This window comes from Siphonobacter sp. BAB-5405 (assembly GCF_002872335.1).
Lineage (GTDB): Bacteria > Bacteroidota > Bacteroidia > Cytophagales > Spirosomataceae > Siphonobacter.
In genome coordinates this window covers 1-115,343 of the sequence record NZ_NJAG01000003.1, presented here as the reverse complement: position 1 = coordinate 115,343, position 115,343 = coordinate 1, and the positions used below count along the sequence as shown (strand labels likewise).

Below are 115,343 nucleotides of genomic sequence, written 5' to 3'. Positions count from 1 at the left end.
TACGGATTCCAGCGAAAACTCATCGTTGAGTTCGTTGAGATCCACTAAAATCGGCAGTTGTCCCTCCGTTCCGCCGGACGTTTGTACGGAAGCCATCACGGCTCCCGAAGCATCCAGAATGTTGAAATCGTAACTGTTGGTATCCCGCAGACAGAAAAGTTTTAGCCGGTCAAACTGATACCCCAGAGCCGAGTCCGAGCGAATCTGTACGTTCATTCGTTTACCCGGATAGGTATTCCGAATGGTTACGCCTCCGATTCCGATCGGCAAATCTCCGTCCGGAAAAACGCAGCGTCTGGCTTGCCAGATGGCATCACTGTTGGTACGGTAGGTATGGGGTTCGTTGGTACGGGCCACGTGCAGGGGCACAACCAGGCCCCGTCCGGCATTCCCAAACTCGTACTGAAACTGTTTCCGAACGGTATTGGTCAGGAAATCAGCCTGCAGGTGGGAATCGCCAATGTGCAGAATATTGACAACGCCCTGCTGCTTTGCCTTTAACTCCGCCAGAGCATCAAAAAACGGATTCAGGCTTTCGACCTGCTGGATCGCGTTGGTTCCGGAGGTCTCGATGCTGGGAGACAATACGTTGACGAGAGCTGTCTGAGCCTGAGCGTTGGGCAGCAGTACGCATAGCAGCAGGCTCAGTCGTAAGATTCTGATCATATTTTTTCTTTTCAAACAAGAGGGCTTTGGCCAGCAAACGGGCAATCTTGCGGCCACCAGCGTATTTCAGGTGCGTGTAATCTTTATTGGCCAGCCCCGCATTTACGTACTTGACCATTGAGCCTTCCCCACCCATAGCTTCCCAGAGGTTCCAAAAGGTTACGCCCGTTTTGCGGGACATGCCGCGTTGGGCTTCGATCAGGTACGGGATACTGGGAAAAGAAACGTAGGAGTCCGCCTGTCGCATGCTCCGGTCCGATACACCGATGATTAAAATGCTGGCTTCCGGAAAACCTTTTTTGATTCGTTCGATGGCCGCCATCATTTTGGGAACGTACCAGCCCAGTTGCGTCGTATTCGGCTGAATGACATTTAAGCCATATTGCAGAATGACGAGTTTGTAATGCTGCAGGCTGTTAAACTGCTGGTACATCGATTCCGACACCCCCAGCAAACCCCAACCCGAATTTCCCCGAATACTGAAATTGTCCACGTACACGCCGTGATCCGACTCGAAGCTTAGGCCGTACAGGGTCAGGCCGCTACCGAACGAAAACCGAACCTGACTCCCCGCTGCCGCCACGTCATGCTCGGTCAGCCTGGAGTGGGCTGTCAGGGTATCCGCCTGCTCCGGTTGTGACCCGAAAGTGTACCGCAGAGCACTGCTCCGATCCGCCTGATAAAAGACCCGCACGCGATCGAAGTGACTCGCCCCAAAGGGCCGCCCGGTACTGTAATTCACGACGTTGTTTCCTTCCGGAATAAAGCTGTATCCGGATACACCCAGGGCGGGACTTCCCTGCTGCTTTTGTAGTACAGAATACGTTTTGAAATTCCGGAACTGATGGCGGATGGTCGCCCGAAAATTGGCTACGGGCGACGTGAGGGGTACGTAGCCCACGCCCCGCCCGCCGAATAAAGCTTGTAGCGTATCCCGAAAATCGCCGCATAACATATCACCCTCAATAAAGGAATCGCCGAAAAAGGCAATGCGTACGGGTCTGGTCTGAGCCTCTTCACTCAGGGCTTTCATAATCTGCTTGAGTCCCTGTCCCGTACTGTCGTAATCCTCAATACAGGTAATGCCGGCTGGACAGGGTAACTGATGTTTCTGTACGGCCACGGGCTCTTCAGCCTTCGGTGCAGTTTTTGCCGAGGGCGTTTTTTTAGCAAGAGACAAAGGTGGCGAGGGCTTCGTATCTTCCTGAATAGACGAAAACAATCGAACTGGTTTCAGATTTATATCGCTCCAAACCCTCTCGGGTACATACGAAAAGGCCACTAAACCAGCCACCAGCAACAAGGTCAATACAGGAACCTGCCGCAACGAATTGGAGGCCATGAAAAATTAGATACGGAGTTGGGTGAAGAATACCTAATCATTTGCGGACTTCCGTGGTGATTCAAATGAATCGGTTGGAAGCCCGCAAACGAACATTACTTTTTATAAATGCTGCCTTTGGCTGCCAAAAGCGTGTTTTGCATCAGTGAAATAATGGTCATTTGACCAACGCCACCGGGTACGGGCGTGATAAAGCTGGTCTTGGGAGCCACTTCATCAAATTTAACGTCTCCCTTCAGCGAGAAACCCGATTTTTTGCTGGCATCCGGTACGCGTTCGAGGCCTACGTCCAGTACTACGGCTCCTTCTTTTACCATATCCGCCGTAATGAATTCCGGGCGACCCAGAGCCCCTACCAGAATATCCGCCTGACGGCAGATTTCGGCCAGATTTTTGGTTTTGGAGTGCGTGATCGTTACGGTACAGTTACCCGGATACGTATTGCGTTGCATCAGAATGCTCATCGGTAAACCTACAATCTGGCTGCGGCCCACGACGACGCAATGTTTACCCGCCGTTTCGATGCCGTAATGTTCCAGCAGCATCAGGCAACCCTGAGGCGTAGCTGAAATATAGGCGGGCAGGCCTTTGGCCATGCGGCCGATATTGATGGGGTGAAAGCCGTCCACATCTTTTGCCGGATGAATCGTTTCCATCACGGCATCAGGATTGATGTGAACCGGCAGAGGTAGCTGGACGATCAGACCGTCCATGTCCGGATTTTCGTTGATTTCGCGGACTTTATCAAGCAGTTCGGCTTCCGTTACCGATTCGTCAAACCGAACCAGCGTCGACTCAAACCCCAGTTCTGCACAGGCTTTGACTTTGTGAGCGACGTAGGTTTCGGAAGCTCCATTACTGCCCACCAAAATCGCCACCAGATGGGGCGTTTTGCCGGATTGAGCTTTCAATTGTTGTACTTCTTCGGCGATCTGGGCCTTGAAATGGGAGGCAACAGCTTTGCCGTCAATCAATTGCATAATATTCTGCTCTAAATAGTAAAACGAAAATCAAACCCAAAGATACGCAATCCAGTGATTCCCTTCGTTCCCTTTAACTCATTTACCCAAGAAAACTAGCCCACCCCGCTTTGATAAAAACTGCGGGCAAATCCAGCCAAAGAGTTGATTTCAGGGCAGTTACGGCGTATATTTGCAATGATTTATTACGCGTAACCCATGCAATTATCTTTCTTACCCGCTGACGAACGTCGTTTTTTTATTGACCTGTTTGCTCAAGTGGTTTTCGATTCCCGCCGGAATCGGCCCCGGCTGAAAACCATTACCAATCAGCGGGTTCCGGGCGATTTGTCCGTCCGTTGTCCGCTGCGTTTACTGCGTCAGTTTCCGGAAGGAACCATTTACAAACTGGATGCCCGGCTGGTACAAACGCCGGGAAAACAGCCGTACCTCGTCGCCGTTAATCAACGAACGCTGCACCGGGCTCTTGAATTTTATGACCATAATCTGACCGTGCAGAACGGTGAATGTAAGGCTCCCCGCCCATCCCGCCGGGTCGTGAAAGAACGAACTTCCTAACTTTTCAGGGCTTTTCAATTGATATTCCACGCACTAGCGAAATTTTTACGCTTTCTATACGGGCTTCTTTGCCTGCTTCCTTTCGATTCCTGTCTCTCCTTTCCCATTTCCTGCCAAACAATCCGTATTTTTGGGCGTTTTTCTACTAAAAACCATCGGTACTATGCCGGAAAACACGGAAGCAGGGGCGTTCGAAAACCCCATTAACCCAGACAAGGTAGCCGAAAATCCCGGTCTCCTTCCCTACGCCCATAACGCGGGCAGTGCCGTCATTCGTCCCGAAGACGAGGGAAAAATCAAAGCCAAAGCTCTGACCGCCATGCGGCAGCAGACGGGCAAGCAGTACGATCAGCTCGCCGGCCAAATGAAAACCCTGCTGGATCAGGCCAAGGCCATTCAGAAGCGGGTGGAAGTTTCGGAACGGGTCTATACGGCGGCGATTAACTTTGAGCCCTTCATTGGTCAGACCATGTATCTGTACGAAAAAGCGGATGGCTCAGACCTGCTCTCGCTGGTGGCTCCGCACGAATGGGGGCGTTCCTTTAAATATAACCGCTACGTAGCTCAGGTAACGATGCTGTACGATCACACCTGGGATGTACTGTTTTATAACGACGAAGGCGACGAAGAACGCGTTGAAATCTAGTCGCTGCGTAAAGACTTCATCTTGAAAATCACGAAGTAATGAGTAATAATCCGAAAACTGCTCCGATCCTTTCCTGGCAACTGCCCTGGGAACCGATTAAAGAATACCGCGAAATCCGCTATTTGTACTACGAAGGAATCGCGATGATTTCGATCAACCGTCCAGAGGTACATAATGCCTTTACGCCCCTGACGGTCAATGAAATGATTGAAGCGATGGAACTGGCCCGTCAGGATACGCGGGTCGGCGTAATCATTCTGACGGGTGAAGGCGGTCGGGCGTTCTGCTCGGGCGGCGACCAGTCGGTACGTGGTCACGGTGGCTACGTGGGCGAAGATTCCGTTCCCCGTCTGAACGTCCTGGATTTACAGCGTCAGATTCGTTCGATTCCTAAACCCGTCATTGCAATGGTAGCCGGATGGGCCATCGGTGGCGGACACGTCCTGCACGTAATCTGTGACCTGAGTATTGCGGCGGAAAACGCCCGGTTTGGCCAAACGGGACCGAAAGTGGGAAGCTTCGACGGCGGTTTCGGTGCCAGCTACCTGGCCCGTATCGTGGGTCAGAAAAAAGCCCGTGAAATCTGGTACCTCTGCGATCAGTATGACGCTCAGGATGCTCTGTCCATGGGCCTGGTCAATAAGGTGGTACCCATCGAAAAATTGGAAGAAACAACGGTAGAATGGTGCCGTAAGATTCTGGCAAACAGCCCCATCGCTCTGCGGATGCTCAAGTCTTCGTTCAACGCCGACCTGGACGGACAGGCGGGTATTCAGGAGCTGGCCGGTAACGCCACCCTGCTGTACTACCTCAGCGACGAAGCCAAGGAAGGGCAGCGTTCGTTCCTGGAAAGACGCAAACCCGATTTCCGGAAATTCCCGCAGTTCCCTTAATAGTTTACGGTTGACAGTTTTCTGTTTTCAGTACATGCTCTGGTACTACTTTATTACGTATCTATGACTGAATCGATGTTGGCACGGCCATAAATCTGCTCTTATGCTAACTGGTAAGTAATACTGAAAACAGAAAACTAACCACTGAAAACTGAACGTATGAACTATCTGAAATCCATTTTGCTGTTTACGGCTCTTGTGACTCTTTTGGGCAGTTGCCGGGATACGAGTGATCCACAGGACCGGGATGAGCTGAGTTATCTGCGTCAAACCTGGAAACACTCCGACGAAGAAGATACCGAAGGTCGCCTGATTTATCGCAATGCCGATTACAAATTCCCGACTACCAAAGACCGTCAGACGTTTACTTTTAGTGAAAATGACGTACAGGTTTCAGTCATTAAAAACAACAAGCTTACCCCGTACAAAGGCAGCTATACGGTAGTAATGAACGGTAATTCCGTGAAAGAACTGACCCTTAACTACACGGAAGCGGGTCAGCGGATCCCTACGGTATTACGCTACGAAGTACTGATTCTCGCCAAGGATGCCCTCATTCTGAAGGTCCTGTAACGAGCGATCGGGCTTGCCTTTTTGCTGCTAATTCCCCCAATTGTAAAATTCATGAATTTTTGGCTCGTCAAATCCGAACCTTTTAAATATTCCTGGAATGATTTCGTTAAAGAAAAGCGAGGCGTCTGGGATGGTGTACGAAACTTTCAGGCTCGTAATAACCTGAAGGCGATGGCAGTCGGAGATTTGGTGTTATTTTATCATTCAAACGAAGGAAAAGAAATTGTAGGCATTGCTAAAGTGGTACGTGAGGCGTATCCCGACCCCACAACGGAGGATGACCGCTGGGTAGTCGTGGATCTGGAGCCCGTCGAGAAGCTTCCCCGAAGCGTCACGCTGGAAACCATCAAAGCCGATACCCGCCTGCAAAACATTGCCCTGATCCGTCAGTCACGCTTATCGGTTTCCCCCGTCCGGCCCGAAGAATTTGATATCATCGTTGGATTAGGCCATGAACATGCGTAGCCCCCTTATTGTCCTTGCCCTCATATTGGGCTCTTTTACTCTATTCGCTCAACAGAAGCGACTTGAAATCCCCATTCCCACGTCTACCGCCAATATTTTCACGATACCCGTGGGTCAGGAAGGCGTGATGCTGCTCACCCAAACGGGTCGAAACTCGTATCACATCGATCGGTTTGATACCAATCTGGATCGTAGCTGGTCGGTAGATGGCACGATTACGGATGGCCTGGAATACGTCACGTATTCATACGACGGCAAAAGCGTATATCTGCTTTTTAGTCGGAACAAGAGTAATGTGTACGAAATCATCAAGGTATACGTGGGTCCGGGTTTCACCGAAAAATTTGAAATTCATTCGGTGGATAAAATGGAAATTTCCCAGTTCAAAGCCTTCCACGACGGCGTCTATATTGCCGGTGTGGTTCGGGAGCAACCCATCTTATCGTACACGAACCTGCAAACGCGTCAGAATCGACTGCTGAATGCCTCCTTCAAAGGTCAGGCCGAAGTACAGACCATTGACGTAGATTCGGTAACCAACCGTGTGAACGTCACCTACGCCGTTCGGAAAAATCGGGAGTACTCGATTGTAGTAAAATCCTTTGACGATGCTGGAAAACAGCTTTCGGAGATTGTGGTAACCCCCGATGAAGATTACGCCCTGCTCGATGGCCGCCTGAGCCCGCTGGCCGATGGTACGAATCTGATGATTGGTACCTATGGCTTCCGGAATATGCAGTCGCAGACGAAGGGCCGCATGGTACAGGGGATTTACATCTGTAAGGTAACCGACAACGAAATTCTGCCCCTGAAGTATTACAGCTTCACGGATTTCAAAAACTTCTTCTCGTACCTGAGTCCCCGCGACCAGGAGCGTCGCGAGCGTCAGGTTCAACGCAAGAAGGAAAAAGGCAGCGACCTGAAACTGAATACCCAATTACTGTTACACGATCTGATTCAGAAGGATGGACAGTTGATTCTGGTTGCTGAAGCCTTCCAGGCTACCTTCCGTAATAATGGCAACGCCTGGGGTTACGGTGGTGGGCCCTGGGGCGGTCCGATGGGTGGTTTTTATCCCGGCTGGGGTTGGGGGATGTATAGTCTGAATCCCTTCTACTTCGGCAATCGTGGTTTCTATAACAACGGTTCCCAGATGTTTGATGGCTGGCAGTATACCCACGCCGTGGTGGCAGGTATCAACCAGCAGGGAGCATTGGTCTGGGACAACAGCTTTGAAATTGACAAGGTAAAAACCCTGTCCCTGAAGGAAAAGGTAAAAGTAAATCTCCAGAATGATCAGGTAACGCTGGTGTACAGTGACAAAGGCAGCCTCCGCTCGAAAAGTATCAAAGGCGGTATGGTGCTCGAAGACGGTACAGCTCAGGCGATTGCCACGAGCAACAATGGAGATCGGGTTCGTCGCAACTCGACCGATAATCTGGATTACTGGTACGATAACTACTTCCTGGCCTGGGGTTTCCAACGCATCACCAACGATGCCGAAGGCCGTCGGAACGTGTTTTATCTCAATAAAGTAGCGTATTAATTTTGTTCGAATACGATACGAAAGGACTGATGAAGTAAATCATCAGTCCTTTTCCTATCTATGAACGATCAACTTCTCTCAGGAATAGTAGCCCTATGTTAGTCCTTAGAAGTAAGACGTTCATCGATGAACGAACCGCACGCTCGGTAACTTGTACGAACGTGTGATTAAACCTGAAAGACTGAAGGCAAGCAAAAAAACTTGTCTAAACAATACCTTTATGAAATTACTGACGCCCACCCCCTGGTCTGATTACGAACTGATTGACTGCGGAGGTTTCGAGAAATTAGAACGCTTTGGTGCCTACGTACTGGCCCGCCCCGAACCGCAGGCCATCTGGGATAAAACCCTGTCGGATGCCGAATGGGAAAGCAAAGCCCAGGCGTACTTCAAACGCGAAAAAGGCAACTCCGAACGCGGCGAATGGCTGACGAAGCAGGGGATGCCCGACCGCTGGACGGGCACCTACCCCCTGGGTTCGCAGAAGCTTACCTACAAGCTGGCTCTCTCTTCCTTCAAACACGTAGGTCTGTTTCCGGAGCAGGCCGCTAACTGGGAATTCATCTACCAGAAAACCAGGGCACTCGGCGTAGAGAAACCCAAAGTCCTTAACCTGTTTGCCTACACGGGTGTGGCCTCGCTGGCAGCCCGGGCCGCCGGAGCTGACGTGACGCACGTGGATTCGGTAAAACAGGTCATTAGCTGGTCACGGGAAAACATGGAACTCAGCAATCTGGAAAATATCCGCTGGATGGTGGAAGACGCCATGAAGTTCGTGAAGCGGGAAGTTCGTCGGGGCAACACCTATCATGGCATCATTCTGGACCCGCCCGCCTACGGTCGCGGTCCCGACGGCGAGAAGTGGGTGTTGGAAGAACAAATCAACGAGTTACTCAAACTTTGTAAGCAATTACTGAATCCACAACAGCACTTCTTTCTGATCAATCTTTACTCCCTGAGTTTTTCGGCCCTGATTGCCGAAAGTCTGATTCTGCGAATTTTCGAGAAAACCGAAAATCCGGAGTTCGGGGAACTGTACCTACCCGATTCATTCCATAAAAAGTTACCGCTGGGCATCTTTTACCGCTTTGCTACGGTTTAATGGCCGAGGTTTTTTGACTCCTGGCCCGTACCTTTCGCTTTGTTAGCGGAAACGGGCCCGGAGCCTCCCAAGATAGACGACTTATGAAACTATTGATCATCGAAGACGAGCCGAAAACCGTCCAGTCCATCAGACAGGGTCTGGAAGAAAATGGTTTTGAAGTAGATATTGCTTACGATGGTCTGATTGGTAAACATCTGGCCAAGCGAAATCCCTACGATCTGATCGTTTCGGATATTATCATGCCGGGCCTGAATGGCGTGGAACTGACCCGTGAGCTTCGGAGTGAAGGTGTGGAAACGCCCGTTTTGCTACTGACGGCCTTGGGTGGTATTGACGAAAAGTTGATGGGCTTCGATGCCGGTGCCGACGATTACCTGGTTAAGCCCTTTGAATTTGCCGAACTGCTGGCCCGTATCCGCGTACTGACCCGCCGCTGGAACGGCTCCATGCCCATCGCTTCCAATATTCTGCGGTATACGGATCTGGAAATGAATCTGGATTCGAAAACGGTAATCCGCGGCGAGAAGAAAATTGAACTTACCGCCCGTGAATTCGCCCTGCTGGAATTTATGTTACGGAATCAGGGCAAAGTACTTTCGAAAGCCGAAATTGCCGAAAAAGTGTGGGATGTTAATTTCGATACGGGAACGAACGTGATTGAAGTATATATCAACCTGTTACGCAAAAAGGTGGACAAAGATTTCACGACCCGTCTAATCCACACCCAATACGGGATGGGCTACGTACTTAAGGTAGAAGATTAGCCGATGTTCCTGCCCACTTTCTCCTCTTTCCAAATATTGATTCATTAGCTTTCCATGCAAATTCGTACTCGTCTAACCATTCAATTCACCCTGCTGGTTTCGGTGATTGTTTTGCTGGCGTTTGCGGCCATTTACTACTTCCGGGAGTACTCCCTGCAGGAACAGTTCTATAAACGGCTCCGTCAGAAAGCCCTGAGTACAGTCGAGTTGCTGGTTAACCAGAATGAGGTAAACTCCGAGATTCTCAAGCTCATCGACCAGTCGAATTACGACCTGTTGTACAAGGAAAATGTCATTCTGTACACCTATCGAAATGACATCTACCATGCCAACAATGATACCATTCGCTTCGATCTGGACCGAAATATCCTGAACCGCATCCGACTGAATAAAGAACTGCGGATCGATCAGGGCGAGTATAAACTCTACGGACTCTATTACACTAACGATGGCGAACGCATGGTAAGCGTAGCCGGAGCCGCCGACGTAGCCGATCAGGTGAGTATGCGTTCGCTCCTGCGGATTATGCTGTATGCTTACGTTGCCTGTATTCTGCTGGTAGCAGTGGTAGGCTGGTTTTTTGCAGGACGGGCTCTGGTACCCATATCGGACGTCATCAATGAAGTACAACGAATTTATCCGCAGAACCTGAGTAGGCGGGTGAATACGCAAAACGAAAAGGACGAAATCGGGCGGCTTACTTTCACGTTCAATGCCCTGCTTGACCGGGTGGAACAGGCGTTTCGTTTGCAGAATATGTTCATTTCAAATGTCTCGCACGAGCTTAAAAATCCGCTCACCAAGATTATTTCGCAACTGGAAGTAGTGTTGCTGCGGGAACGTAGTACGGAAGAGTACCGCCAGACGGCTTCTTCCGTCTTGGCGGACGCCCGCGACCTGAGTCAGCTCTCCAATACCCTACTCGAACTGGCTAAAGTTTCCGATCAGAATCAGCCCTTCCTAACGGCTCCCGTACGCATGGATGAAGTACTGTGGGATGCTCGTGATCTGCTCCGTTCGACTCATCAGTCGTATACCATCAAGGTAGAGTTTCCGGTTGACATTGAAGAAGATTCCGTTTTAACCTTAAACGGCAATGCGTATCTATTGAAAGTAGCGGCGATCAATCTAATGGAAAATGGCTGTAAGTTTTCCATCGATCATACGGTTTTTGTGAAGGTACTGCCCAGTGCAACGCAACTGGAGCTGGTCTTTAGCAACCGTTCGAATATTGCTCAGGAAGAACTAGGTCTGATTTTCCAGCCTTTCTATCGCAGTCAGAAATCGGTGCGTACTTCTGGGTATGGCATTGGGTTATCGCTCGTAGATCGTATTGTGAAATTGCATAATGGTACGATTGAAGTACATTCGCAGGAGGGAAATGTGACCTTCCACCTGGTCATTCCCCAGCATAAACCCAATTTTCAGTAGATTTTAAGGATTGCTTCACGTGTGCTTAAGTATTGGCCCGTTCATTTGTCCTTGCAAAGCAAACCAGTTTTCTCATCCGGTTAGATGGTTTGTAATGGGGGAAATGCAGACACGCTGGGGCCCATACCGTCGGCTCCAGCGTAGTCTTTTTGATCAGTAACCTCTTTTACCCTCATGAAGTATATGCCTTACCTGGTTTCCGCTATAGCCGGGTTTGCGTTAGGCGGTATGGTTCGTTGGTACTGCTATCCCTGGACCGACCTCGTATCCTCTCGTGAAATGTTCCTCGTTACGGTGCTCATTGGCGTACCTTCCGGATTCGTTTTACAAATCATCGCCGTTCGGTATCCTCCCCAGAGTCGTCTGCTTGATATACGGTTTTTCGTATGTTTGGGGATTGTCTGTTCTCTGATTTGGTAGGGCCATTTTTGTAATGTTTCAAGTAATCTTGTAGAAACATTCTTTCTTTATCGGCTTGTATCTGTCTAGTTACTCTTCTGGATCATTCATACCTTAAAGCTCTTCGAAAAGGCTTTAACCCGTTAAAGAAACCCACCCCTTTGGGCTATACGCAAAAAGTTACGAATCTTAACGTATATTCGAGGCCTAAGAAAAGTGTTGTCCACTATTTGAATTATAGACAGTATAGTTAAGCTTCTAGAAGGTTAACTGATTTAACCATTAACCCCTCGTACTTCAACCCCATCTTTACTGAATTACCAGTATGCATACCCTTTTTGTGAGCATCGTTTATTTGATGTTGCCGTCGCTTAGCCTCCCTGCCCAGATCAGTATCAAATTCTATTCTTTCAAGAAAGCTGCTACCCTAGAGCTTTCCTCTATTTTTTCGACCAACGTACGCTGCTCCTTAATTAATTCATCCTTGGCTTTAGGAAGGATTATAAATCAAATTACTTCTGATCATTCAGCGTTTGAATGAATCAGTAGCTTCTCACTTTTCTTTCAACGTTCCCAGGGATTCAAATTTATATTTTCATTTTTAACTAAATTCAGTAATGTACAAACTGTTTACTCCCATCTTCTTCCTGATTTCTGTTCTTTCCGCTTCCGCCCAAATGGGTATTGGTACGTCAACCCCAGATCCTTCGGCGGCTCTTGACATTACCTCCACCGACAAAGGTTTGCTCATTCCTCGCGTAACTTTAGCCGATCGGCCAGGCAGCCCTGGCAAGGCGGCTCCAACGCTGGGTTTGATGGTTTTTCAGACGGATAATGATCCTGGGTTTTACGTGTATGATGGAACGAGCTGGGATAAGATGGTTAAGAAGTCGGAAGTAGCCCCTTCTGGTTTTGCTTATGCGGTTCGACCGTTAGATGGCCCAACTGTATATTATGCAAATCATGCAGATGCATATCCTGTAATTAAACTATCGACTTATGCTTCCTCACCCGATATAACTCTTTCTGAAGACAACTTTAAATTGCTTATTGCTAGGGGTGGTACCTATTCAATTGAATACAGCGTTGAACCCATCAACGTTGGAGGCAATCAGTACTCCGTGAATATTGTTTGTAATGGTGTTAGTGATTCAGACGGTAGTGGCGTTTCTATTACCGGCAATCCTAAAACACAGGGTCGTACCGTAAAAACTTTACCAGCCAACAGTACTGTAGAGCTACGGTTTGGCTCTTTGACTGCTCCGGGAAGAATTGACCCATCAGTGATGTTTTTCAATCAATATCGGAGTGGTGTGTTTTTGAAAGTAACACGGGTACTGTAAATTACTAGCCATGACCCATCTCGAAGCTCAAGTCGTCCAGTATCTCGGCATCAAAGACTTGATGTTCGAGTTTGCCGTAGACCAATCCAGCTTTACCCTACACCTAGCGGATGCTCTAGCCAAGAAGTAACTGGAGATCAAAAAAAGCGATGGGACTTAAACCCGTTAGGATTGGGAATATGGTCAGGCTTCCCTTACATACTTGTCTGCTTGAAATTCGTACAAACGTAGACCTTAGCGTAAAAGCCTTTTGTCGAAACATCGACGTCTCCATTCTGGCTTTACTGCAATATTTCTTATTCAATCTACTCACAATCACCTTATTGTAAAATACTCAAAGTAGGTCTTTCGTATCCACTTTGAGTATTTTACAATAAAAGTATAATGCATTTTTTCCAGTAATCCATTACTTTTGACCCGCTTATGCTTTCGATTCACCGTGATTCCCAGTACAACGGTGAACGGTCTTTGCCGGTTGGGACCTGAAGAAAGTACGAAGTGAAAGGATGCGGAGTTACCCGGGTACAACACCCTTGCCCTGTTCCGCATTCCTAGCCCCATACGATTTATATCTATAGAAAACACAGATTTTCAAGGCGTTCTATTGGTACGTCTGTAACAATTAGATAAGTATGGCATTTTACTTAAACGGACTCAGATACCGACCCCGGCCGGCCAAACGGACTTCTGCCGGCATTCTCTCTGGACTACTCCTGCTTTCCATTTTAGGCAATCTCGTACAGTGGACCTCCCAAAAGGCCATACGTACGCAGTTAAACAATGCCATCGTTAGCAATGATTCGACGCTGGCGGCCAAACACGAAACCGAAAAACGGCTGCTTCGGATGGAAGAGGAACTGAACCAGCAAAAGACGTTACGACTCATTTCGGACAAACGTTAGAAGTACATCTCTTCCGCCAGTCGGAACGTGTTGCAATGAGCTTCCACAATGTCGGCGAGCCGATGCGAGTAGCCCCCGCCCATGACCACCGCGAGCGGCAAACGGTAGCGTTGAGCCTGTTCGAAAACAAACTGGTCGCGACGACGGCAGCCCTCTTTAGTCATTTTCAGCTTGCCGAGTTTGTCCGTTTCCAGCACGTCGACTCCGGCAATGAAAAAGAGAAAGTCGGGCTTTTCCCGTTCCAGTAAGCCGGGCAGCGTTTCGTAGAGTTGATGCAAATACGGTTCATCAGTCAGGTAAGAAGGCAGTGCGATGTCCAAATCTGACTTCTCTTTGTGAAGCGGATAGTTGTCTTTCCCGTGCATCGAAAACGTAAACACGCGGGGTTCGTTTTCGAAAATGCAGGCGGTTCCATTCCCCTGGTGTACGTCCAGATCGATCACCAGAATTTTCTTCCGCTGTCCTTCATCCAGTAGATAATTCGCGGCAATGGCTACGTCGTTGAGGATACAGAATCCTTCGCCTTTGTCCGCGTAGGCGTGATGGGTACCGCCGGCAATGTTCATAGCTATGCCGTATTGCTGAGCGTACCGGCAGCAGTCGATCGTACCCTGAGCAATGACGATTTCGCGGTGAACCAGAGCCTCCGTTAGGGGGAATCCAATCCGCCGTACCATTTTATCGGATAAACGAAGGTTCCGAAGATCATCCCAGTACGTTGGCGTGTGCGTTCGAAGAATCCAGTGCGGATCGAGGGGCTGCGGTTGAAAAAAGGAATCCTCCCGAACGACGCCCTCCCGCAACAGTTGTTGGGGAATGAGTTCGTATTTTTCCATGGGAAAGCGGTGACCTTCGGGAAGCGAATAGCAGTATTCGGCAGTGTAAGCAATTTTTAACATAGGGATTGAGTTGCCCCTGGTCCGCTACCATTTTCATTCCAGCGGTCCAAGTGGCCTTATTTTTTTAGGCTATCGAGGGTATTCAACCAACACATGGCTTATGAAAACGCTCCTGTTTATATTCGCTCTGGGTATTACGGCCAGCTACGCTCAAACTTCCGTCAATGATTCCCGTAAGGATCTAATCGCGAACCTGAGCAGTACGGCCGATTACGCCACGTTCACCAACGCTCTCAATCAGAGCGGTTTATCACAAACGTTACGTGCCAACGGTCCTTTTACCATATTCGCACCTACGGACAAGGCTTTTGCAAAGGTTCCTTCGCTGGATGAACTCCTGAAAAGCGAAAATAAACCGAAGTTGATCAAGTTACTCTCCAACCACGTACTGACGGGCAAGTATACCGCTCAATCGATTCGTGAAGCCATTGAAAAAGGCCAGGGCAAAGCCACATTCAAAACCCTGGGTGGCGGCACCCTGACGGCAGCTTTATCAGAAAACGCCGTCCTGATTACCGACGAAGCCGGGAGCACCTCCCGCGTGATCATGCCCGACCAGAATTCCGACAATGGCATCATTCACATTGTAGATACGGTTGATCAGACGAAGTAAGCATTTGTTTTCGCACTAGTTTGTCACTACATTTTCGAAGGGTCGATGGAAGAGAATTTCTTTCGTCGATCCTTCGTTGCATATAGGAGTGATCTTGTAAATTGCTCCATCATCCGTTTACACTTTATATTTTTACATGGCTACGTGGTTTTTAGGAAAGATCCGATTTACAAAGGAAATTGATGCAGGGAAGTTTCAAACCGTTACGGAGGCGTATTTACTCGACGCCGTATCGTTTACAGATGCCGAAGCCCGCTTGTATGATTTGTTAGGTGACAACGCTCCCGATTTCCGGGTAACCAGCCTGTCGCCCATGAAAGTTCAGGAAGTTTTCCATGTAGAAGGCTCTGAATTAAAGTGGTTTAAAGTCAAAATTCTGATTACGACTTTTGACGAAAAAGCTAAAAAAGAAAAGAAGTCCTCGGCCTCCTTTCTCATCAACGCCGACTCCATCAAACAGGCCTACGATCGGGTGGAAGATGCGTTGGGTCGCGTAGAAGATTACGAAATTACAGACGTGTCCCTTACGCCCATCCTTGAAGTAGTTCCCTACGACGTGGATAACCAGAAGATGGATCAGTTGCGTCCATTATCGGAGGCAGTGGCAGCGTTCGAAAATGATTCGAACCCCACCCCGAAGGATTCACCCGAACAACCTTTTGAGCGGGTCGAACCAGCAGCAGAGTAACCCCGGAATCCGGCAGGAGCGAATACCTGCCGGATTCTTATTCCTATATCCCCATCATGAAAAAAACCTGCTTTGCTTTACTCACTCTCTGGGCTACCGGCTGTGTAAGTAGCCAGGGCCCCAGCCGTACCTCTACCCCATCTCAACCGACTTCTCCTGCGGCTCCGGCCAGCGGCGGACGCGTAAATATCGCCCAGCATGCCGCCCGTTCGCAGGAACATAGTATTCTTACCAAAGCTCTCAAAGAGACCGGGTTTGTAAACACCCTACAGAACTCTGGACCGTTTACGGTCTTTGCTCCCACGGACTCCGCCTTTCACAAGTCGCCGGAAGCTACTGCCCTGTTGCAACCTGATCAGATGAACCGCCTGCGAAAAGTGCTGGCCTATCACATCGTTACAGGCGTTTGGCAAACCAAAAACTTCCAGGAAGCTTTAGACCGGGGTATTCAACGCGTGGAACTGCGAACCCTCGCGGGCGAATACATTTACGTATCCAAGAACGGCGACCAGTGGTTGGTAACGGATAAAACCGGACATAAGGCCAAGCTTGAAACCACAGACTATGCCGTTAGCAACGGAATCGTACACGTAACTGACGCCGTACTTTGGCCCTAAGTCCGCAAGTTTCGGGTTACGGGACTGCAAGGAAGCCGGTATTTTTGGTTCATGAACGACTATCAACGTATTGAAAAAGCGATTCAGTACCTGAATACGCACTTTCAGCAACAGCCTTCCCTGGACGCGGTGGCTGAGCATGTGCACCTGAGCCCATACCATTTTCAACGCTTGTTTAAAGACTGGGCGGGGGTGAGTCCCAAGAAGTTCTTGCAATACATCAGCCTCGAACACGCCAAGAGCTTACTGGCTCAGGGACATTCCCTGGCTGATACCAGTTTCGAAACCGGCCTTTCCAGTACCAGCCGTCTGCATGATTTATTCGTTACTATCGAAGGCATGACGCCCGGCGAATACAAAAACGGCGGACAGTACCTGCAAATTCAGTACAGCTTTGGTTCTACCCCTTTCGGACAGATTTGCATGGCTTCCACCGAAAAAGGCGTCTGCCATGTGGCGTTTATTACCAGTGAGGACGAAGGAAGAACTTCCCTCCAACTCCGCTTTCCTCACGCTCAACTGAAGCTTCTGCCTACTGAATTTCATCGGGCCGTGTTGCTGCGGTTTGAAAATTCGCCTACGGATTTACCCCAGTTGAAGTTACATCTGAAGGGTACGGATTTTCAACTTAAAGTATGGCAGGCTCTTTTACAGATTCCACCGGGACGATTGAGTACCTATGCGGGTATTTCGCAGGCCATCGAGCAGCCTTCGGCCTGTCGGGCCGTGGGAACGGCGATTGGGCAAAATCCGATTGCGTACCTCATTCCCTGTCACCGCGTCATTCGCTCCACGGGCCTGATTGGGGACTACCACTGGGGAGCGAGTCGAAAAGCGGCTTTGATCGGCTGGGAATCAGCCCATATCTTAGGGGAACCGGAGAACGTTTGTTAGTAATTTTTAACACGACATTTATGGCATCGCATCGATAAATACCTAAACTTGCACTAGAATCAACGAAACCCATAATAACGATCACCCCTTAAAAATATAGGAATATGAAAGCGATTCTTTTGTCAGTCTTAGCCGCTGGTCTGCTCACCGCCACCCAGACCTTCGCTCAGGAAACAGCTCCCGTAGATGCGGCTAAAAAAGGTCAAATTATCATGAGTGCCCAGAAAATGATTGTGGAAAATGCCGTTCAATCACCGGGCTTAAAGACTTTTACCGCCGCATTGAAACAAACCGGCGTTAGCAATACCCTAGCCTCCAGCGGTCCCTTCACGGTTTTTGCTCCTACCGACTCAGCATTTTCTGCCGTTCCTGACGCGGCTCAATTCGTTTCGGCTGGTAATGTGACGACCTTACGTAAAACCTTGCTTCATCACGTCGTAACGGGAAAATGGACAGCTAATGACCTCCAAAACGCCGTGAATAAAGGCAAAGGGAAAACCGTACTTCGTACGCTTACGGGTCAGAACCTGACCGTAACAAAATCAGGCGATCAGTTTGTTGTAGCCGATGAAAAAGGCCATCAGGCAGTCGTCGAATTTCCTGATCAGGCTCAGAAAAATGGTATAGTACATGTCGTAAGTGCCGTACTCATGCCGAAATAGTTATTGCGTTTTACCCTCTACAAAAAGCCTTCTCTGAGTGATCAGAGAAGGCTTTTTGTTACAAACGTCCGTCAGATTTCTTTGATGAACACGACCCGATCCTGTCCCTCCCCCGCGTAATTTTTAACAACGGGTACATCATAATCGCCCAGCTCACCGATCATTTTCATCCCCATTTTATAATGGTGGAAGGCAATTGATTTCGTATTCTCCGGCGTCGTAATGGCTCGTACATGCGTACGGCCTTTCGTTTTGCAATAGTTGATAAAATGCTGGTACAGGAGCGTACCGAGCCCTTTTTTCTGGTGACTTTCCCGGATCCCGACGAGATGTACGTAGCCTGACTGATCCGTCTGGGAGAGAAAACCGAAGAGATACGCTACGGGTTTTTGTTCTTCCCGAATGACAAAAGCTGTATTCCCAAATTCGTGAATGTAAATAGGATGATGGAAGGATAGCGTACGTTCGCTTCCCCAAAAGGAAACGATGTCCCGAATGATGATAAAATAGTCGTCGAGCGTACAGTTTTCGATAAGCATAGTTGGGTGGTTAATAGTGGAAGAAAGATTGGGGCATACTTAGAAACAGATACCGTGGCAAATAAAAAGTCCCTAACCAATTTCACAATTGATTAGGGACTTTTACTGTACGTATTCAGAAAGATTACTTCACTTCTTCGAAGTTCACATCCTGAACATCTTTATCGTTACCAGCGGAACCGCCAGCCTGACCTTCGGTAGCATCACCACCGGGGTAACCATTCGGCTGAGCACCACCAGCATTAGCAGCGTTGTACATTTCAGTAGAAGCGGCCGCCCAGGCATTGTTCAGTTGTTCGGAAGCAGCATCGATAGCCGCAACATCCTGGCTTTGGTGAGCCGTACGCAGAGCAGCAACGGCCGTTTCGATGGCTGATTTGTTGCCTTCTGACAGTTTATCACCGTACTCTTTCAGTTGACGTTCCGTTTGGAAAATCAGTGAATCGGCCTGATTCAGCTTCTCGATTTTTTCACGTTCAGCTTTATCGTTGGCTTCGTTCGCTTTGGCTTCGTCACGCATCCGTTGGATCTCAGCGTCGCTCAAACCACTGGAAGCTTCGATCCGAATCTTCTGCTCTTTGTTCGTAGCCTTATCTTTGGCTGATACGTTCAGGATACCGTTCGCATCTACGTCGAAAGTTACCTCGATTTGAGGAATACCACGGGGTGCGGGCGGAATATCGCTCAGGTGGAAACGACCCAGGGTACGGTTTTGACCGGCCATCGGACGCTCGCCCTGCAATACGTGGATTTCAACCGAAGGCTGATTATCCGACGCCGTTGAGAACGTTTCAGATTTTTTCGTAGGAATCGTGGTGTTCGCATCGATCAGTTTCGTGAATACACCACCCATGGTTTCGATACCCAGTGACAAAGGAATGACGTCCAAAAGCAGTACGTCTTTCACTTCACCCGTCAATACGCCCCCCTGTACAGCCGCACCAATGGCTACAGCTTCATCAGGGTTGATATTTTTCGAAGGTTTCTTACCAAAGAACTTCTCAACTTCTTCCTGTACTTTCGGAATACGCGTCGAACCACCGACCAGAATCACTTCGTCGATCTCGGAAGTGCTGATGTTGGCGTTCTTCATTGCTTTACGAACGGGTTCCATCATCCGTACGAACAGGCTATCAGCCAATTGTTCGAATTTCGCCCGCGTCAGCGTACGCACCAAGTGCTTGGGCATACCATTTACAGGGAAGATATACGGCAGGTTGATTTCCGTCTGGCTGGAAGAAGAAAGTTCTACTTTCGCTTTTTCAGCGGCTTCTTTCAAACGTTGCAGAGCCATCGGATCCTGACGCAGGTCTAATCCTTCGTCCGCCTTGAACTCACCAGCCAGCCAGTCGATGATTACCTGATCGAAGTCATCACCACCTAAGTGCGTATCACCGTCGGTTGATTTTACTTCGAATACGCCATCACCCAGTTCCAGAATCGAAATATCGAACGTACCACCACCTAAGTCAAACACGGCAATTTTCATGTCATGTTTTTTGTCCAGACCAAAGGCCAGAGCGGCAGCCGTAGGCTCGTTAATGATCCGTTTTACGTCCAGACCAGCGATTTGTCCGGCTTCTTTCGTAGCCTGACGCTCGGCATCGTTAAAGTACGCAGGTACTGTAATAACGGCTTCCGTTACGGTTTGCCCCAGGTAATCTTCAGCCGTCTGCTTCATTTTCGTCAGAATCTGAGCTGAAATTTCCTGAGGCGTATACAGACGGTCACCAATCCGTACACGGGGAGTATTGTTAGGGCCTTGTTCTACGACGTACGAAATGGTTTTCATTTCGTTCTGTACTTCCGTAAAACGTTTACCCATGAAACGCTTGATTGACTGAATAGTATTCGTAGGGTTCGTAATAGCCTGACGTTTGGCAGGATCTCCTACTTTACGCTCGCCATTACCATTATCCATAAAGGCTACGACTGAAGGAGTCGTACGACGTCCTTCGCTGTTTGGGATAACAACGGGCTCGTTACCTTCCATTACAGCAACGCAGGAGTTTGTCGTGCCTAAGTCAATGCCAATGATTTTTCCCATGATAAAGTATTTGGTTTAATTTCTCGGTTATCGGTAGATGCTCTATTTATCTAAATCCCCGTGCCTATTGCTATTTTCTGTCTTAATTCTGACAGATTGACAGCATAAAAAAGGGCCCGCAACGAAAAAATCTGCGGGCCTTCGACACAAACTTTACTCATCGCTGAGGTACTGACAGTTTATTTACCAAAAAGTCCGCCAAGTATACCTCCTAATCCGCCTTCGTTGTTTTTGTCATTTTTATCGTTGGACGAGCCAAACAAACTACCTCCAATATTCTTCAAATCATTCATATCAAGTTTACCATCGGCCAGAGCCGCTCCTACCTGATTAAAGTTAAAACCGCCCGTGTTGGCGTCCGTACCCGCCAGAAGCGATCCCATCATGGAATTGGCATCCACAGATTTGTCGCTCGGATTGTTCAACTTCCCGATGATTGTACTCAAAACCATTGGCACGATGGCTCCAACAATACTTTGAGCCACGGAGCCACTGATTCCAAATTTGTCCATCAGACTCCCTATGGCATTTTGGGAAATTCCCGAAACAATGGGACTCTGTTGTACTGCCTGGCGACCGGAGAATAATTCCATCAGGCCACTGATGTTTCCCTTGGCCGCTTCGCCCTGTAAACCCTGTACGATAGACGTAAAGATGGTCGTCTGAGCGGCTTCGTTCTGTTGTTCAGGAATAGCCGGATTGTTGACAATGGCTTCCTGTGAATTATTTTTGACGAGATTGAGGAGCTGATCTAACATAGTTGTTTATTAGTAAGCGTATGGTCGTTTTTACTCAGCAATAGTACTCTACTTTTTTGAAAAACAAAAATTACCTTTGCTACATTACTTTGTAAAAAAGTTGAGCCTACCTCCCTTCGTACGCTTATTTTTGATTCAATTTCGGACTTTTTCAACCTTACGATTATGGCTGCCCGACTGGCTTCCAATCTCTTGATCGAAAACCTGAAGCAGGAAGTAAATGGCCTGCTCTATACCAGCGAATCTGATGCTCCTTTTGAGGTAAACGCGTTGCCTGAATGGCAGGAAGAGACGCCTCCCGAGGCAGAAGCATTCCGTACCTTGCTGGGACTAGAAGCGGATGTACCCGTGAAAATCCAAAAAATAGAATCGTTTTTCAGACCTCTGCTGAAGACCTATGACTGGTTCGGGGAAGAAGAAAATCAGACGGTAGAACGCTATCAGCAATTGAAAAGCTTCGTCGCTACGCAATTGACGAAACCTCAGGTATACCGCGTGGGAGAAGTAGAAATCGATATTTACATCGTGGGGCAGTCCGTGGATGGCCCCTGGGTAAGTTTAAAAACCAAAGCGACGGAAACGGAATAAGTACCATTTTCAAGCCTGACGTGTAGTCATGAATTATGGCTTCCTTTCTTAAAAAAGTGACATTTCGTCGTATTTTCCATAGGCTACTAAAACAAAAATCCTCCGGCAAGCCGGAGGATTTTCTATAGATCGAAACTTGATTTCTAATCTATGGCTCATTTCACGTGGTCAACCACAGCTTTGAACGCATCAGGATGGTTCATTGCCAGGTCAGCCAATACTTTACGGTTCAGTTCAACGCCTGAATTATGCAGTTTGCCAATGAATTGTGAGTAGCTCAAGCCATGCTGACGAGCACCGGCATTGATACGTGCAATCCAAAGAGCACGGAAATTCCGTTTTTTCTGCTTACGATCGCGGTAAGCATAATTTAAACCACGTTCAACGGCATTTTTAGCTACCGTCCAAACGTTTTTACGACGGCCATAATAACCTTTGGCCAGTTTGAGCACCTTTTTGCGACGGGCCCGAGACGCTACGTGATTGACACTACGTGGCATGTTGTGTTAGTTTTTTGACGTTGGCGGAGGAGAGTTTTGAGTTCTGAGTTCAGGGTTTTGAGTTAAACTCGTAACACTAAACGCTAAACCCTAAACGCTGTTCTCGCTTAAAAAGCCATGAGTCGGGTTAAACAAGGAAACCTGTAATTGGTCCGAAGACAAACTACTTGGCAAGCAGAGCGATTACGCGAGCGTGATCTGACTCATGTACCAGCGTGCTCTTAACGAGGTTAGCCTTACGTTTGTTAGACTTCTTCGTCAGGATGTGGCTGTGGAAGGCGTGCTTCCGCTTGATTTGTCCGGTTCCAGTCAGCTTAAAACGCTTTTTGGAGCCCGAGTTTGATTTTTGCTTAGGCATAAACTGAACCTGTTAATAGATGAAAAAAGTACTCAAAGTGAAATGAACCGCAAAAGTAACAAAAAAACCAATAATAGTTACGATTTAATTACGTTTTTTAAGCTATCTTCCTCGTTTTCAGGTCGTAAAATAACCCATGGGGTAGCATTCGTGTGAATACTACCCCATGGGTTGGTACAGATTCGACTTTGCTAAAAAGCAGGTCGATTTATTTTTTCACTTTTGGAGCGATGATGATGTTCATCCGGCGACCTTCCAGACGAGCTTCTGATTCCAGTTTTCCGTGTTCTTCCAGATCCGACATGAATCGTTTCAGCAGATTGAAACCCTGGTCTTTAAATACGATTTCACGTCCGGAGAATTGTACGTAAGCTTTCACTTTCGAACCTTCTTTCAGGAAGTTGGTCGCGTGCTTTAATTTAAAGTCGTAATCGTGATCATCCGTCGTAGGACTAAAGCGGATTTCTTTAATTACCACTTTAATTTGCTTGGATTTCAGCTCCTTCTGTTTTTTCTTCTGTTCGTATTTGAACTTCGAATAATCAACGATACGGCATACTGGGGGATCTGCATTAGGAGAAATCTCCACTAAATCCAGAGCCTGTTGCTGAGCCATCTCCAGAGCCTGACGAATATCAACAATCCCCTGGTCCACGTTTTCGCCAACCAAGCGTACTTGCTGTACTCCGCGAATCAATTGATTAATGCGGTAGGGTTCTTCTTTCCTTACAGGAGGTCTGCGGTTCATACCGCCGGGGCGTAATGCCATACTTGTTAATTTGGTGATTTTTAAGTTTTCAGTGATTACTGTTTTCAGCAGAATGGAAGTAGACTGAAAACTCCTGATCCTGAACTGAAAACTGAGAAGAAGCCGTCACGAGAGCTTCCTTACGTAACGGCTTCGAAAAATACGTGCCTAAGATGAAGTATTTTTAAAATTTAAGCAAATTTTTATTAATTTCCTCCTTAGCCAGGGCAATAAACTGACCGATTGGCATACTACCTAAGTCACCTTCGCCTTTTTTACGGACAGAAACGGTCCCTTCGGCCTGTTCTTTCTCACCTACGATGAGCATAAAGGGTGTTTTCGAAACCTCCGCATCACGGATTTTTTTGCCAATTTTTTCATCCCGGTGATCTACGTAGCCCCGCAAGTCATCTTCCTGAAGCAACAGAAAGATTTCGTTGGCGTAGTCCGTGTATTTCTCTGAAATCGGTAATACTGCCAATTGTTCCGGTGACAGCCACAGCGGGAAATTTCCAGCTGTACTTTCAATCAGAATAGCTACAAAACGCTCGAGCGACCCAAAAGGTGCCCGATGGATCATTACGGGACGGTACTTTTTATTATCTGCTCCGGTGTATTCGAGATCAAAACGTTCGGGCAGGTTGTAATCTACCTGAATGGTACCCAACTGCCACTTACGACCCAGGGCATCTTTCACCATGAAGTCCAGCTTTGGACCGTAGAAGGCTGCCTCACCGTATTCAATGACCGTATTCAGTCCTTTCGCTGCGGCGGAGCTGATGATGGCCTGTTCGGCCCGATCCCAGTTTTCTTCCGAACCGATGTATTTGGAACGATCTTCCTGATCCCGTAATGAAATCTGAGCACTGTATTCGTTAAAGCCCAGAGCTTTGAATACGTACTGAACCAGATCAATTACTTTCATGAACTCTTCTTCCACCTGATCGGGACGGCAGAAGATGTGAGCATCATCCTGCGTAAAGCCACGTACGCGGGTCAGTCCGTGCAACTCACCCGATTGCTCGTAGCGATAGACCGTACCGAATTCCGCAAACCGTACCGGAAGATCGCGGTAACTGCGGGGCTTCGACCGATAGATTTCGCAGTGGTGCGGGCAGTTCATCGGTTTCAGCAGGAACTCCTCGTCTTCATCCGGGGTATGAATGGGCTGGAAGGAATCCTTACCGTATTTTTCGTAGTGACCGGAAGTCACGTACAGTTGCTTGGAACCAATGTGCGGCGTTACGACCGGTAAATACCCCGCCCGAACCTGAGCCCGGCGAAGGAAATTTTCCAGCCGCTCGCGAAGGGCTGCACCTTTGGGCAACCACAGCGGCAAGCCCTGCCCTACCCGCTCGGAGAAAGTAAACAGCTCCAATTCTTTACCCAGCTTCCGGTGATCCCGCTTTTTGGCTTCTTCGAGCAGGTGGAGGTATTCCTCCAGCTCTTTCTGCTTCGGGAAGGTCACCCCGTAAATCCGGGTGAGCATTTTATTGTTTTCGTTGCCCCGCCAGTAGGCTCCGGCTACGTTGAGAATTTTGGCAGCTTTAATGAAACCAGTATCCGGAATGTGCGGACCCCGGCAGAGATCGGTGAAATTTCCCTGCGAATAGAAGGTAATCTTTCCATCTTCAAGGTCCTTCAGCAGATCCAGTTTGTACTCGTCGCCTTTTTCTTCAAAATACGCAATGGCCTCCGCTTTTGAGATCGGTGTACGGGCGTACACTTCTTTCTGCCGGGCCAGTTCGAGCATTTTGTCTTCTACTTTCTTGAAATCTTCCTGCGAGAATTTCTGATCGCCCAAGTCAACGTCGTAGTAGAAACCGGTTTCGATGGCCGGACCAATCCCGAATTTCACGCCGGGATACAAGGCTTCCAAAGCTTCGGCCAGCAAGTGAGCCGACGAGTGCCAGAAGGTTGCTTTTCCGTCCGTGTCGTTCCAGGTCAGCAGTTTGACGGTTGAATCGTTTTCGATGGCACGACTAGCGTCCCATACTTCGCCGTTTACTTCGGCGGCTAATACATTACGGGCAAGGCCTTCGCTGATGCTACGGGCAATGTCCAGGCCGGAGACGCCCTTCGGAAACGTACGGATGCTTCCGTCCGGCAGGGTAATCTGGATTTGATTTTCCATGAATATGTGAAATAAACGATTAAAAATCACGGAGATACAAAGTCCGTGAGAGCCTTACCGTTTTCAGTGTACCGTTTGCTGTTTTCAGTGAACTGTGTCCAGAAAACGATTCTGTCAACGCCATGTATAGTTACTTCTACTATGAATTTCTTTCAATGCCCTAAACTAACAAGCGTTTCCGATAAACGCACTACTAAATGGAATCGGCGGCGGCGGTTCCCGTTTTGTCAGGAACAGTCAGGGCTGGCCGGTAGCGTTCATCCTGCCGCAGCTCCGGGTAATTGGTGAGCTGTTTTCGTCGCGTTCGCCAGTACCCGCCTATGGCCTTTCGGTTGCCTGGATTCTGCTGAGCTTCCGTCAGGTAGTAATCCATGGCTTTGTCGTCGTTGCCTACTAACTCAAGACATTGGGCCATCAGAAAGTTCAATCCGGGATAGTTAGGGTTCACCTTCTCAACCACCTGTAAATGCTTTAGTGCAGCCGCCGCTTTTTCAACGTTGAACAAGAGCGAAGCTACGTACAGGTTCGCTCCCGGATTATTAGGCTCCGTTTTAATGGCTTTCATGAACTCGGTGTACGAACTGTCCACTTGCGAAGTTTGCAGGAAGGTGAGCCCCCGACGGTAATGCAAATCGGCATCATTCGGGTAAAAATTAAGTCCTTCCTGAGCAAACCATAACGCCTTGGGATATTCCTTTTTCTGATAGTAAATCCGGGATAGTTGCTGATACGCATCCAGAAAACCGGGCATCAGCGTACGGCTTCGCAGAAACAACACAAGGGCCGAGGTCGTATCTCCTAATTTTGCGGCAATCATGCCGCGATAGAAATAGGCTTCGCCGTGGTACGGGTTGATTTGCAGGGTACGGGCCAGGTACTGTCGGGCTTTTCCCAACTGGTACTTCTGCTGGTACAAATCCGCGAGCAGGACGAAGAGTTCGGGGGTACGTTCATTAAGAATTTCGGCCCGTTGAGCCGCATACAGAGCTTCGTCAATCTGCCGGCGTTGCCGCAGAATCTTCGCTTTGGTTACGTAATAACGCCCCGTATTTCGTTTGAGTTCGATGGCCCGGTTGATGTCTTCCAGGGCGGCATCCAGCTCCGAACGCTGGAGATAAATTTCGGCCCGTTTCTGGTAGTTATCCGGAGCATCCGGATACTGATGAATGACCCGGGTCAGCAAATCCAGGGCCTTGGGCGTAGAAAAACCTTCGTTCATGTTCGGCAACGGCGGAATACGTATACCCGCCTGCTCTTCCGAAGAACAGGCCATCATTCCCCCGAGTAAACCTAGAAACACAAAAACCAGAACCGAACGAATCATCCCCAAAGTCTAAAATCGCCGCAAAACTACGGAATTTACAGGACTGACTCTACCTGATTGCCAGAAAAGACACAAACCAGCCTTAACGATCCAAAGACACTGACGGACTTTTCTTTCGGAAGAAGTAGCGGTAATCGTAGTAGTCATTAACCGTTTTCGGTTGCTGAAACACCGCCTGCTGGTATTCCCAGCCATTGTCAATCATAAAATTGACTACCTCCATCGAAGAGTTGAATTTTTTAGCTTTTCCGGTTTCGGGGTCTTCAATGGCCATCTTTCGATTCGAAACCTGATCTTTCTGACCGTAATCGACCCGTGAAGAGAGCGAACTTAGAATGGAAGGTTCACGGATTTCAATACTAATCATGGTTCCTTCTTTCAGCGTATTCAGATCCACTCCATTGACCAGCACCTGGGCTTGCACCAGAGAACCCAGGCCACAGAGCATAAGCACATAGACGACACGTTTCATAGGCATAGTTTAGGAATAAAGGTTTCATTCCTTAAACTCCACAAGCCGGCCCCTGGTATCTGTTTTAGAATTTTTAACAATCCCAGCCCGCTCTGCCCCTACTTCCTCTTCATTCGTGCCGGTTCGTATTTCCGTATTAAACCATTGTTTTTCCGGTTTACGATGCTTGTGGTACGCATTGATTTGAGCCGCAAAATCTTCCTGAGCATTGCGAAGAAAACTGGCAGAAATGTACGTATCGGTAGTACGAACGGTGGTTAAGTACACCAGGCGTGTCGTGCCCGGCGTTCGAATTTCATCATTCGTAGCTGTCAAAAAATAATAATAGGTTTCTGGTGGACGAACCAGCATACCCATTACGAAAAACAGGCGGATTAGTAAATACTGCATATGGAAGAAAAAATCAGTTAGCCCTTTCAGACTTGGCTGAACGCTTCAGGCCTGTACTTGATCGACGATAATCCCAGACAGGTGCATTTGAATTCTATCTTTTGTCGATCCACGATCCGAGTAGGAGAAAATTCGCCTAATTTTGAAGTTTCCGGATAATACACAACATCGGCATGAAAAAAGTTTCCCTTTTCTTTCTCCTAACCCTCTTTGCGTACCCAGTTCTGGCTCAGAAGACTCCCAAAGAATTTTTAGGATACGAACCCGGTACCATTCGTTGTACCCCCCATTACCGGGTTCTGGATTATTTTGAGTACCTGGCTCAGCAGTTTCCCAAGCAGGTCAAACTTCAGCAGTACGGCACCACCTATGAAAACCGTCCTTTGATGGTGGCCATCATCGCGTCTGAAGAAAATTTCCCCCAACTTGAAACCATCCGTACCAATCATCTCAAGTCGATTGGCTTACTGGAAGGTTCCGCTTCCGGAAAGTCGGTACCCGTCTCCTGGATGAGTTATAACATCCACGGCAACGAAAACGTATCGTCGGAAGCCGCCATGATCGTGGCGTATAACTTATTGAAAGGCGATAACACGGCCGTTCTCAAGAATACGGTTGTGATCATCGATCCCTGCGTCAACCCCGACGGCTACGATCGCTACGTAAATGGTTACAACCAGCGTCTGGGCAACGTAGCTAACGCCTACGCCGGTGCCTGGGAGCACTCGGAACCCTGGCCGGGCGGACGGATGAACCACTACATGTTTGATCTGAACCGCGACTGGGCCTGGATGGTGCAGAAAGAAAGTCAGGCTCGCAATACGATTTATCAGCAGTGGATGCCGCACGTATTCGCTGATTTCCACGAGCAGGGCATCAACTCTCCCTATTTCTTTACGCCACCCGCTAAACCCGTACACCAGGACGTTACAGCCTGGCAACGGGAGTTTCAGACCATCATCGGTGATTACAACCGGAAAACCTTTGATAAAAACGGCTGGCTGTACTTTACCCGCGAGAACTTTGACCTGTTCTACCCTAGCTACGGCGATACGTACCCGACTTTCAACGGAGCCATTGGTATGACCTTCGAACAGGCTGGAAACGGCCGGGCGGGTCTGGCTATTCAGAAAGAAGACGGCGATACCCTGACGCTTCACGAACGCATCAGCCACCACGTGGCAGCCAGCAAGGCGACAATGGAAGCTCTTTCAGCGAATGCGGATAAAGCGGCGTCGGAGTTCATCAAGTTCTTTACCAATGCCAAAAATAACCCGACCGGAACGTACAAGTCTTACGTCATCAAAACCAAAGGCAGCGAAGGAAACGCCCGGGCGTTCACAGCGTACCTTAAACGCATGGGCTTCCAGTACGGTTACGCAGACAAGTCTGCTAACTTCTCGGGTGCCTACAGTTTTGCGGATGACAAATCAGCCTCTGCGTCCGTGGAAGCCGGTGATATTGTGATTAGTACGGCCCAGCCCCGTTCGACCTTCCTGAAAATTCTGATGGAGCCGAAAACGACGCTGGAAGACTCGGTTACCTACGATATCACGTCCTGGGCACTTCCCTACGCCTACGGTCTGAAAGCGTTTGCTCTGAAAGAAAAAGTGCCGTTTACGACCACCGCTCCGGCAGCTACTACGCCAGCTGCCATTACGACGAAACCCTACGCGTATCTGCTTCGCTGGAAATCGCAGGAAGATGCTCATTTGCTGGCTCATTTGTTCCGGAAAAACGTTCGGGCCCGGGTAGCTACGAAGGCGTTTGAGGTAGAAGGTCAGAAATACGACATCGGTACGGTCATTCTGACGCGGGGCGAAAACGCCAGACTGGGTGACGCGTTTGATACGATTTTACAACAGGAAGCCAAAGAAATGCCGGGCAGCCTGATTCCCGTGGCTACGGGTTACGTAACGAACGGTCCGGATTTGGGCTCGAATTACGTAGCACAGATGAAGGCACCAAAAGTAGCGATTCTGACGGGTGAAGGCACCTCTCCCTACGCCGTAGGCGAAGTTTGGCATTACTTTGATCAGCAACTGCACTACCCGGCCACGATGATTCACACGAACGATTTTGCGAGTGCCAAGCTGGCCGATTTCGACGTACTGATTCTGGCGAATGGTAATTACGGACGGGTGCTCAACGAATCCGGTCTAACCAAGTTGAAAAGCTGGGTACAGGCGGGTGGTAAACTGATTGCTCTGGAAGGTGCCGTTGGATCGCTGGCGGGCAAGGAGGGTTTCGAAATCACGAAAAAAGAGGAAAAGGACGAGAAAGGAAAAGCGGCCAGCGACCTGAAAGTATTCGGTAACCGCGAACGCGAATCCGTATCGACCGACACGCCGGGAGCAATTTACAAATTCAACCTTGACACCACACACCCGCTGGCGTACGGGTTAACGAATCCTTACCACGGACTGGTACTTTCGACGAGTGAGTATGGATTCCTGAAGAACGGCTGGAATGTAGGTTATCTGCAAAAAAACCCGGCCGTTGCTGGTTTCGTGGGCTTTGAAGCGAAAAAGAAACTGGAAAATACGCTGATGTTCGGTACGCAGGATTTAGGTCGTGGTCAGGTGGTTTATCTGGTCAACAACCCCCTCTTCCGTGGGTTCTGGCATCAGGGCAAGCTGGTATTTGCAAATGCCGTATTTATGGTGAACTAAGCCCTACCTGCTTTCGATGCAAACAAAAATCCCGGAGCCTGATCGTTCCGGGATTTTTGTTTGTCTGCTGGATAAAAAAACAATTAGACGATTGTCTAATTACCAAGAAATAGTTAGATATTTGTCTAATTATCTATTTACCGGATGAATACTTTATTTAAGGCTCTGAATGATCCCACGCGGCGACAAATACTGGAACTACTCCAGGAGAAAGATTTGACAGCGGGTGAGATTGCAGAGCATTTTGACATGACCAAGCCCAGCATTTCTCACCACCTGGATTTACTCAAACAGGCCGATCTGGTGGTCTCCCTGAAAAAAGGACAGCACATCATTTATTCGCTCAACATGACCGTGCTGGACGAAGTACTCGCCTGGATCATGCACTTACGTACACCCAAACCCTAACCTTATGAAAGCCTCCCGTACTTTACTTGCCATCGTTATTTCGCTGTTGCCGCTGCTGTATCTAAATTTTATCTTTCCTGAACTGCCAGACCGCGTACCGATCCATTTCGACGCCCAGGGCCGGGCGGATAACTATGCGTCCAAATCCGGCTTTTATGGCTTACAGTTTGGCATGGCCGCTTTTTCCATAGGTATCTTTCTTTTGATTAAAAAAGGCCATACAACCAAGGCAACATCCACGAAATACACGCAGGAAACCCTGGAGCAATTAGGCCTGGGGTCCACGGTGTTTCTGGCCGCTCTGAACTTCATTATTATTGAGGCTGCTATCGCTCAGGACGGCGGTAAAATGATTGATTATGTATTGCTTTTATTTCCCTTTCTCTTCCTTTTCTTAGGCAACTATTTTATCCGCTTGAAGCCCAATTATTTCATCGGCATTCGTACACCGTACACGCTAATGAATGAAGAAATCTGGCGAAAAACGCACCGGCTGGCGGGACGCTTGTTGGTCGTTTCCAGTCTGGTTAGTATTCTGCCCATGTTGTACGTTGATTTTACAGGTAAAATGCTGATTGTCGGCGGTATGCTCGCGATTGGTTTCATTTATCCTATGTTTTATTCCTATCAGTTATCCCGTAAATAATTACTTTCCTAAAACCTTTCATGGCTCTCATATGAAGTTATTTACTTCCCTGCTAGTTTGCCTGAGTACGCTTGCCTTTGCTCAGGAAACGAAACCTTTTCACGAAGAGGAAGTCAGCTACTGGAACACCAAAGATTCCGTGCAGTTGAAAGGAACGCTGACGCTGCCGAATCAGGGTAAAAATTTCCCGGCTCTGATTCTCATTACGGGCTCGGGGCCGCAGGATCGGGATGAAACCATTCTGGGTCATAAACCTTTCAAAGCCATTGCTGAATACCTGGGTAGTCGCGGGTACGCCGTCCTGCGATACGACGATCGCGGCGGAGGAAAAATGAATAAAACCTTCATCAATGCTACGATTGATAACTTCATTAAGGATGCGGAAGCGAGTCTGGATTACCTGAAAACCCGGAAAGAAATCAATCCCAAGAAGATTGGCATGCTTGGCCACAGCGAAGGCGGTAGTGTAGCTCCGGGCGTGGCGGCTCAGCGAAAAGACGTTGCGTTTGTCATCCTGATGGCCGCACCGGGTCGATCCATGGTGGAGGTCATGCGGCAGCAAAACCGTGATTTGTTCTATACGGCAAAGATCGACTCAACAGTCGTTGAAACCTACGTTACGGAGTACTTCGACAAGGTCTTCCCTGCCTTTGCTACGCAACAGGATACGGCCCAACTGAGTGGGTTGATCCGGGAACGCATTGGTTTTTTACGCACGAAAATGTCGCCCAACCAGCTATTCGTTTTTGGTATTCCCCCCAAAGAAGAGATGTACGTCAAACAGGTGGTTACTAACTATAACGGGGAATGGTTTCGTCGCTTTATTAGCTTCGACCCCGTTCCTTCCCTCCAAAAATTGACGGTACCGACGCTCGCATTGAATGGTACCAAAGACGTCCAGGTGAACGCCGATATGAACCTTCAGGGGATTGAAAATGCGTTGCAAAAAGCCGGAAATAAACGGTACAAAATCGTACGTCTGGAAGGATTAAATCACCTGATGTTACCCGCAAAAACGGGCTTACCTCAGGAATACGCTGCCATCAAGGGTGACATTGATCCGACGTTCCTGGAAGCTGTCTACGAATGGTTACAGAAAGAGGTGAGGTAATGATGGTGGCGGGATGCGGCCCGCCCGGTAGGCACAGCCTACCAACTTCTACGTCCGTAGCAAATGCTACGGACAACCCGCCCCGCTAACGGCATCGAACTTTAAAATAAACTTGGAATGGAAAGTGGCAGTTGGAAACTGCTAAATGGTGGGTACAGGCTTAGAAACCTGCACCAGTTGCCTCCCTCTTTTTCAACTACTTCCCAACCCCGGAGGGGTTTAACAATATATAGCCCCGTATGCAATATGGGGAAGAAGCCACCAAAATCCGTCCGTTTTCCCCTAACAAACCATTGAGGTTTCAGTTTTGACGGTCGCATTTGCAATCCATCAAACCTGAAACCTCAAACTCATTCAAACCTTCTAATTTCCTCGATACAATACCGCCGTTCCTTCCATAATGTAACCGTTGGAAGTCGTCGAGGTATAGTACTGATACTTCACGTCAATGACGGCATTGGCACCCATATCTTCGGCTTTTTTCACGAGCATCTGAGTCAGCCGGTCTTTTTGCCGGGCGTCATTACCGCGTTGCGTCATAGGGCCTTTAGTCGTCCGCTGAGCATCCGTTAAAGGCATTTCTTCGTGGATACTTACCTGATCAATTACCTGAAAAGGGCGATCCGGTTTTTCCTGGTTTTCCCAGTATACATCCAGGTCATACTTCCGGTCACGTGAAATGGGTACCGAAGGCATAAAACACGACGTTACCGTCCAGGCCAGTATACCAAAGCCCAGCACGCGTAGGCCGAGGGTTCGATTAAATCGTTTCTGAATCATAGATCACTACCCGATCCCAGTATTGCTTGCAGTCTTCCACGAATTTCAGGTGAATCGGGTCTACCTGATACACATCGTGGCCTGCCATATCTTTGAAAACGGTCAGCAGGCAATAATCGTATGAACGATCAATGACGGGACGATCCGTAGAAGCCGGTTTGCCGACATTAAATAGCTCCAGCCTTCGACCTGACCCAGGGAAGACACTCCCTGTTCAAATTTTAAACGATCTTCTGCAGAAATATCCGCTTTCAGGAAAAAATTAACGACGTGTACGAACATTAGAGTTTTCAGTTGTCGGTTTTAAGTTTACAGTTTCTGGCTTGCAGTTCCTACCGGGAATTCCCCACTGAAAACTGCAAACCGAAAACTGCCAACTAAACTAGTTTATCCTTTTGAATCACCGAACGCTGGCGTTCTTTTAATTCTTCGGAGGTTTTCATTAAGGGTAAGCGTACATCGGAAGAAATCAGTCCCAGGGATTCGAGAATACCCTTCACACCGACCGGATTTCCTTCTTCGTACAGCAATGGATCAATGTCCAGGAACGAACCGAGTGTTTTACGGGCCGTAGCAAAATCGCCGTTGAGAGCCGCGTGAACCATCCCAGTGAATTTTCCCGGGAAAGCGTTGGCAATCACGGACATTACACCTACGCCACCGATGCTAATGATGGGTACCGCCTGTACGTCATCGCCCGAGATGAGCAGGAAGTCTTCGGGCATATCGCGGAAGATTTCCATGCATTGCTCGATGATGCAGGACGCTTCTTTCACCCCGATGATATTCGGGTGCTGAGCCAGCTCGATCACCGTTGCACTCGTCATGTTGATGCCCGTACGACCGGGGATGTTGTACATGATTACGGGAACGGGAGAAGCATCGGCCACCGCCGTGTAGTGAGCAATGACGCCCCGTTTACCGGGCTTATTGTAGTACGGACAAACCGACAGAATGGCATCGACGCCCGTCAGGTCCGTTTTAGTAATCTCTTCAACAACCTTGGAAGTGACGTTACCACCGATTCCGTAGACGATGGGAAGTTTGCCCGCATTTTTTTCCTTGACAAACTGAAGTACCTCCACTTTTTCGGCTTGGGTCATCGTGGCTGACTCGCCGGTAGTTCCCTGGATCACCAGGTAATCAACACCCCCATCGGTGACGTGTTGCAGCATACGTTCCAGACCCGTCCAGTCGATGGAGCCGTCTTCGTGAAAGGGAGTAACTAGGGCGACTCCAACGCCGTGAAATTTTTTCATACTGGATGGTAATGGGGTCAGGTCTGCCTATGTATCCGTCCCCGATCAACTAAACTATTAATTTCAAAAATTCTTCTTCGCTAATCATCGTTACGTTGAGCTTCTTGGCTTTTTCGACCTTGGAAGCTCCGGGTTTTTCCCCCACGATGAGGTAATTTAATTTACCCGATACGCCACTGAGCAATTTACCGCTGTGGGCTTCAATGAGGTGTTCGAGGGCTTCCCGCTCGAAATTCTCGAACGTTCCGGTGTACAGAAACGTCTTTCCGGCCAGTTTATCGCTCAATTGTTCAACAATGGCTTCCTGACCTACGCTCATCTGTAACCCCGCTGCTTTCAGCCGTTCTACAAAAATACGGTTATCTTCTTCCTGGAAAAATTCTACAACACTTTGAGCGATACGTCCGCCAATTTCGGGGACGTTTACCAGTTCTTCGGCACTGGCTTTCTCGATTGCCTCAATGGTTTTGAAATACCGGGCCAGCTTCTGAGCCACCGTTTCGCCCACGTACCGGATGCCCAGGGCAAACAATACGCGTTCGAAAGGCACGGTTTTGGAAACGTCGATGGCATTCAGAATAGCCTGCGTCGTTTTTTCCCGGAAACCAATTTTCTTGCTTTTGCCCGTATCAGGATCGGTGATCGTTTTTTCCAGCCCGAAGAGTTGCTCGTAGGTCAACGCATAAAAATCGGCGGCGGTTCGTACCAGTCCTTTTTCGTATAACAATTCTATTTTTCCTTCGCCCAAGCTATCCATATTCATGGCTTTTCGCTGGATAAAATGCTCCAGACGGGCCCGAATCTGCGGGGGGCAGCCTTTTTCATTCGGACATAAACGGGCTACTTCGCCCTCCCGCTGAATCAGCGTCGAGCCACAGGCCGGACAAGTTGTCGGGTAGTGAATGACCTCCGAAATCAGGGGCCGTTTCTCCAGGTTGACACCCGTAATCTTGGGAATAATTTCTCCCCCTTTTTCTACGTACACGTGATCGCCTAAACGCAGTCCCAATCGTTCAATTTCGTTGGCATTGTGCAAACTGGCCCGCTTTACGATGGTACCAGCCAGCAGTACGGGCGAGAGATTGGCCACGGGCGTAACGGCTCCGGTACGCCCCACCTGATAGCTGATCGACCGCAGAGTGGTTTCAACCGACTGAGCTTTAAACTTGTAAGCAATGGCCCAACGCGGCGACTTGGACGTGTACCCTAATTCCCGCTGTTGAGCGAAGGAATTCACTTTGATGACAATCCCATCGGTATTGAGCGGCAGATCAAAACGCTTGGTTTCCCATTCGTTGATGTAGTCCAGTACTTCCTGAATCGAGGAGCATTTTCGCCAGGTTTGCGACACGTTGAATCCCCAGCGTTGCAGGGCCAGTAAGCTCTCTTCGTGCGTACTGAAAATTTCCGTATCGGCCAGAAAGGTATACAGGTAACAATCCAGTCGACGACGGGCCACTTCCGCAGAATCCTGTAATTTGAAGGTTCCGGCAGCGGCGTTACGGGGATTCATCAGCGGTTCTTCACCAATGTCCACGCGTTCCTGATTGAGCTTGTTGAACGAAAGCAGCGGCATGAAGCCTTCGCCACGTACTTCAAAAATCGGCGGCAAATCTTCGGCTTCGATGTGGTGCGGCAGGGTTCGCAGGGTTCGTACGTTGTTGGTAATGTCATCCCCCCGCGTCCCATCACCCCGAGTTACGCCCGTGGTCAGCAGCCCGTTTTCGTAGCGGATGGACAGCGAAATCCCATCGAATTTCTGTTCGCAGATGAATTCAACGTCTTCCTGAGGAATGATTTTACGAATGCGTTCTTCCCAGTCCAGAATTTCCTGTTCGTTGTACGTATTCGACAGCGACAGCATCGGGTACCGGTGAAACACGGTTGCAAATTCTTTGGAAACAGTACCCCCGACGTTCTGCGTGGGCGAGCCTTTGTGCTTGAACTGCGGGTACTCTAATTCGAGCTGGGTCAACTCCCGCAGAAGGGCGTCGAACTCAAAATCAGATACTTCAGAAACGGCGTCCTGATAATATCGGTTATTTAAATACTGAAGACGTTCGGTTAGTTCGTCAATTCGTTGCTGAGGAGTCATGCGTACGGTTACTAAGGGACCGTTTTCAGTGCGACGCGTGACGGTTTTATCTACCCTAAACGCAGTCTTTGCCCACTGGAAACTGATTTTATACAAAGGTCTAAAACTTTCGCATACAAATTTACCTTTGCAGAATGAAAACGCCTTTAATCGCACCTTCGATACTTGCCTCTGATTTTGCGAACCTGCAACGTGAAATCGAAATGCTCAACCGCTCCGAAGCCGACTGGATTCACGTGGACGTCATGGATGGGGTCTTTGTCCCCAATATTTCCTTTGGTTTTCCCGTGGTCGAAGCCGTCAAACGCTACGCCCAGAAACCCCTCGACGTTCACCTGATGATTACGCAGCCCGAGCGATACATCGAGACCTTTCAAAAAGCCGGAGCCGATCGCATTACGGTTCATTACGAAGCCTGCACGCACCTGCACCGTACCATTCAGCAAATTAAAGATGCGGGTTGTCAGGCGGGCGTGGCTCTTAATCCGCATACGCCGGTTTTTCTGCTGGAGGATATTCTGGAAGAGCTGGACCTGGTGCTGATTATGTCCGTGAATCCGGGTTTTGGTGGACAGAAATTTATCCAACGGACGTACGAAAAAATCAACCGTCTGTCGGAATTACGCTATACGCTTAACCCGCAGTTACTCATTGAAGTGGACGGTGGGGTGAATGCGGGGAATGCCCGGAAGCTGGTAGAACACGGAGCCAATGTGCTCGTCGCCGGAAACTTTGTTTTTTCCGCGGAAAGCCCGGAAACAGTGATTGCTGATTTGAAGAAGGACGCGGCTTTGTAATTAATTCAGAGGACAACGGCTTTGGTAGGAACGGGCTCAAGCAGAACGGGTTAAAACCCGTTCCTACCAGACAAACCGAGCCTACGGCTCTCACTCGCCACTCAACCGAAGCCCAAGAGCCGTAGGCTCGGCTCCTTTCCTAAGGTTGGGTTTTAACCCAACCCCAACGCCACAACGAGCTTGATCGGAATGCGGGCAACGGGCAAGCAGATGGGTGCAAGCAGGACGGGTACAATTAGAACGGGTTGAAACCCGTTCCTACCAGACAAACCGAGCCTACGGCTCTCACTCGCCACTCAACCGAACTCCCAAGAGCCATAGGCTCGGTCCCTTTCCTAAGGTTGGGTTTTAACCCAACCCTATCAAACGCAAAGAAGGACGAGCGAATCGCCCGTCCTTCTTTGCGTTTGATATTCTTCTAAATCTTCACTTCAAACGGAATAATCAACTTAAAGCTCAAATTCCGCCCCATGTTGAATACCCCGGCCCGACCCGTTCGTGGGTTTACATCCAGATACTTCAGGCGGCTCTGGTGCGACTGGTACGCTACATCGAAAACGTTGTTAGCTGAGAAGTAAAAGGACGCCAACGTTCGTTTGTTCTTCGTTACGATGTCCGTACCCAGTCCGATATTCACGAGCTGATACCCCGGCGTTGCGGTTTCCGTACCGTAAGCCGCCAGAAAGCGATTCTGCTTCTGCGTTACTTCCAGATCGACGGTCAGGTACAGATTCCGCAGGAAATCCCGATACCGATCCTTCGTCAATTTTACTTGCGAAATCCAGCGGGGAGCGGGCATGAACGGCAGGTATTGGGCCTCCGCTTCGCGGGCCGAGAGATTGTCCCCGAATACCGCTGAATAACTCTGCGTAATACTAAACCAGCGAGCCGCCTGCGGATTGAACGTTACCGTACCTTCCATACCCCGAAGCCGGGCATTGCCCTGAGCGTAGCGGTAAATGGGAACATTGCCGTTGTACAGCGTGTCCTGCCCATTGGGTTTCTGTACCCGTTCGGAGTACGTGTAGTTTTGAATCGAGTTCTGGAAGACGCTCAGATCCACGTACCAGTTTTTGTCTTCGTACGTCAGTCCTAAATCGCCCTGATAAGCCACTTCCGGCACGGCGTCGAGCTTACCGATTTCATAGCGGAAGGTCCCGGCGTGAATGCCGTTCGACGAAAGCTCGGGTACCGTAGGGGCCCGGAAACCCCGCGAACCATTCACCCGTACGGCTAATTTTTCGGTCAGATTATACACGCCGCCTAAACTGGCCGATACGTTCTGGTAGTTTTTGTCAAAACCCGCAAAACGCTCACTACCTGCCCCTTGCGGCGTTACCTGGAAATTACCGTCTGGGTCGATGTACAGTTTGCCAATGTCGAGTAAGCGAATATCATATCGCACCCCACCGGAAAGTTTCAGCCGATCGTAGCTCTTCTTGGCGAACAGAAATACGCCGTTGTCGAAGAGGTTGTAGTTCGGATACAGTACCTGAAAACCTTGATTGTCTAGTCGCTGGAACATCCCGTTGGTACCGACGTTCACCTCCCAGTTATTCTTGGCCGCGAAGTTGTACCGCACGTCGTAGTAATTGGTGTACAGGTACAAGTCCAGTTGCGACTCCCAGGGACGAGTCACATCACCGTACTCGCTCCGACGATTGCGGGCCATACTCACGACCGCCGTAGCTGATGAGCCATTGGCGAAATTGACCAGGTTATTCCAGGAAACTTTTTCGTTAATGAGTTTTTGTGAATTATATGGAATGAAGTCGCGACTGTTGAGTTCGCCATCCGTAACCGGGCGGTCTACTTCCTCGCCGCTGGCATTGACACTCGCCGTTGTGAAGCGGCCCGTAACATCACGGGTCCCGTTGATGATGTTGTACTTCTGGAAGGTCCGCAGGAAGTGAATACGGGAATAGCCCCACTTCTTATTCAAACCAAAATATCCGTTGAAATTGATCGGCTCGGTAAAATTGGAAGCGAACACCCGACCGTCGTACGCATTCCGGTAATTCTTGGTGGACTTGGTCGAAGCCTGAGCCAGCCAGACAAATCCGTTTTTGTTCCCCGCGATCTGAGCCGAGATTCCGTAGAGATTATTATTCGTCTGATAGTTACTCAGGATGCGACCCACCATTTTACCTTCCTCGATCGGACGCGGCGACAATACGGACATTACGCCTCCTAGCCCATCCGAACCGTACATCAGCGAACCGGCTCCCCGAATGATTTCGTAGCGATCAATCGAATACTCATCAATCTGGATGCTGTGCTCTTCCCCCCACTGGTTATCCTCCTGCCGTACGCCGTCGTGCATGGTGATCACCCGGTTGAAGCCCAGTCCTCGAATGATGGGCTTACTCAGCCCCGCTCCGGTCGATACCTGCGACATGCCGGGTAGTTTGGCTACGGCATCGATCAGGTTGGTCGAAGATTGCTGCAATAACCGCAACTGCGTAATGGCCGCAATCGGAATGGGACTTTCCTTGATCACCGTTTTCGTGGATGATCCCGAAACAATTACTTCTTCGAGCGACTGAGCGGCGTTTTCCATCACAAAATCCTTGGTCGTTGCTCCATCCACAGCCACTTTTTCGATCACCGTCCGGTGCGAAACGTAACTGACCTGCACCGTAAAGGTACCCTTGGGCAGATTGGAAATTTTGTAGGTACCGTTTACGTCGGAGGTGGCTCCCACGCGTAATTCCGGAATGTATACCGTTGCACCCACGACGGTTTCGTTGTCTTCCCGGTGAATCACTTTACCGGAAAGGGTATTCTGAGCGAACAGGCTTCCTGAAAACAGAAAGCAGAAGAAGAAGAAAATATTTTTCATCGAGTGTTTTTGCGGGAAAAATGGACCATACAGGCATACGCATACCCCCAAGACACGGGAACTACACGCGATGCTACCTGCTAGGATACAAAAAGAAAGAAAGGAGAAATCTTCGGACTACATTGACGTGCAAAGACATACGATCTCCTGCGGAGCCGGTACACCTCTACGTTAGGCCTGAATAGCCAATCATTTCGAAAATGAGTTACACTAGGCCGCGGGTGGACCTCGGAGAGAGTAATAGAGGAATTCACCAATCGGCGTAATTCCCTGGTAGAAAAGCGTAAAAACCGGACTTAATTCAATTTCCCAGGTCTGAAAATCAATCGATTCAACACTTGGCAGATCCAGTACGGGATTGGACACCGCATCCAGTAACAGCAACTCCAGTGACGTGTGGGAGTTGGGCTGAATGGGCCCTTTCGTCTTCGATCGGAAGGGGTGAGCGTGAGAAATAATCCGTCCATCGGCCAGTCGGTGCCCGTGCCGGAACACTACGCCATTGACGAGCATTACCGTAAACAGGCCGAGAAAAAATCTCGCGACTGTCAGCCGGTACAGGCTTCGCCAGGAAGATTGCGTAGCTAGGATCACAGGGAAGGTTTCAAATCAGGGACGATGTGTCACAAAAATAGAAAAGCTTTTGATATTTGGTTTGGGGTTGAAGCTTTATAGTTGATCGTGGAAGGATTTTTTCGGATTTAGCTTCTACTACCGGATGAATGTATAGCGATTTATGAAGAATACTATTTCCCTGATTATCCCTTTAATGCTGGGAACACTGATGGCAGGCATTGACAGCAGTATTGTGAATGTCTCCTTACCCACCATGAGTCGGGAGTTTGGGGTAAACGTCGATGAGATTGAATGGGTCATTACCATTTACATGCTGGGTTTTTGCATGTTCATGCCTCTGACCAACTGGCTACGGCTACGCATTGGTTTTTACAAATTGTATCTGGGAAGTTTACTGTTATTCATTTTAGGTTCGCTGGGTTGTGCCCTTTCCACTACCCTGCCCGAGCTGATTACGGCCCGAGCCTTTCAGGCCTTCGGCGGGGGTTCGCTCTCCCCTACCGCCATGGCGATTTTGACAACCGTCTTTCCGGCTAACGAACGCGGTAAAGTCATGGGCTGGTGGTCGCTGGGAGGCATTACGGGTCCAGCGATCGGGCCTACGCTGGGTGGTTTGCTGACGGAATATTTCGGCTGGACTTCCATTTTCTACATTAACCTGCCCATTGGCATCCTGGCTATTGCACTCGCCATGCGGTCACTGAAGTTTCTGGACCGTAGTCGGGATACCAGTATTCATTTCGACCTGGGTGGCTTTGCCCTCTTTACACTATTTATTCTGCTGTTTCAGTTTGCCATTGCCCAGTTTTCCAGCCAGGGCTTCAGGTCTTTGCAGGTATGGTTGCCTCTGGTTCTTTCCTTAGTAGCCTTGGGCGTATTTATCAAACGCAGCTACCATCGGCCCGGAGCCTTGTTCGATCTTAGCATTTTCGAGCGACCGACGTACGTGTACTGCGTGCTGATTACGGTACTTCGCTCCATCGCTTTATTCGGCGGCTTATTTCTGTTACCGTTCTTACTTCAGGGTTATTTGAAATTTTCTGAACTGGAATCCGGACTGATGATTCTGCCCAACTCCATCATGATGGCGATTTTCACGCCACTCGCAGGAAATCTGTCGGATAAGTACGGCCCCAAACGTTTTGTCATGGCGGGGCTGGGACTGGTAGCTCTTTCCATGTTCCTGTTCTCGCAAATCAATGAGCCCATGGTGTGGTATGTACTACTTTCCATGATGATTCGGGGGATTGGACTAGGTCTCTTGATTACGCCGCTGACCGCTACCGCCATGAACGCCGTACTCCCCAATCAGGTGACGCCCGCCTCTTCGGTCTATACGCTCATTCAGCAATTAAGCGGTTCGATCGGCATCGCTTTTAGTGGGATGATCCAGCAATTTATCTATCAGTATTACATCAGCCGGAATACGTCGGAAATGTTATCTGAACACTATTCCATTCAGTATGTCTTCATGATTTCTGGGTCGCTGGTGGCTCTCGGTATTTTTATCGCTACCAAATTGCCCCGGTATAAAGCCAAACTGCCGCAAAATAATGAGCAACTGTCGGTGAATCCTTAAGCTTTCTAAATCAGTATGGATCACTCCACACTTAGCCCTTATCCTACAGTAAAGGTGAAATCATGCGGGCTACTTTTTCCAGCATTTTCTTCCAGGCTGGTCGCTGTAGCCACTGACTAGGATCGAGCCGTTCAGCGTCCTGTATGTCTTCGTAAAAGATATTACGCAGGTATTCGGACACCTGAGCGTCGTAGAGAAAGGCGTTCACTTCGAAATTGAGTTCGAAACTTCGAAAATCCATATTGGCCGTTCCGATCGAAGACAGTAAGCCATCGGCCACGAGGGTCTTGGCGTGAACGAAGCCCTTCTGGTACCGGTAAATTTCCACGCCTACCCGCAGTAAATCCTCGTAATACGACTGAGCGGCCGTATTGACCAGCCAGGAATCCGAAATGCCCGGTACGAGTAATTTGATTTTTACACCACTCAAAGCCGCCACAATCAGGGCATCCAGCAGACTGTCTCCCGGGATGAAATAAGGCGTCGTAATCAGGATTTCGTTTCGGGCCAGATTAATCGCCTGTAACAGGGAAAAGAGAATACTGGGTTGAACGGAATCGGGACCGCTGGAAGCAATCTGTACCAGAGCGTTCGTCTGTGACGCTTCGGGTTCACAGAAAAACTCGGGTTCGGGCATGAGCGATTGTCCGGCACAAAAATTCCAGTCGCAGAGAAAAATATACTGTAAATAGTACGTCCCCGGTCCGTCGATTCGCAGATGCGTATCTCGCCAGTACAGCTTATTTGAATTGGGATTTTGATACCGATCCGAGATATTAATTCCCCCGGTAAAAGCCGTACTCCCGTCAATCACAATAATTTTCCGGTGATTGCGGTAATTCAGTCGGTTGGCTAGTGCGATGAATATAATACGGTAAAAGGGATACGCCTCCACGCCCGCCGCCCGCAGTTCCGGTACCAATGTGCGGCGAATGGACCGACTGCCAAAATCATCGTAGATAAAGCGGACCTGTACACCCTGGCGGGCTTTTTCGATCAGCACGTCCTTGATCGCATTCCCAATGGTATCATCCTCAAAAATGTAGTATTCGATGTGAATGTGATGCCTGGCCGCTTGCAAGGCCTTCAGAATTTCAGGAAATGTTTCTTCACCGTTGCGAAGGACTTTGATGTCATTATTAGCCGTTAACGGACTAATATTATCATTGAGTAGCAAATACGCCAGTTCACGGTATTGCTGCACGGCTTGATGATCCGTTTCGAGGTTGTTACGGGTGACCCGGGTTATCTGAGCGTAGAGCTTCTTGAGGAGTTGATCATCGTCGAAAAGTTTTTTACTGTACAGACTACGGGTTCGATAGTTCAGTCCTACCGAGAAGTACAGAATCATGCCGACAACGGGCAGAAAAACCGTTAAGAGCAGATAGGCCAGCGTTTTCGTGCTGGTTCGGGTGTCGTAAATGATGCGTACGCACGTGGCGGCTACGATCAGACCATAGATTAATTCGCCAATGAGCAGCCAGTCAATTTCTTCCAGTAAGGTCATACTCAATACTTCTCAAGGCTACCCGTTTCGCCCTTGATCCGGCGAAACATTTGCTGCACGCTTTGCCAGGTCCAGCCCGTAAAGCGTCCCCGCTGCATGACCAGCCGATTGTCGTAACCGGGTGTCAGATAAAAATGAAAGGCGAATTCAGCGTCTGGATTTTCCCAGCCCCGAATCTGCCCAAACCGTAACACGTTGAATTGCAGGACCGATTCGTTACGGCTCACGGTATAAAATCCCCGTGAAAAATATTTCAAATTCCGGACTTGTGCATTCTCATTACTCAGTAATTCTTCTCCCTGCGGTACGTAATGAAAATCCGTTTGCCCCCGATCCCATACGGAACGGTACCCCAGCTGATAGCCCGCCCCACTTTTTGCCACGGCATACCAGAGTAGCCCGTTGAAGGGTGTAGGCGTAGTAAAATAATCATTGTACGGCAAATGCTGGGACGCCAGAGAGGCTTCGATTTCCTCGTTGATGCGTCGCTTGTGCTCAATCGTCCACAGGGTGTATAAACCGCAAGGAATCAGTCCTGCCAGCAACCATACCCGCCGACTGGCGGCTTCCGGCCGTAATTGCCAGAGGGCTATACTCGCCACTACCAGTGAAAGCGTAAACAGGGGATCAATTACGTATAAAAGATTGAAGGTCAGTCGTTGCGAACTGAAGGGTTCGAGAATACCCGTCCCGTAGGAATTGCATAAATCCAGCAGATCATGCAATAGCAGTTGAAGTACTCCAAATCCGTACAGGCGAAGGAAAGAGACTTGCGGATAAAATCTTCGAATCAGCCCCGCCAGCAAAGCCGGTACCAGAAACGCAACAACCAGCGAGTGGGTGATTCCCCGGTGTACCAGCAGGTTTTCAGCGGGTGATAACCAGAGACTCGTGACCGAATCGATGTCGGGCAGGTTTTGAGCAATCGCCCCCCAGAGCAGAGCCTTCTTGCCTATTTTTTTGGTTAGTATCGCTTCGCCCACACAAGCTCCGATGGTAATATGGGTCAGTGTATCCATGGGAAAGGGATCGTTCAATTCGCTCGTATAAAGAGGCGTGGGAAGGAAATTGTTTCGGGAGTTGGGTTTAAGGGAGTTTAAGGTTTAATACGTTTGAAGTTTGAAAGTTTAAACCTCACACATCTTCCCTCTTCAAACCAATCAGACCTTAAACTGATTTCCAGACCAGCGTTCCATGGGTATAACCCATGGCTAATGATATTGGACCCGTATGCAATGCGGGGTAAATTTTAAACCATCCAACCCGATCATACATCAACCTACATCCCGAGAAACCAACAGAAAAAAGACGCTATCCCCGGAGGAACAGCGTCTTTTTAAAGGATCAGGTTTGAGTAAGGTTTGATGCGTTTAAAGTTTGAGCACAGAAAGTTCACCCTGCATGAATCGGGAATTTAAACATCAAACCCTCTTAATTACTGAAACTTCAAACCCTTTCAAACGTCAAACCCATCCCGACTACTTCTTCGCAAAACTACCCGTAGCCGTCGTCAGACCACCTTTCTGGCTGTTGACTTCGATATTCCAGTTGGCCGGGTTTCCTTTCACAATCCAGCGAAGGCGAACGTAGCCCATTCCCGGAATATTGGCAACTTCCAGCGTTTGCGGGTTAAGTTTCTGCTCTTTGTAGCTTTCAAAAGCCGGGGTAGAGCCGTATCCGTACCCACTTCCATCGGGATTCGTCATTTGCAGACCACTTACTACCTGAGCCTCTTTAAGAGTAATGTAATCGGGCAGGTTGATTTTGTTTTTCACATCAAACGACGAGTGCGTAGGAATAATGCGGCTGTTGATAATCGTGGCCGTAATTTCCGTGAGTCCGTTGCCCAGTTCTTTCTTTGCTACTTCCTTCACCTCGATTTTAGGCATCTGGTTCGCGTGGAAAATCGTGAAGGCCGCGTTACGGTGACCGTCCGTTTCGAGGATAAAGCCGGGGTGATTCCGAATGTAATTTTTCTTGAATCCACCGATTTCAATATCGCCGTACTGCGGGTGTTTGAAGGGTTTCCAGTCCACAAAGGCATCACCGTGTAGCAGCAGCCGATCAAAATCGTACGGCTCCGTATTGGGAGCGTTCCGAAGTTCGTTGGCTTCGCCTTTTTTGTTGAAATACAGATAGGACGTCCACAATTCATTCGAGAACATGAAAATCCCGCGACCCAGAGCAAACCAGTCGATTTCTCCCCCGTACACCGTATACAGAATTTTGTGAATGGCTCCGTACTGGTAGGTTGGGATCATTTTCTCGCCCGTTTTGCCCAAATAATCGTAGACCTGTACGTCAGCCGGATCGTAATGTACATCGTCTTCAGCCGCTCCGGGACCGCGTAAAAACATCCCGCTATAATTGTGGTAACTCTGAGCCCCGGCAATGTTGGGGTGCTTCATCACCCATTCCATAATCACTCGCGGCTCGGGCAGACTAAACGGGTATTTATAAGCTCCGCCCTGAATGTAATCGGGCTGCCAGTTCCAGGCCCAGTCGCGGTTCGGATCGTAGCTACCGGGACGGTCTTCATTGACGAGTCCATCACCGTCGTTATCGAGGCCTTCGATCCCGAGCATTTCGTACTCGCCCGCTTCGTCGGGTTTTGCCGGAATGAGCATCCGGGGATCTTCCGGATTTACTTTCAAACGACCATAGGGAGACTTCCGACGCATCATCGTAATCTCACCGTCGCCGTCGAGATCATCGAAATTATCCTCGTCGACCAGTCCATCGCCGTCATCGTCAATCGGCGTCATACCCGAGCGGGGCGTGTTGGCCGTATTGGGCTTGTAGATAAAATCCTCGCGGGCGTCGGGGTTGATCGTCGGAGCGAAATAAAAGGTTTTATCCCGCAGCAATTCCTTAATAAACTGATTATTGGCGTGATTTTCGGTCAGGTACCAGGCCGCGTACAGAGCCATTTCAGAGCCCTGTAATTCATTCGAGTGAATGTTGGCATCCGTCCAGAAAGCAGGTTTCTGCGTATCACTTTTGCCGGACTTCAGATCCGTTATCGTCAATACATACAGGTCGCGACCCTGCTGCGATTTACCGATGGTTTCGAGTTTCGCCAGATTCGGGTACGCCTTCACCATGCGTTGCATGATGTCAACGAGACCTTTGTAGTCGTAGTACCGGTTCCAGGCAACCTGTACTTTCGGATTGGGCGGCGTACCAATGGCCCGAATGCCGATGGGATCTTTCTGCTGAGCCAGCACCGATACGCCCGACAGCAGCAGCGAAAGGGTTAAAATTTTCTTCATGGAAATAGCGTATAATGGAGAAGTGCTTGTCTGGATTTGACTGCGTTTCTAGTTTGCGTACGTTTTTGGTTTAAATGGGTTTCTAGTTTGATACGGTTTGAAGGCTTATTCAAGCGTAGATCATACCACACTTCCTTTTACTTCATCCTACCTTTTCAAACATTAACAAACCCTTTTTCAAACTACCTGAAACCAACTTAAACCTTCTCAAACGCTAGTCAAACCACCGCAAACACCCCTCCTTATTTCAGATTAACAGTAACTTTGGATGAACCTGCCGGTGCCGACGAAGCTTCGATGGTGAACGTTCCCGTACCCGATACCAGCCAGGTCAGTTGCTCGACTCCATTACCGGCAATCGCGGTGCGGACCAGCTGATGCGTACGACCCGACACCAGCTTCTGATTTTTGGCGGGTGTCGCCACAATTTTCAGACGGTCTTCGTATTTCACCCGGTTACCCAGTTCGGAGTGCGTCGGCAGTAAACCCTTGTTGTGCACATCCACCGTAATACGGTTCAGACCTGGCGACAGCGTTTCCGTTTGTACATTCACGATCTCTACTTCGGGCATGGCTTTGGCTACGCTCAAGAGAAAACTGGCGTGTTTTTCGGCCGCCGGCGTCAGCATAGCTACGGGTGGGTTCCATTTGACGAAAGGTACCAATCCACCGACTTCCACTTTCTTACCAGGAAAATCAGGGTGTTTAATTTCCTTCCATTCCACAAACGCTTCGATATTATTAGCTTTCGCCCATTTCAGCAGTTCTACGTCTTCTTCTGAACCTAGGGCCGGACTCGCAGCGGCTCCGCGACCAGCTCCCATACCGGGCCGTCCACCGGGTACTGGCGTAGCTCCGGCCGGACGAGGACTGCCCGCCCGAGCAGTATCCTTGGGCATCCACCAGCCGGGCGTTGAAAAACTCAGCTTCCCGAAGTGATAGTACGCCCAGGAAGGAAAATCGCCTTTCGTGGACGGTAAACTTGGAGCATCTTTCAGTCCTGTCGCCGTGTACAGCTTGCTTACGTATTCATTGACAGCCACATCTTTCGCCTGCCAGCCTTTTACGACCCGCTGATTGGCCTTCATGGGATCAAACTTGTAGGCTTCGGTCAGGTTGTTGGAAGGACCAAACGTTAGAATAGCATACACGTTTTTATTCTCGTACAACCAGTCGATCAAAGCCCGGTTTTCCAATTCCGATACGGGGTAATCACCCGAGCCGGGTTTGAAGGGCTCGTATTCGAACGTAAAGTTTTTGTTGAGGTGAATTCCGCCGAGGCCGTCCTCGTTGAACGCCCCATCTTTGTCATTATCGATGCCTTCGGTATACATCAGGTACTGACCCTGTTCGCCCTTGGCAGCGTCTGCTTTCACCAATACGCGAGGGTCGCCTTTGGCTACGCGGTAGGTTCCCGTCGGATCTTCAATTCGGATTTGGGTAATAAGCCCATCGCCGTTCAAATCTTCCGGACCGTCTTCATCTACGCGACCGTCCCGATCTTCGTCCACGGGTCGGGCCGTAGACGAACGCTCATATTTCAGTTTAGCGAAGTACTGAGCCGCCGCATCGGGGTTTAGGTTAGGTAGAAAGTAGAAGGTTTTGCTCGTAAGCAATCGGGCTACGCTGTCGGAAGATGCTCCGCTTAATAATTTTTCTGCGGTTTGCAGAGTTAATTCTGTACCGGCCAGGTGCCAGCCTTCCAGGTTGGCGACAATCACGACCGCCGGTTTTTTGCCGCGATCGCCCTGACCCACACTCAGTACCCAGAGGTCTTTTCCAGTAGATGTTTTGCCGATGGATTGCAGGGAAGTTAGGTTCTTGTACTGGGCGTTAAGTTGCTGAAGGCGTTTGGTTAAAGCCGCCTGGTCGGTATAGCCAGACTGGGCCCACAAACGGCCTCCCAGCAGCAGGCCAAGCCCAAGCGTGCTGATAAAGCGTTTTCTCATAAGGGGTTATTTGATTTTATTTGAAACTTGAAAGGGGGCATTCGGCCCATCTTTTCACTGCAACAGCCAGAGCTGTACCGAAAAAAAACAACGTTTATTTCCCGCTTCCAGACAAAAATAGATGTTGGTCCGGGCGTTCACTTTGGTTTTCTTTTAATTTTCGACTAAAATCGAAAGAATAGAGATAAGAGGTCTGAGCTTTTGCGTTAAGAAGTACCGGAGCAACCCATTTTCTGCGTACCACCACCTAATTTCTGCAGAAGGGTTACTCCTTTTATCACCGTCTTTGATTCATGAAACGAGCGATTGGGCTAGTAGTAGTTTTATTTTTTTGGGGATTTAGCCTTCAGGCTCAACGTATCTACTGGGCTTCGAAAGTCGTACAGGTTTCCTCAGAAACAGCCTCTGATGATCCGGCGTACCGTGCCGTACAGGTGTTGGGCAAACCCAATACGGGTCCCTACGCAGGTCCCAACAAAGCGGCCTGGCAACCGGCTCAGCCCGATTCGGGCGAGGAATTTGTCAAAGTAGCTTTTGATACGCTCACCCGTATCCGGCAGGTGATTGTGGTTGAAAACTTCGGAGCGGGCTGTGTACATCAGGTTTGGGCCAGCGACGAAAAGGGTGCTGAAAAATTAATTTTTTCTAATACGGAAGCTGTGCCAGCGAGCGAAGGAAAGATCTGGTCGATCAAGCTTCCGGCCCTTACCCCCTACCGGGTCTCCGCCATTCGCGTAGTACTAAACACCGCCCGCCGACCGGGCATGAACCAGATTGATGCCATCGGCATATCGCTGGGTGCGGAAACATACCAACCCGTCATCAAACTAGCCAACAGCCGATTTCCGCAGAAACTGGTCAAGGAAAACCTAGGCCCGGCCATTAACTCGGCGGCCAAAGAACTGAATCCCATCATTGCCCCAGACGGTAAAACGCTCTTTTTTACGCGTTGGAATCACCCGGATAATATGGGCGAACCCAAGGCTGATTATCCGGACGCCCCGGAAATGAAACCTCAGGACATTTGGTTTGCCCAGAATCTGAATGGCGTCTGGCAACCGGCTCAGAATATCGGAGCCCCCCTCAACAATAAAGATCATAATGCCCTCTGCTCCATATCTGCTGATTCCCGCACGGCTCTGCTGCTCAACCAGTATATGCCAAACGGTGAGATGCAGTTCGGCATATCTTCTTCCCATAAAGGCCAGACGGGTTGGTCTTTCCCCAAACCGGTCATTATTGAAAACCTGAATCTTATCCCCAACAAAAAAGGGTTTTTCACCACTGAATATTCTTTATCGCCCGACAAGCGGACCCTGCTCATGGCCATTCAACGCAGTGATTCACGGGGTAGCCGGGATTTATACATTTCGTTCCTGCAAAAAAACGGACAATGGTCTACACCCCGTAACCTGGGTCCGGACATCAATACCGCCGAAGAAGAAGGCTCACCTTTTCTGGCGGCGGATGGGAAGACCATCTATTTCAGTAGCCGAGGCTGGCCAGGATACGGTGAGCAGGACATTTTCGTAAGCCGACGTCTCGACGATAGCTGGCAACGCTGGTCAGAACCGGAAAACCTGGGACCGGACATCAATACACCGGGTTGGGATGGTTACTTTACGGTACCCGCTTCGGGTGATTATGCGTACCTGTGCTCGGACCAGAATTCGCTCGGATTCGAAGATATTTTTCGGATCCGCATCAATGAAGCCATTAAACCCGAACCGGTGGTCATTGTTTCGGGTACCGTGCTCCATGCCTATACGCTCAAACCAATCACGGCCGATGTAATCGCTCAGGTGCTGGAAGGTAAAAAAGATAGTATCCAAACGGAGTTTAATCCCGAAACCGGGGAGTATAAATTGATTCTGCCACTCAAGAAACTCTATGGTCTGAACTCGTCGAAAGAGGGCTTTTACGCCCAAAGTGAGGAACTGGATCTGCGGAATGAAAAACGGTATCGGGAAGTACGTAAGAACCTGCTTCTGGTTCCCATGGAAAAAGGCACCCGAATCGTCATGAATACGGTTTATTTCGAGCAAAGTCAGCCCGAAGTTGATTCGGCTTCCTTTGCAGAACTACGCCGACTCGTTCAGGTCATGAAGGAAAATCCCAACATGCAGATTCTGATGGAAGGGCATACCGACAATCAGGGTGATTTCAATGCCAACCTGGTTTTATCCCAGCAACGCGTCGAGCATATCAAGAGCTTTTTAGTATTCAAAGGCATTGCCGCCGACCGGGTTCTCTGCAAAGGGTACGGGTCGAGTCGCCCGATCACCAACAATTACAGCGAGGAAAACCGACGACGAAATCGCCGGGTAGAATTCACGATTTTGCGGAAATAACCCCGGATTGCACCCTTTTAAAGCCCGCTTCCTGACAAAGGACCGGGAGATGAGCTTGCTTTCAAATCCATTCTTGATTTGCAGGACTGTGGGTTTTTAATCATTTTCGCGGCTGATTCGGTCTAACCGGACTGAATACATGGTGCCATGTCAAGACCCACTATCTACCTTCTTCTCTCTGGAATTCTTATCCTTGCGGTCGGTTTACGTCTGCATACGCTCAGCGATTACAGTCTGTTTTTCGACGAAAAATCAACCCTGCTGGTTTCGCAGGGCGTACCGCTGGAGGGGGCCAATCAACCGGAATTACACCAGAAATATTTTACACCCAAGGATTTCTGGCGACCCAAGCACATGGCTGATTACTACGAAGCCATCAACCGGAGTGACATCGGAAATTCTCCCGCGTACTACGTGCTGTTTCACGCCTGGGTGGCTTTGTTTGGCATGAGTGACTTTGCGGTGCGACTGCTTTCGGTCATCTTCAGCGTTCTGACGGTGGCTCTGGTCTTCCGGTTCACGCAGAAACACCTGAAAAGCGATCGAATGGCCCTGTTTGTGGCTTTATTGATGGCCATCGAGCCGTTTTTTGTCGCTTACAGTCATCAGGCCCGTAACTATTCGATGACGTTCTTCTTTACGCTGCTGGCTACGGACGTTTTTCTGGATATTGTTCGCTCCACCAGACCTGTTCACTGGACCAGATTTCTCTGGTACGGATTGCTGGCCTGGCTGGTATGGTTCTGTCACTTCCTGGGCATTGTCGTGATTGGTATTCACGGCTTGTACGTATTGCTCTACGTACGGAACGTGCGAATCTGGATGGGCTTAGCTCTATCTCTGATTTTTCCGGTACTGGGCATGGTCTGGTGGATGTCGCCCGGCAAAGGCGGCGAATACACGTTACACACGCTGAAGTATCAGGGAGAACTTTACAAAAAAATTGCGGATACACAGACGGATGGCATGATCACCCAGGCTACCCTTCCGAATATCTGGAAGAAACTGGCTCCGGTATTAGCTGATCAGTTTTGGGTGAGCAACGGACTGGCTAGCCGTCTGAGTGGCAAACGAAATCTGATTATCCTGTCGATTACCACGGTACTTTCCCTGTTTGCCATTTGGCAGTACCAACGCAAGCAACAGTTTCGCTGGTCACTGATTGCGATTGTATTAACCATCGTATCCCTGTTTTTATACACGACTCAGCCCTTTGCCTTCCTGGCTTTCCAGAGTTCGATGATTTTGGCGGGTGTTCTGCTGGTGTACGCGTTTAAAAACCGGGCGGTAGCCGAACGGCCCTTGCTGGTCTTTTTCGTACTGCTTACCTTTTTACCGACCGCTTTTCTGGTCGTAATGTCCCTGAAAAACGGACACACCTTTGGCATTACACAACGCTACGGGGGCTTCTCCTTTCCGTATGCGTTGATTCTGATTGCCATTGCCTTACGTGAAAGTAGACGCCTGCCGCTCTGGAGTAAAATGGTCGTCGGTGTAGCCTGCGTCGCTCAGATGGGCTGGCTGGTTCAGGTTTTACAGGAAATTTACGAAGACCGATCACCCAAGTACACGTACCGTTCGGAAGCACGGATTGCGAATCCGTACTGGGCGGCGGCTCAGGAGATCAAAAAGCTGTACGCTCCCGGCGATACCATCCTGTACCCCAGCGGTGTGAAGGATGTGTATGGATCAGCGGATGAGTACACAGCGAACATTAAAATCTCGATTCTGGACGCTCAGTTGACCAATGTCTACTTACCGAAAGATGCCTCGTATTGGCAACGAATTGACTCCCTTGAGCAGGATAAGTTGTATCTTTGGCAAAAATCAACGGGCCAGAAACGTCTGATTTTCGATTTTGAACGTTCTAAATATCGGTACTAAGGTTGCTTCGCACGAAAAGCCTTCCGGTACCGACCTTAGCATAAGCCCTCTACGGGTCTGACTACCATTAACCATTTTCAACTGCCAGCCTTACTTTCCATGTTGGAAACTGAATTGAAACAATTAGCCGGGGAACTGCGACTAAAGACGCTCGAACTCTACAAAATGGCCAATGCCGGTCATATTGGCTGTTCGATGAGTTGCCTTGATTTGATGATCGGATCGCTCGTCAAACAAAAGCGGGATTCGGAAGTCTTTATCCTGTCCAAAGGGCACGCCGCAGCGGCTTTGTATACGTGCCTGAATCATCTCGGTGAAATTTCGGACGACACCCTCCAGACGTTCTACAAAAACGATACAACGCTTCCGGCTCACCCCGCCCCCAACAAGCATACGGGTATTCCCTTTGCCACCGGCTCCCTGGGCCACGGTTTGCCCATTGCCACGGGCATTGCGAAAGCCAACCAGCTGAGCGGCGTGGATGCATTGACGTTCGTTTTGATGTCGGACGGGGAAACCAATGAAGGGACAACCTGGGAAGCTTTACACTTTGCCGTAAACAATCAGCTCGATCAGTTAGTAGTATTAATCGACCGGAATCGTTTGCAGGGATTTGGCCACACCCAGGATATTCTAGGTGATTCGGCGGACCCCCGCAAATACGAAGTGTTGGGAGCTGACGTCGTTGAGATCGATGGCCATGACATTGCTACGATCATTCAAACCATTGAACAGTTACGTACCCAACGCAACGGCAAGCCGAAAGTAGTCGTCGCCAATACCATCAAAGGCAAGGGTATCTCGTACATGGAAAACCGCATGGAATGGCATTACCTACCCATGTCCGCAGACCTGTACGCCCAGGCCCAAAAAGACGTCATCGAAGCGTATCAACTATCTGTAGAACACGTTCTTTAGTTTACAGTTGTCGGTTTGCAGTGTTCAGTTGGGTTTCTTCCTGAAAACTGAAAACTGAAAATTGTAAACTACCCTATCTAATGACCGAATTATTACGTGACGATATTTTGCAGTTGCGAGGGCCCATCTTCGTGTATGGAGCCAGTGGGTTTATCGGAGCTGCCCTGTTTGAAAAGATTTTCGCCGTTCGCAAGGACGTGTATACCCTTACCCACGACGCCCGCAAAGCCTGGCGACTGAAATTACTCGACGTACCGGCGGAGAATGTCATTCACTGTGACATTGTTTCTCCTACGTCCGTAAAGGGGGTTTTCGATGAACTGCAACCCAAAACCGTCTTCAATCTGGCGGCGTACGGGGCGTACTCCAAACAGCAGAATATCATTCTTACCTACGAAACCAACGTCATCGGTACGGTAAACATTCTGGAAAACTGTACGCCGGAGACCGTGTATATTCACGCAGGCAGCAGTTCTGAATACGGTTTTAACTGTACAGCTCCCGCCGAAACGGATCCGGTTGAACCGAACAGTCACTATGCGGTCTCGAAGGTTTCTTCGGCGTATCTGATTCAGTTTTACCACCAGGTACAACGCAAAAAAGCGGTCAACTTACGGCTGTATTCCATTTACGGCGATTGGGAAGAACCCGACCGGCTGATTCCACGTCTGGTGGAGAACGTTCGAAAAGGACAACTTCCTCCGCTGGTATCCCCCGAAATTTCCCGCGATTTTGTGTACGTGGATGACTGTATTGCCGCCTTTGTGAAAGCGGCTCTGGCCGACTTCAACGTCATTGGCGGTAATTCCTATAATATTGCATCCGGGGTGAAAACCACCATCGCCGATCTCGTCAAAACCGTACAGGAACATTTCGGGATCAACCAGGAAGCGGTCTACGGCACCATGCAAAACCGCAAATGGGACCTAGCCGAGTGGTACGGCGATCCTTCAGCCGCCCGCCGGGATCTGAACTGGGAAGCCCAGTATACGCTGGCTCAGGGTCTGCGACGCACCTACGATTGGCAGGAGCGACATCAGTACGAAGAACGCATCATTCCGGCCTTCCAGAATCCGTACCTGAATCCGGTGATTTCGGCCATTATTGCCTGTTACAAGGATGCCCAGGCCATGCCTTACATGTACGAACGTCTCGTGAAGACGTTCAATGCCATGAAGGTGCGGTACGAAATCATTTTCGTCAACGACCGCTCGCCCGATAATACCGAACAGGTGCTGGAAGAGTTGTGTGCCAAAGATCCTAACGTAATTGGCATTACGCACTCGCGGAATTTTGGCAGTCAGTCGGCGTTCCTGAGTGGGATGGAAATCTCAACGGGCGATGCCGTTGTCCTGATGGATGGTGACTTACAGGATCCACCGGAGATTATTCCCGACTTCTACGAAAAGTGGCAGGAAGGCTACGAGGTCGTCTACGGAACGCGGGTACAGCGGGAAATGAAACCGCACATGCACGTGTTTTACAAACTCTTTTACCGGATTTTCCAAAGTCTGAGTTACATCCCCATCCCCCGCGATGCCGGTGATTTCTCCATGATTGACCGGAAAGTAGTCAAAGAACTGGTCGCTCTCCCCGAAACCGAGCAATTCCTGCGGGGATTACGGGCCTGGGTGGGCTTCAAGCAAACGGGCGTTCCCTACGTGCGGCCCGAGCGGATGTTTGGCGTATCGACCAATAACTGGCGGAAAAACATTGGCTGGGCGAAAAAGGCCATTTTCTCCTTCAGTTTCGTACCGCTGGAACTGATGAGCTACGCGGGTTTTACGCTCACGGGACTTTCCGTACTGGGCATTTTCTATCAGATTCTAGCCAAGTACTTTTTTGCACCGGATACCCCGCAGGGCTTTACGACGGTGATTATCCTGATTACGCTATTCGGCGGTTTAACCCTGATGGGTCTGTCGTTCCTGGGCGAGTACATCAGTAAGATTTTTGAAGAAACGAAAAAACGGCCCAAGTTCATCCGAACGATCGTCCGTAAAGGCGGAAAGAAATACCAGACGTCCGAAGAAATCAAAACGCTGGTCACGCAGCAGAAAAAGTAATGTAGTTTACTGTTTTCGATTTACCGTTTTCAATTGAACAGTGCTTTCAACTGAAAACGGTAAACCGAAAACTGACAACTAATTCCTCATGAGAAAAGAATTTAGTGAAGCCATTGAAAAACTGGGAGCGGCGGATGAGAAACTCGTATTCATTACGGGTGATTTAGGTTACAACGCTCTCGAAAATGTACAGAAAACCCTGGGGCCCCGCTTCATCAATGCCGGTGTCGCCGAGCAGAATATGGTCGGTATGGCCGCCGGATTGGCCTACCGGGGTTACAAAGTTTTTTGTTATTCCATTGCTCCGTTCATCGTGTATCGCTGCCTGGAACAGTTCCGTAACGATGTTTGTCTGCATAACCTGCCCGTTTTTCTGGTAGGTAATGGGGGTGGATACGGCTACGGAATCATGGGTAGCTCCCATCACGCCATTGAAGATATGGCGGCTCTGAGTCCGCTGCAAAATGTCAAGTGCTGGGTACCCGCCTTTGCCGACGAAGTGGAACTCAGCATCGAAAGCATGGTACGGGAAGCCCGTCCGGCTTATCTGCGACTGGGCTACGGAAAAAACACGCCTTCATTCGAACGTGAATCGGGTTCCTTCCGCATTTTGCGTACCTACCCCGATGCTCAGGGTACGGTGGTGGCCCTGGGACCGGTGGCTCAGAATGTACTGACGGCTCTGGAACAATCGGGTCAGCCCTGGAACCTGCTTACGGCTCTCACCCTGCCCTTACAGCTCACGGATGAAGTAGCCACCTTACTCGAATCTGCGGGTCACGTGCTGGTGGCTGAAGAACACGTCAGCATTGGTGGACTGGCTCAGCAATTATCAGTACAGGTACTCGAACGCGGACTTTCGCTGAAATCCTTCAAAAGTCTGCGGGCCGAGGGCTATCCGGGTGGGTTGTACGGCGATCAGGCGTATCATCAGCAACGTTCTCACCTCGACCCCGACTCTATTCTTCAAGCCTTAACCCTGTAATTGAAGCGGCCCCTCACGGGCTTTGATTTTCGGAATGTCCCTTAAAAAAAGTATCGCTTTTGTGGCTCTGCTGGTCGGTCTGGTACCCATTTTCTGGTACTTCAGCCTGCTTCATACCTACGCACTTAATATTCCCAAATGGGATGATCACGGCTTACGGGCGTTCATCGAACGGGTGGAGTCGGCGGAAACCCTGGGGCAGGTATTTCAGGCGTTCTGGCGACAGCACAATGAGCACCGGATCGTGTATGATCGAATCATTTCCTTTCTGAATTACACGCTCACGGGCAAGCTCAACTTCGTGCACCTGATGTGGGTGGGCAATGCCTCGCTGCTGCTTTTGCTGGTGGTTTGGGGGAAAGCCCTGCAACCGTATCGCTCGCTGGCCTATCTGTTGCCGCTGCCTTTTCTGCTGTTCAATCTTTCGCAGTGGGAAAACATGTACTGGGGCATGGCCGCTTTGCAGAATTTCAGCGTCGTTGCCTGGGTCGCGTGCGGACTATACGCTTTGTCTTATCACCGTACGCTGGGCTGGGCCATAGGCTGGGGAATACTGGCGGGAATTACCAGTACTAACGGCCTGTTACTCTGGCCCATCGGGGCAGTGCTGTTATTTCTTCGCTCTTCCCGAAGAAAAGCCTGGCTGTGGACGGGTCTGGGCATTCTTTTCTGGATTTTATATTTCCTGTATTACAACAAAACCGAGCAGCCTACACAGCCGGTTACTAATAAAGTGCTGACCTTCATTCGGTCGGTCTTACTATTTTCCGGTTCCGTTGCCGAACCCTTATGGCCCCGCAAGTCGACACTGGTGGTACTGGCGACCGGAGCCCTGCTGGTACTGGCTGCCCTGGGTATGACTACGCAACTAAGCTGGAAGGCCTGGCGTTCAAAGCTGACTTCGCTGGATACTTTCTTACTGGGTATGCTGGCCTTCGTTGGCGGCACGACAGTAATGGTAGCGATTGGACGGATGGGTTTTGACGAAGCAACGTTCATGACCAGCCGATACAAAATCTACACGATTCTGCTGGCGATGCTGGTGTATACCTGGCTACTGATGCAGGTCTCGACTACCGTACGAAAAGCAATTGGGATTACGGCGAGTGTACTGGGCGTAGCCATTCTGCTCGGTTGCTATTCGTATTTTTATGATGATACGCTTCGCCTGCGTAATCAGTTGCTGAGTATGCAGTTCAACTGGACGTACCCGCGGGTACCCGTAAAAGAGCCCCTGATCAATGACCCGGCTCCGGCCTGGTATGATGCGTACGCAGATGACATGATTAAAGGTGAGTTTGCCCGCTGGAAACCCTACCCGATCTCTCTACAACCGTCGGCAGCGTATACCCTGCTGACGAGTGAAGGCGTGCCGACTGGAAAGGATTTCCTTGATTCGTATTACCTACTGCGTAGTCTGAAAAAATCGTATCTCGTACCCTTTGGTTTTACGACGACAACTCAGCCCTTTGCCTCTCCGACTCATGAGCAATACATTCAGCCGGTTTCACAGACTGCCGTTTCACACGCGGAGTACGAGCCGGGATTATATCTGGTTTTCGTGATTCGGCAGACTGCTACGGGTTCTCCCCGCTTTTACCAGACGGGGCGGTCCATTCATATTCAGCCACGACCTCAAACGCCAGCCTTACCCCAGAACTGGTAAGTTAGATGGATTAAGGAATTGTTATGATCCTTGAGGAAGGTACTTTTAATCCATAGCATTGAAAACAAAGCTTCCATCTTAAAGTTATACTATAAACCAGGGACATGGCTTGAAAGCGTTTGACCTTATTTCGACTGAAACCAACGAAGCTCAGGAGTATAAACCTGATTCATCGAAATATTGCACTACCTTTGCGGCATCAACCTATATCATGTTGCCTTTAGTCCCCAACCAATAGTTATTTCATGTCTGTTCTGCTATCCATTGTAATGCCTGCCTACAACGAGGAGGAAATCATTGAAACCGTTGTTCAAAATTGGTCGGCATTCCTTGAAAAATATTTTCAACCCCTTGGCGAAACCCGCCTGATTGTTGTAAACGACGGTTCTAAGGATTCAACTGGAGCCAAACTAGATCAAATCGCTCCGAAATATCCCCTTTTGATGGTTGTCCATCAAAAGAACGGAGGACACGGGAATGCGGTCGTTCATGCCTACCGGAAAGCCGTTGAAATTAATTCGGAATGGGTGTTTCAAACGGATTCCGACGATCAGTTTGTGGCGGAAGATGTCCTGAAACTCTGGGAGAAACGCAACGAATCCGAGTTCATCATGGGCTTCCGTCAGGTGCGGCACGATGCGACATTCCGGCTTTTTGTAACCCGGGTTTTGAAGTACTCGCTGTACGCCGTTTACGGTACGTTTATCTCCGATAGTAACATCCCCTTCCGTCTTATTAAAGGAAGTTTGCTGAAGAAGCTGCTCGCTCAGCTTCCAACGCCACTGCCGTTTGCTCCTAATATCTTCCTGGCCATCATGGCTCGTAAGGCGGGTAACAAAACCTTCGATATCCCCATTACGCACAAGGAACGGGCAACCGGTGAGGTCTCCATCCAAAAAATGAAATTATTGAAAGTGTGTTGGCAAAGCTTTCAGGAGCTCTTTAAATTCCGCCAGGAGCTTAACTCGAAAGTGAAAGCCATCAAATCCTAGTGCTAATAACTGTCTAACTCTACCATTCTGACTCATTTAGAAAATTATTCAGGCATGAATTATCAGTATGTAATTATTGGGTCAGGCCCAACGGGCCTGGGGGCGGCGTATCGTTTGAAAGAACTGGGCATTACCGATTTTCTGGTTCTGGAAAAAGAAGACCACATTGGAGGGCTCGCCACCAGTTTCGTTGATGAACAAGGCTTTACCTGGGACGTAGGCGGACACGTCCAGTTTTCTCACTATAAGTACTTTGACGACCTGATGCTGAAGGCTCTCGGAGCCGATGGCTGGTTGACGCACCAACGCGAAAGCTGGGTCTGGATTGAGAACCGTTTCGTACCCTATCCCTTCCAGAACAACATCAAATACCTCTCGCAGGATACGATGTGGAAGTGTCTGGATGGCCTGATCGACCTGTACAAGAATCCTTTCCAGGGTAAGCCTAAAAACTTCCGCGAGTGGATTTTGGCTACGCAGGGTAGAGGTCTGGGCGAGGTTTTCATGTTCCCGTATAACTTCAAGGTTTGGGCCTATCCGACCGAAGACATGAACGCTGTATGGGTAGGCGAACGCGTATCCGTTGTGGATTTGCACCGCATTACCAAAAATATCCTATTCAATAACGACGATTATTCCTGGGGCCCCAATGCCACCTTCCAGTTCCCCAAACATGGCGGTACGGGAGGAATTTGGGAAGCCGTAGGTGATCTGGTGGGTCGCGAAAACATTCTGCTCAACGCCGAAGTAACCAGCGTTGATGCGGAACAAAAGCAGATTACGCTGGCTGACGGTCGTACGGTAGGCTATCAGACGTTACTGAATACCATGCCCGTCGATTTGTTCACGAAAAAGGTACAGGGCCTCGACCCAGCCGTTGTGGAGAAAGCTCAGGGTTTGAAACACTCGTCAACCAACGTCATTGGTATTGGTCTGAAAGGACAGCCCAAAGCAGAACTGGCGACGAAATGCTGGATGTACTTCCCCGAATCCAATAGTCCCTACTACCGGATTACGGTATTCTCAAACTACTCCCCCAACAACGTACCCGACATTAACACACAGTGGTCGTTAATGGTGGAAGTGAGTGAGTCACCCAAGAAACCCGTGAACCAGGAAACGCTGATGGCTGAAACCATCCAGGCATTGCTGGAAGATGGACTCATCGAATCAGCCGACGACATCATTTCTAAATTCCATATTCGTTTCGAGTACGGTTATCCCACGCCAAGTGTTGAACGCGACGGCATTCTGAAAACCGTATTACCCGCTCTGGAACCCTTTGACATCTACTCCCGTGGCCGCTTCGGTGCCTGGAAGTACGAAGTTTCCAACCAGGATCACTCCCTGATGCAGGGCGTGGAATGGGCCAACCGAGTAGCGATGAACGTACCCGAACTTTCCCTCTTCTTCCCCGACACCGCTAACGCCATGTGGGGTAAGTAAGCTCAATTTTTATTTGAAGTTTCGACGAGGAACCTTTTATTCGCTGCCAGTCGGGAAACCGACTGGCAATTTTATTAAGTTGTTCCGTACATTCGGTATTACATACGGTGGCTCATGCCCCGCTCACCGATTTTCTAAAAATTGACCCTTAGTGAAGCGTATTTACTGGATTCTGGGCCTTGCTATCGTTATCGGATTAGGTTGCTGGGCGTACTACCGCTGGTCAACGAACGAACGCTCGGCCTGGGCATACATCCCGGAAGATTATCTGTTAGCCGTCGAAAGTACGGCACTACAGAATCCGTCCGAGCCTCTGCGTTCATACCAGATGAAGCTTTCCGATTTACCGATTCTGGAAGAAGCTCAGGACGCCCTAAGTGTGCTGCGGCAGGCGGTGACGGACACGGCTCAGTTGTCGAATTTTCTGCACGGTAAAACTATCACATACGCTCTGCACGTAGAAACCAGTAGTACCGTTAATTACGTACTTTACATTCCCTACCAGGCTCAGGATCAGATCTTTTTAAGCCAGCTCAATTCCCTCAATTCCAAAGCTGTACGGGGTCTTACCCATCAAACGGCCAAACAGGCCATTACCGACGTTACCATTGCGGCCAGCCGTAAACGGTTTTCGTTCATGCAATACGATAACTATTTGATCTTGAGTCCGTCTTCGCTACTGGTGGAAAACGTGGCCATGAAAATCAGTAAGCTACTCGATGTTCCGGCCACTTCGCCACCCGTACCTGCGGAGTATGTTACTGCGAAAACCAAACTCTGGATGAATGGCCCGGCGTTGAAGTTACTGGCCGGACGGCTCATGAATCAGCAATCGCCCGGAGGAGCCTTATTGTCGCTACTGCCCACGAATACGGCGTTTCAATGCCAGGTCGATGGCCTACGGAAAGAACTATCGGTTCAGACCACCACCACCCTTCCGGAAGCCAATCCCTACTGGCATACCTTCGACGGCCAGCAGTCGGGCAGCATGCTCAGTCAACGCTTCATTCCCAACGGAACGGCCACGATGGTGAAGCTCAACCTGTCGGACCCTATTGGCTGGGCCAATCGTTTTATCCGCTACCAGCGAAAGCACGAATCCGAGCTGGCGGACCAGAAATCACTCTGGCAGGACAATTATCCCGTTACCCCTGATTCCATTTACTACCACGTCAATCGGGAGCTGGTGCTGTGCCGCATGGAAAGTGATGAACTCAACGAAGGTGGCAACCTGCTCCTGGTAAAGCTGAATCAACCCAAAGCCTTTATTCGCTGGATTCAGAAAGACGCTGCCGCGATACGGGAACACGAAAAAGCTCCCCGTTTTGAAGAACTGGTTGCCGGAAACGTTGTGCGGCAATTACTACTGACAGAAGTCCCGGCGGTGTGGTTTGGGAGTGCTTTTCAGGGCTTTCCCCGTACCTATTACACGATCGTAGATGGATACGCCGTCTTTGGCAGCAATGTGCAGGTGATCCGAAACTACATCATGGATTACCGACGGGGGAATGTGTGGATGAATTCGGCTCAGGCTCAGGAAGTGCTGCGGCTTATGAAACCCCAACCGTTCACAATGGTTTTTAATGCCGGAAAATCCTGGTTTTCAGTTCTGAAAGGCCTCAAAAATGAGTGGAAAGGTCCGATTACCAATCTGGAAGAACCGCTCAAACGCCTGAATTTTCTTACCTGGCAAACCGGCGTTCGGGCGGGTAAAGTTGATCATCGACTCATCTGGACCAAAGGACGCATTACGACGGAACCGGGTCTGCTGCGAAAAGTATTCCTGCAAAAGCTCATCCCGAATCCGCTGGGTCGCCCCTTGCAGCGAGAGCCATACGTGTACCGGAATGCCATCACGGGTACGACCGACCTGATCGTTCAGACGCAGGATCATGATCTGATTCCGATAGCCATTGGGGCGGCTCCTTCGGTGAAATTCCGGCTGTCGGGTCCGCTGGTTGCTCCCATTCAGTTGATGGACTACTTTGGGAAAGGACGCGATCAGCTCGTACTCTTCACCGCCGATCGCCTGTACATCCTGAACCCCACAGCGAAAGGCTATCAACTGTACGCGTCCAAACCCTTCAGCCGTTTGCTGGACTATCGGCTGACCATTTTCGATCAGACGCCCGAACGGCGTACCCAGTTTTCGGCCCTCGACGCCGAAGGACGACTATACACAGTCAGCAAAGCTGCATTCAACCTCGTTCCTTCCGGTACCATTCCCGATGTGCGGCACGCCTTGACTCCCATTACTCAGGTAACTACGCAGGGCGATTCGTACGCGGTGCTACTCGAACCGAATGGCCATTTGACGCTTACCAACGCGAAAGGCAAGGCTCTGCCGCATTTCCCGATTCAACTCAAGCAAAACTTTGACGGGCCTGCCTTTGTCGAAACGACCGATCGCGACGCGGATTTCTCCCTGCAACTGGTCAGCGTTTCTGGTGAAATTCTAAAAATGAATCAGGAAGGCAAGATTATTCAGCACCGACAGCTGATTAAGCCCTCCCGCGAAACGCGTTTCCGGACGTTATTAGAAGAAACTGGGAAGGATTGGCTCATTGTGCAGCAAACGAATCAGAACGTAACGATCTTGGATAAACAGGCCAATTCGCTTTTTAATATTTTCCCGATTACGCCGGAAAGTCAGTTGCGATACTTTGCTTTTGGAGCCGAAACGAAAATTTTATCCGTGACGGATTCGCGGGGTACTATGCTGTACAATTTACAGGGTGAACCGATGATTCAGGCCCCCATTCCAAGCCTTTACCCGGTTACAATCGAGTTTGCGGAGTCCTATCAGAAGCTGTTCATCTATGCTACCAGCGGAAAAGGAGTACAGATTCTGACGTCCAAAATCCGTTAATTCCAGGAGTCGATGCTCCTATTCCCATGAATTTCCAATCCAAACCGTTAGTTTTGGGCGTTTTTTATACGACTTCCAATGGTTTTTAATTCCCTTCAATTTCTTCTCTTTTTCGGAATCGTAACGCTTAGTTATTTCAGTCTCCGGTGGAGTGGACGCTGGCTATTACTATTACTGGCCAGTTGTTATTTCTATCTCATCTTCGTTCCCAAGTATATTCTGATTCTTTTTGGAACGATTGTCATTGATTACATCGCAGGTATCTGGATTGAAAATACCAAAAATCCCCGCAACCGAAAAGCGTTGCTTTTGCTGAGTCTGGTGGCGAATGTGGGGATTCTGGCTTTTTTCAAATACTTCAATTTTATTGCCGAAAATGTGGAAGCCGTTTTGCATCTGCTGGGCAATACGCGGCATATTCCACGGCTCGGGATGGATTTGCTACCGGGCATTATCTTACCGATTGGTCTGTCGTTTCACACCTTCCAGGCCATGAGTTACACCATTGAAGTGTACCGGGGCAATCAGAAAGCCGAACGCCATTTTGGGATCTATGCTCTGTACGTGATGTTCTATCCGCAGCTGGTGGCCGGGCCGATCGAACGCCCGCAGAACGTACTCTGGCAGTTCCACGAATACTTCCCTTATAATTGGGAGAATGTCAAGGAAGGGCTCATGCGAATGGCCTGGGGCCTGTTTAAGAAGGTAGTCATTGCCGAACGGCTGGCGATGGTCGTAGACCCGGCCTACGCCAACATTAGCGATCATAACGGTACGAGCCTCTGTGTGGCAACCATTTTCTACAGTTTCCAAATCTACTGCGATTTTTCGGGCTATTCAGACATCGCCATTGGAGCGGCCAAAGTGATGGGTTTTACCCTGATGGAAAACTTCAAGTCCCCGTACGAAGCTGCTTCGATTTCCGAGTTCTGGCGTCGCTGGCACATTTCCCTGTCTACCTGGTTCCGCGATTACATTTACATTCCGCTGGGCGGTAGCCGGGTGTCGCCCGCTCGCCAGTATTTCAATCGGTTTGCGGTGTTTTTTGTCAGCGGTATCTGGCATGGAGCCAGCTGGAACTTCGTCATTTGGGGTACCCTTCACGGGTTGTACCAGACGCTCGCCCAGATTCGGGATAAGTTCATGGAAAAACGGCGTATTCAGGTTCCTACGGCCCTGTGGTACCGTCTGTTTCAGGTCATTCTGACCTTTGGGCTGGTAACCCTGACCTGGGTATTTTTCCGGGCGGTAACGCTGGGAGATGCGTACCGCGTATTCAAAGGGCTGGCGTCCATTTCCATCCACGACACTTTACAAACGCCGCTCAACGCTACGGAAATGTGGTTTAGTATCGCTCTGGTCGCGTTTATGATGTGGAAAGAGTACCGTTATTTTCTCATTCCAACGAAGAAAAATGGACCGTTCTGGACGGTGTTTACCCTCCTGATTCTCAGCTGTTATTTCTTCGGAGTATTCAGTTCTAACCAGTTTATCTACTTTCAGTTTTAGGAGATTTCGGCCTGCCGGTATCATCCATACGCGAATACGCCATGGCCTCATTCGTACGCATTATTGCTCTGCTTGCTCTACTCGTCGTTTTTGCGGCGAGTACGTCTAAAACCCTCTATTTCACTGTTGGGAAAGAGGGTTATTTGCCCGATGATTACAAATACGGAGACTTGTACCGATTTACCAATCTGGCGGCGTTTAAAGCCGTACGTGAATCGTGTCGGAAATTATTTAGTGATCCTACGCCCCAGGCACCCGTGGCTTTGTACGCCATTGGCGATAGCTTTATGGAACCCGGCTCGGTGGATGCTCAGGATTTTCAGACCCGTACCTATACGTATACGCACTGGAACGATCATACGACCATTCATCTGGATACGTCTGTCCGTAATATTTTGCTGATTGAATCGGTCGAGCGGCATTTTCGGGAACACCTGGCGACGCCGGTTAGTAACTTTGTACTGAGCCCGCAGCCGGTCAAACCCGTCGAAAAAACGCATTCGTACGAGGCCGATTTCGATGAGTTTATGACGGGGCCGAAGGATGTGCGACTCACCTACCCCGAAGAACGGCTGGATAATGTGCTGTTTAACTGGCCGGTCTTTCTACACCTGCGTGAATTCAAGGCCTGGATGAACCTGACTTTCTTCAATCGGGTCCATTCGATGACGACGATTACGCCCGATCATCAGCATTTACTTTTAAATCTGGATACGGATTCGACGGTGATTAATTCCAACTTTAATCCCGTCGGCGATAAAGAATTCAGTACGCTCATTACGAATCTGAACCAGACTTACGAGAAGTACCACTCACTGGGTTTTGATGAGGTGTACCTGAGCATCATCCCCAATAAAACAACTATAGCGGCCAATTACCTGGGCCGCTATAATCACCTGATCGAACGCATTCAGTCGGATCCGCGACTGAAACTAAAAGTAGTGGATGCCTACCGACTCGTGCGGCCGCTGGGCCTGCTGCGTACCAGCCGGGCGATAGTCACTGGACCTGCCAGAGCCGGGATTTATGGCTCCGGCAACTGAATCGTCAGCTCTTACAATAACGTCAGGAAGCTTTTGAAGATCGCGGCCAGACGAATAGCGTCAAATACACGAGCCTGGGTAGCTCCGTGCTGACGAACGCTGGCTTCGTGAGAAGTTACGCACATTTCACAACCGTTGATGGCCGAAATAGCCAGACTCAGCAGCTCGAAATATTCTTTACCCAGCACCGGATTCATCATGATGCTCATCTTGATACCAGCGGGCATCGTATTGTACGTTTCGGAATCCATGAAGTGACGGAAACGGTAGAATACGTTGTTGGCGTTCATCAAAGAAACGCAGGCTGCTACTTCCTGAATTTCCTTATCTTCTGCCCCTTCTGCTTTCGCAGCGGATTCGATGGCTTCAATCACGGCAGCCTGACTTTTCTCATTGATCGCCACGCCGAGGGCCATCAACAACGCTTCTTTCTTAGTCAGGTTCTGCGATTTCAGGACGTTCTGTACGTTGATACGCAGGTCCTTCAGGTATCGGTGATCCGTCGCATTCAGACGGTCGAGCCAGAGGCTTTCGAAAGTCTCGGGCAATTTAATCTCAGCGAGTAAGTTCTTTTTGGTTTCAGATGCAATGCCAAACATACGCTTGTTGTTTTTTGGGAAAAGAGGCGTGGCCTCTTAGAAAATAACCCTGACGATTGACTCACCAGGGTTATTAAATACTTTTGAAATATGTCCTGGACCTAGGCGTTGATCGTTTCTTCACCTTTTACCCAGTTGCAGGGGCAAAGTTCGTCGGTTTGCAGAGCGTCGAGTACACGCAGTACTTCGTCCACGTTACGACCTACGTTCAGGTCGTTAGCGGCTACGAAACGAACGATACCTTGGGGATCGACGATATACGTTACGCGGTAAGCGATTCTTTCGTCAGCAGTCAGGATGCCCAGCTCTTCCGCCAGTGACTTTGACGTATCGGCCAGCATGGGGAATTTCAGATCACGCAGATCGTCATGGTTTTTACGCCAGGCCAGGTGAACGAATTCGCTGTCCGTAGAAGCACCGATCAACAGAGCATCGCGATCGGCGAAGTCAGAAGCTTTCTGGTTGAAAGCAGCGATTTCCGTAGGACATACAAACGTGAAATCTTTAGGCCACCAGAACAGCACCAGCCATTTTCCAGCGTTCTTATGATCTTCACTCGTGATATCATAAAATTCGTTGCCTTTTTCGAGAGATACAACGGCAGTTTTCTTGAATTCCGGGAATTGGGCACCTAAGCCCAGCATACCATTTGCCATGAGAAGAAGATGGTTTAGTAATGAATTACAGTAACAATAAAAACAATTTTTCCCTTGAATAATCCTAATCAATGTACTAATTTGCAATACTGGAAAAGGACGATCCCGGAAATGTTTTATTTGGTTTCGGCTGCAAAACAAGCCAACTTTACTCCATCATACAAATCAATTATTCTGAAGAAAGAATAAGTTTTTCTAATGACGATCACACAACTCGAATACTTGGTGGCCATTGCTGACTACGGTCATTTTGGGAAAGCCGCCGATGCCTGCTCGGTTACGCAACCTTCGCTGAGTATGCAAATTCAGAAGCTGGAAGACGAACTGGAAGTACAACTGCTTGACCGCAAGAAGCAGCCCACCCAACCCACCGAGATCGGTGCGTTGATTGTACAGCAGGCCCGGCACGTGTTACAATCCTGCGAAAAACTCAAGGGCATCGTTGACGAACGCAAGAATGAACTCGCCGGCGAAGTACGGCTGGGCGTCATTCCCACGGTTGCTCCGTACCTGGTTCCTCTGTTTCTGAAGCAGTTTCTGACTACCTACAGCGATATTCGGCTGAAGATTACGGAACAAAATACGGAAAGCATCATTGAACAGCTGAAAAACGGGCAACTCGACATTGGCCTGATGGCTACGCCTTTTCAGGATGATATGTTGAAGGAATATCCGCTGTTTTACGAAGAGCTGCTCGTATACGTTTCACCCGAACATTCGCTCTACTACAAGAAATACGCGGTTCCCGAGGAGCTGGACCCCAACGAACTCTGGCTGCTGGAAGAAGGCCACTGTCTGCGTTCCCAGATTGAGCATCTCTGCCAGCTGACCCGACAGGCGGCCGATCTTCACCAGATCGAATACAAGGCAGGCAGCCTGGAAACGCTCAAGAAAATGGTGAATACGTCAGGTGGCATGACCATTCTACCCGAACTGGCAACCCAGGATTTCACGGAAGACCAACTCGAACTGATTCGGTACTTCCAGACACCTGCCCCCGTCCGGGAGGTCGGTCTGGTTACCAGCCGTAATTACCTCAAAGAAAAAATAGTAGCGGCTTTGTCTGAGGAAATTCAGAAAGTGGTACCCGCAAAAATGCTACGACAGCAAGAACGGGCCGTGGTTAGTTTATAAAAAAAACCTCGTACATGGATGTACGAGGTTTTTTTTATAACGAAGGTTGGGACGATGATCACCGCTTAAGGCGGCAGTCTCAATCTTACTGGTTATTCTCTTTTTCCTGACGGATGATATCGCCTTCCTCGTCACTAGCCGTATACGATACGTTTGGCTTGTTCGGGATTACTTCCAAACCACCCAGCGGTTCTTTTTTCGGACGTTCGCCCTCCTCTTCTACTTCTACCCGTTGGTTTTCATGGTAGACATCGCCCTCACCTTTTCCCGAAGACAAGCTGGGATTTTGTTGGTGCTTGGTTTGATTAGGATCGATTTTCTTTTCAGCATTTTCCATAGTCTCGTGGTATTGATTTATAACCGATACGCTAAAAAACCGGTGCCACCGTGCTCTTCATTCGTGATTTTACCAGTTAAAAGGAAACCGACGCCGACCGGAATGCTTCCGAAGGATCGGGAAGGATTACGTGAAAAGTAGACCCCTGCCCCTCCTCCGATTCGGCGTACAGCAGGCCGCCGTGATTCTGAACAATCTTCCGACACAACGCCAGGCCGATTCCCGAACCAGGATAGACTTCCCGCGTGTGCAGTCGCTTGAAAACTTCGAAAATCTGTTCTTTGTAGTTCTCCGAAAAACCAATGCCGTTGTCGTCTATCCGAATGTCATAATACGCTCCTTCGGGCAGGGCGTATGCCTGTACTTTCTGGGGTATCAGACGCTCGCAGGTAATGCTGATCCGGGGCGGTACACCTTCCTTGGTAAACTTGAGTGCATTACTCAGCAAGTTGTAAAACAGCTGATTCATTTGCAGCGATTCGGCATTCACCGTGGGCAACGTACTCACCTCCACCGTAGCCGACTTTTCCTGAATGGCAAGTTCGAAATCCGTAATCACATTCTGGACGATGGTGTTCAAATTTGTAGGCGTCAGCACACGATCGACCTTCAGGAGCCGGGAAAATTCGAGCAAATCCCGAATCAGTAACGTCATGCGTTCCGATGAGTGAATGACTTTGGCCAGCGGGCTTCGGGCTTGTTCGGGTAAATCGTTCATCTCCCGGATAATTCCCGAAAACATCCGGATTTTTCGCAGGGGTTCCTGCAAATCGTGCGAGGCCACGTAGGCATACTGTTCCAGTTCGCGGTTGGAAAGCTGTAATAATTCATTGGCCTGCTGCAATTCCCGCGTACGCTGCGAAACGAGACGTTCAAGCCCAAGAGCTGCCTGCTTCTGCGAAGTCACATCCCGTGACGTTCCACTGAGCAGGTAGGGTTTTCCCTGCGGGTCGCAGGTTACTTTTCCCTGGGACTGAACCATCCGTTCCTCGCCCGTTTGCAGATGTACAACCCGGTATTCTGCTGAATAGTGATCGGATTTCCGGAAAGCTACGGCCTGAGAAATCATATCCAGGACCTGATGTCGGTCTTCCGGATGCACCGCTGCCATAAACGTTTCAATATCCGTTTCGGATTCAGCAAAACCGTACCATTGCCGGATTCGGCTGGAGCACCTGATCTTTCCGGTATTCAGGTTACGACTCCAGGTCCCCAGCTCGGCCAGTTCAATGGCATCGCGTAAGTTCTGCTCGGTTTCCTCCAGCTGTTGCCGGGCATTAACCTGGGCGGTAACATCCGTTGCGGTATTAATGATCCCATATACCTCTCCACGGGCATCCCGTAATGCTTTATAGGTAAAGTTGAAATAAAAGGTACGGAATTCACCGTCGATGAGCAGATCGGCCCGGTCTTCCTGAGCGTTGTACGTTCGACCCGTTTCATATACCTGCTCCAGCAGCTGGTAAAAATGCTGGGGATCCAGCTCCGGGAACGCCTCTCGAAACGTTTTTCCTACCAGGCTACCATCCCGGTGCCAGGTGTCGAGCATCGCCTGATTCACGGTTTCGATTCGCAGTTCTTTGCCCGTATAAATGGCAATCGGCGTGGGCGAACCCAGCACAAAACTCCGGAATCGTTCTTCGCTAAACTGAACTTCTTTCTTAGCCCTCACCTGATCGCTTACATCGTTAGCGACAATCATCACGCCCGTAATCGTACCGTCAGACTGGCGTACCGGAGCGTATACAAAGTTATAGTAGCGGGCTTCGAGACGATTATTTCGGATGATCTGAGCCAGAATTTCGTTTCCGTAAAAGGGGTTGCCCGTATCGTACACATCCTGCAAGAGTTCGATGAAACCTTGTCCGGCCAGTTCTGGCAGTGCCGAAAGCAGGGGTTTCCCAACAATCGACTCCGTCTTTCCCCACACCTCCAGCATAAATTCGTTGGCGGTTTCAATTACCATTTTCCGCCCCTTCAGGAGGCCAATGGCGACCGGGGCCTGCATAACGAGATTACGGAAATGCCGCTCACTTTCGAGGATGGTTTGTCGGGCCAGCTCCTCCGGTCGCATATCCCGTAACGTAAAACCTCGGGCAATGGGCTTGCCCGTATCCGGATCATCAATTCGGATACCACTCGCAAAAACGGGAATCGCAGCTCCAGTTTGAAAGTGCCGGATGCTGAATTCCCCCTTCCAGTGCCCCTTTTCGATCAAGGCCGGTAAAATCGTTTCCCGAACGAAAGCATACTGATCCTGCCAGTAAAAGTCGGATACTTTGCGGTGCGAAAGGGAAACCTCGGCCGGTAAGCCAACCAGTTCGCGACCCGCCTGGTTAATGTACAGCAACTGATCATCCATACCGGCAATCACCATCAGCTCTGAACTGTTTTCCACCAGCGTCAGTAAGCGTTCCCGCTGTTGCCGGTGCAGGTGTTCATGCGTAATGTCTTCAACGGTAGTAAAGTAATAGCCCAACTCCGGAATCCGGGTAATCGTCTGCTTTACCCATAAAACCTGTCCGTTATTTCGGCGAAGTCGGCTTTCCAGTTGCGTTGAACTGTTCGTTTGCAGGGATTCCAGACGGGCATTATACACCGGCAAATCCGCAGGGTAGATGAGTTGCCGATAGGAAAGCTGCTGTAGTTCGGCAGCCGTATAGCCACTGAGTTGCTGAAAACTGGCATTGGCCCGCACAATCTGACCGTTTGCATCCGTAACGATCATACCCAAAGGTACCTGATCAAAAGCGGCTAAATAGAACTGCGTAGATCTGTAGAGAGCTTCGTTCTGTACGGTAGAAGTGCCCAGCAACCGGACTGCCTCGCCTTTCCATATCAAATGAGCCTGATCCTTCACGATTATATAGGAACCATCCGCCTTCTGAAAGCGGTATGTCGTATCCCAGGCATTCTGCCTTTTTTGCAAAGCCTGTTGCAGGCTTTCACTTACCCACACCTGATCATCGGGGTGAATACGCGAATGCCAGTATGCTCCTGAGGCCAAGGTCGGTTCTTCCGGAAACCCTACCCGAGCTGCGTAGCCTTCACTCCACCAGACGTCACCGTCTTCCCGATTCCATTCCCACATGAAATCATCTACTGCCCGTGTCCGTTTCTCTTCAGGGTTTGATTCCTGGGTATGCTGCATGCCTATTTTCAAACAATACTATTCTGGAAAAACTTTCCCTTTTACGTAACCCGTACGAAGTCATTCTGTTTTCTCTACTCACGTGTTTCGTTGGCTAAATCCACTGTCTACGGGATGACGCTATCCGAAAACCAGACAGGACCTCTACACTATTAGCACTGCGAAAATAATCGACAGAACGGGTGTATACTTATCATTTCTCAAGTAAATTCTCTTTTCAGATAACTCTAATCTACATTTAATACGACCTTATTCCTGGTGCCGAAAAAATTGTATTTCTTTGTGATAGAACGTACATTTTTTGAAAAATTATTGTTCTTTTTTGGGAACTACCCTTCCCACTTTTCGTTTGTATACCTACGCCGAAACCATTTTCGGAACGTATTATTTTATAGCCAACTCATGTCCATAAAACCACTCTTTATTGTCGTTGAAGACGACGAAGATGATCGTGATTTATTGCAACTGGCCTGTCAGGAAGGGGAATACAACTGCGAATTAGTTTTTGCCGAGGATGGTCAGCACGCCCTTGAAGTATTACAAGGCCTGAAAACGCGTCCCAGCGTAATGTTGCTGGACATTAACATGCCTAAAATGGGTGGTTTGGCTTTGCTTGAAAAGTTGAAAAATTCTTCCGCCTGGAAAGAAATGCCGGTTGTGATGCTGACGACGTCGGACAATGAAGATACCATTCATACGGCTTACGACCTGGGAGCGAATTCATACATCGTGAAACCAAACAACTTTCGTGGATTGTCCAATTTATGGGATACCGTTTATCACTTCTGGACAAACACCGTACAACTGCCCGTTCAGGCAAGTTAGTACTGTTCTAGCCCTTATAAAAAAGCCGTAATCGCTCCTGATTACGGCTTTTTTTATGAAGGCTCCTCGGCATCAGGAATAAGCTGTTTGGTGCGGATACGCTGGTGTAATTCCCGTACGAAAGGTCCGTATTCGATGAATGTTTCGGGTTTTACGATGTAATCAGCGGCTCCCAGCGTCAGGCAACGTTCGATGGTACTTTGAATCGGCGACGTTGAGGTAATAATAACGGGAATGGAAGCGTACAGGGGCTGGATTTTGAGCTCGTTGATGACGTCGTAACCATTTTTCCCCGGCATATTAAGATCCGATAAAATCACGTCAGGTCGGCGGGGGGCATTCAGCGTCAGCCATTCAAGCAGGGCATCGCCGTTTTTCACCAGAGCTTCCACGGCAAACAAACCCGATGCTTCGTCGAATCCCTGTTGCATAAAGAATCGTTCGTCCTCGTCGTTTTCCGCAATTAAAATCGTATAAGTTCTCATACGAAGTGTTCACTTGGTTTTTCGTACAACGTAAAATGAAAGGTCGTTCCCTGGCCGGCTTCCGACTCAAGCCAGATCGTGCCCCGGTGCCGATCGACAATCTTTTTACAGATCGTCAGTCCAATACCCGTACCGGGATATTCTTTCTGGGTATGCAGGCGTCTGAACATATCAAACACTTTCGCGTAATCCCCGGGAGCAATCCCGATGCCATTGTCCGATACGGAAAATTTCACGTGTCCTTCCACCTCCGTACACCGAATCGTAAGGAGTGGTTTTTCCGCGTTGGTAAATTTCAATGCATTACTCAGCAAATTCTGGAGTAACTGCACCAGCTGTACCCGATCTCCCTTCACGGCATCCACTTCGCATTCGATACGGATTTCCGGCTGCGTGCGTTCGATCGAAGTCTTCAGGTTTTGCAACGCCTGCTCGATGAGTTCCGACGTCGGCATGGTTACTTCCAGAATTTCGCCGCGACTCAACTGCGAATAATGCAGCAGGTTCTGAATCAGCTCCCGCATGCGATTGGCCGCGTGAATGGTTCGGCTAATATACGCTTTCAGGTCCGTGTATTGTTCGGCATCGAGTTTCAAATCCAGCAATTGCAGATAGCTTTTAATGGTCCGGATGGGCTCCTGCAGGTCGTGGGAAACGATGGAGGTAAACTGTTCCAGTTCCTGATTGGCATAGGCCAGTTCAGTATTGGTTTTTTTAAGCGTATGGGCCAGGGAGCGGAAGCGTTCGTAACTTTCGCGTAAGGCCAGCTCGGCCTGTTTGCGTTCGGTCAGATCGCGGGTTACTTTTGAGAAGCCCATGAACACTTTTTCACTGCTGTACAGGGCCGTAATGACCACGTTCGCCCAGAATTTACTCCCATCTTTCCGTAGTCGCCAGCCTTCTTCCTTGTACGTGCCTACAGTCCGGGCCGTTCGTAATTCAAAATCCGGCTTCCCGTTCAGGATGTCTTCTTCGGTATAGAAAATGGAAAAATACTTACCCAGAATCTCCTCAGTCGTATATCCGTTGATTCGCTGAGCCCCGGTATTCCAGCTAACGATGCGACCTTTTTCGTCCATCATGAAAATACCGTAATCGCCTACCTGCTCCACGAGCGAACGGTAGCGTTCCTCACTCTCTCGCAGGGCTTCCTGCTGATACTTGGTTTCGGTAAGATCGCGGGTTACTTTCGAGAAGCCAATGTGTTCGTTTCGTTCGTTGAACAAAGCCGTAATAACCACATTCGCCCAAAAGACGGAACCGTCTTTTTTGACTCGCCAGCCCTGTTCTTCGTATTTGCCCGTTGCAATGGCAATTTTTAGTTCACGAGCGGGCTTGCCATCTTCCAGGTCTTCCGCCGTATAGAAAATGGAAAAATGTTTCCCCACAATTTCATCCGGTGAATAGCCTTTGGTACGCTGAGCTCCTTCATTCCAGGTAACGATATGGCCGCCGGTGTCGAGTAGAAAAATGGCGTACTCTTTCACCCCTTCCACCATCAGCCGGTAGCGTTCTTCATTGTCTCGCAGGCGAATGGTTTCTTCCAGCACCGCGGTACTATCCCGCAACAGGCAGGTATAACCCGTGCAGACCTGTTCTTCGTCAAAAACGGGGGTGACTGTCATTTCACCCCAAAAAAACTGCCATCTTTTCGGAAAATCCAGTTTTTGCTGTGCGTGAAGCCTTCGCGTAGTGCGACCGTTCGCTCGTATTCCGCCTGAATGAGATCGTTGCCGCCGCTTCTCAGCAGGGCCATCGACTGATGATTCAGGTCATTGACTGAATAACCCGTCAGCCGAGTCGCTCCGGGATTACAATACTGAATATATCCATTTGCATCCAGCAGGAAGACGGCCTCACTGATGTGTTCCAGTACTTGACGGTAATTGACCACCATGGAGCTTACAATAATAAATAACGGAATCGGGCTTGGCCCATTCGAGTATAAACAAAAACACCCGCTTAAATTAACTTTAAGCGGGTGTTTTTGTTTACTGAGGCTTTACAGAAGTGAAATGTAAGGGACTCGAACCCCTGACCCCTACCCTGTCAAGGTAGTGCTCTGAACCAACTGAGCTAACATTCCAAGCGTTTAGGATCACAAAAATAAGGCTCGATTAGACGGATGCAAGAATTGGACTTCTTTTTTTTATTCGGGTCAAAATGGTTAGCATGATGAATCCAATCACAAAGACTCCAGCAATGACCAGCACGCTGTACCGCATCGAGCCCGTGAACTGAATGACTACCCCAAAAAGAAAGGTCCCGATCACGGTTGATGTTTTATCGCATACATCGTAAAAACTAAAGAACGAAGCCGTATCGTGCGTACCCGTGGGTAGCAGTTTGGCGTAAGTCGAACGCGACAGCGACTGGATCCCACCCATGACCAGACCCACGACGAAGGCCAGTACGTAAAACTGAGCCCCCGTCTGCACGAAGTACGCAGCCCCGCAAATACCAATCCAGATGAATACCGCGACCATCAGAGCCCGGAAATTTCCCCAACGGGCCGAGGCTTTGGCAAACAGCCAGGCCCCCAAAATCGCCACCAGCTGAATGACCAGCAGGACGGCAATGAGGGAACCGGAGTCCAGATGAAGCTCTTTATCGCCGAAAAGTGTGGCCAGATACATAACCGTCTGTACCCCCATGTTATAGCAGAAGTACGCCAGCAGAAAGCGTTTCAACAGCGGCATTCCTTTGATCTGTTGCAGCACCAGTTTCAGCTGGATGAAGCCATTCCATAACCAGTTCTTCTGCCGCTCCTTTTCCAAGGATACTTCCGGCAGGTATGCAAACGTATATTGAGCGAAACCCGCCCACCATACGCCCACGCTTAGGAAGGCAATGCGGGGCGGCAGACTCGCATCGGTGATACCGTACCATTCGGGTTTCAATACCATCGTCAGGTTAAAAACCAGCAGTAGTACACTACCGATATAGCCTAAAGAAAAACCGCGGGCACTGACGGCATCGTAGCGATCTTCCGTCACGATTTCGGGCAGGAAGGAATTGTAATAGACGATACTCCCCGCCCAGCCGACGAGCGAGAAGATGAAGAACAGCGTTGAGCTGACGTAATTTTCTTTCGTAAAAAAGAAGAGTAAGGCACAGTTGAAAGCTCCGAAATAACAGAAGATTTTCATAAACAGCTTCTTGCGACCGGAGTAATCGGCAATGGCTGAAAACAGGGGACTCAGCACGGCAATGATCAGAAAAGCGATGGATACAGAATAGGAAAACACCACCGAATTCTGAAATTCCATCCCAAAGTAGGTAACAAAATCCGGGGAGCGGGTTACCGCCGTGGCTCCAAAATAGATGGGAAAAATGGCGGTTACAATCACCAAAGCGTGTACGGAGTTAGCCCAGTCATAAAAACACCAGGCATTGATCACTTTGGGGTCATTTTTAATCAGCATACAGAACGGTTGTTTACGGCCCCTTAAAGATAGAGCTATTCGACAGCCGACCGCAAAGTTGACTTATAAAAACACCCGACTACCGTACATGACCATACGAAAGCCGGGTGCTGTAATCGATTCATTTGAGAGTTCAGGAATGCGTATCCGCAGGCCGCTGCTGCTTATTCATCGTATCCGCCAACATCGAATCGGGCATAACGTTGCTCACCGCTGTTTGCAGCTTGTTTTTCAGACCTGATACTACTTTGTCGTCGCCTGCCATCAGGGCCTCGTAACCATCTTTCGCCACCTGTACTGGATCGGCCAGATCGCCCTCCTGCACGATTTTCGACTCCTGCATTTGGGCTTTGTTGAAGAAATCGGTGTCCGTCGGGCCGGGCAACAAAGCCGTAATCGTAACGTCACTTTCCTTGATTTCACTACGCAAGGCTTCGGTAAAGGACAGCACGAAGGCCTTCGTCGCGTGATAGACCGCCTGCCAGGGACCGGGCAATTTACTGGCAATGGAGGCCACATTCAGGATTTTTCCATCGTTACGGGCCACCATTTCCTGCAGGTAAAACTTCGTCAGCGATACGTAAGCACTGACGTTCAACTGAATAATATCCAGCTCCCGTTCCAGATCCGTATCGATAAACAGTCCATACTGGCCCTGACCGGCATTGTTGACCAGTACATCGATCTGAATGCCCTTGGCTTTTATTTCTTCGTATACTTGCTGGGGAGCTTCCCGCTGTACCAGATCTTTCGCCAGGGTGACGACCTCCACTCCGTATTGCTGGCTCAATTCGATAGCCGTTGTATTCAGTTCGTCGGCATTGCGAGCGACGATGACCAGATTATACTGATCGTTGGCGAATAGCCTGGCCAGTTCGTACCCAATGCCACTCGTGGCTCCGGTGATCAGAGCAAATTTTTCCTGCGTTGCCATAGTTGATAAGGGCTGGTTATGTACGGAATTCGAAAACAACCATACCCAGCAAAACCCAACAGCCTGATGGGGTAAAAAGTCCCACCAGGCTGTTCATGAAGCAATTAACTACATTCCTTATTCCGTATAACCAGCTTCCGCCAGTACGATCAGCAGGGCTTGCTGAATACCGAGATATCCTTTATCGTTCATCCACCACTCGCCCAGGGAGTGAGCACCGCCGCCCACGCCACCGATACCAATCGTAGCCGCCGGAACGCCCTTCGCAAACGGAATATTGGCATTGGTGGAACTGCTGTGCAGCGAAGGTTCGGCTTTGAGATACCGGCTGATGGCAATCATCCGCTGAATGAGGGGCTGCTTAGCCTCCGTCAGACCCGAAGGTCGATCGCCTACTTTCTTGACGTCTACTGTCAGGTCGGCACCCAAACGTTTGATGGCATTTTCTTCCTTCAACCCTTTTTGTACGGCGGCCAGAAATAAGTCGTTGATTCCGGAAAGTTTCTGCTGATCTTCCGAACGCATATCGACTTCCATCCACGATTCAAATGGAATGGCATTTACGGAAGTCCCGCCACCAATTACGCTGACGCTATAGGTCGTTTTAGGCCCCGTACGGGTAAATTGGTCCGCCTCCAGCGTAAAGTAATGAATCGCCCGACCCAGGGCCTGATGCGGGTTAACCAGCCCAAACGAACCGTAGGAATGCCCGCCCGGCCCTTTGTACGTTACCCGATACCGTACCGAACCGACACCGCCGTTGGTGATTGGTCCGATCCCCGACCCATCTACCGACAGGTAGGAATCAATTTTAGGGCCTTTTCCAGAAAACAGGTGTTTAACGCCCCGCAGATCCCCCAGACCTTCTTCGCCTACCGTACCGACAAAGAGTACATCACCCTCGGTGCGAAGGTTGTTTTTCTGCATGGTTTTAAGAACGGCCAGCACAACAGCCAGTCCCCGACTATCATCTCCGATACCGGGAGCAAACAGGGTATCGCCCCGCTGTTTCACCGTTACATCCGTTCCTTCCGGGAAAACGGTATCGAGGTGTCCTTCCAGGACTACCGTTCGTTTGCCCGTTTTGCCTTTTCGACGAGCCAGTACGTTGCCTACTTCATCCATCCATACTGAATCGGCTCCGGCAGTTCGCAGTAATTCAGCGTATTTTTTGGCCCGTACCTGCTCTTTGAAGGGCGGGGAAGGAATCTGCGTTAACAGCAAATGATCTTTACGCGTTTCGGGCTCGAGGTCCAGAATGGTTTGAAAGGCCGTTTTTACCCGGGAACGGCTGGTCAGCGTATTGATTTCAGTTTCGTACTTCTTCTCAGCCGTGAGTGGTGTAGCCGTCTTCTGAGCCCAGACGGAGCCCGAGTAAACCACCGTGGCCAAAGCCAGTAGTAGTGTTTTCTTCATAGGTTCGTTCGTTTACAAAATGGGAAAGGAAGCAATTTAAGGTACGCCCCTTTGTTTGACAAGCCTTCCGGAAATCCCCCTAAGAAAAATAGCTACTCAAGCTAGGTCTTGAATGAATGCCCTACGGATACAACAAGTACTTTTTCCGCATGGTCTTAAACTGGGAAAGACCCGGCTCCCAGCTCTTTCGAATCTCGGCTTCGCTTTTGCCGGCAATGATTTGTTTCCGCAGTTGTTCAGTACCCGATAGTTTATCAAACTCGCCAATTTCTTTATGCTGACTTTTATCGAAGAAACGGTCCTTGTCCGGATACGCTTGGTATAGTTCGATAAGCCATTGCAGATTTAGGCGACCGCTTTTACGTAGTTGCCGGGTATCGTATTTCCGTAAATCCAGTCCGTAACAGTCCTGATTCTCGTGCAAAGGTTCTTCTTTCATCCCTTTGATACTGACGGGTTTGAACGAGAAAGCATATTTACCTTTCAGGGCCGGAGCACCGAGTACCGTAAAAGGAAAGTACGTACCCCGTCCCTGGCTGATGATGGTCCCTTCAAACCAGCAAATGTGCGGATACAGCAGAATGGATTGCTGCGTATTCAGGTTGGGCGAAGGCATCACGGGTAAATCATAGGGCAACTCGTGCCGGTAGTTGGCCACTTTTACAATGTGTAGTTGACAGGTCGCTTTGTTCGGCAACCAGCCTTCTCCGTTGATCATCCGGGCAAATTCGGCGATGGTCATGCCGTGGCTGACGGGAATACGGTGCATGCCGATGCCCGAGTGCAGGTGATCTTCCAGGATGGGGCCATCGACGAGGTACCCGTTGGGATTGGGCCGATCCAGAATCACCAGTTCCTTTTTATTTTCCACGCAGGATTCCATCACCCGGTGCAGGGTGTTGATGTACGTGTAAAAGCGGGCTCCTACATCCTGAATATCGTAAACCAGCAGATCGACATCCGTTAAATCCTCGGGTAGCGGTTTCTTGCGTTTGCCGTACAGCGAGAGCACCGGAATTCCCGTTTTGGGATCGCGTTCATCGCCGACTTTGGCTCCATTACTGGCATTGCCCCGAAAGCCGTGTTCAGGACCGAAAATCTTTACAATCTGTACGCCGCGGCTCACCAGACTATCCACACTGGGCCGGGAACCAATAATCGAGGTTTGATTCACAACCAGAGCTACCCGTTTTCCTTTCAGATACGGTAGGTATTCATCGATTCGGTCGGCTCCCGTGAGGATGGGTTTGGAGGATTGAGCCTGGGCGTAGAAGCCAAAAAAGAGCCAGAAAAGCAGAATAGCGAGCCGCATAAGTAAAACGTAGATTCGGAGGTGACTGAAATTCGAACCCAAGGTACGGGAAATTGGGTGCCTACCGATGCGGCTACGTGCATTTTTAGACGGGTATCAGCGGCAGAGCTACGACAAACTGGCCCGCCTCCTGTCGCACGGAGGGCTGAGCCTGTCCAAGCATGTGGTACTTCCGAACGATATTCGTCAGCCCCACCCCACTGGAAGGAAGCCTTTGCTTTTTCGGTTGCAGGTTGTTTCGGACGTACAGATTGGCCAGCTCATCCGTGTGGATTTCTACGCGTAAGGGCTGGCTGTTGAGTACCACATTGTGCTTGACGGCATTTTCGACCAGTAACTGAAGCGTCAGGGGCGGTAACTGGTACCGCCGGAACTGCGGGTCGATCTGGCTCACCAATTGAAAGCCCGCCCCGTGCCGGGTGCGTAACAAATGAGCATAGGAGCGGATAAATTCCAGCTCCGTATGCAAATCCGTTAGATCCTGCTCATTGGCCCGTAACACGTAGCGGTACACGGAACTCAGCTCCTGAGCGAAGGTTTCCGCCTGAACCGGATTTTCGCCGATCAGGGCAATCAGCGAATTGAGACTATTAAACAGAAAATGCGGATTGACCTGTTGTTTGAGCACGTCCATCTGCTGTTGCATGTTCAGCTCTTTCAGTACCACTTCCCGACGGGTACTTTCCCGGAGCTGGTTATACGTAAAAATGGATTCGTGGCAACCCGCCGACGTAACGTTCGTAACAAAACCTATCATCAATACCCAGGGAATCTTGTCGGGATTGTACGGATACCCCAGTTGGTCGTATACCCAGAAGACGCCGAGAATAACCGACATCATCACCGCCACGTAGCCCAGCATGGAGTACAGTAATCGCTGTCCGAACTCATCCGGGGCTCCGTAGCAAAACCGCATGAATTTCATCCAGAGCGTAAGCGTGACAAAAACGATCAATCCCCAGCCATTGGCGATCAGCGTAGTACCCAGGAACAATGAACGGTGCTGAAAGTACGTCGCTCCAAAGATGATGTAATTGGCAATGATCAGTGCCGGGTAATTGAGGAGATAGATCAGAAAGTCGTAGCGGTCAAACCGTGCCCACTGTTTCATGAAATCGAATGTTCAGTGCATTCAAGACCGACGAGAACTTCGCGGATGTAGCCAATGAAAAAGGTACTAAAAAAGCAAACGATTCTACCAGATTTTCAGATACTTACGCTGTAACTCAGCAGCAATTCCTTTCTTGATCGCCTGCTGGCCGAGGTAATTCAATACGGGTTGCAGTACGCTCATCCAGCCCGTCAGGCACGTTCCGCTAATCATGAAGGCGTACGCTAGTTCATAGGGATTTTTGGGCATTCCCTGGGCATTGGCTTTGCCATCACAGGCCAGGCCGTAGGTAATCTGCAACGTTTGCTCGAAGCCCGGAAAACCCGGAGCAATGCGACAGCGAAACCGGCAGGGTTCGCTGGTCCGGTTGAAGAAACGGTGGCGACTCATGGCGGGAGCCATCGCTGATTCGCCCGGTTTGAGGTACAGCATCTGCTTACCCAGTTGAATACCCAGTTCGCCTTCCAGACAGGTAAACTCTTCGGAAAAAGCCCGGTGGAAGTGCAGCGGATTGCCTCCCCCCGCCGACAGCGTCACTTCGACCAGCGTATGTTGGCCCTGACTTTCCAGACTGGTTTCCAGGAAAACTACTTCATCTTTCAGCATGGGATTACGAATGGTACGGGAGGCTGCGATACTTGTTTTTACAGACATGGTAATCATTGTTTGAAGGTTGAATAACTCGACTTGTGTATGAAATCGACGGTTCAAAATTGAAGCGAATCGAATGGGTTTACTACGTCAAAAGAACTGAAGTGGGATTTGTCCGTACTGAATTGAGCAGAAGACGGTATGCGTATTTTCCAGACGAAGTACAAGTCTGACAAAGCTCCAAGGACTTGTAACCGCCGCTAGACGCCGATTCTCTCTACCTGATTTTGAAGGGCGGGGCAGAAGAATTTTACTAACCATATTCAACACTTAAATGCTTTTAACGGACATTCGTGGAAGCAGGACTATTCCTTGAAAATCCGGCAAAAACAAGAAGATCGATGAACAAATCAGCAAAAGAAGAATCATTTTTGCGGGACTTCTGGAAGGCTATTTTTCCGCTCTGATTTTCCTTTTCCGTAACCAAAACGCTAAATCCGGCGTTTTTTCAGTTTAGTAGATATGCTTCTGATGAAAAACTACCTTTTCATGGCCCTGGCCTTTACGATGGCTGTAGCCGCCTGGTTTTGGTTCGACCGCCCCGAAGGATCGCCCCGCCTGCTTTCCGGAACATCGACGACTACGCTGGCTTCGCCCAAGGAAATCAATCGGCTTACGCTCACGGCTCCGGTCGGACGGGCGGCCCTCAACCAGATTCCTGCCTATCAGCTACCCAAGGGAGCGATCAATACGATCTCAACTGATTTTGACTTCAACGTACAGGCCGAACAGGTAAAAAAGGGAGCGATCAACTACGTACACCTGACGATGCTGGCCGATTTGCACGGCGGTTTTCATCATCCCCAGTGGAATCAGCGGGGTATTCAGCCTGGTCGGCTTAAACCTATTCTGGCGGCGTATAACCTTCCGAAAACAACGGGCGTCTACCGCATGATGTACTCCAATGTCTTTCCGGGCAACTGGATGGATTCGCCACAGGTTGCCCAACGGTACCAGGAAGTATATAACGCGGTGAGAGGGTACGCCATCGACTTTCCCATGGAAGTAGGCTGGGGCGATCATCCGATTCTGCTTGATCTGGATCTGGAAGAAGGCCCATATACGTACCTCGGCGTCAAAACCCTCTGCCGGGCCATCCGGGAAGTCAAAGACAAATACCCTAACGTTTCGTTTCAGGTCTACTGTTCTTCGCACAATTCGCTCTGTAATGAAGCCGGCGGCTCGGAGCAGAACCCGAGCGGGAAGCTGGCTAATATGCAGCGGTACCTAATGTTTAAAGAAGCGGGTGTTACGGTTTTTCCCGGTACACTCCCCTATTTCCATTTACCGTACTATTTCTGGAATGATCCTTCACACGAGCCCAGTGTTATTGGGCCGGGGAAACTCTACGCTTCCCATGCGGATTATGCCAGCAAAAGCCTTCACCCGATTCAGAAAAAACTGGAATGGACGGACGCCTATTTCCAGACCCTACCCGCGGGCCATCGTCCGCAGAATATCGAATGGATCATGTCCGTGTACGAAGGTGGCAACGATGGCACCGGAGCCTGGCCCGCCGTTGGTAGCTGGATTCTGGAAAGTATGTCGCTCTGGGGATACGTCACGGGTTCGTATCGCTACGGGGGCGGGTTGTACAACTGGACGGACAGTCGCAAGCGTACCATCGGTCAGGACTACATCGAAGCGGGCAAATGGCGATCGTTCCAGTTCAATCGCTTCTGGAATGACCCCAATACGCAATACAACCTGTTACTGGAATTCTCAATCGACAACGGTAAAACCTGGCAAACCGACAAGCGGCCCGGTACGCAACTCCTGGCCGAGAACCAGGACCCTCGCCCCTACATCCGGGGTGCTATCTCCAAGGGCGAACTGCTGGTGGTAGCCACCGCCGGACAACCCATTCACTTGGGTACGGGCAGCCAGTCCGTGCTGGTTCGTTATCAGGGTACCCAGTTTCCGATGACGCTCAAAAGTCAGACGGTACACGCGGCCACCGTATCGGTTAACGATTAATTTTCAACGATTCAGGAAGTTACGCACAGTCCGCTCCCAACGATCGGTTTCGTGGCGGCAAAACGACTGGTGGCCCGATTCCTGGTAAATCACCAGTTGTTTCTGGTCCGAAGCCAGATTACGGAAAATCCGGTTCGTTTCATCCCGCGATACCCGAGGGTCACTGCGACCCCATTGGAGCAATACGGGCATCGTTAGCTTCCGGGCATATTCGGCGGGCTGGTACTCCCAAGCCTTTAGGTTGCGTTCCAGTCCGCCGTAAAAGAGCAGCAGATTCGCCAAGGGTTGTTCGGGTAAATGCAGGGAACGCAGGCGACCTTTCACGGCATCTTCCAGAGAAGCAAAGGGGCACTCTAGAATGACTTTCGTCGGCTGTAGATTAAACTCCGGTATGGCTTTCAATATCGTGGCGGCTCCCATCGACATCCCCCAAAAGATGATCCGTTGTTCGCCTTTGGCCTGTACCCAATCATAGACCGTTTTGACATCGCTGGTTTCGTGGTAGCCGATCGTACATACGTTCCCATCCGACTGTCCGTGAGCCCGGAAATCAAACAGAGCAACGGCGTATCCCAGTCGTCGAAAGTACGTCGCCTCGGCGAGTACGCGGGATTTCGCAGAGCCGTGCCCGTGCCAGAGAATCACCGTTCCTTTCGAGGCTTCTTCCGCCGGGCTGTACCACCCCACCAGCGTTTGATTACGTTCGTTTTTAAGTCGGATGGTCTGGTACGGCCAATCGGGCGTTTCGTTGACTGAACGTTTGGGAAAACGGAAACCAAAGAGGGCCTGCGATAGCTTTTCGCCCCTGGTCATCCGCTCCGGACGACGAAACTGAGCTTCGTGAGCTTCGTAAAAGTACGTAAACCGATAGGCATGAAAAGCCATCAGTACATTGATAATTAGAAAAATAACTAATATAACTCCACCCAGCCATCGTAGAAGCTGGACTTTAAACCGTTTTGTTGTCATGCACTTAACTGAGTGGCTTTTGCCATTCCATCATCATAAAATAAGGTACGCGGCTGTAATGCTCTACTTTCGCCGGATCGCCACCGTAGGGCCTGGGCTCAGAAAAATGCCGTAACTGCAAGCCCTGTTCGAGTAGCAGGGTCATGTAGGTACTCAGCGGTCGGTGGTAGTTCTGAATGCGAATGCCCCGCCAGCTCACCCAGGCGGCCCGTTCCTCCAGGTAACGGTCAATTCCGTACTTAAGTTGTCCCGTCGGGTCGGGTATCCAGCTCGTTTCGACGCCTGCCGTATTAAAGCTGGTCAGGTTAGCAATCAGCAGGCTTCCGCCGGGCATCAGAACGCGACTCATCTCCGCAATGGCCCGTCGAATATCGGGAATATCAATCAGCGTTAAATAACTTACGACCAGATCAAACGAGGCGTCTGGAAACGGTAGTGCTTCGGCTTTGCCCAAGTGATATTCACCCGCCGGATCGCGATGCCGAGCCTGTTTCAGTAAGGTTTCAGTTGGGTCGATGCCAACCGTTTGAAGTCCGATTTCCTGCATCATCCGGCAAAAACGCCCTTCGCCACAACCCACATCCAAAGCCCGCCGAAAGGGACGAACCCGATCAAGCATCGGCCGATCCAATACGTACTGGCGACCATAATCACCGGTTTCTCCCATGTCGGCAATCCAGGCTGCCGCGGAAGCTTCCCAGCCGTTCGTTTCTTCGATAGTCATACACGCCATTCATTAGTAAGTTGAACCATGGCTTTAAACGCCTACGTCCCTTCACTACCGAAACGTAGCAAAGGGACGCAGGATTTGAACACAAAGGAATTACTGTTGACCCTGTAATTCTTTAATCGTGAATGCTTTTTCGCGTTTCACCAGGCTTTTCCGTACCTGATCTACTTCGCCAGTCGTCACCCCTTCGGCATTGTTTTGCCAGGATTTCCGAATGAAACTCAGTAGCTCAGCCACATCCCCACTCGATAGCGAAGGATCATACCCAATACCGGGCATATCGGCATTGATTTCGGGGGCCGTGTATAGGTGATTGTTCACCGATACGGGGCCAGTCAGACCATACAGTACAATGGAAATCAGGTGATCTTTCCGACCCGTTACCCACTCCGATTTGTTGAGCGGGGGAGCCAGCGAAGCCACGCCGTTCCCGTCTTTTCCGTGACAGGTCTGGCAAATGGTATTGAAAAGGTTTGCTCCCTTCGGATACTGTCGGGCTAGCAGGGCCGGATCGCGGTTGGTACGGGTGCTGGCAGCATTCTTCAGGGCCACTTTCAGGCTTCGATACACGGCCAGATTGGAATCCGGTACACTCGCTCGGAGTCGATCCTGAAATTCCGCTTCGTTATTCGCCAACGTACTCACCACGGCCGCTGCCAGGTAACGATCGCGGGGCCGTTTTTGTAGTATTTTTTCCGCCAATGCATCGGCAGCCGGAGCGTTAAAGCGACGCAGGGAGCCGCTCAAAAAAGCCAGGTACGGGTAAGCCAGCGTATCGTTCGTTCTTTTTTCGAGTTCGGCCGCGTACAATTGCCAGTTGCTGGCTGATAGTTGCGAAGGAATCACGCCTAGCCCCTGCCGACGAATCGGCCAGGAAGAATCCCGCAGGCAAAGCAGTACGTCCTGCGTCGACAAGGCTCCTAAGCCTTCCAGCGTCCACAGGGCGTGCACCCGGGCCAGTTCCTGCGTGCCTTCCGTCAGGAGTTGTCGCAGCCGGGGGACCATTGTCGTGTATTTGCCATCAATCAGGGCTTGCTGAGCGTAATCCCGCAACCAGCCGTTCGGACTTTCCAATAAAGCTACCAGTTGCTCGGGTTGCTGCGGCAAGGGCCGTTGGGCGGCTGTGTACGGCTTTTGTTTGGAAACGATGCGATAAATCCGGCCGCAATTCAAGGGTTGCGTAAGTTGCCGTTTGGCAATTTGTCCTTTCAGATACGTAGTCAGGTAGGTTTTGTGCTGAATGATACCCCGGTACATGTCGATCAGATACAGGGCTCCGTCCGGACCGTTGTTCAAACTTACCGGCCGGAAGCGTTCGTCCGTACTGGCTAAAAATTCGCGTTTTTGATACGCCTGCTTGGCTACCAGCACATTCCCCTGCTCCTGCACCAGATTCCGTTTCACTAAATTGGCCGAAGGTTCAGCGACGAATACGTTGGAAGCATACGCGGCCGGAAACTGTTCGCCCCGGTACACGACGGGTCCGCAGGCCGCCGTGAAACTACGCAGCCGCAAACTATCGTCGAGCGTTTCTTTCATGTACCCCCGGTTTACGCCCGGCGTGGCGTGCAATGGGTACACGCGGTTATCCGTAGTAATATTGACGTTGAAGCCCGCTACGTCGTTGCGTTGATTGGCGTTTCCGGCTCCAAAACCCGGTAAGTAATAATCGGCGATAACATTCTGGGAGTTGTGATTATAGTACAAACGGCCCGCATTATCCTGAGCTATCCCCCACTGCCCCCGGTAATGCGTTTTTTCGATGAGCCATTTATCGCCGACTTTGCGATACCGTTTGTCCGATTTGGCATTGTAAATCCAGTTGTCCAACGCTCGTACCAGCCCATTGGCTTGGTGTTCGACGTTCCCCCCCTTGGCATACGTTGAATCCACCAGGGTTTTCTTCCCCGGTTTATCGTTTTTGATGTCGTAATGCCACAGGTACGGCGGCTCGGCTACGAGGATGCCGTTTTCGATGAAACAGATGGCCCGGGGCAGAATGAGCGAATCTATAAATACCTTTTTACGATCCATCAGGCCATCCTGATTGGTATCTTCGAGAATGACAATTTTACCGGTGGGAGCTTCTTCATTCGAACCTAGCGTATCATTCATATACCCCGGCATTTCCACCACCCAGATGCGTCCTTTGGCGTCGAAACTCAGGGCAACCGGAGCTTCAACGAGTGGTTCAGCCGCTACCAGCTGTACCTCAAAGCCATCCTCGATGGTCATGTATTTCAGGGCTTCCTGAGCGGGTACTACCGCTACCGCATCGGTACGGACGTTTTTTTCTTCAGCGGTCCGGGTTTGTGCCGCTGGGGGCTGACTGGTTTTGCAGTACCATAAGATGCTGGCCAGCAGGAGTAGTATGACGGGGACTTTTAATTTCATAGCAAGGTCTAGAGTATAGGCATATTCTAGATAATGACCCATAAAATTAACGCATTCCCGTATTTCTTTCCTAGGGAGTTTCAAGTATTCTCAGTAACAGCGGTGGATAATCCATTTTTTCACGGATAAAGCTGGTTTTGATTCATCCGTGAGGGTTCATTGCGTGAAGCTTGCTTGTCTGATACTTCCGGTTCTCTCCACCACCCCTCCATTATTAACCTAATGACTATTTGGAATCATTATAAATAAAACTCTATATTTGCCCCATCCTGTTCGGAAGCGAATCGATTGCCCTATGTCTACTCTGTCCCCGGCTTCAAGCCCTACGCGAATTACTGAAGATTCCTTCAAGGAAATCTATCAGTTGTATTGGCGAAAGGTCTATGCGGTCTGTTACCATTCCGTCGGCGATCCGGAACTGGTAAAGGAAATGGTGCAGGATATTTTCAAATCGCTTTGGGAGCGTAAAAACGAACTTGAGATTACACAGTCCGTTGAAAAATACCTGGTTCGCTCAGCCAAGCTGAAGGTGTTCGAACACTTTCGCAACGAAAAAATTCATGAGCAACATCTCCAGCACCTAGGTTCCCGGCAAGTGCAGGCCCAGAACTATACCGAGCACGAAGTATTGGCCCAGAGTTTATCGGAACGGCTCGCCGCCCTTATCGAACGGCTGCCCGCCCAGTGCCAGCGGGTATTCCGGATGAGCCGGGAACAGGGCCTTACCAACAAAGAAATTGCCTCTCATCTCCTGATCTCGGAACGGGCCGTGGAGCACCACATCTCCAAAGCCCTCTTTTCCCTGAAAACGAACTTACCCGAATACGCCCTCTGATTTTTTCATCCGACTGGTACTGCGGTAAGACCTCTGATATGCTACTTTTACCGAAAAGAACCCTGGCTTTCGCTAAAAGCTATCATGAAGGTTACGAAGGAACTCCTTGAAAAATACCACCGTGGACACTGTACGCCCGAGGAAAAGACAGCCGTAGAAAACTGGCTGCTGGATGACTCGGACGTGGATGATTCGTTCCCCGTTTTCGTGGACGAAGCAACCATCCAGCAGGAAATGTGGGCGGAAATTCAGCAGGAGTTGCCTTCGGCGAAACCGCGTCGGCTTTCCCGGTGGTCGCTGCCTGGCTCCGTCGCGGCCGCGTGCGTGGTGGTACTGGGTCTGGGCTGGTTGCTGTATCGCCCGCACACGCCAGCTACCCCTCAGTTACAGGAAATTTCGGGCCGGGACTATACCCTGGCGGCGGGTCCCGAAAGCAAGGTCCAGGTCACGAAGGCGGGCATTATTAACTTCTGCGGTCTCTTAGAGATTCAGCCGAAAAAAGACGTGCAGCTTTCGTTTATCGAGCAATCGCCCGAACATTTTTCTTTCCAGAAAGGGGAAACGTACTTTGCTTTTTACACCTGCCAGAGAGCCGATCACGAAAAGATACTGGTCATTAAAGAAAAATCGCTCCAGAGCCTTCCGCCCGTCGCCAAACGGCAACTGATGGATGAATGGGGTATTTGAAGTAGCTGTATGCACCTGAGGTTTTTACTTGTTTTCTGGAGTCTGCTTGGTCTGATCGGCTGCCACCAATCCCACCCGGAAGGAACGTACGGAATTTATGTCATGAGGTCCGGGGATGCCCGGGAATACATCGTCCGTACGGATCAGTTGGATTCCGGTCATATTGATCCCCTCAGCAAAGGCGTTCCGGTCCCGATTCCCCAGCTTTGGGCGGAGCTGATCGAGCGGGATGGCAATTACTACCACATGAACCGGAAGAGCGGCTATCTGGTCCGCCATCGGCTGATTGATCAGCACTTTACGGCTCAGGATTCTGTGGCACTGCCTGAGATGTCCTTCATTGAAAACTACAACTGGCTCACGCCGGATTCGCTTTTCCTGATTTCATATAATCGTAAAATTTCCAAATTGCAGTACGCCCGCGTCGATGTCCGTACGATGCAGGCCCAAACGGGGAAATTACCCCTATCCCTGCCTTTTGGGCCTTACATTCCATGTCGGTGGGATTCAGTCACTTTCGGGGTTCCGAGCTCTTCGTTGGCTATACGTATCACACGGTATCCGGTCGCCCCGGTCAGTATACCACCAGCGATACGCTTTACGTGAGTACGCTGGCGTATCCTTCGATGCGGCTCATCCGTACGCAGAAAGACACGAAATCGACGTATCCGGGAAGCATCAATACGGAGCAGCCCAGTACGTTCGCTGACGAAAAGGGAGACTTTTATTTTCTGGCCTGTCCGGGCTTTGCGTTAGGCAATCACCCCCAGAAACCAACGGCTATCTACCGAATCAAAGCGGGCGAAGCGAACCTCGACTCTACGTACTTTTTCAATATTTCAGCCTCCGCTATTCACAATCACGCGTATGGGCTCTGGTACATTGGAAAAGGTCAGGCGATTGTGCGGAGTGAACGCCAGGAGCTTTTCAAAACCATGGAAGACCATTATCAGGTACCGCATCTGGAATTTTACGTGGTAGACCTGAATCAAAAAACGACGCGTAAACTGGCTCTACCCCTGGACAAAGGCAGTGCCCGTAGCTGCGTACTCGTGGATCGGGGGTTGGTATACATTTCTGTCAATGCCGGACCTGACGACAATTACATCTGGGTCTATAATCCAAACGATCAGAGCCTGAAGAAAGGGCTGAAAATCGAAGGCCCCGTGGATTACCTCTTACGGCTCGAAAAACTGAAGGAAGCGTCCGGCCAAACGTCTGACTAAGGCTGCCGCGTTTCACGGACCGCATTTTATTTCTCTCCCAGCTTCGGTATAGTCGGGTTTATGCAACTAGGAGATGAGAAGGCGTTGTTTCCCCTTCTCGTTTCCCCATGCAAGCGTCTATCTCTACCTCTTTCTTCCTTCTTTTCTTCCTAACTCTCCGGTCGTTGGCCCAACCGACCGTTTCGGGTACGGTTCTTTCCGAAGACAAGCTGCCCCTCGTGGGGATCAGCATTCGCGTAAAAGGTTCTGCCCTCGGGACCACCACGGATACGACGGGGGCCTTTCAGCTTCGGGTAAACCGGACGGAATTGCTGACGATTACGGCTTCGGGGGTGGGTTTTCTTCCGCAATCCAAGGAAGTTCGGGCCGGACAATCCGTTGCGTTCATTCTCAAAGCCGATTCCCGCACGATGAACGAAGTCGTCGTAACGGGCAAAACCGAGAACCAGCAGGTCAAGGAACAGGCTTTCGCCGTCAACGCCATCGAAACCCGCCTGTTTGCCAATACCAACGTGGATATGAACCAGGTACTCAACCGCACAACGGGCGTTCGGGTACGCGAGCAGGGCGGTCTGGGTTCGGATTTCAACTTCTCCATCAATGGTTTATCGGGGAAGGCTGTCCGGTTTTTCATTGACGGTATTCCGCTGGAAGTCATGGGCAGTTCGCTCACGCTGAATACCATTCCCGTCAATCTGGCCGAGCGTATCGAAGTCTACAAAGGCGTCGTGCCGGTATCACTGGGCTCGGATGCGATGGGCGGAGCCGTGAACCTCATCACCAATCAGCAGATCCGTAACTACCTGGATGCCAGCTACAGTTACAGCTCCTTCAACACGCATCGGGCGGCTCTTACGGCCCAGTACATTCACCCCCAAACGGGCCTCACGCTACGGGCCAATGCCTTCTACAATTACTCCGACAACAATTACATCATGCGGGGCATCGAAATCTGGGATGCCGACCGGGAAGTCTACGTTAGGAAAGACCTGCGTCGTTTTCACGATACGTTTCAGTCGGCCATGGGACAACTGGAAGTCGGAGTGAACAATAAAAAGTGGGCCGACGTCTTCTTTGTGGGAGCTTCGTATAACACGTCGGCTCAGGATATTCAGACGGGAACCCGGCAGGAGGTTGTATACGGAGCAGCGACCCGCCACGGCGATGCCTGGAATACGTCGGTTCGGTACCGAAAAAACAACTTTCTGGTCCAGGGTTTGGACGTAAACGCCTTTCTGTCACGTTCCGTGGATAATTACGTAGTGGTCGATACGGCGGGTTATCAATACGCCTGGGACGGTTCGCGGGTGAAGACCAATCAGGCAGAAATTGGCTATGGCCGTTCCCTGAATCGGGTGATCCGACCCAAAACCTTCGGACGGGTCAATGCGAGTTATGCCCTGACGGATCAGCATTCGATCAACGTCAACTACACCTTCGATCACGTTAAAAACAAAATGTATAACGAGTTGGTGGAGGACGGAGACGCCAGTCCAGGTGTACTCGGAAAACACCTACTGGGACTCGCCTATCAGCAAAATCTGCTCGATCAGCGGTGGATGACGACGTATTTCGGCAAATATTATGGCATGTCCATTGCTCAAGATCGGGCATTGGATACATCCGGCGAAACGTCCAGCGTACAGGATTTCATTCACCGGTTGGGCTACGGTATTGCCTCGCGGTTCCGGATTTCGGAATCAATCGGCGTGAAAGCTTCGTACGAACGCTCGTACCGCCTGCAGGAAGTGGGTGAAATGTTCGGAAACGGTTACACGATCATTGCCAATCTGGATCTGAAGCCGGAGGCCAGTCATAACGTGAACGTGGGAGCTTTTCTGAATAAACGCGTGCAGAAGCATCACTTTTTTGCCGAAGCCTCCTGGTTTTTCCGCGATGCCAGCGATTTCATTTACGCCGTTGTCTATCAATCCAACCGGGCCGTAAGCCGCTACGCCAATACGTCCAAAGTACGCGTGAACGGACTGGAAGCCGAGTTTCGCTACGATTACGACCACCTGCTGAGTATCATGGTGAATGGCAGCTACCAGAACGCCATCAACACGACCAAATACGCACCGGGCTCCACGGGTACGCCCGAGGCTACGTACCTCAACAAAATTCCCAATCAACCCTGGGCCTTCGGTAATGCGGACATCAGCCTCGGGAAAAACAATTTACTGGGCAAAAACACCCGACTTCAACTGAACTGGGGGGCTCAGTACGTCCACTGGTTTTACCTGAGTTGGGAAGCCTTCGGTACCAAGGCCAGCCTCAACCGGATTCCGACCCAGTTCATCCAGAACGCCTCCCTCACCTACTCCCGCGAAAACGGGAAGTACAACATTTCCTTCGAGAGCCGGAATCTGGCAAACGCTCTGGCCTACGACAATTTCCGGCTGCAGAAACCGGGTCGGGCCTTTGGGGTGAAGCTCCGCTATTTCATTCAATAACTCCTTTCGTTCCTAATCCATTTTTACGTATGCGTTTGTTTCACAAAACTCTTTCGTCCCTTTTGCTGCTGACGGCCCTGGCGGGTTTCCAATCCTGTAGCAAAGACAGTCCCGCTGAAGAGCCCGCCAACGATCAGGCTCCCGACTACGCCGTGTGGCTTCAAGTGGGTAGCTGGCCCAATACCTTCCAGTACGTAGTCGGTACCAATTCCCTCCAAACGGGCGTGCTTAGCCTGTCCGGCAATGGCGTGGAAGTAACGGGCAAGGCCGATTACGGCATCATTCCCCACGGTGGCTTTTACTATTACCCCAGTACCAGTTCGAACAACGGAAAATTTTCGAAATTCAAGTTTGAAAACAACCAGCTGACGGCCGTGAAGGAAGTGCCCTTTACCTACCAAAAGAACGTCAGCAGCTACACCTGGGTGGATGACAATACGCTGGTGCTGATTGGCGTAAATGGCGACAGCAACAAGATTTTATACTCGGTGGTCAATGCCACGACGCTGGCGATCACGAACGGCGAACTGAGCGTACCCGCCAGCCCAACCGGGTTTCCCTACCTGAGCATTGGTACGACGGAGTATACGAAGGGCAAACTGTTTGTAGGATTTATGTATACAGGCAACTGGCCCGCGGCCTACCGCCAGGTTAATGTAGGCGTATTCGATTATCCGGCCATGACGCTTTCCAAAGTGGTACAGGATGACAAAACTACCGGAGCGGGCGGGATCAGCATGTGGGAACCGGCTTCGTTCGTAACCAGCAGCGGCGATCTGTATCACCTGGCTACGCCGGGTTCGTCGCGAAGCAGTATGAAACTGCCCTCGGTATTGTACCGTATCAAAAACGGCACGACCGAGTTTGATGCCAGCTTTAAAATCAATCTGAGTGATGCACTGGGCGGCTCGGTGTTTGCGATGTGGAATATCGGCAATGGCGAAGCCGTAGTGAAGTACGAAGATCCCAAGATCGCAGCCAGTGGTTCAAAATCCAGCCACATCTACGGTTTTGCCATCGTCAATCTGAGTACCGGAGCGGTTACGAAAAAGCTCAGCGACATTCCCTACGACAATTCCGAAACCCTCGAAAGCGTAACGATTGATAACGGCAAAGCCTATATCCTGTCCAACGCCGAAACGGGTAAGGATTACGTGTGGGAATACGATCCGGCCACGGGTAAAACCACGCCCGGTTTGGAACTACAGGGCGGGTACAACTACATGCTGCGGGTAGACAAACTCAAAAATTAAGTCTTCGCGACAGTCAGGATTAAATACCGAGAAGGTCCCGTATACGTGAGTTATACGGGACCTTCTCAGTTTCCATACGCTTCTATTTTAACTCCTTAAGCCAAACCTGGGCGAAATCCCGGACGGCCATTGCGGGTTCCTGTCCCATCCGGAATACCGTTTTCCAGGTGCTGGACTTACTACGATAGTCGGGATTTTCGAACTCCAGTCGGGAGCCCTTTTTGATGAGTCTGGCGTTAAAGTCCACACTTTCGATGAGGGTAATGCATTCCCGTAATCGTTCCTTCAGAGCAAGCTTCGGATTGGCATGGGCTTTGTATTCAGCAAGGCGTTTCTGATAATCGGCGGCTTTCTCCTTTGCTTCTTCCTCATCCTCCACCATTCGGGCATTTCCTTCCTTGATCTGCTGGTTCATCCATTGGGTATAGTAGGCCAGGTACTGTTTCTTGAATTCTGCGGGATTGGTAATCGCCTGTAACTTTTTAAGCTGGGTCAGCTCGGCAGCCCCTTTGGTTTTTGTCTCTCCTTCAGCTCCGTTCAATCCTTCTACCAGGCCTTCAATCTGGGTTTTCAGCACCATCCGTAACATCGAAGGTTCCATTTGAGCCATCGCCTGCGTCGATTGACGGACCATCTCATCGTACGATCCGCCCAGTGCCTCCGTCTGTTCGCTCATTTGCTGACGAGCGTTTTGATCCGACTGGAGCCGTTGCGTTTGATCCGTACTCACGTCATACTTTTCCTGCATGTACTGATCGTATCGCTTGCGGAAATCTTCCGTTTCGGTATAGGCCCTTACAATTCGGCCCAGAGCTTTAACCGCCTCCACCTTGGCGGGAGCCGACAGGGCTTTCGCCCACTGCTTGCCTTCGTAGGGCACGTAGGGTACACTCAGCCCATCGGACGTGACGGCATCCATACTGATTTCCTGAATATTTTCAGTTTTTAACCGCAGATCGGCGAGGATGTCGGCCGTACGGGCGGCTATCCAGAAGCCCGCCGTAGCGAGTAAAAGGGTTAAAGCAAAACGTTTTTGTATCATGGTTGATCGGTTGAAAATTCCTGATTGGGATGATACAAAGTTGTTCGCCTTTCAACCGTCTTCCCACCCAATCCGGCTGACTTGTGCTTTTGACTTCTTCGGTTGAGGAAAGTGCGTCGTGAACCGGCTTGGCTTCCTGCCATAAAAGATCCGGGTCTGCCCTTCATGAACGTTTCCATGAAGGGCAGACCCGGATTGCAGAAGCGTAAGAACTATCTAGAACTCACCCTGGCAAGGCTATACCGCCTTAGCCATTTTTGCGACTTAGTTTCTTATCGAGTTCCAGAGCGGCACTGATGAGGCCCAGGTGCGTGAAGGCCTGCGGGAAGTTACCCAGGTGTTCGCCTTTCTTGCTGATCTGTTCCGCGAACAATCCCAGGTGGTTGCCGTACCCCAGCATTTTTTCGAAATTCTCAACGGCTTCATCCAGTCGACCAGCCTTGGCCAGACATTCCACGTACCAGAATGAACACATGGTAAACGTACCTTCTTCGCCCTCTAAGCCATCGATTCCGGAAACCTCATTATCGTAGCGATACACCAGTACATCCAGTCGTAAATGCTGGTTGACGGCTTCCAGCGTGGAAATCCACCGGGGCTCATCGGGCGTGACGAAGTGCACCAGCGGCATCAGCAAGACACTGGCGTCCACGGTTTCGGCCACTTTGTCTCCGTCCTTGAACTGTACCCAGCACTGCAGTTTTTCATTCCAGAAGTTATGGTAAATGTCCTGGTAGATTTCATCACGTACCTGCACCCATTCCTGATGGGGAAAAGGAAATGACCGATGCACACCGATTTTAATGGCCCGGTCCATGGCCACCCAGCACATCAGTCGGGAGTGCAGAAATTCATGCTCTTCGTTCCGGATTTCCCAGATGCCGTGATCGGCTTCCCGCCAGCGTTCCATCACGATTTTGACTTCCTTGCAGATGATTTCCCACAATTCGTACGTAATCGGCTGGTGGTAATTATTGAAGATGTAGATCGTATCCAGGAGTTCGCCGTAGATGTCCAGCTGCAACTGACTGTTGGCTTCGTTTCCGATGCGAACGGGAGCCGACTGCTTATAGCCTTCCAGATGCGTCAGTTCGATTTCTTCCATGTCGGCCGTACCATCCACCTTGTACAGCAAGTGCAGATCGCGGTTTTTATCCTGTTCGATAATCCAACGCAGAAAATCAGCGGCTTCCTGTTTGAAGCCCAGTTTCAGAAAAGCGTACATGGTAAAGGCCGCGTCCCGGATCCAGGTAAAGCGGTAATCCCAGTTCCGATCGCCGCCCAGTTCCTCCGGTAAGCCAAAGGTTGCCGCCGCTACTACCGAGCCAAACTCCGTCGAAGTGAGCAATTTCAGCGTAATCGCCGACCGACAGATCATTTCCTTCCAGCGGCCTTTGTAGGTCGTTTGATTGACCCACTTACGCCAGAAATTGATCGTATCGAAATACGTTTTTTCCGCATAGAAAGCCAGATCGGCGAGGTCTTTTTCCTTCCCCGCATCAATGGATTCCAGGACGATCAACGCCCGTTCTGATTCCTTCAGTTCAAACTCGGCGTAGGCATCTCCATCGCGTACCTCCAATGGAAAACTGGCCTGTAAACGAAGTTCGGTTTTGGTACCGTCGTCCGCTTTAAAATACAACGCCTCCCCTTTGGGCTCAACGGAGTGCTTTTCGCGGGCATAATCAAACCGCGGCTGCATTTTCATTTTGAACTTGATGGTCCCCCGGACCGCCTTGATCTTACGAACCACGGCGTTGTAACTCCGTTCGGATTCATTTCGAACGGGCATATAATCCGTTATCTCAGCGATGCCTTCTTCCGAAAAAAAGCGGGTAATCAGCACGGCCGTCTCGGGCAGATACAGCTGTTTATGCTGTACCTCCTTCATCTGGGGCTCTACCGAAAAATGGCCTCCTTTCTGGTGATCCAGAATACGGGCAAAGACACTCGGGGAATCGAATCGGGGGAAGCATAAGAAATCAATCGAACCATCCATACCGACCAGGGCGGTCGTCTTCATATTGCCGATGATTCCGTAATTTTCAATGGGTTTATAGTTTTGGGGCGGTTGTCGCATAATATATCGGGTTAACTCTGGTTTTGTTTTTGACGTGATTTAAAGGGTGTTCTCGGTTTCCTGATTGACTTCCGTCAGGGGATAGCGGAACATGCCCGCGATCATGGAATCCGTCGCTGGCATTTCGTCTTTCTCAACCAGATACACCTTCCCACCATATGCGATGGTCTTTTGGGCGGCCTCGTTGAGCAAGGAATAATTGCTGCGGCTCGGCGACTCCTCCACAGTAAGGCTAAATTTCTCCGCGTCGTACGTTCCCCATACTTCTTCCTGAGCCTGAACGAATAGGGTATCGACACCACCACTAAGAGCGGTTAGGATCACCGTTTCCACGTCATCCCCTCCCTGCCCTTTCGCGGCAAAAAGGCCGTAATTCTCCTTTCGGTCGAGACGGTCCTGTACGAATTGAGGTTCCATCAGCTGCCAGGCTTCGGTTGCCAGTGTTAGGGTATCGTCTTCCGAATAACTGCCCGTTAGATACGGCTCGACCACGTGGGTATAGTTGCTGGCTTGTTTGTACAGCGGAATCAGGTAATCGACCCCCGCCAGTAGCAATGGCAATGGATTTTGGTTCAGAATCGCCTCAATGTCCGTACTCAGCCGATGGTAATACTGTAGAATCTCTGCTTTCCGGGCTTCGCTCGACCCGCTTCCCTGTCCATGAAACATGGCTCCCGCTTCGCCAATGCCACTGCGGTGTTGCAGGGCTTTCTGATTATCCGCGTCTTCGATTTCTTCGGTATAGGAAACCGAGACTGAATCGGGCAGAGGAATCTGATCAATGGTAGAACGGGTCATCTCAAACAGGCTCACCTGTTTCAGATTTAATACCAGCAGATAGAAGTGTCCGTCGTCGTTTAGCTCGGGAATGAGCGGTAACAGGTAGGGCCGCTGGTTTACCTGACAAATGGGTGATTCGATGGACAAGGGTAGTTTGTAAAACACACTTTCGCCATCAAAAATGAAATACGCCAGCATATCTGAACTATATTTCCAGAATTCCTGATCGTCCAGTAACTGAAAGCTTTCCGCCAAAAATGAATCGGCATCTGATTCTGACATTTCATGGACTTCCAGCAACTGGTTCCGGGCTTCAGTCAACGCGTTTTTGAAGTGAATTTTACTTGATTGGTGCCCATCGGTTGAAATCTTTTCGGTGGGGGTATAGAGGGAGACGCAAAGAGTTGCTTCTTTTTGAGCTAAGGCATTGAAATGATCTACATTAAATCGGGTCATAAGCTTTCTGTTTTGAAGAGTGTATTAGTGAGAAGTTTTATTTAGTGTACGCATAGGTCGTTCTCCGTCTGTTGAAAAACAGACGTTTGAATAGACCTCAAAGAAGTAAGCTTAGTCTACAAACTGGCGGCGAAGTTTTTCTCCCGCGTCCCGAAGACTACTGTACCACGAAGCCGAGTTCGCTTCCGCAAACAGATCTTTCCCTGGCACGCCCAGACGCCAGCGTACCACTTTATTGGTTTCCGGGTTGCGGCCATCTTCACTGAAGTAGAAGTCAGCGGCTACGATATCCTGCCGAAAACGCATGAGGCGTCGCAGTTCGTTTTCTACCTGGGTCACTAACTCGGGAGACTCCTTGAATCCCACCGTTTGCAAGTCAATTTTGATGCCATCCACACTGTGTTCCATGATTCTTTTGTTTTAGGGTTATTAGAAAATTCTAACGACCTGTACCTTAAAATCCGAGTGTACCAAACGGTCAAATCGGTACGTCGTTCAACATTAATCTACTGTTAATCAGCAACTTACCACATTATATTTACGGGTTACTGAGTAGATACTTATACTTAAAAAAACCATGCGGGGGATTTGCCTTAAAATCCATGAATCGGTAGAAGGTGATTATTGAGGTTATCGAAGCGATTGAGAAACGGACGGACGATTGATGGGAAAGCCAGACGTCCCCAAGCCCGGTACTAAACCTCATTCGTTACTTCGTCAGGACCAGATCAAAGCATCGGTGGATGAGATACCCAAAAACGGACGGTGTCAGGCTGGATAAGATTCCCAGCCTGACACCGTCCGTTTGTAGGAGATGCATTTATTTTTKGTAGTAAGCTTACCTTAGCGGCAACGCATGGAGATATTCATGCGAACGTTAGGGGTAGTGTTCGTACTTGATACGCCGAACGTCAGTACATCACCCATTACGTAAGAGACCGAACCCGTTGCCGAGCCCGCTGTTTTGGCATTCGACGTCGTAGCGGATACGACCCGAACTGCCAATCCGGTGGCTACCCCGTTTTTATATAATTCTGCTTTACATTCCGTGCTGGCCTGATTTGCCTGTGACACGTCCTCTAAATAGATCACATCGCAAGTACCCGAAGCCGGCATAATGAACGGTGGTTGCTGCCCGCTGGTAGCGGTAAGCATAATCGCCTTTTGCTCCACGATTTGCGTAATCGGATTGAACGTAGTGATGGCAAAAACCTGGCCGCCGCCCGTACTCGGGGTAACCCAGGTGGCATTTGATCCATCCGTTTGTAAAACCTTACCACTGTTCGAACTCTGGGTGGGTAATAAGGCATTCAGAGCTGCACTCTGGGTCGTTTGTCCCGTACCTCCATGATCCAGGGGAACGACTCCTGTTACGTTAACTGCTTTTCCCTCAATGTTACCGGCTATCTTGGACCCATCGATGCCTGCTGCATTGCTAATATCGGCGTTTACGATGGTTCCATTCGTGATTTCGTTACTCGACACGCTGTTCAAGGTAGCTAAGGTTCCCAGCCCCAGATTCGTCCGGGCACCCGAGGCCGTCGTTGCTCCGGTCCCACCGTCGGCCACTGCGACGACGCCACTACTGAGTTTAATCCAGCTCGGGGTAGCCGGCGTGCCCGCGTTGTAATAAAAGCCAGCCGTTCCATTGGTTTGATAAACAATCAGGCCCGTAGCAGGATTGGGAATCACGAGACGCTCGGAATCAAGCATGCGGGGGACGAGTACCCCCTTGTTCGTACTTACCACGTCGAGAACGGCAGAGGCATCCGGGCTTGCAGTACCAATCCCCATATTATTCTGAGCCTGTACCTGGATAGAAGTAAAGCCAATCAGAAAAAGAGAGGCGGTAGTAATCCTGCGAGTCGTTGCTTGCAAAAATGTTTTAGTAAGATGCGTTGGAGTGATTTGTAAAAAAGATTTCATACACGTAAAGCGGCTTGTTAAAAGTAGGGTTAAAACGTATAGTCACAAACGACTAGTAATGCCCACCAATTACGCATAAATTAGATAAATAATGTAGTTATGTTACTATAAAGAAGAATCATCTGACGGCAGCATTTCCGATCATTTAACGAAACCATAAAGATTCAACTAGCTTTCTAACTATTTTTTTAGTAGATACTACCTAATTTTCTATAAACTTCAATCTTCTCAAACAAATAAATTTTTACGGGTACTTTAGATTATATTTTGCTTCAACTGCCTATGATGCTGCTCTTTCTGTAACGAGTTGAATACCTAAACCAGGAATCTGAGTAGGTGGAATTATTGCTAAAATTGAACTAATTCGCCTTTGGTAAGACACAATGGGCTATTCAACTTTAGAAATTATTGAGCAACTTATGGGTTACAAAACTTTTCTGAGGAGCTTATTTCCTTAATAGATAACAGATGATAGAAGACGAAGCAGATACGCTGGCAGAAATTTGTGCGTAACTAAAAAGCCTGACTATCGATTCGATAATCAGGCTTTTCGCAGAGGGGAAGGGATTCGAACCCTCGATACCCTTGAGAGGTATACACACTTTCCAGGCGTGCTCCTTCAACCACTCGGACACCCCTCTGTTTGTTTGGGGTCGCAAGATACAAACAAAAAAGAGCCAAAAGCAAGTGTTTAGCTTAATTCTCCCCGTAAAGATTCCGTCAATTTTTGACGAATCATCGCAGAATCGTCGCCGTACTGCCCCAGCAGGAACATCAGTTTGGTCACTGCCGCCTCAGAGGTCAGGTCCGCTCCGCTGACTAAACCCATCTCGTTGAGGTACTTACTGGTTTGGTACCGCCCCTGCAGTACCCGTCCTCCCGTACATTGCGAAACGTTCAGTAAAATCAAACCGCGATCGGTCGCTTTTTCCAGCGTTTCTAAAAACCAGGGAGCCGTGGGGGCATTTCCCGCTCCGTAGGTTTCGAGCACCACTCCCTTTAATCCTTCAATCGAGAAAATACTGTGCATCACGGAAGGCGAAATTCCCGGAAAGAGTTTTAAAATCACCACGTTCGCATCCAGCGTTTCGTGTACAGCAAAGGGCTTTGTGGAGTCGTAGGCACGAATGTAAGGTCGATTGTAATCAATAGTCACGCCCGCTTCGGCCAGATACGGATAGTTTTCCGACTGAAACGCGTTGAACTGACTACTCTCCTGTTTCCGGGCTCGATTACCCCGTAGCAGGTACGAATGGAAATAAATGGCTACTTCGGGCACCATGGGTCGCTGCTGCTCATCGCGGGCGGCGGCAATTTCCAGGGCCGTAATGAAGTTTTCAACGGCATCGGTACGGGCAGCTCCAATGGGCAATTGAGCCCCGGTGAGAATCACAGGTTTATTCAGATTCTCGAACAAAAAGCTCAGTGCCGAAGCCGTATACGCCATGGTATCCGTTCCATGTACAATCACAAAGCTGTCGTACTGCTCGTAATGCTCACCAATGATCCGGCTGATTTCCAGCCAGTTATTGGGTACCATGTTCGAAGAATCGAGCAGTTCGTCCAGCACGAGTACGGAAATGGAAAACCGCAGGCGAGCCAATTCCGGAATGCGTTCCAGAATCTGTTCGAAGTTGAAGGGCACCAGCGTTTCCAGCCGACGGTCGTAGACCATACCAAAGGTTCCACCGGTGTAAATAACCAGTACGGAAAGCGGGGAGGAAGCCGAAGCTGCCGTATCTAATTTTATGATTTTCAAGGAAGTAATCGTTTTTGGGGGATACACAAAAAACCTTACTGAATCAATTGCAGAGCATTGGCGGTCGTCTGTTCGATAATGGTCTGGACGGGTACCTGCTTCAAATCTGCGATTCGCTGGGCAATCAGTGGCAGGTAACTGGGTTCGTTGCGTTTGCCCCGGTACGGTACCGGAGCCAGGTAGGGTGCATCCGTTTCCAGTACCAGATGTTCCAGACCTACTTCCGGAATCACTTTATCCAGTCCACCGTTTTTAAAGGTCACTACGCCACCGATGCCCAAGAGGAAGTTTAATTCCACAACTTTCCGGGCTTCTTCTACCCCACCCGAGAAACAATGGAAAATACCCCGCAGATTCGGGTCATTGTGCTTTTCAATGAGTTCAACGGTTTCCCAGAAGGCGTTCCGGCAATGAATAGCGATGGGTAATTGATACTGCTTCGCCCAGCCAAGCTGATGGGAAAAGGCCGCTTTCTGTTGTTCGGCGAAGGTGGTATCCCAATAGAAGTCCAGCCCGATTTCGCCAATGGCCACAAAGGCATCCGCACTTTTTTCCAGCCATTCCTGCATGATTTGTAATTCGTGCTCCACATTTTCCTTCACGTAGGTAGGGTGCAGTCCAATCATGGGTCGGCACTGGCCCGGATAGGTTTGAGCCAGCTCCATCATGCCGGGTATGGTTTCGGAATCACAATTGGGTAACCAGAATTCCGTTACACTAGCCGCCAATGCACGTTCAATCATGGCGGTGCGGTCGGTATCGTATTGCTCATCGTACAAATGAGCGTGTGTTTCAATGATTTTCATAGGGTACTAAATTCCCGCAAAAGTAACAAAACCCGAACCAACGGCCCGGGTTTTGCGGAGATAAAGGTTTGTATCGGTCCGAAACAAACGTTTTATAGCGTATCGTCCATTTTCCGTTTCCGACGTTCGTTCTCGATGGGCTGGTTCGTTTTGGCAAACGAGGGATTCAGGAAAAAAACATCCATCACCGCTCTCGGTCGGGCCAGATATTCCCGAACCAGCGTTTTCAGCGAATAGCCATTCGGGACATCCTGAGCCGCAAAAGCGACCGCATCTACCCCCAGTTGATCGGCTAAGAATAAGGCCCGGGCATTATGAAAAGGCTGTGAGATCACGGTAACGTTTTTGTGCTTAAACACTTCCCGGCAACGCACAATGCTATCGTAGGTGCGGCGTCCCGCAAAATCGTGCTGAATGATATTGGCCGGTACGCCCAAATTCACCAGAGCGTCCTCCATATCGCGGGGTTCGTTATAGTATTCCGAATCGTTATTACCGCTCAGAATCAACACTTTTACTTTACCCTCGTGATACAGCAGGGCCGCTGCTTCCATGCGATGCTTGAAAAACAGATTTTCGCGACCGTTGGCAATGTACTTGCTTGTCCCTAATACCAGCCCCACATCGTTGGTGGGAAGCTGTTTGATAAAGTAATAATTCTTTCCCTGCGTACTCAGGACGACCCAGGCATTACAGAGCAAAACCAGCATTAGAACCGCAAACGCTCCTTTCATCGCCCACTTGGTAATTCTGGCTACCCAGTAAGCGGTGGTATTCACGCGACGTGAAGCCCGGAAAAGAAGCGTTCGGTCTACCATACGAAAATTTGTCTAGCACCGGATCTGGCTGGCTTGGCTCCCCTAAGCTCGGAAGCTTTGCCTAACCAAACAAATCTAATTGATTAATCGGAGCCGTGTCATCCTGTTCTTCAGTAACTTTTTCTTCGGAGGAATGTTCAGGTTCCGTTTCGGTTTCAATCGGAATCTTTTTCACTTCCTGGGGCTTTTCCACCGGCTTTGAAGCCAGCGTTTTCACCTCTACCACTTTATGCGATGAGAGCTTATTACCCAGGGCTTTCCAGCCCCGTACTTCCACGAACTCATCCACGGCCACTTCCTCTTTCTCGACGGGTCCTTTGTCCTTTTCCTTCGTAGCTACCTCGATTCGCGGATGAGCGTCTACGCTCGCCATCAGCAACTTAGAACCTTTCGCCTCGCTGATAAACTGAAATTTCTTATCGATCGTAGTCGTTTCGATGTGGAAACGCTTCACAAAATGGTTTTTCTGGGCAGCGTCGTAATGAACTGCGGAGATCACCGTTTCCGGGGTGTATTTGGTCAGCACCAAGATCTGATCCTGCTCGTAACGATTCGTCAGTTCAAAGCTGGTCAACTCGTAATTGCCATCTTTGTACACCACCAGGATGGAATCTTTCGCTTCGAAATTGCCCAGGTACTGCCCCCGATTATCGCGGTTGAGGCGGCTGATGGTCGCATCGTACCAGATGTCTACGCCGCCCAGCGTGGATACTCCCGTACGTTTGAGTTCAACTTTACGAACCGGGAATTTCGTCACCTGATTCCCCAGTGCTTCGCGGTTTTTGATGGCGAGTTTAGCAAAATCCCATTCAAACTGCTTCACCTTGGCCGTACAGGAAGCCGTCAACTTGATCTCTACGGTCTCCGCTTCTCCGTTGTCGTTAGCCGTAAACCAGAGTAATTTAGACTTTGGATTACCCGCTGTCAGGTCATACTCCCGATCGCGGGTTACGGCCGTTACACAGAACCGTTTCGCGTAGGTAACTCCGGATTTGGAATCGCTGTAGATCAGGTTGTACACCCGGCGATCATCTCCTTTGCGGAATATACTGCAGAAAATAATGTCTTTCCCGACAAATACTTTTTCCTGAATTTTGGTCACCAGGCACTTGCCGTCGCGGCGGAAAACGATGATGTCGTCGATATCGGAACAGTCGCAGACGTACTCGTCTTTCTTCAATCCAAAACCGATGAATCCATCCTCACGGTTGACGTACAGCTTGGCATTCGTCGCCGCCACTACGGCCACGGATACGGTATTAAAGTTTTTGAGTTCGGTTTTACGTTCGCGACCTTTGCCAAATTTCTTCAGCAGATTTTTGTAATAATCGATCGCGTACCGGGTCAGGTGTGCCAGGTGATCGAGCACTTCCGTCAGCTCATCATTCAGGCGTTTCATTACTTCGTCGGCCTTGAAAGCGTCGTAGCGGGAAATACGTTTGATTCGGATTTCCAGCAGTCGTAACAAATCGTCCTCCACAATCTCCCGGTAGAAATTCTTTTTATAAGGCTTTAGCCCTTTGTCCACCGTGGCAATTACCGCTTCGAAGGTTTCGCATTCCTCGATTTTGCGGTAAATGCGGTTTTCGATGAAGATTTTTTCCAGCGAAGAAAAGAGAATTTTTTCCTGTAGTTCGTTCTTCCGGATTTCGAGTTCCTGCCGTAGCAAGTCCTTGGTCTGCTCGGTATTAATTCGCAGAATATCCGTTGCGTTAGAAAAAACGGGCTTATCGCCGATGATGATACAGGCATTGGGCGAAATGCTTACTTCGCATTCCGTAAAGGCGTAGAGGGCATCGATGGTAATATCCGGGGATACGCCCGGAGCCAGATGCACGTGAATTTCCACGTTTCTCGACGTCAGATCTTCTACTTTACGAATCTTGATTTTGCCTTCATCGTTGGCCTTGATGATCGAGTCCTTTACGGAAGTCGTCGTGGTGCCGTACGGAATTTCGTGGATCACGAGCGTCTTCTTATCCAGCTCGCGGATTTTCGCCCGTACCCGTACTTTGCCTCCGCGTTGCCCATCATTGTAGTTGCTGGCATCGATCATACCTCCCGTCGGAAAGTCCGGCAGTAAGGAAATCGAGTGCCCTTTCAGCACTTCAATGGAAGCTTCGCAAAGTTCAATGAAGTTATGGGGCAGAATTTTGGTGGAAAGCCCGACGGCAATCCCTTCCACGCCCTGGGCTAGTAGTAAAGGGAATTTAACGGGTAGCGTAACCGGCTCGCGTTTCCGTCCATCGTAGCTCAGTTGCCATTCGGTAGTATCTTCGTTGAAGACGACTTCCTTACCGAAAGCTGACAGACGTACTTCAATGTACCGGGCTGCGGCTGCACTATCGCCCGTATTGATATCGCCCCAGTTTCCCTGACAATCAAACAGCAGGGACTTCTGACCAATGTTTACAATGGCATCGTAAATCGAGGCATCGCCGTGCGGGTGATACTGCATGGCCGCCCCAACGACGTTGGCTACTTTATTAAAACGGCCATCATCCAGCTCGCGAAGGGCGTGCAGGATGCGACGTTGTACGGGCTTAAATCCGTCTTCAATAGCGGGGACAGCCCGCTCCAGAATCACATAGGAGGCATATTCCAGAAACCATTGCTCATACAGCCCATCGACGGACATTTGCTGATGCAAGGATTCTTCCTGTTCGAGTGCTTCGGACATGGGTAAAAAACGGGTTCAAATCGAATGGGAAGCAGACCCCATTCGTGGGGTAAAACACTTGGTATTTTGAAGGATCTGCCCTGTTAACTCCCTGATATTTAATGTATATATGGAAATTGTCAGTACTTCAGATGAATCGTACCTTTTTTGAAGCAGACTGCTCTGCTCATGGGTAAAGATAGTGAATTTTAATGAATATTTTACGCCACCTATCGCTTATTCCTTCAGAATTGTATATAAAATTTACTCATTTCCTTCTACTGGGCTTCATGCACGACTACCAATAATTCGGCAATCATCATGGCCGTAGCACCCCATACTTTATTCTCCTGCAACAGGTAATAGGGAGCGTCGAAAACGAAGCCTTTGGATTCGCGTTTTTCGGTACCGAGAATGCCTTCATTCATCATCTCCATTAATTCTACTTCGAAGATCATATCGACTTCTACGGGATCCGGATAAAAATCAGGGCGGTACGGCAGGGTTCCGACGACCGGTAACACCCAGAAGTTACTGGGTGGAATATACAATTTGGTGAGTGAACCCAGGATCTTTACGTCACTGGCTTTGATTCCAATTTCTTCCTGAGCTTCGCGTAAGGCCGTATGAATCAAACTTTTATCGGTTCGTTCCATGCGTCCACCAGGAAAAGCCATCTGACCGCCGTGCACCCCTTCGTACTTAGGCCGGAGAATCAGAGGCAGGTAGATATTACCCAGATACTGGTAAAATAAGATCAAAACGGCACTTTGCCGCGTGCGTTCGTTGGGCTGGATTTTGAAGCGAGTCCGGCTGCCGGAAGCCATTTTCTGATGGGCCAGTTCACCCGGCAGCGGCTCTTGCAATCGCTGGCTGAGTGACTGGGAAAATTCAGAGAAGGTTGCCGTAGTCAGATTCATATTGGTGAGGAAATTTCGGGGTGTGCCCTGCAAGATACGTCTTCCTGACTGAAATCAGCACATACTTTGCGGAACTCACCCGTGGTTTGGGTACATAAGTTACTGAAACTGTTCGGATTCGGGCACTCATTTTTTTATCTTGACTTTTGATTCCCGAAAACCATTCCCCGCCCGTTTTCCGGCTTAGCGGCGGTAACGATCGACCAGGGCTTCAGCACAACGTTCGCCATCTACTGCCGCCGAGACAATCCCTCCGGCGTATCCGGCCCCTTCTCCGCAAGGATACAGTCGTTTAACCTGTACGTGTTCATAACTTTCGCGATCCCGCGGAATCCGTACGGGTGAAGACGTTCGGCTTTCTACGCCAATGAGCTGACCTTCGTTGGAGGCATAGCCCCGCATGCGTTTGCCAAATTCCTGTAAGCCCAGCTTCAGGGGTTGAGCAATGGTTTCGGGTAACAGGCTCGATAAATCCAGAGCGACCAGTCCGGGCTGATACGAAGTCTCGTTCAGCGAGGACGATACCTTACCCGTCAGGAAATCCTGTACCCGCTGGGTAGGTGCCAATTGTGTTTGCCCCGCCGCCTGACAGGCTTGCTGCTCCACTTCCTGCTGATAGCGGAGTCCGGCCAAAGCCCCGTGTTTACTGTATTTTTTCCAATCGGGCTCGTTGACGGCTACCACCATGCCTGAATTGGCGAAGTAGGAATCGCGGCGGGAAGGCGACATGCCATTGACGACCAGCTCGCCGGGAGCCGTAGCCGCCGGAACGATAAAACCACCTGGACACATACAGAATGAAAATACGCCCCGTTCAACACCCTTGTACTGCGTTTGAGCGACCAGACTGTACGAGGCAGCGGGCAGAATGCCCCGATCGGGCCGGTGGTACTGCAACTGGTCAATCAGCGACTGCGGGTGTTCGATCCGCACGCCCATCGCAAAAGGCTTGGCTTGCTGCAGGATGCCCCGTTTCTCGCAGAGTTCGAAAATATCCCGGGCAGAATGTCCCGTTGCCAGAATGACGCCCAGCCCCGTATAGCTTTGCCCGTCAGCGGTAATAACGCCCCGCATTTCTCCTTTTTCCAGGATAAAATCGGTGACTTTCGTATCAAACTTGATTACTCCTCCGGATTGCAGAATTTGTTCGCGAAGGGCGGCCACGACATTGGGTAACTTGTTGGTGCCAATGTGCGGGTGGGCCTCCACCAGAATATCTTCGACAGCCCCGTGGTTGACCAGAATTTCGAGGATACGCCGAATGTCCCCGCGTTTTTTAGAACGGGTATAGAGCTTTCCATCGGAATACGTACCCGCCCCGCCTTCGCCAAAGCAGTAGTTGGATTCGGGATTGACCAGATGTTCTTTGTTGATTGCAGCCAGATCCCGACGACGGGCCCGCACGTCTTTCCCGCGTTCCAGTACAAGCGGACGAACGCCCAGTTCAATGAGCCGCAAAGCCGCGAACAGTCCCGCCGGGCCTGCTCCCACGACAATTGCCGCCGGAGCCTGGCTCACATTACCGTACGAGAATTCGTACTGCCGTTGCGGTTGGGGTGTTTCGTTGATGAAAACTTCGGCTTCGACGTTAATCTTTACCTGTCGACTTCGGGCATCGACGGACTGCCGGGTCTTGCGTACCTGCCAGTCGCTGGCCTCCAAGGGTAAGCTAAATTCATCGGCAATGAACTGCCGAAAACGGTCCGTATCCAGAGCAATTTCGGGCTCTAGTACGTAGGATACTGTTTTTTTCATGCGTTCGTAAGGTAGTTAACCTTAAAAGGGTTTTGGGTTTTGATTTAGCTTCCTTCGTTGTTTCTGTTCCCCGCTGTTCCAGATTTATAATCCGAAAGAGCAGACTTCGGAAAGAGCAGCCGTAACGCTACACACAAAACCCTAGACTCAAAACTCTACTAAATCAATTTTTCTATGCTTTGATACGCCTGATCGACCATTTCGTTGAGTCTGCGGGAAACGAGTCGGGCCGAGCGTTTTTTATCTTCAATCTCCGAATGGGTCAGTGAATCTAACACCTGTTTTACCTGAGAATCCAGCTCTTCATCGGTATTGATTAACCAGGCAGCATCCCGAAGAAGTTCCCAGGTATCCGCTTCTTTACTACCGCAAAAAAGAATGGGTGAACCCGAACAAATGGCACTCACGGCTTTGGATGGCACGGCAATGTGCGTCCACTGCGGCAGAAGGCTAACGAGCTGTATATCCAGCCAATGAAGTTGGGCCCGGGGAATGTTTTTTAGTATCGTAATCCCTGATTTTCCTTCGGCCAGTTTCAGTAGTCCTTCGGCTTTGGTGCCGTACAGGGCCAGTACTAATTGCTGTTGTTCTGGATTAAACTGACGAATAACACTTTCCAGAAATTCTGCTGAATGAGCCTCCCCTACATTACCAGCGTAGCCCAGGTAAATTTTGGTATCATCCGAATGCCAGTCGGGTCGGGTTTTATCCCTGGACTGATCCACGAGTACGCCACAGGGTAAGAGGATGGTGGGAATGGACTGCTGGTAGTTACGTCGCAACAGCTCCGCCTGATTTGGTCCCAGAGCAATCAGGGCTTTGGGAGCGTTTTCGTAGGTTTTCTTGAGAATCCAGCGGTACAGGCGGTTGGTTGGTTTGATTTTCCCGTCGGCGGCAAAACCTTCCGGAAATAAATCCATACTCCACAGGATCCAGTTTTTCCGCTTTAAAAACAGCGAAGCCCAGAACGGAAGTAAGGGCGGACTGGTCATAACCAGCAAAGGCCCTTTCTTTAGCTTCAATGCCTTCCGAATCAGCAGAAAGCCATCGAGCGGCCCCGCAATGAATCGGAAGAGTGGGTTTTTTCCCTCGTAAATCGTCGATACAGCGTGCGTATGACCGACGGGTTTGCGGACGGCTCCGCCCCCGTCGTACGTACGGTCAATATGAACAATGTGTACCTCAACGCCATGTTTTTCAATCAGTACCTGAGCTAAATCCCAGGCCGATTCGCCCGTAATACCGGGATTGGGCGGATAGTGGCGGTTGACAATGGTAAGTGACTTCATGCTGGGGAAAAACCATCGCTGCCGCGTTTGTTCGGCAGACGTATGATTTGCAAAAATAACAGCTTCCCCCGGTTTCAGCGGAGATTTTCCAGTCAAAGCCCGCAAAGGCGGTCAATTCCTGGTCTTATTTCGTAATACAATGAAGGGCAACTGCATATTCCAGTTAGGCTTATAGTCATCCTGATTATTGAAGCCACGGCTATAATTTCCCAGTACAATATCCAGATCGCCGTCACCATCCCAGTCCTGAGCGTCCATACAAATCCAGCGACCGTAGGCGTGAACGGGTACGGCGTGCGGCACGAAATGGCCATTGGCCTCCTGCTCAAAGTAGATGAAACTTTCTTCAGGCGTACGTTTGAAATCGGCGAAAAAGGCAATGGTGGCCAAATCCACGTCACCATCCTGATCGAAGTCGGCGGCCATCACCTTCGTACTTCCGTTAACGGGATAAAACCACTGCTGTTTAAACCTGAAGCTTCCCTGATTGATGAAGGTATATACCCCGTGGTAAGGCTTGAGTATCTTGGAGTAATCGCTGTTGTCGCCGCTGGTGTATACCAAATCCAGCTGACCGTCTTTGTTCAGATCAACCAACTGAAAACTGGTTGACCCCGCCAGGGGTAGAAATCGCTGTACGTTGCGGGCTTCAAACCCACCTTTTTGATCGTTTGTAAACAACCAGAGGCCTTCATCCCCGTGGGCAAACAGGGCCATACAGTCGGGCCAGCCATCTTTATTAAAATCATCTACAACGATCTGCGTAGCTCCGGCCTCCGCCCGAATCGGCTGGGTTTGGTACGAGCCATCGGCTTGTTGTACGGACAGATACAAACCTCCCTGATTGTGACCAAATCCGCAGATGATCCAATCCGTACGACCATCTTTATTGAAATCACCGGGTACCGATTGAATAGGTCGAATCAAGGCATTCGCGATGACCTTCGTCTTCTTCGTCCGCAAATCGACGTTCACCACCTCTCCCACGGGCTGATCTACCGCCAGTAAGGTACCAATTGTCGTAACGACTGCTTCCGTCGGACTCACAAAGGCCGCATTCACAACGGGAGAGTTCAGCGTCGCTGCTTCCGAACGACGCAGGGTCTTATCCCAGGCATACAGCGTTGGCTGCCCATTCTGCCCCGAGTAGATTTTTCCCTCGTGAAACTGCACCATAGTGGTCAGTGCCGATTCCGGAAATTCGCTGGGCTTTTCCAAAGCAAAGATGGACCAGTCCTGCTTTAACGCTTCTCTCGGAGCAGCCTTCAGACGATCAGGAGCATTTTTTTCGAAATAGGCCACCAGTTGCGTCCATTCGGTAAAAGACAATGCTGATTTCTGCTGGTTGTTGGCCACCTGATAGTACTCGCCGTTGGCCGTTGTGGGAATACCCAGTTTTGGAGCCATCGCGGGCAGGACGTGCTTCAGCCAGGTTTCCTTGTCCAGTTGTTCGGGTTTTACGGGCAAATGACAACCCGAGCAATGGGTTGCTACCAGTTCGGCTCCGTCGGGTTCTTTCTTCGTTTCCGAAGTCGGACCACAACCCATCAGCAAACTCAAGCCTATCACCCAGAAACGATGTACGTTGTTCATACGGAAAGAATAGCATTTGTATTCATTGAAAAATCCCGCCTACCCGAGAGGTTAGACGGGATTTCATAAACTAATGTATCTAAGCCAAAATCTTCGATAAATGCTCGTAACTGGTTTTAATACTATCCATCGATGGAGCCAGATCCTGCTCAACGAAGAAGTACTTCAATCCGGCGGTTTTGGCCGCGGCGAAGGCGTGTTTGAAATCCACGACACCATTTCCTACTTCGGTAATGGCGTTTAGATCTTTTTTGATGTCTTTGATGTGCCAGAGCGGAAAACGGCCCGGATGCTCCTTGAACAAAGCCACCGGATCTTTACCCGCTTTGGTCGCCCAGGCCAGGTCTAATTCCATTTTTACCAAATCCGGACTCGTCTGTTTCAAAATGACTTCGTAGGGGGTCTTCCCTCCTTCAACCGGATCGAATTCCGTCGCGTGGTTGTGATACGCAAATTGCAGACCCGCCTTTTTACTGGCTTCTCCCGCTTTTTGAAAGACCTCGATGGAGCTGTTGATCTCGTCCATCGTGGCCACGGGCGTACTTGCACACACCAGATACTTGAGGCCCGCTTCGGCGGCATCGTCGACGAGCTGCTGATAGTTGTCCCGCAGGTTTAGCATGGGCGGAATGGTCATGGGTTTACCATCCGAGCCCGTCGGTAGTTTCATCCCCGGACGCGGCTTGAAGGGTGCTCCTACGGCGTGGTGTGAACGCCACTTCATCCCCATATCTTCTACCAACGCTTTAAATTCTTTCGGTTTATATCCGTAATAACCGCCCCGACTACTAAACGCCGACTCGATCTCCTTATACCCGATGGCGGCGATTTGCTTGAGCGTCCCCTGCGGGTCTTTATTCATCGGTTCAAATACCGTAAAAAGCTGTATGCCGATAGGCTTGGCGGCTAGGTTATGCTCTTTTGCCTGCGACAGAAAGGGATAAACCGTACTACCAGCCAGCAAAAAGCCGGCCTGTTTCAAGAAGTTACGACGTGCCTGCATGAGTGTTTGGGGTTTAAAGGATTCTGTTACCAAGATCTATTCAAGTTAGACTTTTTGTTCTAATGAATACAGGTCTTTTCAGGATCACGGAAAGTTATTTCTAAATGAAACATCCCGAAAGTTTTGAGGCTTTCGGGATATTTATAGAGCAGGTCTGGGATGAGCAACTCAAAACTCCCCACCCTAAATTCAAAACCCGCTAGTATCCCTGATTCTGTTTCAGCGTGGCCTGTCCATTTACCGTGGAAAGGTCAATTTGTCGCTGGGGAATCGGGAAGTAGTTGTTCTTGGGAGCCGTAAATCGACCACCGGTCAGGTCCGTAGTGATTTTGCTTTCGTACTGGATGTAGTTGTTCAGGGTCTGCTCCGCAATGCCCCACCGGGAAAGGTCAAAGAAACGGTGTCCTTCCATGGCCAGCTCGAGTTTCCGCTCGAAATAAATGGCCTGTAAGGCTTTGTCTTTTCCGTAACCGGCGAACGTTCCAGCTGGGTAAACGGTCACTTTGTAGTTCGCGGCAGGCGTCGTTGAAAAACCGGCCATCGGACTGCTTTCATTCTGATAGTTGTACACCAGATTCACGGGTTTGGCGGCCCGGGCCCGTACCAGATTCACGTATTCCTGAGCCTTTGCCAGATTACCCAACTGAGCTTCGGTTTCAGCGGCCAGGAGCAGTACATCCGCAAAACGAATGATCAGTACGTTAATAGCCGTGCCGGGAGCCCAGGTACTTTGATCCGAGTATTTATCCTGCGTAGCCTGCCAGTACACGTTCTTTTCGGTGAATACGGACCGGCATAGGTTTGACTCCGAATCCAGGCCTGACCGGGGTG

The 115,343-nt window shown here is 49.8% G+C and carries 98 protein-coding genes and 2 tRNA genes (1 of these 100 running past the window's edge); 43 read left to right on the top strand and 57 right to left on the bottom strand.

All coding sequences use genetic code 11. The features are described 5' to 3' along the window. From BWI97_RS28230 to BWI97_RS03155, 3 genes are all read right to left on the bottom strand, one after another. A protein-coding gene (locus BWI97_RS28230) for a GDSL-type esterase/lipase family protein (protein ID WP_233207744.1) crosses the window boundary here: on the bottom strand, nt 1–96 show its 5' portion. The gene continues 561 nt to the left of window position 1, outside the view; only the first 96 of its 657 coding nucleotides appear in the window; its start codon is at nt 94–96; its stop codon lies off the left edge, out of view. Nucleotides 97–514: 418 nt separating this feature from the next. Further along, nucleotides 515–2,008, bottom strand: a complete 1,494-nt coding sequence (locus tag BWI97_RS27345; protein WP_146010860.1) for a hypothetical protein — start codon at nt 2,006–2,008, stop codon at nt 515–517. A gap of 95 nt (nt 2,009–2,103) precedes the next feature. Then, nucleotides 2,104–2,988, bottom strand: coding sequence for a bifunctional 5,10-methylenetetrahydrofolate dehydrogenase/5,10-methenyltetrahydrofolate cyclohydrolase (locus BWI97_RS03155; RefSeq protein WP_102200005.1), 885 nt, complete (start codon nt 2,986–2,988; stop codon nt 2,104–2,106). A gap of 198 nt (nt 2,989–3,186) precedes the next feature. Here BWI97_RS03155 and BWI97_RS03150 point away from each other — a divergent pair, with 198 nt between their 5' ends. The 11 genes from BWI97_RS03150 (at nt 3,187) to BWI97_RS03095 (ending at nt 13,613) form a co-directional block, all read left to right on the top strand. Next, the gene (locus tag BWI97_RS03150) at nt 3,187–3,546 is read left to right on the top strand and encodes a hypothetical protein (RefSeq protein WP_102200004.1); all 360 of its coding nucleotides are present in this window, start codon (nt 3,187–3,189) and stop codon (nt 3,544–3,546) included. Nucleotides 3,547–3,709: 163 nt separating this feature from the next. Next, nucleotides 3,710–4,192: a DUF2452 domain-containing protein gene (locus tag BWI97_RS03145; RefSeq protein ID WP_094817028.1), complete on the top strand. Its 483-nt coding sequence runs from the start codon at nt 3,710–3,712 to the stop codon at nt 4,190–4,192. A gap of 38 nt (nt 4,193–4,230) precedes the next feature. Beyond that, on the top strand, nt 4,231–5,085 hold the full coding sequence (menB, locus tag BWI97_RS03140; RefSeq protein ID WP_094817027.1) for a 1,4-dihydroxy-2-naphthoyl-CoA synthase: 855 nt from the start codon (nt 4,231–4,233) through the stop codon (nt 5,083–5,085). Nucleotides 5,086–5,244: 159 nt separating this feature from the next. Continuing rightward, nucleotides 5,245–5,658, top strand: coding sequence for a hypothetical protein (locus BWI97_RS03135; protein ID WP_102200003.1), 414 nt, complete (start codon nt 5,245–5,247; stop codon nt 5,656–5,658). Between the two features lie 51 nt (nt 5,659–5,709). Continuing rightward, nucleotides 5,710–6,123 (top strand): EVE domain-containing protein, encoded by a 414-nt coding sequence (locus BWI97_RS03130; RefSeq protein WP_094817025.1) that lies wholly within the window; start codon nt 5,710–5,712, stop codon nt 6,121–6,123. Continuing rightward, nucleotides 6,116–7,669, top strand: coding sequence for a hypothetical protein (locus BWI97_RS03125; RefSeq protein ID WP_141217615.1), 1,554 nt, complete (start codon nt 6,116–6,118; stop codon nt 7,667–7,669). Before BWI97_RS03130 ends, BWI97_RS03125 begins: the two co-directional genes overlap by 8 nt. Before the next feature lie 220 nt (nt 7,670–7,889). After that, complete coding sequence (locus BWI97_RS03120) at nt 7,890–8,771, top strand: class I SAM-dependent methyltransferase (protein WP_094817023.1); 882 nt, start codon at nt 7,890–7,892, stop codon at nt 8,769–8,771. Nucleotides 8,772–8,854: 83 nt separating this feature from the next. Beyond that, a complete protein-coding gene (locus tag BWI97_RS03115) occupies nt 8,855–9,538 on the top strand; it encodes a response regulator (RefSeq protein WP_094817022.1) in 684 nt (227 codons plus the stop codon). A gap of 54 nt (nt 9,539–9,592) precedes the next feature. Continuing rightward, nucleotides 9,593–10,969, top strand: coding sequence for an ATP-binding protein (locus BWI97_RS03110; RefSeq protein WP_102200002.1), 1,377 nt, complete (start codon nt 9,593–9,595; stop codon nt 10,967–10,969). 1,016 nt (nt 10,970–11,985) lie between these two features. Further along, the gene (locus BWI97_RS03100) at nt 11,986–12,711 is read left to right on the top strand and encodes a hypothetical protein (RefSeq protein ID WP_102200001.1); all 726 of its coding nucleotides are present in this window, start codon (nt 11,986–11,988) and stop codon (nt 12,709–12,711) included. A 632-nt stretch (nt 12,712–13,343) separates the two neighbouring features. Continuing rightward, a complete protein-coding gene (locus tag BWI97_RS03095; protein WP_094817018.1) occupies nt 13,344–13,613 on the top strand; it encodes a hypothetical protein in 270 nt (89 codons plus the stop codon). Here the strand turns inward: BWI97_RS03095 and BWI97_RS03090 are convergent. Next, entirely contained in the window at nt 13,610–14,512 is a 903-nt protein-coding gene (locus BWI97_RS03090; RefSeq protein ID WP_102200000.1) for a histone deacetylase, read from the bottom strand. The two genes, BWI97_RS03095 and BWI97_RS03090, sit on opposite strands and share 4 nt — an antisense overlap. A 100-nt stretch (nt 14,513–14,612) precedes the next feature. On the opposite strand from BWI97_RS03090, the gene BWI97_RS03085 reads away from it, so the two are divergent. From BWI97_RS03085 to BWI97_RS03065, 5 genes are all read left to right on the top strand, one after another. Continuing rightward, nucleotides 14,613–15,125, top strand: coding sequence for a fasciclin domain-containing protein (locus BWI97_RS03085; RefSeq protein ID WP_102199999.1), 513 nt, complete (start codon nt 14,613–14,615; stop codon nt 15,123–15,125). Between the two features lie 136 nt (nt 15,126–15,261). Next, a complete protein-coding gene (locus BWI97_RS03080; protein ID WP_102199998.1) occupies nt 15,262–15,813 on the top strand; it encodes a DUF4494 domain-containing protein in 552 nt (183 codons plus the stop codon). 56 nt (nt 15,814–15,869) lie between these two features. After that, nucleotides 15,870–16,430: a fasciclin domain-containing protein gene (locus BWI97_RS03075; protein ID WP_102199997.1), complete on the top strand. Its 561-nt coding sequence runs from the start codon at nt 15,870–15,872 to the stop codon at nt 16,428–16,430. Nucleotides 16,431–16,481: 51 nt separating this feature from the next. Next, nucleotides 16,482–17,324 (top strand): bifunctional transcriptional activator/DNA repair enzyme AdaA, encoded by an 843-nt coding sequence (locus tag BWI97_RS03070; RefSeq protein WP_102199996.1) that lies wholly within the window; start codon nt 16,482–16,484, stop codon nt 17,322–17,324. 104 nt (nt 17,325–17,428) lie between these two features. Further along, the gene (locus BWI97_RS03065) at nt 17,429–17,986 is read left to right on the top strand and encodes a fasciclin domain-containing protein (RefSeq protein ID WP_102199995.1); all 558 of its coding nucleotides are present in this window, start codon (nt 17,429–17,431) and stop codon (nt 17,984–17,986) included. A 71-nt stretch (nt 17,987–18,057) separates the two neighbouring features. Here BWI97_RS03065 and BWI97_RS03060 read toward each other — a convergent pair whose 3' ends face one another. The 3 genes from BWI97_RS03060 to BWI97_RS03050 form a co-directional block, all read right to left on the bottom strand. Further along, nucleotides 18,058–18,525 (bottom strand): GNAT family N-acetyltransferase, encoded by a 468-nt coding sequence (locus BWI97_RS03060; protein WP_102199994.1) that lies wholly within the window; start codon nt 18,523–18,525, stop codon nt 18,058–18,060. Nucleotides 18,526–18,649: 124 nt separating this feature from the next. Continuing rightward, nucleotides 18,650–20,572 carry a molecular chaperone DnaK gene (gene dnaK, locus BWI97_RS03055; RefSeq protein ID WP_102199993.1) on the bottom strand — a complete coding sequence of 641 codons (1,923 nt, stop codon included), beginning with the start codon at nt 20,570–20,572 and terminating at the stop codon, nt 18,650–18,652. Between the two features lie 179 nt (nt 20,573–20,751). Further along, nucleotides 20,752–21,330 carry a hypothetical protein gene (locus BWI97_RS03050; RefSeq protein WP_102199992.1) on the bottom strand — a complete coding sequence of 193 codons (579 nt, stop codon included), beginning with the start codon at nt 21,328–21,330 and terminating at the stop codon, nt 20,752–20,754. Between the two features lie 165 nt (nt 21,331–21,495). On the opposite strand from BWI97_RS03050, the gene BWI97_RS03045 reads away from it, so the two are divergent. After that, nucleotides 21,496–21,918 carry a nuclease A inhibitor family protein gene (locus BWI97_RS03045; RefSeq protein ID WP_102199991.1) on the top strand — a complete coding sequence of 141 codons (423 nt, stop codon included), beginning with the start codon at nt 21,496–21,498 and terminating at the stop codon, nt 21,916–21,918. A 155-nt stretch (nt 21,919–22,073) separates the two neighbouring features. Here the strand turns inward: BWI97_RS03045 and rplT are convergent, their stop codons facing one another. The 7 genes from rplT to BWI97_RS03010 all read right to left on the bottom strand — a co-directional run bounded on the left by rplT (nt 22,074) and on the right by BWI97_RS03010 (nt 27,844). After that, nucleotides 22,074–22,418: a 50S ribosomal protein L20 gene (gene rplT / locus BWI97_RS03040; RefSeq protein WP_094817007.1), complete on the bottom strand. Its 345-nt coding sequence runs from the start codon at nt 22,416–22,418 to the stop codon at nt 22,074–22,076. A gap of 163 nt (nt 22,419–22,581) precedes the next feature. After that, nucleotides 22,582–22,776 carry a 50S ribosomal protein L35 gene (gene rpmI / locus BWI97_RS03035; protein WP_094817006.1) on the bottom strand — a complete coding sequence of 65 codons (195 nt, stop codon included), beginning with the start codon at nt 22,774–22,776 and terminating at the stop codon, nt 22,582–22,584. A gap of 208 nt (nt 22,777–22,984) precedes the next feature. After that, nucleotides 22,985–23,545, bottom strand: a complete 561-nt coding sequence (infC, locus tag BWI97_RS03030) for a translation initiation factor IF-3 (RefSeq protein WP_094817005.1) — start codon at nt 23,543–23,545, stop codon at nt 22,985–22,987. Nucleotides 23,546–23,708: 163 nt separating this feature from the next. Then, on the bottom strand, nt 23,709–25,658 hold the full coding sequence (thrS, locus tag BWI97_RS03025; protein ID WP_102199990.1) for a threonine--tRNA ligase: 1,950 nt from the start codon (nt 25,656–25,658) through the stop codon (nt 23,709–23,711). Between the two features lie 193 nt (nt 25,659–25,851). Next, complete coding sequence (locus BWI97_RS03020) at nt 25,852–26,982, bottom strand: tetratricopeptide repeat protein (RefSeq protein ID WP_102199989.1); 1,131 nt, start codon at nt 26,980–26,982, stop codon at nt 25,852–25,854. Nucleotides 26,983–27,064: 82 nt separating this feature from the next. Then, nucleotides 27,065–27,454 (bottom strand): hypothetical protein, encoded by a 390-nt coding sequence (locus BWI97_RS03015; RefSeq protein ID WP_141217614.1) that lies wholly within the window; start codon nt 27,452–27,454, stop codon nt 27,065–27,067. Nucleotides 27,455–27,478: 24 nt separating this feature from the next. Continuing rightward, on the bottom strand, nt 27,479–27,844 hold the full coding sequence (locus BWI97_RS03010; protein ID WP_102199988.1) for a hypothetical protein: 366 nt from the start codon (nt 27,842–27,844) through the stop codon (nt 27,479–27,481). A gap of 173 nt (nt 27,845–28,017) precedes the next feature. Between BWI97_RS03010 and BWI97_RS03005 the strand changes: the two genes are divergently transcribed. The 4 genes from BWI97_RS03005 to BWI97_RS02990 all read left to right on the top strand — a co-directional run bounded on the left by BWI97_RS03005 (nt 28,018) and on the right by BWI97_RS02990 (nt 32,681). After that, nucleotides 28,018–30,516, top strand: a complete 2,499-nt coding sequence (locus BWI97_RS03005; protein ID WP_102199987.1) for a M14 metallopeptidase family protein — start codon at nt 28,018–28,020, stop codon at nt 30,514–30,516. A 144-nt stretch (nt 30,517–30,660) separates the two neighbouring features. Next, a complete protein-coding gene (locus tag BWI97_RS03000) occupies nt 30,661–30,924 on the top strand; it encodes an autorepressor SdpR family transcription factor (protein ID WP_102199986.1) in 264 nt (87 codons plus the stop codon). Nucleotides 30,925–30,928: 4 nt separating this feature from the next. Next, nucleotides 30,929–31,570, top strand: coding sequence for an SdpI family protein (locus BWI97_RS02995; protein WP_102199985.1), 642 nt, complete (start codon nt 30,929–30,931; stop codon nt 31,568–31,570). Nucleotides 31,571–31,601: 31 nt separating this feature from the next. Further along, nucleotides 31,602–32,681 carry a S9 family peptidase gene (locus tag BWI97_RS02990; RefSeq protein ID WP_102199984.1) on the top strand — a complete coding sequence of 360 codons (1,080 nt, stop codon included), beginning with the start codon at nt 31,602–31,604 and terminating at the stop codon, nt 32,679–32,681. 363 nt (nt 32,682–33,044) lie between these two features. Here BWI97_RS02990 and BWI97_RS02985 read toward each other — a convergent pair whose 3' ends face one another. The 4 genes from BWI97_RS02985 to ligA form a co-directional block, all read right to left on the bottom strand. Further along, the gene (locus tag BWI97_RS02985) at nt 33,045–33,461 is read right to left on the bottom strand and encodes a heavy metal-binding domain-containing protein (protein ID WP_094808941.1); all 417 of its coding nucleotides are present in this window, start codon (nt 33,459–33,461) and stop codon (nt 33,045–33,047) included. Beyond that, nucleotides 33,442–33,594 carry a Dabb family protein gene (locus BWI97_RS02980; protein ID WP_233207743.1) on the bottom strand — a complete coding sequence of 51 codons (153 nt, stop codon included), beginning with the start codon at nt 33,592–33,594 and terminating at the stop codon, nt 33,442–33,444. Before BWI97_RS02980 ends, BWI97_RS02985 begins: the two co-directional genes overlap by 20 nt. A 244-nt stretch (nt 33,595–33,838) precedes the next feature. Then, nucleotides 33,839–34,720, bottom strand: coding sequence for a 4-hydroxy-tetrahydrodipicolinate synthase (gene dapA, locus BWI97_RS02975; protein ID WP_102199983.1), 882 nt, complete (start codon nt 34,718–34,720; stop codon nt 33,839–33,841). Nucleotides 34,721–34,769: 49 nt separating this feature from the next. After that, on the bottom strand, nt 34,770–36,815 hold the full coding sequence (gene ligA / locus BWI97_RS02970; protein WP_102199982.1) for an NAD-dependent DNA ligase LigA: 2,046 nt from the start codon (nt 36,813–36,815) through the stop codon (nt 34,770–34,772). 134 nt (nt 36,816–36,949) lie between these two features. On the opposite strand from ligA, the gene rpe reads away from it, so the two are divergent. After that, nucleotides 36,950–37,612: a ribulose-phosphate 3-epimerase gene (gene rpe / locus BWI97_RS02965; RefSeq protein WP_102199981.1), complete on the top strand. Its 663-nt coding sequence runs from the start codon at nt 36,950–36,952 to the stop codon at nt 37,610–37,612. A 418-nt stretch (nt 37,613–38,030) separates the two neighbouring features. Here the strand turns inward: rpe and BWI97_RS02960 are convergent, their stop codons facing one another. Together BWI97_RS02960 and BWI97_RS02955 are read right to left on the bottom strand one after the other, a co-directional pair. After that, nucleotides 38,031–40,454: a TonB-dependent receptor gene (locus BWI97_RS02960; RefSeq protein ID WP_102199980.1), complete on the bottom strand. Its 2,424-nt coding sequence runs from the start codon at nt 40,452–40,454 to the stop codon at nt 38,031–38,033. A 210-nt stretch (nt 40,455–40,664) separates the two neighbouring features. Next, nucleotides 40,665–41,048 (bottom strand): hypothetical protein, encoded by a 384-nt coding sequence (locus tag BWI97_RS02955; RefSeq protein ID WP_102199979.1) that lies wholly within the window; start codon nt 41,046–41,048, stop codon nt 40,665–40,667. 142 nt (nt 41,049–41,190) lie between these two features. Here BWI97_RS02955 and BWI97_RS02950 point away from each other — a divergent pair, with 142 nt between their 5' ends. Beyond that, nucleotides 41,191–42,609 carry an MDR family MFS transporter gene (locus BWI97_RS02950; protein ID WP_102199978.1) on the top strand — a complete coding sequence of 473 codons (1,419 nt, stop codon included), beginning with the start codon at nt 41,191–41,193 and terminating at the stop codon, nt 42,607–42,609. Nucleotides 42,610–42,652: 43 nt separating this feature from the next. On the opposite strand, the gene cls is transcribed toward BWI97_RS02950, so the two are convergent. From cls to BWI97_RS02930, 4 genes are all read right to left on the bottom strand, one after another. Further along, the gene (cls, locus tag BWI97_RS02945) at nt 42,653–44,116 is read right to left on the bottom strand and encodes a cardiolipin synthase (protein ID WP_102199977.1); all 1,464 of its coding nucleotides are present in this window, start codon (nt 44,114–44,116) and stop codon (nt 42,653–42,655) included. Nucleotides 44,117–44,118: 2 nt separating this feature from the next. Next, entirely contained in the window at nt 44,119–45,135 is a 1,017-nt protein-coding gene (locus BWI97_RS02940; RefSeq protein WP_146010858.1) for a metal-dependent hydrolase, read from the bottom strand. Between the two features lie 459 nt (nt 45,136–45,594). Then, the gene (locus tag BWI97_RS02935) at nt 45,595–47,388 is read right to left on the bottom strand and encodes a M14 family metallopeptidase (protein WP_102199975.1); all 1,794 of its coding nucleotides are present in this window, start codon (nt 47,386–47,388) and stop codon (nt 45,595–45,597) included. 242 nt (nt 47,389–47,630) lie between these two features. Beyond that, complete coding sequence (locus BWI97_RS02930; protein WP_102199974.1) at nt 47,631–49,337, bottom strand: M14 family metallopeptidase; 1,707 nt, start codon at nt 49,335–49,337, stop codon at nt 47,631–47,633. A gap of 293 nt (nt 49,338–49,630) precedes the next feature. On the opposite strand from BWI97_RS02930, the gene BWI97_RS02925 reads away from it, so the two are divergent. The 11 genes from BWI97_RS02925 to BWI97_RS02875 all read left to right on the top strand — a co-directional run bounded on the left by BWI97_RS02925 (nt 49,631) and on the right by BWI97_RS02875 (nt 67,066). After that, nucleotides 49,631–51,688, top strand: coding sequence for an OmpA family protein (locus BWI97_RS02925; protein WP_102199973.1), 2,058 nt, complete (start codon nt 49,631–49,633; stop codon nt 51,686–51,688). Nucleotides 51,689–51,835: 147 nt separating this feature from the next. Beyond that, entirely contained in the window at nt 51,836–53,572 is a 1,737-nt protein-coding gene (locus tag BWI97_RS02920; protein WP_102199972.1) for a glycosyltransferase family 39 protein, read from the top strand. A gap of 99 nt (nt 53,573–53,671) precedes the next feature. Beyond that, entirely contained in the window at nt 53,672–54,490 is an 819-nt protein-coding gene (locus BWI97_RS02915; protein WP_102199971.1) for a transketolase, read from the top strand. Between the two features lie 80 nt (nt 54,491–54,570). Then, nucleotides 54,571–56,556, top strand: coding sequence for a GDP-mannose 4,6-dehydratase (locus BWI97_RS02910; protein WP_102199970.1), 1,986 nt, complete (start codon nt 54,571–54,573; stop codon nt 56,554–56,556). 88 nt (nt 56,557–56,644) lie between these two features. Beyond that, a complete protein-coding gene (locus BWI97_RS02905; protein WP_102199969.1) occupies nt 56,645–57,541 on the top strand; it encodes a transketolase family protein in 897 nt (298 codons plus the stop codon). Nucleotides 57,542–57,575: 34 nt separating this feature from the next. Continuing rightward, nucleotides 57,576–59,207 (top strand): hypothetical protein, encoded by a 1,632-nt coding sequence (locus BWI97_RS02900; RefSeq protein ID WP_102199968.1) that lies wholly within the window; start codon nt 57,576–57,578, stop codon nt 59,205–59,207. Between the two features lie 245 nt (nt 59,208–59,452). Then, entirely contained in the window at nt 59,453–60,199 is a 747-nt protein-coding gene (locus BWI97_RS02895; RefSeq protein ID WP_094808924.1) for a glycosyltransferase family 2 protein, read from the top strand. A gap of 54 nt (nt 60,200–60,253) precedes the next feature. Beyond that, on the top strand, nt 60,254–61,645 hold the full coding sequence (locus tag BWI97_RS02890; RefSeq protein ID WP_094808923.1) for an NAD(P)/FAD-dependent oxidoreductase: 1,392 nt from the start codon (nt 60,254–60,256) through the stop codon (nt 61,643–61,645). Nucleotides 61,646–61,796: 151 nt separating this feature from the next. After that, a complete protein-coding gene (locus BWI97_RS02885) occupies nt 61,797–64,514 on the top strand; it encodes a hypothetical protein (RefSeq protein ID WP_102199967.1) in 2,718 nt (905 codons plus the stop codon). A 78-nt stretch (nt 64,515–64,592) separates the two neighbouring features. After that, entirely contained in the window at nt 64,593–66,023 is a 1,431-nt protein-coding gene (locus tag BWI97_RS02880) for an MBOAT family protein (protein WP_102199966.1), read from the top strand. Nucleotides 66,024–66,064: 41 nt separating this feature from the next. Continuing rightward, nucleotides 66,065–67,066, top strand: coding sequence for a hypothetical protein (locus BWI97_RS02875; protein ID WP_102199965.1), 1,002 nt, complete (start codon nt 66,065–66,067; stop codon nt 67,064–67,066). 11 nt (nt 67,067–67,077) lie between these two features. Here the strand turns inward: BWI97_RS02875 and BWI97_RS02870 are convergent, their stop codons facing one another. Both BWI97_RS02870 and BWI97_RS02865 read right to left on the bottom strand, forming a co-directional pair. Beyond that, nucleotides 67,078–67,665: a carboxymuconolactone decarboxylase family protein gene (locus BWI97_RS02870; protein ID WP_102199964.1), complete on the bottom strand. Its 588-nt coding sequence runs from the start codon at nt 67,663–67,665 to the stop codon at nt 67,078–67,080. Between the two features lie 101 nt (nt 67,666–67,766). After that, entirely contained in the window at nt 67,767–68,321 is a 555-nt protein-coding gene (locus BWI97_RS02865; RefSeq protein ID WP_094808918.1) for a peroxiredoxin, read from the bottom strand. Nucleotides 68,322–68,519: 198 nt separating this feature from the next. Between BWI97_RS02865 and BWI97_RS02860 the strand changes: the two genes are divergently transcribed. Further along, nucleotides 68,520–69,455, top strand: coding sequence for a hydrogen peroxide-inducible genes activator (locus tag BWI97_RS02860; protein ID WP_094808917.1), 936 nt, complete (start codon nt 68,520–68,522; stop codon nt 69,453–69,455). 85 nt (nt 69,456–69,540) lie between these two features. On the opposite strand, the gene BWI97_RS02855 is transcribed toward BWI97_RS02860, so the two are convergent. After that, nucleotides 69,541–69,792 (bottom strand): hypothetical protein, encoded by a 252-nt coding sequence (locus BWI97_RS02855; protein ID WP_094808916.1) that lies wholly within the window; start codon nt 69,790–69,792, stop codon nt 69,541–69,543. 76 nt (nt 69,793–69,868) lie between these two features. Continuing rightward, nucleotides 69,869–72,943 carry a PAS domain S-box protein gene (locus tag BWI97_RS02850; protein WP_102199963.1) on the bottom strand — a complete coding sequence of 1,025 codons (3,075 nt, stop codon included), beginning with the start codon at nt 72,941–72,943 and terminating at the stop codon, nt 69,869–69,871. A 402-nt stretch (nt 72,944–73,345) separates the two neighbouring features. On the opposite strand from BWI97_RS02850, the gene BWI97_RS02845 reads away from it, so the two are divergent. Next, a complete protein-coding gene (locus tag BWI97_RS02845; RefSeq protein ID WP_094808914.1) occupies nt 73,346–73,768 on the top strand; it encodes a response regulator in 423 nt (140 codons plus the stop codon). A 53-nt stretch (nt 73,769–73,821) separates the two neighbouring features. Here the strand turns inward: BWI97_RS02845 and BWI97_RS02840 are convergent, their stop codons facing one another. The 10 genes from BWI97_RS02840 to BWI97_RS02795 form a co-directional block, all read right to left on the bottom strand. Next, nucleotides 73,822–74,253, bottom strand: coding sequence for a response regulator (locus BWI97_RS02840; protein ID WP_094808913.1), 432 nt, complete (start codon nt 74,251–74,253; stop codon nt 73,822–73,824). Further along, on the bottom strand, nt 74,250–75,878 hold the full coding sequence (locus BWI97_RS02835) for a PAS domain S-box protein (RefSeq protein WP_102199962.1): 1,629 nt from the start codon (nt 75,876–75,878) through the stop codon (nt 74,250–74,252). Before BWI97_RS02835 ends, BWI97_RS02840 begins: the two co-directional genes overlap by 4 nt. Beyond that, nucleotides 75,875–76,150, bottom strand: coding sequence for a PAS domain-containing protein (locus BWI97_RS02830; RefSeq protein WP_102199961.1), 276 nt, complete (start codon nt 76,148–76,150; stop codon nt 75,875–75,877). The genes BWI97_RS02835 and BWI97_RS02830 overlap by 4 nt, the downstream gene beginning before the upstream one ends. 114 nt (nt 76,151–76,264) lie before the next feature. Next, nucleotides 76,265–76,339, bottom strand: a tRNA-Val gene (locus tag BWI97_RS02825). A 31-nt stretch (nt 76,340–76,370) separates the two neighbouring features. Then, complete coding sequence (locus BWI97_RS02820) at nt 76,371–77,678, bottom strand: MFS transporter (RefSeq protein WP_233207738.1); 1,308 nt, start codon at nt 77,676–77,678, stop codon at nt 76,371–76,373. A gap of 133 nt (nt 77,679–77,811) precedes the next feature. Continuing rightward, complete coding sequence (locus tag BWI97_RS02815) at nt 77,812–78,612, bottom strand: SDR family oxidoreductase (RefSeq protein WP_102199960.1); 801 nt, start codon at nt 78,610–78,612, stop codon at nt 77,812–77,814. A gap of 117 nt (nt 78,613–78,729) precedes the next feature. Next, complete coding sequence (locus BWI97_RS02810) at nt 78,730–80,028, bottom strand: M20/M25/M40 family metallo-hydrolase (RefSeq protein WP_102199959.1); 1,299 nt, start codon at nt 80,026–80,028, stop codon at nt 78,730–78,732. A gap of 121 nt (nt 80,029–80,149) precedes the next feature. After that, a complete protein-coding gene (locus BWI97_RS02805) occupies nt 80,150–81,340 on the bottom strand; it encodes an exo-beta-N-acetylmuramidase NamZ domain-containing protein (protein WP_094808909.1) in 1,191 nt (396 codons plus the stop codon). A gap of 85 nt (nt 81,341–81,425) precedes the next feature. Continuing rightward, complete coding sequence (locus BWI97_RS02800; protein ID WP_102199958.1) at nt 81,426–82,451, bottom strand: sensor histidine kinase; 1,026 nt, start codon at nt 82,449–82,451, stop codon at nt 81,426–81,428. Between the two features lie 84 nt (nt 82,452–82,535). After that, complete coding sequence (locus tag BWI97_RS02795; protein WP_094808946.1) at nt 82,536–83,105, bottom strand: cupin domain-containing protein; 570 nt, start codon at nt 83,103–83,105, stop codon at nt 82,536–82,538. A 468-nt stretch (nt 83,106–83,573) separates the two neighbouring features. Between BWI97_RS02795 and BWI97_RS02790 the strand changes: the two genes are divergently transcribed. After that, complete coding sequence (locus BWI97_RS02790) at nt 83,574–85,079, top strand: hypothetical protein (RefSeq protein WP_146010857.1); 1,506 nt, start codon at nt 83,574–83,576, stop codon at nt 85,077–85,079. Nucleotides 85,080–85,082: 3 nt separating this feature from the next. Here BWI97_RS02790 and BWI97_RS02785 read toward each other — a convergent pair whose 3' ends face one another. The 3 genes from BWI97_RS02785 to BWI97_RS02775 form a co-directional block, all read right to left on the bottom strand. Further along, on the bottom strand, nt 85,083–86,048 hold the full coding sequence (locus BWI97_RS02785) for an alpha/beta hydrolase (RefSeq protein ID WP_094808906.1): 966 nt from the start codon (nt 86,046–86,048) through the stop codon (nt 85,083–85,085). 4 nt (nt 86,049–86,052) lie between these two features. Next, nucleotides 86,053–86,772, bottom strand: a complete 720-nt coding sequence (locus tag BWI97_RS02780) for a class I SAM-dependent methyltransferase (RefSeq protein ID WP_094808905.1) — start codon at nt 86,770–86,772, stop codon at nt 86,053–86,055. 99 nt (nt 86,773–86,871) lie between these two features. Beyond that, nucleotides 86,872–89,172 carry a c-type cytochrome gene (locus BWI97_RS02775; protein ID WP_102199956.1) on the bottom strand — a complete coding sequence of 767 codons (2,301 nt, stop codon included), beginning with the start codon at nt 89,170–89,172 and terminating at the stop codon, nt 86,872–86,874. 295 nt (nt 89,173–89,467) lie between these two features. Here BWI97_RS02775 and BWI97_RS02770 point away from each other — a divergent pair, with 295 nt between their 5' ends. The 6 genes from BWI97_RS02770 (at nt 89,468) to BWI97_RS02745 (ending at nt 95,626) form a co-directional block, all read left to right on the top strand. Next, nucleotides 89,468–90,007 carry an RNA polymerase sigma-70 factor gene (locus BWI97_RS02770; protein ID WP_102199955.1) on the top strand — a complete coding sequence of 180 codons (540 nt, stop codon included), beginning with the start codon at nt 89,468–89,470 and terminating at the stop codon, nt 90,005–90,007. 84 nt (nt 90,008–90,091) lie between these two features. After that, nucleotides 90,092–90,694 (top strand): hypothetical protein, encoded by a 603-nt coding sequence (locus BWI97_RS02765; protein ID WP_102199954.1) that lies wholly within the window; start codon nt 90,092–90,094, stop codon nt 90,692–90,694. A 9-nt stretch (nt 90,695–90,703) separates the two neighbouring features. After that, on the top strand, nt 90,704–91,300 hold the full coding sequence (locus tag BWI97_RS27340) for a hypothetical protein (protein WP_146010856.1): 597 nt from the start codon (nt 90,704–90,706) through the stop codon (nt 91,298–91,300). Then, a complete protein-coding gene (locus BWI97_RS02755; RefSeq protein WP_102199952.1) occupies nt 91,189–91,920 on the top strand; it encodes a DUF4374 domain-containing protein in 732 nt (243 codons plus the stop codon). The genes BWI97_RS27340 and BWI97_RS02755 overlap by 112 nt, the downstream gene beginning before the upstream one ends. A gap of 107 nt (nt 91,921–92,027) precedes the next feature. Then, entirely contained in the window at nt 92,028–94,373 is a 2,346-nt protein-coding gene (locus BWI97_RS02750) for a TonB-dependent receptor (protein WP_102199951.1), read from the top strand. Between the two features lie 29 nt (nt 94,374–94,402). Further along, a complete protein-coding gene (locus BWI97_RS02745) occupies nt 94,403–95,626 on the top strand; it encodes a DUF4374 domain-containing protein (RefSeq protein ID WP_094808900.1) in 1,224 nt (407 codons plus the stop codon). 82 nt (nt 95,627–95,708) lie between these two features. Here BWI97_RS02745 and BWI97_RS02740 read toward each other — a convergent pair whose 3' ends face one another. The 16 genes from BWI97_RS02740 to BWI97_RS02665 all read right to left on the bottom strand — a co-directional run. Next, nucleotides 95,709–96,668 (bottom strand): hypothetical protein, encoded by a 960-nt coding sequence (locus BWI97_RS02740; protein WP_094808899.1) that lies wholly within the window; start codon nt 96,666–96,668, stop codon nt 95,709–95,711. A 247-nt stretch (nt 96,669–96,915) separates the two neighbouring features. After that, on the bottom strand, nt 96,916–98,748 hold the full coding sequence (locus BWI97_RS02735; RefSeq protein WP_102199950.1) for a glycoside hydrolase family 15 protein: 1,833 nt from the start codon (nt 98,746–98,748) through the stop codon (nt 96,916–96,918). Between the two features lie 39 nt (nt 98,749–98,787). Next, a complete protein-coding gene (locus BWI97_RS02730; RefSeq protein WP_102199949.1) occupies nt 98,788–99,984 on the bottom strand; it encodes a hypothetical protein in 1,197 nt (398 codons plus the stop codon). Nucleotides 99,985–100,095: 111 nt separating this feature from the next. Beyond that, nucleotides 100,096–100,392 (bottom strand): HPF/RaiA family ribosome-associated protein, encoded by a 297-nt coding sequence (locus tag BWI97_RS02725; protein WP_094808896.1) that lies wholly within the window; start codon nt 100,390–100,392, stop codon nt 100,096–100,098. A 435-nt stretch (nt 100,393–100,827) separates the two neighbouring features. Then, nucleotides 100,828–101,910, bottom strand: coding sequence for a hypothetical protein (locus tag BWI97_RS02720; protein ID WP_146010855.1), 1,083 nt, complete (start codon nt 101,908–101,910; stop codon nt 100,828–100,830). Between the two features lie 553 nt (nt 101,911–102,463). After that, nucleotides 102,464–102,551 (bottom strand) — tRNA-Ser (locus BWI97_RS02715). A 50-nt stretch (nt 102,552–102,601) separates the two neighbouring features. Next, nucleotides 102,602–103,678 (bottom strand): asparaginase, encoded by a 1,077-nt coding sequence (locus BWI97_RS02710; protein ID WP_369826528.1) that lies wholly within the window; start codon nt 103,676–103,678, stop codon nt 102,602–102,604. 26 nt (nt 103,679–103,704) lie between these two features. Continuing rightward, a complete protein-coding gene (locus tag BWI97_RS02705; protein WP_102199947.1) occupies nt 103,705–104,475 on the bottom strand; it encodes a TatD family hydrolase in 771 nt (256 codons plus the stop codon). Between the two features lie 92 nt (nt 104,476–104,567). Next, the gene (locus BWI97_RS02700) at nt 104,568–105,293 is read right to left on the bottom strand and encodes a vancomycin high temperature exclusion protein (protein WP_176454127.1); all 726 of its coding nucleotides are present in this window, start codon (nt 105,291–105,293) and stop codon (nt 104,568–104,570) included. 61 nt (nt 105,294–105,354) lie between these two features. Then, nucleotides 105,355–107,973, bottom strand: a complete 2,619-nt coding sequence (locus BWI97_RS02695) for a DNA gyrase/topoisomerase IV subunit A (RefSeq protein ID WP_094808893.1) — start codon at nt 107,971–107,973, stop codon at nt 105,355–105,357. 257 nt (nt 107,974–108,230) lie between these two features. Beyond that, nucleotides 108,231–108,866 carry a CoA pyrophosphatase gene (locus tag BWI97_RS02690; protein ID WP_094808943.1) on the bottom strand — a complete coding sequence of 212 codons (636 nt, stop codon included), beginning with the start codon at nt 108,864–108,866 and terminating at the stop codon, nt 108,231–108,233. A 189-nt stretch (nt 108,867–109,055) separates the two neighbouring features. Then, nucleotides 109,056–110,627: an NAD(P)/FAD-dependent oxidoreductase gene (locus tag BWI97_RS02685; protein ID WP_102199946.1), complete on the bottom strand. Its 1,572-nt coding sequence runs from the start codon at nt 110,625–110,627 to the stop codon at nt 109,056–109,058. 158 nt (nt 110,628–110,785) lie between these two features. Continuing rightward, entirely contained in the window at nt 110,786–111,916 is a 1,131-nt protein-coding gene (locus BWI97_RS02680; protein ID WP_102200038.1) for a hypothetical protein, read from the bottom strand. A gap of 111 nt (nt 111,917–112,027) precedes the next feature. Beyond that, nucleotides 112,028–113,509: a VCBS repeat-containing protein gene (locus BWI97_RS02675; protein WP_102199945.1), complete on the bottom strand. Its 1,482-nt coding sequence runs from the start codon at nt 113,507–113,509 to the stop codon at nt 112,028–112,030. A 79-nt stretch (nt 113,510–113,588) separates the two neighbouring features. Beyond that, nucleotides 113,589–114,512 (bottom strand): sugar phosphate isomerase/epimerase, encoded by a 924-nt coding sequence (locus BWI97_RS02670; protein WP_102199944.1) that lies wholly within the window; start codon nt 114,510–114,512, stop codon nt 113,589–113,591. 199 nt (nt 114,513–114,711) lie between these two features. Continuing rightward, nucleotides 114,712–115,343, bottom strand: a 632-nt coding sequence (locus BWI97_RS02665; RefSeq protein WP_233207737.1) for a RagB/SusD family nutrient uptake outer membrane protein, incomplete at its 5' end; no start/stop codon positions are given.

What these genes read in the sequence shown, in the direction of transcription:
- BWI97_RS27345 (WP_146010860.1), bottom strand. Translation starts at nt 2,008, where the DNA reads ATGGCCTCCAATTCGTTGCGGCAGGTTCCTGTATTGACCTTGTTGCTG.
- BWI97_RS03155 (WP_102200005.1), bottom strand. Translation starts at nt 2,988, where the DNA reads ATGCAATTGATTGACGGCAAAGCTGTTGCCTCCCATTTCAAGGCCCAG.
- BWI97_RS03150 (WP_102200004.1), top strand. Translation starts at nt 3,187, where the DNA reads ATGCAATTATCTTTCTTACCCGCTGACGAACGTCGTTTTTTTATTGAC.
- BWI97_RS03145 (WP_094817028.1), top strand. Translation starts at nt 3,710, where the DNA reads ATGCCGGAAAACACGGAAGCAGGGGCGTTCGAAAACCCCATTAACCCA.
- menB (WP_094817027.1), top strand. Translation starts at nt 4,231, where the DNA reads ATGAGTAATAATCCGAAAACTGCTCCGATCCTTTCCTGGCAACTGCCC.
- BWI97_RS03135 (WP_102200003.1), top strand. Translation starts at nt 5,245, where the DNA reads ATGAACTATCTGAAATCCATTTTGCTGTTTACGGCTCTTGTGACTCTT.
- BWI97_RS03130 (WP_094817025.1), top strand. Translation starts at nt 5,710, where the DNA reads ATGAATTTTTGGCTCGTCAAATCCGAACCTTTTAAATATTCCTGGAAT.
- BWI97_RS03125 (WP_141217615.1), top strand. Translation starts at nt 6,116, where the DNA reads ATGCGTAGCCCCCTTATTGTCCTTGCCCTCATATTGGGCTCTTTTACT.
- BWI97_RS03120 (WP_094817023.1), top strand. Translation starts at nt 7,890, where the DNA reads ATGAAATTACTGACGCCCACCCCCTGGTCTGATTACGAACTGATTGAC.
- BWI97_RS03115 (WP_094817022.1), top strand. Translation starts at nt 8,855, where the DNA reads ATGAAACTATTGATCATCGAAGACGAGCCGAAAACCGTCCAGTCCATC.
- BWI97_RS03110 (WP_102200002.1), top strand. Translation starts at nt 9,593, where the DNA reads ATGCAAATTCGTACTCGTCTAACCATTCAATTCACCCTGCTGGTTTCG.
- BWI97_RS03100 (WP_102200001.1), top strand. Translation starts at nt 11,986, where the DNA reads ATGTACAAACTGTTTACTCCCATCTTCTTCCTGATTTCTGTTCTTTCC.
- BWI97_RS03095 (WP_094817018.1), top strand. Translation starts at nt 13,344, where the DNA reads ATGGCATTTTACTTAAACGGACTCAGATACCGACCCCGGCCGGCCAAA.
- BWI97_RS03090 (WP_102200000.1), bottom strand. Translation starts at nt 14,512, where the DNA reads ATGTTAAAAATTGCTTACACTGCCGAATACTGCTATTCGCTTCCCGAA.
- BWI97_RS03085 (WP_102199999.1), top strand. Translation starts at nt 14,613, where the DNA reads ATGAAAACGCTCCTGTTTATATTCGCTCTGGGTATTACGGCCAGCTAC.
- BWI97_RS03080 (WP_102199998.1), top strand. Translation starts at nt 15,262, where the DNA reads ATGGCTACGTGGTTTTTAGGAAAGATCCGATTTACAAAGGAAATTGAT.
- BWI97_RS03075 (WP_102199997.1), top strand. Translation starts at nt 15,870, where the DNA reads ATGAAAAAAACCTGCTTTGCTTTACTCACTCTCTGGGCTACCGGCTGT.
- BWI97_RS03070 (WP_102199996.1), top strand. Translation starts at nt 16,482, where the DNA reads ATGAACGACTATCAACGTATTGAAAAAGCGATTCAGTACCTGAATACG.
- BWI97_RS03065 (WP_102199995.1), top strand. Translation starts at nt 17,429, where the DNA reads ATGAAAGCGATTCTTTTGTCAGTCTTAGCCGCTGGTCTGCTCACCGCC.
- BWI97_RS03060 (WP_102199994.1), bottom strand. Translation starts at nt 18,525, where the DNA reads ATGCTTATCGAAAACTGTACGCTCGACGACTATTTTATCATCATTCGG.
- dnaK (WP_102199993.1), bottom strand. Translation starts at nt 20,572, where the DNA reads ATGGGAAAAATCATTGGCATTGACTTAGGCACGACAAACTCCTGCGTT.
- BWI97_RS03050 (WP_102199992.1), bottom strand. Translation starts at nt 21,330, where the DNA reads ATGTTAGATCAGCTCCTCAATCTCGTCAAAAATAATTCACAGGAAGCC.
- BWI97_RS03045 (WP_102199991.1), top strand. Translation starts at nt 21,496, where the DNA reads ATGGCTGCCCGACTGGCTTCCAATCTCTTGATCGAAAACCTGAAGCAG.
- rplT (WP_094817007.1), bottom strand. Translation starts at nt 22,418, where the DNA reads ATGCCACGTAGTGTCAATCACGTAGCGTCTCGGGCCCGTCGCAAAAAG.
- rpmI (WP_094817006.1), bottom strand. Translation starts at nt 22,776, where the DNA reads ATGCCTAAGCAAAAATCAAACTCGGGCTCCAAAAAGCGTTTTAAGCTG.
- infC (WP_094817005.1), bottom strand. Translation starts at nt 23,545, where the DNA reads ATGGCATTACGCCCCGGCGGTATGAACCGCAGACCTCCTGTAAGGAAA.
- thrS (WP_102199990.1), bottom strand. Translation starts at nt 25,658, where the DNA reads ATGGAAAATCAAATCCAGATTACCCTGCCGGACGGAAGCATCCGTACG.
- BWI97_RS03020 (WP_102199989.1), bottom strand. Translation starts at nt 26,982, where the DNA reads ATGATTCGTTCGGTTCTGGTTTTTGTGTTTCTAGGTTTACTCGGGGGA.
- BWI97_RS03015 (WP_141217614.1), bottom strand. Translation starts at nt 27,454, where the DNA reads ATGAAACGTGTCGTCTATGTGCTTATGCTCTGTGGCCTGGGTTCTCTG.
- BWI97_RS03010 (WP_102199988.1), bottom strand. Translation starts at nt 27,844, where the DNA reads ATGCAGTATTTACTAATCCGCCTGTTTTTCGTAATGGGTATGCTGGTT.
- BWI97_RS03005 (WP_102199987.1), top strand. Translation starts at nt 28,018, where the DNA reads ATGAAAAAAGTTTCCCTTTTCTTTCTCCTAACCCTCTTTGCGTACCCA.
- BWI97_RS03000 (WP_102199986.1), top strand. Translation starts at nt 30,661, where the DNA reads ATGAATACTTTATTTAAGGCTCTGAATGATCCCACGCGGCGACAAATA.
- BWI97_RS02995 (WP_102199985.1), top strand. Translation starts at nt 30,929, where the DNA reads ATGAAAGCCTCCCGTACTTTACTTGCCATCGTTATTTCGCTGTTGCCG.
- BWI97_RS02990 (WP_102199984.1), top strand. Translation starts at nt 31,602, where the DNA reads ATGAAGTTATTTACTTCCCTGCTAGTTTGCCTGAGTACGCTTGCCTTT.
- BWI97_RS02985 (WP_094808941.1), bottom strand. Translation starts at nt 33,461, where the DNA reads ATGATTCAGAAACGATTTAATCGAACCCTCGGCCTACGCGTGCTGGGC.
- dapA (WP_102199983.1), bottom strand. Translation starts at nt 34,720, where the DNA reads ATGAAAAAATTTCACGGCGTTGGAGTCGCCCTAGTTACTCCCTTTCAC.
- ligA (WP_102199982.1), bottom strand. Translation starts at nt 36,815, where the DNA reads ATGACTCCTCAGCAACGAATTGACGAACTAACCGAACGTCTTCAGTAT.
- rpe (WP_102199981.1), top strand. Translation starts at nt 36,950, where the DNA reads ATGAAAACGCCTTTAATCGCACCTTCGATACTTGCCTCTGATTTTGCG.
- BWI97_RS02960 (WP_102199980.1), bottom strand. Translation starts at nt 40,454, where the DNA reads ATGAAAAATATTTTCTTCTTCTTCTGCTTTCTGTTTTCAGGAAGCCTG.
- BWI97_RS02950 (WP_102199978.1), top strand. Translation starts at nt 41,191, where the DNA reads ATGAAGAATACTATTTCCCTGATTATCCCTTTAATGCTGGGAACACTG.
- cls (WP_102199977.1), bottom strand. Translation starts at nt 44,116, where the DNA reads ATGACCTTACTGGAAGAAATTGACTGGCTGCTCATTGGCGAATTAATC.
- BWI97_RS02940 (WP_146010858.1), bottom strand. Translation starts at nt 45,135, where the DNA reads ATGGATACACTGACCCATATTACCATCGGAGCTTGTGTGGGCGAAGCG.
- BWI97_RS02935 (WP_102199975.1), bottom strand. Translation starts at nt 47,388, where the DNA reads ATGAAGAAAATTTTAACCCTTTCGCTGCTGCTGTCGGGCGTATCGGTG.
- BWI97_RS02930 (WP_102199974.1), bottom strand. Translation starts at nt 49,337, where the DNA reads ATGAGAAAACGCTTTATCAGCACGCTTGGGCTTGGCCTGCTGCTGGGA.
- BWI97_RS02925 (WP_102199973.1), top strand. Translation starts at nt 49,631, where the DNA reads ATGAAACGAGCGATTGGGCTAGTAGTAGTTTTATTTTTTTGGGGATTT.
- BWI97_RS02920 (WP_102199972.1), top strand. Translation starts at nt 51,836, where the DNA reads ATGTCAAGACCCACTATCTACCTTCTTCTCTCTGGAATTCTTATCCTT.
- BWI97_RS02915 (WP_102199971.1), top strand. Translation starts at nt 53,672, where the DNA reads ATGTTGGAAACTGAATTGAAACAATTAGCCGGGGAACTGCGACTAAAG.
- BWI97_RS02910 (WP_102199970.1), top strand. Translation starts at nt 54,571, where the DNA reads ATGACCGAATTATTACGTGACGATATTTTGCAGTTGCGAGGGCCCATC.
- BWI97_RS02905 (WP_102199969.1), top strand. Translation starts at nt 56,645, where the DNA reads ATGAGAAAAGAATTTAGTGAAGCCATTGAAAAACTGGGAGCGGCGGAT.
- BWI97_RS02900 (WP_102199968.1), top strand. Translation starts at nt 57,576, where the DNA reads ATGTCCCTTAAAAAAAGTATCGCTTTTGTGGCTCTGCTGGTCGGTCTG.
- BWI97_RS02895 (WP_094808924.1), top strand. Translation starts at nt 59,453, where the DNA reads ATGTCTGTTCTGCTATCCATTGTAATGCCTGCCTACAACGAGGAGGAA.
- BWI97_RS02890 (WP_094808923.1), top strand. Translation starts at nt 60,254, where the DNA reads ATGAATTATCAGTATGTAATTATTGGGTCAGGCCCAACGGGCCTGGGG.
- BWI97_RS02880 (WP_102199966.1), top strand. Translation starts at nt 64,593, where the DNA reads ATGGTTTTTAATTCCCTTCAATTTCTTCTCTTTTTCGGAATCGTAACG.
- BWI97_RS02875 (WP_102199965.1), top strand. Translation starts at nt 66,065, where the DNA reads ATGGCCTCATTCGTACGCATTATTGCTCTGCTTGCTCTACTCGTCGTT.
- BWI97_RS02870 (WP_102199964.1), bottom strand. Translation starts at nt 67,665, where the DNA reads ATGTTTGGCATTGCATCTGAAACCAAAAAGAACTTACTCGCTGAGATT.
- BWI97_RS02865 (WP_094808918.1), bottom strand. Translation starts at nt 68,321, where the DNA reads ATGGCAAATGGTATGCTGGGCTTAGGTGCCCAATTCCCGGAATTCAAG.
- BWI97_RS02860 (WP_094808917.1), top strand. Translation starts at nt 68,520, where the DNA reads ATGACGATCACACAACTCGAATACTTGGTGGCCATTGCTGACTACGGT.
- BWI97_RS02855 (WP_094808916.1), bottom strand. Translation starts at nt 69,792, where the DNA reads ATGGAAAATGCTGAAAAGAAAATCGATCCTAATCAAACCAAGCACCAA.
- BWI97_RS02850 (WP_102199963.1), bottom strand. Translation starts at nt 72,943, where the DNA reads ATGCAGCATACCCAGGAATCAAACCCTGAAGAGAAACGGACACGGGCA.
- BWI97_RS02845 (WP_094808914.1), top strand. Translation starts at nt 73,346, where the DNA reads ATGTCCATAAAACCACTCTTTATTGTCGTTGAAGACGACGAAGATGAT.
- BWI97_RS02840 (WP_094808913.1), bottom strand. Translation starts at nt 74,253, where the DNA reads ATGAGAACTTATACGATTTTAATTGCGGAAAACGACGAGGACGAACGA.
- BWI97_RS02835 (WP_102199962.1), bottom strand. Translation starts at nt 75,878, where the DNA reads ATGACAGTCACCCCCGTTTTTGACGAAGAACAGGTCTGCACGGGTTAT.
- BWI97_RS02830 (WP_102199961.1), bottom strand. Translation starts at nt 76,150, where the DNA reads ATGGTGGTCAATTACCGTCAAGTACTGGAACACATCAGTGAGGCCGTC.
- BWI97_RS02820 (WP_233207738.1), bottom strand. Translation starts at nt 77,678, where the DNA reads ATGCTGATTAAAAATGACCCCAAAGTGATCAATGCCTGGTGTTTTTAT.
- BWI97_RS02815 (WP_102199960.1), bottom strand. Translation starts at nt 78,612, where the DNA reads ATGGCAACGCAGGAAAAATTTGCTCTGATCACCGGAGCCACGAGTGGC.
- BWI97_RS02810 (WP_102199959.1), bottom strand. Translation starts at nt 80,028, where the DNA reads ATGAAGAAAACACTACTACTGGCTTTGGCCACGGTGGTTTACTCGGGC.
- BWI97_RS02805 (WP_094808909.1), bottom strand. Translation starts at nt 81,340, where the DNA reads ATGCGGCTCGCTATTCTGCTTTTCTGGCTCTTTTTTGGCTTCTACGCC.
- BWI97_RS02800 (WP_102199958.1), bottom strand. Translation starts at nt 82,451, where the DNA reads ATGAAACAGTGGGCACGGTTTGACCGCTACGACTTTCTGATCTATCTC.
- BWI97_RS02795 (WP_094808946.1), bottom strand. Translation starts at nt 83,105, where the DNA reads ATGTCTGTAAAAACAAGTATCGCAGCCTCCCGTACCATTCGTAATCCC.
- BWI97_RS02790 (WP_146010857.1), top strand. Translation starts at nt 83,574, where the DNA reads ATGAAAAACTACCTTTTCATGGCCCTGGCCTTTACGATGGCTGTAGCC.
- BWI97_RS02785 (WP_094808906.1), bottom strand. Translation starts at nt 86,048, where the DNA reads ATGACAACAAAACGGTTTAAAGTCCAGCTTCTACGATGGCTGGGTGGA.
- BWI97_RS02780 (WP_094808905.1), bottom strand. Translation starts at nt 86,772, where the DNA reads ATGACTATCGAAGAAACGAACGGCTGGGAAGCTTCCGCGGCAGCCTGG.
- BWI97_RS02775 (WP_102199956.1), bottom strand. Translation starts at nt 89,172, where the DNA reads ATGAAATTAAAAGTCCCCGTCATACTACTCCTGCTGGCCAGCATCTTA.
- BWI97_RS02770 (WP_102199955.1), top strand. Translation starts at nt 89,468, where the DNA reads ATGTCTACTCTGTCCCCGGCTTCAAGCCCTACGCGAATTACTGAAGAT.
- BWI97_RS02765 (WP_102199954.1), top strand. Translation starts at nt 90,092, where the DNA reads ATGAAGGTTACGAAGGAACTCCTTGAAAAATACCACCGTGGACACTGT.
- BWI97_RS27340 (WP_146010856.1), top strand. Translation starts at nt 90,704, where the DNA reads ATGCACCTGAGGTTTTTACTTGTTTTCTGGAGTCTGCTTGGTCTGATC.
- BWI97_RS02755 (WP_102199952.1), top strand. Translation starts at nt 91,189, where the DNA reads ATGTCGGTGGGATTCAGTCACTTTCGGGGTTCCGAGCTCTTCGTTGGC.
- BWI97_RS02750 (WP_102199951.1), top strand. Translation starts at nt 92,028, where the DNA reads ATGCAAGCGTCTATCTCTACCTCTTTCTTCCTTCTTTTCTTCCTAACT.
- BWI97_RS02745 (WP_094808900.1), top strand. Translation starts at nt 94,403, where the DNA reads ATGCGTTTGTTTCACAAAACTCTTTCGTCCCTTTTGCTGCTGACGGCC.
- BWI97_RS02740 (WP_094808899.1), bottom strand. Translation starts at nt 96,668, where the DNA reads ATGATACAAAAACGTTTTGCTTTAACCCTTTTACTCGCTACGGCGGGC.
- BWI97_RS02735 (WP_102199950.1), bottom strand. Translation starts at nt 98,748, where the DNA reads ATGCGACAACCGCCCCAAAACTATAAACCCATTGAAAATTACGGAATC.
- BWI97_RS02730 (WP_102199949.1), bottom strand. Translation starts at nt 99,984, where the DNA reads ATGACCCGATTTAATGTAGATCATTTCAATGCCTTAGCTCAAAAAGAA.
- BWI97_RS02725 (WP_094808896.1), bottom strand. Translation starts at nt 100,392, where the DNA reads ATGGAACACAGTGTGGATGGCATCAAAATTGACTTGCAAACGGTGGGA.
- BWI97_RS02720 (WP_146010855.1), bottom strand. Translation starts at nt 101,910, where the DNA reads ATGAAATCTTTTTTACAAATCACTCCAACGCATCTTACTAAAACATTT.
- BWI97_RS02705 (WP_102199947.1), bottom strand. Translation starts at nt 104,475, where the DNA reads ATGAAAATCATTGAAACACACGCTCATTTGTACGATGAGCAATACGAT.
- BWI97_RS02700 (WP_176454127.1), bottom strand. Translation starts at nt 105,293, where the DNA reads ATGGTAGACCGAACGCTTCTTTTCCGGGCTTCACGTCGCGTGAATACC.
- BWI97_RS02695 (WP_094808893.1), bottom strand. Translation starts at nt 107,973, where the DNA reads ATGTCCGAAGCACTCGAACAGGAAGAATCCTTGCATCAGCAAATGTCC.
- BWI97_RS02685 (WP_102199946.1), bottom strand. Translation starts at nt 110,627, where the DNA reads ATGAAAAAAACAGTATCCTACGTACTAGAGCCCGAAATTGCTCTGGAT.
- BWI97_RS02680 (WP_102200038.1), bottom strand. Translation starts at nt 111,916, where the DNA reads ATGAAGTCACTTACCATTGTCAACCGCCACTATCCGCCCAATCCCGGT.
- BWI97_RS02675 (WP_102199945.1), bottom strand. Translation starts at nt 113,509, where the DNA reads ATGAACAACGTACATCGTTTCTGGGTGATAGGCTTGAGTTTGCTGATG.
- BWI97_RS02670 (WP_102199944.1), bottom strand. Translation starts at nt 114,512, where the DNA reads ATGCAGGCACGTCGTAACTTCTTGAAACAGGCCGGCTTTTTGCTGGCT.